We start from the raw sequence: 112499 nt of genomic DNA on the forward strand, positions 1-112499 counted from the left end.
CACCGAACTCCACGACGCCTTCGTCTCCCTCGCCTGCAGCCTCATCTGCTGGCGACGCCTCAACAAGCCCGACGCATGATCGTGTTACGAGCTCTTAGCCCCTGAAGCGATGGAGGCGTGCGTGCTGACCGTTTCCTCTTCTGCCCGTTAGGGAGCCAGCCCGGGCGTCGAATATCCCCCTCCTGCAGGGGGCAAGGGCTAGCTACGCTCTGCTCATGAGCCACCCAGCTGCCGCCTACTCCTGGCTTCCTGATCACCAACTCCACGTCACCCAGACCCTGGCCCACGGGACCACACCATCGCGCAGGCCATCCGCCTGATACACGCCTACTCCGAGCAAGGCCCGCTTACCCTGACGGAAGTTGAGGAGGGCGACCGGTTGCAGCTGGTGGTGAAGGCAATCGCGCCTCTACCCGCCGCGATTCCACGTCTGGTGGCGGACGCCCTCACGCAGCTTCGCGCCGCGTTGGAGCACACCTTGTACGCCGAAGTCGAGTCCCAGCTCGGCAGGCCGTTGACACGCCAGGAGGCCCCTCGAATCGAGGTCCCTGCGACGACAACGGAGCGCGCCTTCGACCTATGGCTCACAAGGCAGGGACGGGCAGATATCCCCCCGCTGGTAGCTGGTCAACCGTTGGTTGAACGGCTCCGCCGCCTGCAACCCTTCCAGGAGGCGGACAGCGACGAACATCCGCTCCGAGTCCTGGCGACGCACACCAACCTGGCCAAGCACCGCATGCCTGCACTCGCCGCCACACGGGTCGGGGCCGTCTATGCCGACAGCCCGAGCCAGAGCGTCGCAGTGGCGATTGCTGCGGATCCGGGTGCCGGCCGCAGCATCGCCTTGGAGGAGGGCAGCGTCCTGGCCAGCGTTCCTCGCGGCGAACAGATTGTCCTGAACGTGGTTCCGACGGTCGCGCTCCAGCGCCCGCATTCTGATGCCTGGGGCGTGGCCGCAGCTGAGCTGGGAGCTCTGGAAAAGTGGGTGCGCACCGTAGCTATCCCGACCCTGGTTGCAGGGACAGCCAATGTACCCAGCTTGCCTCCGCAGCTGGACATCACGACTGGCCACAAGGACGCCCGCCAAGCCCTGCTCGGCGCAGGACGCACCCCAGCAGCCGACCGTGCGACCGCCAGCATCAGCGCCGCAGTATCGCGGATAGGTCTTGTCGACCTTCTCGTGCCGCTACCGGACAGCCCAGGGCGTGCCGTCCTGCACGCATGGACCGCTTCCTTGGACGACGCACAGGTACTCGAGCGCATGCACCGCCTGGCCGCCGGTCAGGTGGTCGCCCTTGTCGGGATCCTGGCCGAGGCTCACCAGTTCGCGGTGGCCCAGGGCGCAAGTAGCCCGTCTACGGCCGGTGGCCGATGAACACCCGGAATGACACGGGGGCCTCGCCCTCGTAGTCCAGAGTCAGGACTTTATCGACGACGAGCCCGGCACCCGTGAGGAGACCGGTCCACACCGGGGAGTCCAGCACGTACATGTCCGTCGGGATCTCCACGCCGCCCGCGAGCCGGATCAGCTCCCGCCTGGCAACGACATCGGTCTCCGGCCCGTGACCGGTGACGCTGGTATGCAGGCGCCAGAGAACACCAGCCGTCCCCGTGGCCGGAGCTTCTGGACAACCGCAGGGATCAGCCGCGCCGGGTCCACGAAGGGGAAGACGCTGACCGCATACATCAGGTCGTAGGGATTGGCACACGCCAGATGCTGCACGGCATCCCCGTGCAGCAGGTTCAGCCCGGCCATGTCCAGGTAGCGGTCCCGGGCCCGCTGGTGCTGGGTGGCTGAACAGTCGATCGCGTCCACCACAGCGCCGTGGTCACGCACCCGCGGCCCTTCAAGAACCCGCTAACACCCTTTGATGAGGAAATCCGGAAGCGAATGCGTAACATTCCGTGACCGAAAGTCATGATGGTGGCAGAGGTGCCGCTTCCCCGGGCATCGTGCCGACAGGGCCTCCACGGAGCGTGGCCGCGGTTGTTGGAGCTCCGTGGAGGCCCGGTCGGCGTGTGATGGAGGCTGCCCTCGGCCTCAGGGCCGTCCTCGCGGGCTCAGACGACCGCCCCCGTCCCCCTCTCCTTCTTCCTCCGCGCCTCCAACGGGCTGTACCCGTCAGGGACTTCCTTCGCGGCGCGGCGGCCCCGTGCCGGTGGGGGTGTCGGGTTGCGGTGTTCCAGGGCGATCGCGATCGGGACCGCGGTGAAGATGGTCGAGGCGATGCCGACCAGGACGCCCGCGATCAGCGCCACGGAGAAGTCCGCCAGCGAGTCGCCGCCCAGTACCGCCAGTGCGGTCAGGATGAACAGGGCTCCCATACCCGTGTTCACCGTGCGCGGGAGTGTCTGGACCACCGCGTGGTTGGCCGTTTTCTCCAGGTCGCCTCGGGGGTCTCGGTGGCGCGCTTCGCGGACGCGGTCGAAGACGACCACCGTGTCGTTCACGGAGTAGCCGATCACTGTGAGCAGCGCCGCCAGGAAGACGCTGTCCACCGGCCTGCCCAGCCAGGCGAACAGGCCCACCACGAGGAGGACGTCGTGGACCATCGCAGAGACTGCCGCTGCCGCCAGGGTCCAGCGGAACCGCACGCTGAGGTAGATCAGCTGGGCGGCCACCGCGATGCCCAGGGCCAGGAGCGCCTTGTGGCGCAGGTCGCTGCCGAGGCTCGGGCCGATCTGTTCGTCACGCTCCACCGTGACGGTTCCGCCGGGCTCCTCCAAGGCCGCCTTGACGCGCTGCTGTTCGTCGTCGGTGAGCTTCTCCGTGCGTACGGTGATGTCGCCGTCGCCGGACTCCTGCACCACCGCGCGCGGGAACCCCGCGTCGGACACGGCGTTCCGGGCCGTGTCCGCGTCGACGGACCTGCTGGTGCTGTACTCGACGAGGCGGCCGCCGGTGAACTCCACGCCGAAGTCCAGGCCGCGGATGAGGATTCCTGCGACGGCCACCGCCACCAGGAGTGCGCTCGCGCCGAGCCAGCGGCGACGGTGGCGGACCAGGTTCGGGTTGCGGCGGGACAGCCATGTGCGGACCCGGCCCGTCGAGGCGATGCCCGTCAGACCGGGGCGCTTGCGTACGAAGCTGCGGGCGACGGCGAAGTCCGCGAGCGCGCGGGTGATCACGAGCGCCGTGAGCATCGATGCCAGGACGCCGATGCACAGGGTGACCCCGAAGCCCTTGACCGGGCCCGTGGCGAAGAAGAACAGCAATCCCGCGGCGAGCAGCGTCGTCACGTTCGAGTCGATCACCGCGCTCCACGCCTTCGCGAAGCCGGTCTTCACCGGCTTCGCCAAGTCCTTGGAACGGACGCCCAGGTACTCCTCCCTGGCCCGTTCGAAGACCAGGACGTTCGCGTCCACCGCCATGCCGATCGCCAGGACGAACCCGGCGAGCCCCGGCAGCGTGAGCGTCGCGCCGAGCGCCACCAGAGCGGCGTACGAGATGAGGCCGTACAGCGCGAGGGCCAAGGCGGCGAGCGCGCCAAGGAGCCGGTAGACGACGGTGATGAACAGTGCGGTCAGGGCGATGCCGATGAGCGCGGCCTTGGTGCTCGCCTCGATTGCGTCGGCGCCGAGCGTCGGGCCGACCGTGCGCTGCTCCACGACGTCGAGGGGCACCGGCAGCGCGCCGCCCTTCACGAGCGCCGCCAGCTCGCGCGCCTCGGCCCGGCCGAAGCCGCCGCTGATCTGCGTGGAGCCGCCGGTGATACCGGTCCCGCACACCACGTCCGCGGTGACGCCGGGCGCCGAGATGATCTTGTTGTCGAGGGTGATGACGACGCGGCGTTCCGGAGCGCCCTGAGGCGCGCAGGCCGCGTCCGAGGTGATCTTCGCCCAGGTGTCGCCCGCGCCCTTGCGGAAGTCGAGGGAGACCATCCAGCCGCTGAGCGACTGCTGGTCCAGGACCGCCTCGGCGTCCTCGACCCCCTCGCCGGTGAGGGCGGTGGGTCCCAGCTTCAGGTGGTTGCCCGGCTGGTCCGGGTCGGGCAGGGTGCGCGATCCGTCGGCCTCGGGCTTCGCGGAGCCCTCGTCGGCCGTCGCCCCCGTCACCGGGTGGACCGTGAGCTGTGCGGTGCGGCCGATGACCTCGGCGGCCTTGCGTGGGTCCTGCACTCCGGACAGTTCGACGATGATCCGTTTCTCGCCGGAGCGGGCGATGCCGGGTTCGGAGACGCCGAGGGCGTCGACGCGCTGCCTGAGGACCTCCAGAGCGCGGTCGGTGGATGCGGCGTCGGCCTTGACGGTGGGTGAGTCCCGGGTCTCCAGGACGATCTGGGTGCCGCCGCGCAGATCGAGGCCGAGGCGGGCGGATTGGGTGAGGGCGATGTAGAGGGACAGCGCGACGGCTGCCAGCGCGATGATCGCCCTCCACAAGGGTGGGCGGGACAAGGGTGCGTGAGACATGCGTACTCCACGATGAGGGCGGGACGGAGGGACGCGTGACCGGCCCCGCGCGGTGTGCGCCGGGTCAGAAGGGTCAGGCGTCGATGACGGTCTGCGTGCTCATCGGTGGGGCGGGCCGCGCGGGGCGGCGGACTCGGCCGGCCTGCGCGGCGGCGCGAGTGCGGTGGCGGGGCCCGTGTCGGGCCCGCCCAGGGCGCGGCGCGGGGCCGTGTCGACGGCCGTACGCGCGGGGCCCGCAGGCTGCGGGCCCGGGATGTGGGCGTCAGGTCGGTGCGTGACCGCGACATGCCGCGCCGGGACGTCGTCGTCCGGTCCTGCCCCTTGTCCGGCGTGCCCCGCCACCGTGTGGTGGGCGAGCGGCCTGTCGGCGGGCATGGGCATGCCCTGCGCCCCGGCCAACGGGACGAACAGCGCGAGGACGGTGACGACGAGGGTCAGCGCGGACGCGGCCAGGCGCGCGGAGCGGCTCTGTTGCGGCACGCGTCCCCCCATCCCTTCGGTGCTCGTCGGGTGCGCACGGCGTGGCCCCGCCCTGCTCAACGTATGGGGCGCCCCGGTCCGTTCCGTGTTCCTCGGCAGTTCTTCGGCAGCCGAAGAACTTCAGCAACAGCGCGAAACCCAGCCGGTTCGCCGCCCCCGACTTGCTCCGAAGCCGCTCCTGGTCCTCCTCCAAACAGCGTCCAGACCTCGATCAAGTCCTCCGGCTCCCACTCCTGCCGCACTCCGCGCTCCCTCCGGTCTTCGTGACCGGACCAACGTCGCCGAGCGGCTCCTCAAGAATCCGGAAAGATCGAAAACCCGGACAAGCCCACCCCGGATTTGCTACAGAGAGCTACTTGTCACTTCGTGGCAGCTTCGGGAGGACAGGGCCTGGACCGGGTCATCGGTGGCATCGCGGGTGATCACTATGCCCGGGGCCTCCTCCCGTTACCCCGAGGTTGTAGGAGCGCGCCAGGCACCCCAGTACGAGCCCAGCTCGGTGCAGGAGGAGCACCGCCGGGCCCTGGTCATCAGGTTCCACCTCTCGCAGCTCCCAGCGGCCCAGGAGGTCCGTGTACGCGCGCGGGAGGAGCCAGCCCTCCCCGGACCACTTCAGGAGCTGAGGAGGCCGGGTACCTGCGATGTTCTGCAGGTACCGGAAGCGGCTGCTGAACGCGACGAACTCCTCCCACTCCAGACCGCCCGGCAGACCATTCGCATTGAGGGCCCGCCAATCGCCCGGCTCGACATGGCCGGCCGCCTGGACGTGCCTGTGACGGCCCTCCAGGGCCTCCTTACGGAGGGCCTGGTTGAACATCCACGAGACCAGTCGGCCGCGCCAGTTGGGCCGGGCCCACTCCTCAAAGCCGCGCTCCCGCCGATCGTCGAACGTGGGCACCGCCACTTCGACGACGTCGCCCAGCGACCACGGCCAACCCGGCGAGTTCCCGGCCGGCCGTGCGGATATCGCGTTCGTCGTACATCCAGCGGGACCGACGCGCTCTGTGTCAGCTCCGAGAAGAGGGAGCGCGCGTATGGCCGGATGGTGGCAGCCATCGAGGACCAGCAGCATCCGGTCCTGCCCGCACCCGCCCTGACCTGCTGCTATTTGCACGTCAAAGCCGCGTGATAACTATGCCTTGATCATGGTCTTGGAGTTCTCGGCGTACGGGGCGTCCCGCAGCGTCGGTGCCTTCCCCGGGCCGAAGACGCCCGGCTGCACCGCGTCCGGATCCGAGCCGATCGCGCAGTCACCGCGGGAACCGTCCAGCACGGCCAGCCCCGAGGCCGGGTACGTGGCCCGGCCCAGCGGCGTGGAACAGCGCGCCGCCAGCTCGTCGGTGATCCGGGGGAGCACCTGGGTCTGGGTGAAGAGGGTGCCGCCCGCGGAGTCGGCGGCCACGGTGTTGACCCAGGGCAGGCCCTGGGTGCTCCTCAGCGCGTCCTGGATCCCGGCCACCGAGCGGGCCTTGCCCATCGCGAGGGCGGTGTCGGAGCCGCGCAGGTTCACCGCGTTCGGGTCGTTCAGCGCGTACGCCGTCTGCGCGGTCCACGGCAGGGGAAGGCCCGGGCCGAGGTCCGAGACCACCGGTCCGTAGCGGGTCCACCACTGGGTGCGGGTGACCGGGGCGCCGCCCGCCACCGGGACGGTGACGGTCCGCCGGGTCATCCGCTCCGGCCGGCCGTCGACGAGGTAGGCGGTCGGGTCGGCCGGGTCCAGGGCGAGCTGGTGGAGGTTCACGGGGGTGCCGGTGGCGACCGTGTGGCTCCAGGCCACCTTCTCGTTGAAGCCGACGTTGACCACGGCGGTGCCGAGCAGGGAGGCGCCCGAGACGTTCAGCTCACCCGGGATCGTCTGCTGGAACTGCCAGAAGCGGCGCCCGCCGTGCCACGGGTAGTGCGGGTTCCCGAGGAGCAGGCCGCGGCCGCTCGCCGTGGTGGCGCCGGCGAAGGCCACCGCGTTGGAGCCCATGTCGTAGCGGCCGGTGTCGAAGAACTCCCGCGCGGCCTCGGCGGCGGCCGCCGGGTCGGCCTCCGGATCGGAGGCCTGCGGGCGCTCCGTGGGGCCGGTCGGGGAGCCCGCGGCGCCCGGGGGCCCGGCGGCCGTGATGCCGTCGATGCCGCGGCCCTGGCCGCCGAGGACCGAGACCGCGAAGGCGCGGGCGGCCACATCGGCCGGGGTGACCGGGCGGACCCAGCCGGCGCCCTTGCACGCGGGGTCGGTGACCTTGTTCTGGGCCAGCCAGGCGTTGTACCCGGCGGCCCAGCCGCGCATCAGGTCCTTGAGATCCTTGGTGGGACCGGCCGGGGCCGGGGCCGCCAGCAGCTTCTCCACCGTGCCGGACTCCCGCACCCCCTTGAAGTACAGGTCGCTGGAGAGGTTCTTCGTGGCCGAGGACAGCGAGAAGTCGGGCGCCGCGTCCGGGCCGAACCAGCGCGAACGCTCGCCGGCGACGGTCACGAACCCGTCCGCGAGGACACAGACCTGGTCGGCGGCCTGGGCCCAGCCGGTGCCGAAGCCGAGCCGCGGGTAATCGGGGGCGAGGATGTGCGGGATGCCGTTCTCGGTGTACCGGATGACGGCGGACAGACCGCCGCCGGCGGCGCTCCGGTCGTCGGGCGCCGCGGCCGCCGAGGCCTGGGGTACGGCGGCCGTCGCGGCGAGCAGGGCGGCGCAGGTGAGGGCGACGCGGCGGAGTATCGGACGAGTGCTGAGATGCAACAGTCCTCCCAAGTAGCCTGTGGACGGGCGTGGTTACCCGTTGGACAGGCGGTACGTCCGTGCCCCCTCACTCATTCAGCCCGTCCGATGATCTGTCAACATCCCGTTTGGTATCCGGTCATTGACCTTGGGGGTACGGGAGGACGAGGATCGCGCCATGACGGCAGACCGGGCGGTGCGGGCAGTGCGAGCGGTGCGGGACAACACGGTCGACGGTCTGGTGCACGACAGCGCGCGGCGGGTCCCCGACCGCCCGGCCGTGCGTTACCGCGAGCGGAGCTGGACGTACGCGGAACTCGACGCGGCCGTCACCACCGGCGCCGCCGTGCTGCGGGAGCGCTACGGGCTGGCCGCCGGGGACCGGGTCGCCACCTTCGCCCACAACTCCGACGCCTACCTCCTCGCCTTCCTCGCCTGCGCCCGCGCCGGGCTCACCCACGTCCCGGTCAACCAGAACCTCACCGGCGAGGACCTCGCGTACATCCTGGACAACTCCGCGAGCGCCCTGGTCCTCGCCGATCCCGCCCTGGCCGGGCGGATCCCCGACGACTACCCGGTACGGGCGCTGCGCGACGCCCCCGGCTCCTTCCTGGCGGAGCTGGCCGAGCCGCTGCCCTTCGAGGCCGGCCGGGACCCGGGCACGCTGGCGCAGCTCCTCTACACCTCGGGGACCACCGCCCTGCCCAAGGGCGCGATGATGACCCACCGGGCCCTCGCCCACGAGTACGAGAGCGCGATCGAGGCGCTGGACCTGGCCGGGGACGACCGGCCCGTGCACTCACTGCCGCTCTACCACTCGGCGCAGATGCACGTCTTCCTGCTGCCGTACCTGGCGGTGGGAGCGCGGAACACGATCGTGGACGCGCCGGTCGCGGAGCAGATCTTCGACCTGGTCGAGGCCGGGGAGGCCGACAGCCTCTTCGCCCCGCCGACGGTGTGGATCGGCCTGTCCCATCACCCGGACTTCGCGGTGCGTGAGCTGGGAGCGCTGCGGAAGGCGTACTACGGGGCCTCGATCATGCCGGTCCCGGTCCTGGAGCGCCTGCGCGAGCGGCTGCCGGGGCTCGGCTTCTACAACTGCTTCGGCCAGAGCGAGATCGGCCCCCTGGCCACGGTGCTCGGACCGCTGGAGCACGAGGGGAGGATGGACTCCTGCGGGCGGCCGGTGCGCCACGTCGAGGCGAAGGTCGTCGACGAGGACGGCAAGGACGTGCCGGACGGAACGGCGGGCGAGGTGGTCTACCGCTCGCCACAGCTCTGCCTGGGGTACTGGAACGACCCGGCGGCCACGGAGAAGGCCTTCCGGGACGGCTGGTTCCGCTCGGGCGACCTCGCGGTGCGCGACGCGCAGGGGTACTTCACGGTCGTGGACCGGGTGAAGGACGTCATCAACTCGGGCGGGGTGCTGGTCGCCTCACGGCAGGTGGAGGACGTGCTCTACACCCACCCGGGCGTGGCCGAGGCGGCGGTGGTGGGGCTGCCCGACGAGCGCTGGATCGAGGCGGTCACCGCGGTGGTGGTACCGCGCGGGGAGGCGGGGGAGGTGACGGAGGCGGAGCTCATGGCCTACGCAAGGGAGAAGCTCGCCCACTTCAAGGCCCCGAAGCGGGTGCTCTTCGTGGACGCCCTCCCGCGCAACGCCAGCGGCAAGATCCTCAAGCGGGAACTGCGCGACCGCTTCGCGGAGCCCGGCCACTGAGGCCGGGCCGGGGGAGCCGGCCCCGGGGAGCCCGGTCAGCCGGGGCGTGGAGGGTGTGCGGCGGGGTCCTCGGGAGGGAAGAGTCCGCTGCGCCGCAGCCGCCGCAGGGTGAGGTGCTCGTGCACGAGCCGGCCGACGAGCGCGCCGCCGTAGACCACGAAGCCGACGCCGACCAGCCAGGACTGGACGACGAGCAGGGTGCCGAAGGGGCCGTAGATCACCGCGTTGGAGGCGATGAGCGGGGAGAACACCAGCTGCGAGAAGATCCGCAGTCCCAGCAGCCCGAGGCTCGTCGCGACCGCCCCCGGCACCAGGGCACGCCAGCGGACCCGGCCGCCGAGCAGCAGGCGCTGCGAGGCGATGAAGAACAGGCAGGTGCCGATGAGGTCGCCCAGAGCGCCGAGGACCGTGCCGATGGCGTCGTTCGACGGCGAGGGGATCCCCACGAGCAGGGCGAGGTAGCAGACCAGCAGGGCGAGCCAGACGACGTGCAGCCACATGGTGTGCCAGCGCGCGGTCGGCAGGTCCCAGACCTTCTCGTAGCCGGTCTGCACGGCCGACCCGAAGGTCAGGCCGAACACCGCGAGGGCAGCCAGACCGAACGCCGTGGTCCGCTCCAGTGCCAGGTCCGCGGCGCCGAACAGCATCTCGACCCGGACCCGCGAGGCCTCCGTCACCCCGAGGGCCTGGCCGAGCCAGCGGCCGAAGCCCGAACCGCTCCCGGGTGCGGCGGCCGCCACGACCACCAGCAGCGGCACCAGGGTGAGGAAGCCGAGGGCCGCGAAACCCATCGCCCGGTGCATCAGCTCCATCTCCCGGCCGCGGCTCCAGGCCAGCCCGATCTGGGAGCCCTGGAGCCGGTCGTAGAGCTGCCGGAGGGTGGAGATCACACCTCATGCACTACCCCCGAGCGACGGCCCGCTCCCGGGGGCCACCCCCAAATGAGCCCGAACGGGTGGTTTCAGCCGCCCGGACGCGTGTCCCCGACCTCCCCGGCTCCGCGGAGGTCGACCAGTCTCTTGATCTTCCCGACCGAGCGCTCCAGCGTCTCCGGCTCGACCACCTCGACCCGGACGGAGACCCCGATCCCCTCCTTGACGGCCCGGACCACGGCGGCGGCCGCGTCCTGCCGCCGCTCGGCGTCCGTCTCCCGACGCGCCTCCACCCGTACCGTCAGGGCGTCCATCCGGCCCTCCCGGGTCAGCCGCAGCTGGAAGTGGGGAGCCAGGCCCGGCGTCCGCAGCAGGACCTCCTCGATCTGGGTCGGGTACACATTCACCCCGCGCAGGATGATCATGTCGTCGCTGCGCCCTGTGATCTTCTCCATCCGGCGGAAGGCCGGCCGGGCCGTTCCGGGCAGCAGTCGCGTCAGGTCCCGGGTGCGGTAGCGGATGACGGGCATGGCCTCCTTGGTGAGGGAGGTGAACACCAGCTCGCCGGGCTCGCCCTCCGGCAGCACCGCGCCGGTCAGCGGATCGACCACCTCGGGATAGAAATGGTCCTCCCAGATGTGGAGGCCGTCCTTGGTCTCCGCGAACTCCTGCGCCACGCCCGGCCCGATGACCTCGGACAGGCCGTATATGTCCACCGCGTCGATGTCGAGCCGTTTCTCGATCTCCCGGCGCATCTCCTCGGTCCACGGCTCCGCGCCGAAGATCCCCGTCCGCAGTGAGGTGGCGCGCGGGTCGATCCCCTGGCGCTCCATCTCGTCCAGCAGGGTCAGCATGTAGGAAGGGGTCACCATGATGACCTCCGGCCGGAAGTCCTCGATGAGCCGGACCTGCCGGTCCGTCATCCCGCCCGACGCGGGCACGACCGTACAGCCGAGTCGCTCGGCGCCGTAGTGCGCGCCCAGGCCGCCGGTGAACAGTCCGTACCCGTAGGCGATGTGGATGATCTGGCCGGGCCGTCCGCCAGCCGCCCGTATGGACCGGGCGACGACGTCCGCCCAGGTGGCGAGGTCCCCGTCGGTGTACCCGACGACGGTCGGCCGCCCGGTGGTGCCGCTAGAGGCGTGGATGCGGCGCACCTGCGAGCGCGGCACGGCGAACATCCCGAAGGGGTACTGATCGCGCAGATCGGCCTTGGTGGTCAGGGGGAACAGGGAGAGGTCGGCGAGGGACCGGCAGTCGTCGGGATGCACACCGGCCTTGTCGAAGGCCTGCCGGTAGAACGGCACCTTCTCGTAGGCGCGGTGCAGGGTCGCGCGGAGCCGGGTGAGCTGGAGGGCGGCCAGCTCGTCGCGGCCCAGCCGCTCGCCCGTGTCGTGGAGATCCGTGTACACCGCCATGCCGTCACCTCACCATGAGAAACCGACCGATCATTCGGTAGATTGCCAGGAATGCGCAGGTTAAATCAATGACTCGAACGAGTGATCGTCTTTTATGTTGGCCGGCATGCCTACCTTCACCACCTACGACGGAACCGAACTCGCCTATCACCTCCAGGGCGACGGTGAGCCGCTGGTCTGCATCCCGGGCGGCGCCATGCGGGCCTCCGCATACCTGGGAGACCTCGGCGGACTGGCGGACGGGCGCCTTCTGATCCTCCTCGACCTGCGCGGCACGGGCGACTCCGCGGTACCGGCGGACGAGTCGACGTACCGCGTCGACCACCAGGTCGGCGACGTCGAGGCACTGCGGGCGCATCTCGGCCTGGAGCGCATGGACCTCCTCGCCCACTCCGCCGGCGGCAACCTCGCCCAGCTCTACGCGGCCGCGCACCCCGGGCGGCTGCGCCGGACCGTCCTGGTCACCCCGACCGCGTGGGCGGTGGATCTCCCGGTCGTCGCGGAGGACCGGCTGGCGGGGGCCCGGCTGCGGGCGGGCGGCGAGCCGTACGACACGGCCATCGCGGCCTACGAGCGGATCCTCTCGGACGCCGCCCACGGCGAGGAGGACTGGGAGCTGGCCGCGCCGGTGTTCTACGGGAACTGGGACGCGACGGCCCGGGCGCACTGGGCGGCGAACGCGCGGCAGCAGAACGAGAAGGCCGCCGAGGCCTACGCGGGCCCCGGCGCCTTCGACCCACCCGCCACCCGTGAGGCGCTCCGCCGGGTCACGGGCGAGGTCCTGGTGCTGGCAGCGGAACTGGACGGCACCCCCCGCCCCGCCCTGGCGGCCCGGCTGGCCACGCTGTTCCCGCGGGGCTCGGTCGATGTCCAGCCCCGGGCCGGCCACTTCCCGTGGCTGGACGACGCGGCCTGGTTCGCGGCCCGCGTGGAGCGGTTCCTGGCGGCGGGCGCCTGACGGCGTGATGCGGCGGGGGCTCGTCGGGCGGTGGTTCGTCAAGATCGGCGGGATGGCAGACTGACGGGCCGTACCGCGAACCGAGAGGACCGACATCATCGTGCGACGGATACTGGTGCTCACAGCCCTGGCGTCCCTGGCCTTGACGGCATTGGCGGCGGCCACGGCGGCCGCCGGCGCGTTTTTGCTGCGGGACCTCGGCCCTCTCCCCCCGCGATACCCGGGGCCGCCGCTGCCTCGCGAATCGGTGGTGTCGGAGATGACCGCGATACTGGCGGCGGAGGGCATCACGGTGGAGCGGGAACCCTCCGGGGTTCTGGGCAGGTGCCACGAACGGCTCTCGGGGCGTCACGCGCCCGAGACCGTGGACGCCGCCATGAAAGCGGCCCTCGCGCGAGCCCGTTCCGAGTACGGCTGGCAGGCCGGCCCCGACACCGGCGGGACGTCGGTGACCCTGACGAAGAACAACTGGACGGCCCTGGCCGGCTTTGCGGGTGACCCGGTACCGGGTCTGCAGGCACCGGTGACCATCTCGCTGTTCTGCGTGGACGGTGACGACGCCTCCACCGCCCCCACGGCACCCTCTGCCCCGGCCCTCACACCCGCACCCGCGCCGTCCTGAGCGAGCGCCGGGCGTACGCCCCGTACGACCTGTACGGCCCGCCGGCCGGGGCCCTTTCGACGGACCCCGGCGGCATGTCGGCGGGCGCGGACGATCAGGCCGTGTCGGCCTCCGTCGCCACCGCCTTCGCCCAGCGGTAGTCCGCCTTGCCGCTCGGGGAGCGCTGGATGGCGGGCGCGATGACCAGCTGCCGCGGGATCTTGTAGCCCGCCAGCCTGGTGCGGCAGTGGCTCTGGATCTGGTCCAGGGACGGTGCCTGGGCGCCCTCCCGGACCTGGACCACCGCGGCCACATGGCTGCCCCAGGTCGGGTCCGGGACCCCCGCCACCAGGGCGTCGTACACGTCGGGGTGGGACTTCAGGGCCTGCTCGACCTCCTCCGGATACACCTTCTCGCCGCCCGTGTTGATGCACTGCGAGCCGCGGCCGAGCACCGTGACGATGCCCTCCTCGTCGACGGTCGCCATGTCGCCGAGCAGCACCCAGCGCTCCGGGCCCTTCTGGAAGAAGGTCTCGGCGGTCTTGGCCGGGTCGTTGTAGTAGCCGAGCGGGACGTGCCCGCGCTGGGCGAGGCGACCCGGCTCGCCCACCGCCACCGGCTCGTGCGTCACCGGATCCACCACCTGAGTACGGTCGTTGACCACCAGGCGGAAGCCCTTCTCCGGGCCGGAGTCGTCCGTCGCCCGGCCGTTGGACCCGGACTCGGACGACCCGAAGTTGTTCAGGAGCAGCACGTTCGGCACCAGCCGCTGGAACTCGGCGCGCACCGTCTCCGACATGATCGCCCCGGACGAGGAGACGCTGAACAGCGACGACAGGTCCGTGCCCTTGAGCGGGCCGTTCAAGGCGTCGATCAACGGCCTCAGCATCGCGTCGCCGACCAGCGACACACTGGAGACCTTCTCCTTTTCGATCGTCCGGAGCACTTCCTCGGGCGCGTACTTGCGGTGGATGACCACCCGCTGGCCGTAGTTGAAGGCGATGAACGAGGTCAGCGTCGACGTGCCGTGCATCAGCGGGGGCGCCGGGAAGAAGGTGAGCCCGGCGCCGCGCGCCGCGACCCGCTCGGCCAGTTCCTCGGGCCGCTTCACGGGCTCGCCCGAGGGCTCGCCGCCGAAGAGCCCGGCGAAGAAGAGGTCCTCGGCCCGCCACATCACCCCCTTGGGCATGCCCGTCGTGCCGCCGGTGTAGATGATGAACAGGTCGTCGGGGCTGCGCGGCGGGAACCCGCGCCCGGGTGATCCGGCCGCCTCGGCCTCCGCGTACGGGACCGGCGCGATCGACGGCTCGGGGGCGCCCTCGGGAGCCCGGCCGACCCGGATCAGGTGCCGGAGCTTCGTCGTCTGGGGCAGCGCGGCCGCGACCCGCCCGGTGAACTCGCCCTCGAAGACGAGGGAGGCGAGATCGGCGTCGTTGTAGAGGTAGACCAGCTCCTCCTCCACGTACCGGTAGTTGACGTTCACCGGGACCAGCCGGGCCTTCAGGCAGGCCAGCACCGTCTGCAGGTACTCGATCCCGTTGTAGAGGTGAAGGCCCAGGTGCTCGCCGGCCGTCAAGCCGCTGTCGAGCAGGTGGTGGGCGATCCGGTTCGCCGCCGTGTCGAGCTCCGCGTACGTCAGGCGGCGCTCGGCGCCGGTCCCGGGGTGGTCCACGTACACGAGGGCCTCGCGGTCCGGGACCACGTCCACGACCGACTCGAACAGGTCGGCAAGGTTGTACTCCACCGTTCCTCCTGACCCTGGATGTTCCCGAAGTTCCCGACGATTGGCCATGTGGCCGGCCTGCTCCGGCGGTCATTAGAGCGCCGGAGACGGCAACGGGGAAGGGCGCCATCCAAAAAATCTGACTGAGTGTCAGAAAACTATTGAACTGCACCCTCCCCTACTGCAACCTGTTCTAGGTCTTGAGACGGGAGGACGGCAATGGGTGGGACGGAACACCTGACCGTGGATCGGCACGGCGCCACGCTGGTGCTCACCATGAACAGGCCCGAGGCGAAGAACGCGCTCTCGCTGCCGCTGCTGGTGGGGCTGTACGACGGCTGGCTGGAGGCGGACGCCGACGACGGGATCCGCTCGGTGGTCCTCACCGGCGCGGGCGGGGACTTCTGCGCCGGAATGGACCTCAAGGCCCTGGCCGGGAAGGGCATGGCGGGCGACCAGTACCGGGACCGCCTGAAGGCCGACCCCGACCTGCACTGGAAGGCGATGCTGCGCCACCACCGGCCGCGCAAGCCGGTGATCGCGGCGGTGGAGGGCTACTGCGTGGCCGGCGGGACCGAGATCCTGCAGGGCACGGACATCCGGGTGGCGGCCGAGGGCGCGACCTTCGGACTGTTCGAGGTCAAACGCGGACTCTTCCCGATCGGCGGCTCCACGGTGCGGCTGCCGCGCCAGATCCCGCGTACGCACGCCCTGGAGATGCTGCTGACCGGCCGCCCGTACTCCGCCGCCGAGGCCGAGCGGATCGGGCTGGTCGGGCGGGTGGTGCCGGACGGTACGGCGCTGGCGGCGGCCCTGGAGATCGCGGAGCGGATCAACGCGTGCGGGCCGCTGGCGGTGGAGGCGATCAAGGCGTCGGTCTACGAGACCGCCGAGCTGACGGAGCGGGAGGGGCTGGCCTCGGAACTCCTGCGGGGGTGGCCGATCTTCGACACCGCCGATGCGAAGGAGGGGGCGCGGGCCTTTGCCGAGAAGCGGCCCGCGGTGTACCGGCGCGAGTAGTTCGGGCCGGGGCGCGTCCTTGCCCGTGGCTGCCGCCGGAGCCTGTGCCCGGGTGCGGCCTCGTTGCCGGGGGCGCTGCCCCCGGACCCCCGCGCCTCAATCGCCGGCGGGGCTGAGAGATCGGGGCTCCGCCCCGGACCCCGCGCCTCAATCGCCGGCGAGGCTGAAGGTGCCGGCGGGGCTGAGAGATCGGGGCTCCGCCCCAGACCCCCGCGCCTCAATCGCCGGCGGGGCTGAAGGTGCCGGCGGGGCTGAAGGTGCCGGCGGGGTTGAAAACACCGGAATCGATCGCATCGGAGAATCGCCATGACAGCTCCCTCCCCACCGGAGGTGCTCCGCGCGCCCCTCATCGTCGAGTTCCCCTTCACCCGGTCCCTCGGACCCGTCCAGAGCGCCTTCCTCACCGGGCTGCGCGAGGGCACCGTCCTCGGGGTGAAGACCTCCGACGGCAAGGTGATGGTCCCGCCCGTCGAGTACGACCCCGTCACCGCCGAGGAGATCCGCGAGCTCGTCGAGGTCGCCGCCACCGGTACCGTCACGACCTGGGCGTGGAACGACCGGCCCCGCCCCCAACAGCCCCTGGACACCCCCTTCGCCTGGGTGCTGGTCAAGCTCGACGGCGCCGACACCGCCCTCCTGCACGCCCTCGACGCGCCCGGCCCCGACGCCGTCCGCACCGGCATGCGCGTACGCGTCCGCTGGGCCGCCGAGCGCACCGGCGCCATCACCGACATCGCCTGCTTCGAACCGTACGACGGCCCCGCGGGCGGGGAGGCCGTCCCGCACGACGGGAGCTTCGCCGACGCCGACGCCGACGCCGGCGCCGTCACCGGCATCGTCGCCGAGGCCCGCCTCGACTACGTCTACAGCCCCGGCCGCGCCCAGACCGCGTACATCAACGCCCTCTCCGAACGGCGGACCGTCGGCGAGCGCTGCCCCTCCTGCCACAAGGTGTACGTCCCGCCGCGCGGCGCCTGCCCCACCTGCGGGGTGGCCACCACCGACCGCGTCGAGGTCGGCCCGGCCGGCACGGTCACCACCTACTGCATCGTCAACATCAAGGCCAAGAACCTCGGCATCGAGGTCCCCTATGTCTACGCCCACATCGCCCTCGACGGCGCCGGCCTCGCCCTCCACGGCCGGATCGGCGGCATCCCCTACGACCAGGTCCGCATGGGCCTGCGCGTCGAGCCCGTATGGACCGAGGGCGGCCGCTACCCCGACCACTACCGCCCCACCGGCGAACCGGACGCGGACTACGACGCGTACAAGGAGCTCATCTGATGGCCCGATACGCCCGCGAGGTCGCGGTGGTCGCCTTCGCGCAGAGCGACCACCTGCGCCGCACCGACGAGCTCAGCGAAGTCGAGATGGTCATGCCGGTCCTGCACCAGGTACTGGCCGCCACCGGCCTGAAGGCCGGCGAGATCGGCTTCACCTGCTCCGGCTCCAGCGACTACCTGGCCGGCCGGGCCTTCTCCTTCACCATGACCCTCGACGGGGTCGGCGCCTGGCCGCCGATCTCCGAGTCGCACGTCGAGATGGACGGGGCCTGGGCCCTCTACGAAGCCTGGGTCAAGATCCAGACCGGCGAGGCCGACACCGCGCTCGTCTACTCGTACGGGAAGTCCTCACCGGGGTCGGTGCGCGACGTGCTGACCCGCCAGCTGGACCCGTACTACGTCGCCCCGCTCTGGCCCGACGCGGTGGCCCTGGCCGCCCTCCAGGCCCAGGCCCTGATCGACGCGGGCGAGACCGACGAGAGTGCCCTGGCCGCCGTCGGAGCACGCAGCCGGGACGCGGCCACCGCCAACCCGCACGCCCAGCTCCGCGGCCCCGTCCCGCAGGGTGACTACCAGGTCAGGCCGCTGCGCACCGGGGACTGCCCGCCCGTGGGCGACGGCGTCGCCGCCGTCGTGCTGGCCGCCGGCGACCTCGCGCGCCGGCTGTGCGAACGCCCTGCCTGGATCACCGGCATCGACCACCGCATCGAGGCCCACAGCCTGGGCCTGCGCGACCTCACCGACTCCCCGTCCACCCGGCTCGCCGCCGAACACGCGGGCGTCTTCGAAGCCCCGGTGGACACGGCCGAACTGCACGCGCCGTTCTCCTCCCAGGAGGTCGTGCTCCGCAAGGCACTCGGACTCGCCGACGACGTGGCCGTCAACCCCTCCGGGGGAGCGCTCGCCGCCAATCCGATGATGGCCGCCGGCCTGATCCGCATCGGCGAGGCGGCCGCCCGGATCCACCGCGGCGCATCGCGACGGGCCGTCGCCCACGCCACCTCCGGCCCCTGCCTCCAGCAGAACCTGGTCGCCGTCCTGGAAGGGGACGCAAGGTGAGCAAAGAGCCCGTGGCCATCGTCGGGATCGGCCAGACCAAGCACGTGGCGGCCCGCCACGACGTGTCCATCGCCGGCCTGGTCCGCGAGGCGGCGGCGCGCGCCCTCGCGGACGCAGAACTGACCTGGGCGGACATCGACGCGGTCGTCATCGGCAAGGCCCCCGACTTCTTCGAGGGGGTGATGATGCCCGAGCTGTACCTGGCGGACGCCCTCGGCGCGGTCGGCAAGCCGATGCTGCGCGTGCACACGGCCGGTTCGGTCGGCGGGTCCACCGCCCTGGTCGCCTCCAACCTGGTGGCGGCCCGCGTCCACCGCACCGTCCTCACCCTCGCCTTCGAGAAGCAGTCCGAATCCAACGCCATGTGGGGCCTGTCGCTCCCCGTCCCCTTCCAGCAGCCGCTGCTCGCCGGCGCGGGCGGCTTCTTCGCCCCGCACGTGCGCGCGTACATGCGGCGCACCGGCGCGCCGGACACGGTGGGCTCACTGGTGGCGTACAAGGACCGGCGCAACGCGCTCAAGAACCCGTACGCGCACCTGCACGAGCACGACATCACCCTGGAGAAGGTCCAGGCCTCGCCGATGCTGTGGGACCCGATCCGCTACTCGGAGACCTGCCCCTCCTCGGACGGCGCGTGCGCGATGATCCTCACCGACCGGGCGGGCGCGGCCCGTTCGCCGAGGCCGGCCGCCTGGGTGCACGGCGGGGCGATGCGCAGCGAGCCCACCCTCTTCGCCGGCAAGGACTTCGTCTCGCCGCAGGCCGGCAAGGACTGCGCGGCCGACGTCTACCGCCAGGCCGGCATCAGCGACCCGCGCCGGGAGATCGACGCGGTCGAGATGTACGTACCGTTCTCCTGGTACGAGCCGATGTGGCTGGAGAACCTCGGCTTCGCGGCGGAGGGCGAGGGCTGGAAGCTCACGGAGGCCGGGGTCACCGAACTCGACGGGGACCTTCCGGTCAATCCGTCGGGGGGCGTGCTGTCCACCAACCCGATCGGCGCCTCCGGCATGATCCGCTTCGCGGAGGCGGCCCTCCAGGTCCGCGGCCAGGCCGGGGAACACCAGGTTCCGGGAGCCCGCCGGGCCCTGGGGCACGCGTACGGCGGCGGCGCGCAGTTCTTCGCGATGTGGCTGGTGGGGGCACAGGAGCCGACCTCCTGAACACAGGCCCGGCCGACGACGGAGGGGCCGGCCGGGGAGCCGGACCGGCCACGGGTGACTCACCGTGGCCTGTCCGGCACCCGCTGCGGTGGTTAACCTTGGCCCCGGACGACGTACCGGGAGGAGCACGCACGTGGCCGAGAGCATGACTTCACAGCCCCTCGCTGGCTGGGGAAAGCCGGACCTCGATCTCACCGAGGCGGACTGGCAGTCGAGCAGCCGGGGAGTGGGCGACGTCCAGATCGCCTTCGTCGAGGGCTTCATCGCGATGCGCAACAGCGAGCGTCCCGAGAGCCCTTCACTGATCTTCTCGCCGGACGAGTGGCACAAGTTCGTGCTGAACGCGCGGGGCGGTGAGTTCGACCTGACCTGAGCCGACCTGACCCGAGCCGGCCTGACCTGAGCCGGCCTGGCCTGATCCGACCCCGAACGGGCGATCCTCGCGGGCCCGACCCCCAGGGTGGGGCATCGCGCGCGTACGGCCACGCACGGCCACGTACGCGCTGCGATCCTCCGCCCGGGGGCCTGCGGCGGTCTGCGGAAAAGGAGTTGCTCCCGCGGCGGGCGGCGCCGATGCTGACTGGCCGGAGGCGGTGAACGTGATCAGCGTGGCGTTGAAGCTGTCCGTACGCGACTTGAGCCATGCGGACCTGGCGTCGTGCGGGTGGTCGGGGTCCGAGCGGCACTTGGCGGGCGTCGCGCGGCAGTTGGAGCGTGCCCGGCTCGGCGAGGTCGACTACCTCGCGGTCTGCACCGCGACGGACATCCCCGTGGCCAAGGGCGGCGTCGACTACCAGGCCGAGGAGGGTGTCGGAACCCTGTGGCAGCTCGCCGTCCACCCCGCACTGCAGTCGTGCGGGATCGGCACGTTCCTGATCGGAGCGGCGGAGCTGCGGATCAGGAACCGAGGGCTGCTCCACGCCGAGCTGGATGTGGAGGAGGACAACCCCCGGGCGCGCGCTCTGTACGAGCGGCTGGGCTACGTCGCCCGGGGCCGCCGGCCCGACGCGTGGACGGAGCAGGCCCCGGACGGGACGCTGCGCCGCCACGAGACGATGTGCACCGTGATGCGCAAGCGTCTTGCGTAGGTTCGTGGGTCCGTGGGTTCGTGGGTCCGTACGCCGGACGCAGCGAGAGGGAACACGATGAGTACGCGACGGCGGCGGCAGGAACTGGCGCTCCGCATCGTGGTGCCGGAGGCCGGCTGGGTGCAGGTCCGGCCCGTGGTCGACGGGCGCGACATCCTGGCGGAGCCGCCGGTGGGGTGGTCGGGTGAGGATCCGTGGGTTGTTCTGGGGCCGGGCGGCATCGCCGTCGCCGAGGACGGGTCCCACGAGGTACGGCTGGCGCGGATCTCCTGCACCGAGATCTGCTGCGGCGCGCTGTACGTGACGGTGCGCCGGGAGGGGGACGAGGTCGTCTGGGGCGGCTGGCGGAACCCGGCCGGCGGGAGCGCCGATCTGCCGGAGTTCCGGTTCGAGGCCGCGCGGTACGAGGCCGAGGTCCGCCGGGCCGCTCTCGACCGCGGATGGGAGTGGCCCGCCCGGACGGTGGCGGGGCTGCTGGCGGAGCGGCTCCGGGCGGACGCGGACTGGTCGCGACGGTGGGAGTGCGAGCTGGACAAGGTGTGGACCAGTCCTGACGAGCCGGAACGCCTCGAACTGGTGATGATCCACCCGGATCTGCGTGCCGACCGGGAGGGTCGGCCGTGGCTCCAGCTCGGCGTCACCCTGTACGTCGGTGACGGCGATCCGGAGGCGGAGGCGGAGCGCCTGAGGGCACGTCTGGCGGCCGGTCACCGGCAGGAGATGGCCGAAGTATGGGGCCGATCCTGGCACCACGCCGAGGACCCCGGATGAACCGGCCCCCCTCACTCACCCCTGGCCGGGCCCGCTCCACCCGCACGGGGCCGGAGAGCCGGCGCCCTGACGGACCGCCCATGAGCGGAGCGATGGGTACGGTGGCCGCATGAGCGGAGAGCACGATCTGCGGAAACTCCTGAGCGGCATGCGGCCCGAGCTGAACGAGGGGCGGTACGTCTTCTGCACCGTCGACGGCACCACCGTCCCCGCCGGGACCGCCCCCGTCGCCACCGTCCTCGAACCCGAGGGCCTCACCCTGGTACTGCGCCAGGAGGACGCCGACGCGGCCGGCCTCGCCTACGACTACACGGCCGGCTGGATCACCCTGCGGATCCACTCCGCCCTCGACGCCGTCGGCCTCACCGCCGCCTTCGCCACCGAACTCGGCGCACACGGTCTGAGCTGCAATGTCATCGCCGGCTACCACCACGACCACCTCTTCGTGGCGGCCGACCGGGCCGCCGAGGCCGTGGCCGTCCTGGAGGACCTCGCGGCCCGTTCCCTACACGACTGACGCTCCCCGGAAAAGAAGATCGGATTCTTTTCCGCACTGGGATCCCTCGCGCTGCGCGCGGGCGTACGCTGAACCCCCGAACAGGCCTGGGGGGTACCAGCCATGACGGACCGCCGGACCCGCACACGGCGCACCATGGTCGAACGCGATGCCGAACTCGCGATCGTCGACGAAGCCCTGGACCAGCTCACCGGTCCCGGGCCGGACGCGGGTGGCGCGCTGGTCGCCTTCTCCGGCCCCGCCGGACTCGGCAAGACCACCCTGCTCGCCGAACTGCGCCGCCGCGCCCTCGCCCGCCACTGCACCGTCCTCGCCGCCCGGGGCGGCGAACAGGAGCAGAGCCAGCCCTTCCACGTCGCCCGCCAGCTCATCCAGCCCCAACTCGCCGGCACCTCCGAGCAGGAGCTGCGCGCCGCCCTCGGGGGCTGGTACTCCATCGTCGGCCCGGCCCTCGGACTCTGCGCCCCGGAACAGGGCGTCCCGCCCGACCCCCAAGGTCTGCGCGACGGGCTCGACTGGGTGCTCACCCACCTCGTCGTCAAGCGCGCCCCGGTCGTCCTCGTCCTCGACGACGCCCACTGGGCGGACCCCGAGTCCCTCGGCTGGCTCGCCGCCTTCGCCCCGCGCGCCGAACACCTCCCGCTGCTCCTCGTCGTCGCCTACCGCCCCGACGAACTGCCCGCGCACGCCGACGCCTTCCGTACGCTGCCCGGCCGGGCGGGACAGCGCCCGCTGCCCCTGGCCCCGCTCACCCCGGCCGCCGTCGCCACCCTGGTCCGCGAGGCCGTTGGCGCACACGCCGACGACGCCTTCTGCCAGGAGGCCTGGGCCGTCACCACCGGCAATCCCTTCGAGGCCGTCGAACTCACCGTCAAGGTCCGCGGCAAGGGCCTGCCCCCGGTCGAGGCCAACGCCCCGCAGCTGCGAGACCTCGCCGCCGCCCAGCGCGGCAGCGGCCTCGTCGCCCGCCTCGAACGCCTCGGCCCCTCCACCGTCCGCTTCGCCTGGGCCTGCGCCGTCCTCGGCACCGCCATCCCGCAGGACCTCGCCGCCCGGGTCGCCGCACTCGGCGCCGAGGAGGCCGCGGACGCCACCAGGCGGCTGCGTGACGCCCGCATCCTCTCGGCGGCCGCCGCCGAGGAACCCGAGGCCGAGGCAGGACTGGAGTTCGTCCACCCGCTCATCGCCACCTCCATCTACCGGGCCATCCCCGACGCGCTCCGCGTCGCCCTGCACGGCAAGGCCGCGGCGGCCGTCGTCGACGCCGGACTCGGCTCCTCCGCGGCCGCCCGCCACCTGCTGGAGACCCACCCCGAGAACGACCCCTGGGTGGTACGCACCCTGCGCGAGGCCGCCGGCGAGAACCTGCGGGCCGGCGCCCCCGATGCCGCCCGCCGCCAGCTCGCCCGCGCGCTGCTCGAACCCCCGGGCTTCGACGAACGCGCCGCCGTCCTCTACGAACTGGGCTGCGCCTCCCTGCTCACCGAGCCCGCCAACACGGTCAACCACCTGCGGGCCGCCCTCGCCGAGCCCTCCGACGACCCGGCCCTGCGCCAGGGCATCGTCATCCGGCTCGCCCAGGTCCTCGCGCACAGCGACCGGCTCGCCGAGGCCTCGGAATCACTGGCGCGGGAGATCCCGTACACCCAGGACGTACGCGCCCGGCTGCGCCTGCAGTCCGAGCAGTTCATGTGGGACGCCTTCAACGCCGCCGAGGCCGACTCCCCGGCCCGCTCCCGCCGGCTCGCCCGCCTCGCCGACCGGCTGGCCGGGCGCGACCTCACCGAGCGGTACATCATCGGGCTGCGCGCCTGGGACGCCTGCCTGCGGGGCGAGCCGGTCGACGTGGTGCTGCACCACGCCGGACGGGTGCTGGAGCGGCCCTTCAGCTGGGCCCACGAGGACCGCGGCTTCGAGGTCCCGGTCCTGGTCGCGATGGCCCACATGTACACCGACCGGCCCGGACGCGCCGAGGAGCTGTTCGAGGCGGGCACCGCCGAGTTCGAACGGCACGGCTGGCGCGGGGCGCATCTGTCCTTCGCCTACAGCCTGCGGGCCTACGTCCGCTACCGGCGCGGGCGGCTCGTGGAGGCCGAGGAACTGGCCCGGGCCGGGCTGCGGCTCGCCGAACGCGTGGGCCGGCGTACCCCCGTGCACTGGTACGCCATAGCCATCCTCCTCACCACCCTGCTCGCCCGGGGCCGGCCCGACGAGGCCTGGGAACTGGCCCGGGAGCACGAGTACGGCAGCCCCTTCCCGGCGGCCGTGGTCTTCCCCGACTCGCAGACCGTGTACGCCGAACTGCTCCTGTCCCGGGGCGAGGTGCAGGCCGCGATCGTCGAACTGGAGGCGGTCGACCGGCGGCTGACCCCGCGCGGCATCCAGAATCCGGCCTGGTGCCCGTGGCAGCTGCACCTGGCCCGCGCGGTGGCCGCCGACGATCCGCAGCGGGCCCGCGCCCTGGCCGACGACGCCGTCCGGCGGGCCCGCGCCTTCGGCGCCGCCTCGGGCATCGGCCAGGCCCTGCGGGTGGCGGCGCAGGTCGCCGCCCCCGAGGAGCGGGCCGGGCTCCTCAAGGAGGCGGTCACCCTGCTCTCGGCCTCACCGGCCGGCTACGAACTGGCCTGCGCCCTGGCCGCGCTCGGCACCGAGCTGCGCGACGCGGACCTGCTGATGCAGGCCGTGGTGACGGCACGGGAATGCGGTGCGGACGGGCTGGCCGCGGAGACCACCGACACCCTGCTGGGCCTGGGCGGTGCCCTGCCGTGCGGGCTGGCCTGGGAGGACGGGCTCACGGAGGAGGAGCGGCAGGCGGCCGACCTCGCGGTGCGCGCCGAGAAGGAGCCCGTGCCGGAGACGGTGGTGCTGCCCGCGCCGGACTGGGCACTGTCCGCGGCCTGCCGCAAGCTGGGCACCGACCGGACCGGGCTCAGGGACGCACTGGAGTCGTTCGCCCGTAGCTCAACGTGATCGCATCCGCCGCCCGGTGGGCAGGGTGGATTCCATGGATCACATCGAGAGACTCGCCCCCTTCCGGACCGAGACGGCGGCGTTCGAGAAGGCGGTGCGCCGGGCGTTCGACCTCGGAGAGCCGGTGCCCGCGGTCCCCGCGTGCCCCGGCTGGACGGTCACCGACCTCGTCCGGCACCTGGGCGGAGTCCACCGCTACCTCGCGCACGTCCTGCGCGAACGGCTCACGGCCCCGCCCGACCCCGCGGGCCTCACCCTCCCCGAGGTCCCCGGCGCCCCGGACGCGCTGACCGACTGGTTCGCGCAGGGCGCCCGGGAGCGCTGGCGGAGCTCTTCCACGAGCTGGGACCGGACACGGCGGTCTGGACCTGGTCGGCGGAGCAGACCACGGGATTCTGGCTCCGGATGCAGCTGATCGAGCTGGCCGTGCACCGCTGGGACGCCGAATCCGCGACCGGCACCCCGGGCCGCCTCGACCCCGACATGGCCGCGGACGCCGTGACCCAGACGATCGAGGTGATGGCCCCGGCCCGCCGCGGCTGGCAGCAGGCACCGCCGGGCACGGGGGAGAGGTACCGCTTCCGGCGTACGGACGGTCCGGAATCCTGGACGGTCGTCCTCTCGGGTGACCAGGTCCTGCTGGAGCCCGGTGCCACCGGCCCGGCGGACGTCGAGGCCTGCGGCACCGCCTCCGACCTCGCCCTGTTCCTCTGGCGCCGCCTCCCGCCCACCGCCCTGCGCGTCACCGGCGACGCCGCCCTGCTCCCGTACTGGTTCACGCTCGTCCCCCCGGTCTGACGGGCCGGGCCTGCGGGCCCGGCCCGGACAGGTCCCCGGATGCGGGCCCCCGGGCCGGAAAACTCGCGCGGCCACGTACCATGGCGGCATGTCCTTCCTCCGCCGCCACCGCGCCGCCACACCCGCCGGCCCGGACTTCGATGTCCTGGCCATGGACCCGGGGGACTGGCCGGGCAATCTCGGGGCCGGGCTGCTGCCCGCGCCCGACGGCAGCTGCCAGGGTGTCTTCCTCCGCTACGACCTGTTCGGCGGACGCGGCCCCGCGATGATCATCGGGAACCTCCCGGAGGGCTCCCCGGCCCGGGACCTCACCGACGGCCAGATCCCCTTCGAGGTGGCCCAGCTCCTCGACGCGCTGGAGAACGACGAGGACGTCGAGGTCACCGGCGTCGAGGACTGCCCCGTCATGCAGGGCGACAACCTCCTCATCGTCCGGAAGATCAAGCTGTCGGAGTCCCGCATCTCCTGCGTCCAGTTCGACCGCAGTGACAACGTGCTGGTCACCATTGCCAGCTGGGACCGCCCGATCACCGATGACCTCTACGCGCTCCTGAAGCCGCTCCCCGCCGAGCTCTTCCAGCAGGGCTGACCGTCCGCATCCCCCGGCGCGGGCGTCACGCGTCCGCGATGGCGTTCGCCGCCACGTAGCCGAAGGTCATCGCGGGGCCGATCGTCGATCCGGCCCCCGCGTAGCTGTGGCCCATCACCGCCGCGCTCGCGTTGCCGGCCGCGTACAGGCCCGGGATCACCGAGCCGTCCGGGCGCAGGGCCCGCGCCCGGGTGTCGGTGACGATGCCGCCCTTCGTACCGAGGTCCCCCGGCACGATCTTGAACGCGTAGAACGGCGGGACCCAGACGGGTGCCAGACACGAGTTCGGGTGCACGTTCGGGTCCGTGTAGTAGTGGTCGTACGCCGTGTCGCCCCGGTGGAAGTCGGCGTCGTTGCCGCTCCACGCCTGCGCGTTGAACCGGCCCAGCGTCGCCCGCAGCGCCGCCGCCGGGACCCCGATCTGACCGGCCAGCGCGTCCCAGGTCCACGCCTTCTTCGCCGCGCCCGCCTGGTACCACGCGTCCGGGAAGGGGAGCGTCGGCAGGATGTCCTTGAACAGGTACCTGTTGCGGTAGTTCTGATCCACGATCAGCCAGGCCGGGATGTGCGAGTCGGCCGCGCCCCGGTCCTTCTCGTACATCACGTGCACCACATCGCTGTACGGCGCCGCCTCGTTGACGAACCGCGCGCCGTTCGCGTTCACGATCAGCCCGCCCGGCAGGGTCCGTTCGGCGAGGCAGAAGTACGGCTCCCCGGGCAGCGGGATCGACGGCCCCCACCACGCGTCCTCCATCAGCGCCAGCGAGGCCCCGGCCCGCTGCCCGGCCCGGATCCCGTCGCCGGTGTTCTCCTTCGCGCCCACCGACCACTGGGTGCCGATCGGCTGCTGCTGGTACTGCGCCCGCATCGCCGCGTTGTGCTCGAACCCGCCCGAGCCGATGACCACCCCGCGCCGGGCCCGTACGGTGCCCCGTACGCCGGCCTGCTCCACCACCACGCCGGTGACGGCGCCGCCCTCCTGGACCAGGTCCACCAGTGGGCTGTTCAGCCACACCGGAACCCCGGCCCGCTGGAGCCCCGCGCGCAGTCCGGCCGCCAGGGCCTGGCCCATCGTCAGCGGCTTCTCGCCGCGCAGCGCCGCCTTCGTGCCGCGCGCCAGGCACTCGGTGGACACGGCGAGCCCCTTCGCGCTCACCGCTGCCAGGTTCAGCCACTTGTAGTCCTGACTGAAGACCACCATCCCGGCCGGGACCGGCATGTACGCCTGGTTCAGGCGGGCCAGTTCCGCGCCCAGGATGTTCCCGTCGATCTGGTCCGGCTCGATGGAGCGGCCGTTCGGCAGTCCGCCCGGCAGGTTGGGGTAGTAGTCGCTGTACCCCTCCATGAAGCGGAACCTCAGCGGGCTGTTGGCCATCACGAAGTCCAGCATCCGCGGCCCATTGGCGAGGAACGCGGCCTGCCGGTCGGCCGGCACCTCGGGCCCGACGACGGCCGCGAGGTACGTCGCGGCCTTCTGCGGGGTGTCCGGCACCCCCGCACCCAGGATCACCGAATTGTTGGGCAGCCAGATACCGGCTCCGGACCGGGCGGCCGATCCGCCGAAGGTCGGGGCCTTCTCCACCACCAGCACACTCAGCCCGCGCTCGGCGGCGGTGAGTGCGGCGGTCATCCCGGCGGCCCCGGACCCGACCACGACGACGTCGTACTCGCCGAGCGGGGGCCCGTCCTGGGCGCCGTCGGCCCGGGCGGCGGCGGACGGCAGCACGGTGGCGGCGAGCACCCCGGCCCCCGTACCGGCGAGGACCGCACGTCTGGACGGGAGCGGGGCGGGGTTGGTGCGTGAAGCGCTTGCGGACATGGGCAGGCTCCAGCGGTGTGGGGAGGAGGGGAAGTGCCTCCAGCATTTCTGATGCTGAGTCAGAAAAGGTGTTCGGGGGATCATGTGATGTCAAGGCATACGGACTACCCGGCACCGGGCTGCAGCGGCGGGCGTCCCTAGGATCGGGGCATGGAGAAGTCAGAGCGCACGCGGTGGGACGGTGTCACCACCCGCGATGTGTACCACCAGGACGTCGTGGCCCAACGGGAATTGCTGGCGGACGCCGCCCGCGACGGCGACTGGCCGCGGGTGTTCGAGCAGCTGGCGCAGAACCCCGACTGGGTCAATGCGACCCGCGTGGGCGGCCCCAGCGGGTTCACCGTGCTGCACCAGGCTGCCTGGCACGGCGCGCAGGACGCCGCCGCCGTACTCGTCGGCTGCGGCGCCTGGCGCACCCTGCCTACCGCAGCCGGTGAGCGGGCCATCGACATCGCCCTCGCCCGTGGCCACAAGGGCATGTCGGCCCTGCTCCAGCCCGTGGTGCGCCACCCGCTGTCGTTCCCGACGCTGACCGCGCTGGAAAGCCGGTTCCACGCGCTGATCCGGGCGGACAGCCACGGCCTCGCCGACCGGCACCGTCTGAGACTCCCGCTGCTGTCCGTCCTGACCGAACTCACCGAGCCGCGCATGTACTTCCCCGTCCCCGGCATGTACGGCGGTTTCGGCTACCGGTTCGACGGCGACAGCCTCGTCACCGAGAGCTCCAGCCGCGTCGTCGGCGGCTCGGGTCGACGCCACCGCATCACCGCCGAGGCGACCGAGCTGGTCGCCCAGGGGTTCGTCTGAACCGGGCGACCCGCACCTGCCCGGATGCGGACACTGCCGAGCCCCGGGCGGGGGCCCGGGGCTCGGCAACCATGGGGGGTGGGGATGGACCGGCGGAGGTCAGCGCGTGCCGACCGCCGCGCGGACCGCTCGGCGCGCCATCCCTGCATCGTCGTGCAGGCGGCGGAGCAGCAGCCGCTGCTCCTCACCGGAGGACAGGGCGCCCACCGGCAGCGACTGGGCCGGGGCGGTCGCGAGCATCGAGCGCTGCACCGCCGTCTCGGACATCCGGATCTCCCGGGTCAGCACCAGCATCAGATTGACGAGGAAGGCGTCCCGCGCGGCCGGACCGGCCGACTGGGCGAGCCGGCTGATCTGGGCGCGGGCGGCCGGGGCGTCGCCCAGTACCGTCCACAGCGTGGCCAGGTCGTACCCGGGCAGGTACCAGCCCGCGTGCTCCCAGTCGAGCAGGACCGGACCGGCCGGCGACAGCAGCAGGTTCGACAGCAGGGCGTCACCGTGGTTGAACTGCAGCGCCGTGCCCGACAGCTTCACGCCGTGCAGCAGCTTCTGCAGGTCACCGAGGTCCCGATCGGTCAGCAGGCCCAACTCGTAGTCGCGGGCGATCCGCCGCGCGTAGTTCATCGGGGTGCCGAACAACTCCGCCGGCGGACGCCACTGGTTGACCCGGCTCACCGCGCCCAGGGCCGCCCGGAGGTCCACCCGCGGCGGCGGCTCCACCGGGTGCCGCTGCAGTGCCGCGACCCGGCCGGCCATCCGCTCCACCACGAGCGTGCAGTTCTCGGGGTCGGCGGCGATCAGCCGCGGCACCCGGACCGGTGGGCGGTGCCGGACGAAGGCCCGGTATGCCGCTATTTCGTGCCGGTAGCGCTCACGCCACTCGGGCGAGTGATCCAGTAAAACCTTCGCGACGGCGGTCATCCGTCCGGTGGTGCCGACCAGGAGGACCGAACGGCCGCTGCGCCGTAGTACCTGCACCGGGGCGAACTCCGGACAGATCCGCTGCACCGAGGCGAGCGCGGTGCGCAACTGCGCCCCCTGCGGCCCCGAGAGGTCGATTCTTCCGCTGACGGGCAGTGATCCGGTACCCGGCATCCGCCGCGCCCGGACGGCGCCCTGCGCCGGAGCCGACGGGCGGCCGGGTTCGAGGTAGGGGCCGCCGCCAGCCGGGAGCGTGCGGTGCGACCGGACCGGTGCGGACACGGAGGACGTTGCTGCGTACATGGTGATACGGATCCCTTCGTGCGCCGACGAGTTGCGTACGCCGCCCCGCCGGATCCCGTACTTCACCCTGGGGAGTTCCGCCGGTGAACCGGGTCGGGGAGGCGCATTCCTACCTGACACCGAGCGCAAGGTGGCGAACCATCGGGCGTGCCCTGGCGAAGCCTGGCGAATAGTCGCTGGGCACCTGACGGCGGGCTACTGTCAACTCAGCCGAGAACCTGGGGGCTTGACGTGAGCAAAGGTCCAAACACCCGCTTGAACGACCTGTTCGGCCTGGCCGGCTGGTCGAAAGGCGAACTGGCGAGGATGGTGAACAGGCAGGCGGCGGCCATGGGCCACCCCCAGCTGGCCACCGACACCTCGCGGGTGCGGCGCTGGATCGACATGGGGGAGGCCCCCCGCGAACCGGTGCCCACGGTACTGGCAGCACTGTTCACCGAGCGGCTCGGTCGTGTCGTGACCATCGAGGACCTCGGGTTCGTACGGCAGCGGCGCACCTCAAGACGGCAGCCGGACGGGGCTCGTGAGAACCCCGACGGGATGCCCTGGGCGCCCGAACGCACAGCCGCGGTCCTCACCGAATTCACGGGAATGGACCTCATGCTCAACCGTCGCGGTCTGATGGGCGCGGGAGCGGTGCTCACCGCCGGCTCCGCCCTCAGCAACGCCATGTACGACTGGCTGCACACCGACCCCGCCCGGGCGGAGGCCCGGATCTTCGGGGAGTCCTTCCAGGCCGACCCAGCGGGCTACGACCGCTACGAGGCCGCTCCGATCGGCTCCCAGGAGATCGAGGCCCTGGAGCGCTCCGTGGACGTGTTCCGTGCCTGGGACGCGTCCAGAGGCGGCGGACTCCAGCGCAAGGCCGTCGTCGGCCAGCTCAACGAGGTCGGCGGCATGCTCGCCTACCACCACCCCGACCACCTCCAGCGGCGGCTCTGGGGGGTGGCGGCCAACCTGGCGGTCCTCGCCGGCTGGATGTCCCACGACGTGGGGCTCGAACCCACGGCGCAGAAGTACTTCGTCATCGCCGCGCACGCGGCCCGCGAGGGCGGCGACCGGCCGCGCGCGGGCGAGGCGCTGTCCCGCGCCGCCCGGCAGATGGTCCACCTGGGCAAGCCGAACGAGGCCCTGGACCTGATGAAGCTCGCCCAGTCGGGATCCGGTGAGCAGACCCTCCCGCGCACGCGCGCCATGCTGCACACCATCGAGGCCTGGGCGCAGGCGGCCATGGGCAAGGGCCAGGCCATGCGGCGCACCCTGGGCGAGGCGGAGGAGCTGTTCATCTCCGACAAGGGCGACGTGCCGCCGCCGAGCTGGATGCAGCACTTCGACGAGGCCGACCTGCACGGCATGCAGGCCCTCGCCTACCGGACCCTCGCGGACCACGACGCCGCCGCGGCGCCGATCGCCGCGCGCCACGCCAAGGAGGCCCTGCGGCTGCGCGGCGAGGGCTACCAGCGCTCGCAGATCTTCGACTACATCTCCATGGCCTCGGCCTGCTTCATCGCCGACGAGCCGGAGCAGGCCGACCGGTACGCGCGCCTCGCCCTGGTCTCGATGAACGAGACCTCCTCGCACCGGACCTGGGACCGGCTGCGGGAGATGTACCGGCTCACCGCCCAGTACTCCGGGTACGCGCGCATCGAGGACCTGCGCCAGGAGATCAAGCTGGCCCTCCCCGACGCCCCGGCGCCGCGCGGTACGGGGGTGTAGTCCCACGCAGGCCCCGCACGGTTCGCTGCACGCCTTGCACGAAACCCCGCACGGAGACGAGAAAGGCCGCGCCTTCCGGCGCGGCCGTGAAGCCCTTACAGCCCTGTCCCCAGCCCTACAGCCTTGCGGTCCGGAGCCCGTTACCCGCCGACCCGGGCGACGAGCATGCAGGCGTCGTCCTCGCGCTCGCTCTCGCCGAACTCCTCGATCACGATCCGCACGCACTCCTGCGCCGACCGCGCCACCGAGAACCGCGGCGCGAGCGCCAGCAGCCGCTCGGTCCCGTCCGCCCGGCTGAACTCGATGCTGCGCGGCGTGAGCCCGTCCGTGTGCAGGACCAGCAGGTCGCCCACTTCGAGGCGTTCCTCAGCCTGCCCGTAGGAGGCTCCGGAGGTCGCGCCCAGCAGGACACCCTCCGGCGGCAGCAGGGAGCGCCCCGACCCGCGGCGGAACAGCAGGGGTGCCGGGTGGCCCGCCTGCGCCCAGGAGAGGACCCGGCGCTCGGGGTCGTAGCGGCAGCACACGGCCGAGCCGAGCGCCGGCTGCACGGAGGTCTCCAGGAGCTGGTTGAGCCAGCCCATCAGCGGGCCGGGCTCGATGCCCGCCATGGCCATGCCGCGCAGGGCGCCCAGCATCATCGCCATCCCGGAGGTGGCGGTCACCCCGTGTCCGGTCAGGTCACCGACCGTCAGCATCGAGCAGCCGTCGGGGAGTTCGAGCGCGTCGTACCAGTCGCCGCCGATCAGCGCGCTGGTCGCGGAGGGCAGGTAGTGCGCGGCCACGTCCAGCGTGCCCGCGCTGCCGTACGGGAACCGCAGGGAGCCGCGCCACGGGGGGAGCACGGCTTCCTGCAGCTCGACCGCCAGCCGACGCTCGGTCTGCGCGATCTCCCGCTGGCGCTGCAGCGAGTCACGCGACTCGCGCACCGCGCGCTGGCTCCGGCGCAGTTCACTCACGTCCCGCAGCACGGCCCACATCGAGGCCGTACAGCCGTCGGAGTCGAGTACCGGCTCGCCCCTCATGTGCAGGGTCCGGACCCGGCCGTCGGCCCGGACGATGCGGAACTCGCCGTCGATCGGTCTGCCGTCCACCAGGCAGGCGGTGACCCACGCGGTGAGCAGCGACTGGTCTTCGGAGAAGAGGGTCGAGCCCAGTTCGTCGAGGGGGAGCGCACCGGACTCGGGTGAGCGGCCGAAGATCTGGAACAGCTCGTCGGACCAACTCACCTCGTCGGTCAGCAGGTTCCACTCGGCGCTGCCGACGCGGGTCTGGGCCTCGGGCACGGCCTCGGGCGCCGCCTGCGGCTGCCCGACGGTCTCGGGCGCCGGCGGCAGGCCCTCCTTGAGCTGGTCGAGGTGCTCGCGGAGGTCGTCGAGGTGGTGGACGGCGAGATCGCACAGTGCGCGCTGCCAGCGGCCCTGGGCGTCGTCGTCGTCGACGACGGTGTCGCGGCGGACCGCGTCCACTTCCCCCCGCAGCCGCCGGGTCTGCGAGATCAGCGCGTCCACCGACCCCGGCTCGGGCGGCTGCGCGGGACGGTCCGCGAACAGGTGGGACGGCATGAGAACTCCGATACAGGCGCGGCACGGCCAAGTCTGAAGGAAGGACCGGTAACGACTGTTGCACAGGGCGCGACGGTGTGTAAGGCGTTTGGCAACATCCGCTACGTTCTTGCTTCTGGTATATGCCGCAGGCCTTCCGACCCGTCCGTGGCGTGCGAACGAATCCGGTCAGGCGAACTCCGGGGCACCGCAACGGCATCACCGGTGAGGGTCGTTCCGCTGTGGGAACGGCGGCCGGAATCAGGCCATCCGGCTCCCGCCGCTCGATCGTACGGCCGAGGTGTACGAGCCCGCCCCGCCGCGGGAATTGCGTAAGGAACGGATCAAGGCGGGCCACCGGGATACCCCCGAACGAGTGATGTCGCCGTGGGTGACGCGGCGTGATCAGGGCTTCCCACAGCGCTGCCGGGCCGCTACCCTACGTGCCGGTAATAAGCCGGGGGAGGTCTGCTCGGGCGGGCCCGCGCAGCGTGGGGACACACAACGACATGACCGGGCAGAACCACGCCACGGGGCAGAGCCGCCGCTCCTTCCTCACCTGCCTCGTGGCCGCGCCGACCCTGGCCCTGGTCACCCGGGCCGGCGCCGACACGCTGGCCGCGCAGCCCGCCCACGCCGTGGTGCCCTCCCTGCCGGCCATCGCCGACCTGGTCGACCTGGGTGACCTGTTCATCCTGGCCGGCGCACCCACCTCGGCCCTGCTGGCGCTCGCCGTCGAGGCGGACGGCACCATCCGCTTCCGGCTGCCGCGCGAGGAGGTCGGCCAGGGCCTCACCACCGCCGTGGCCATGCTGGTCGCGGAGGAACTCGACGCGCCACTGGCCGACGTACGTGTGGAGCTGGACGACGCCCGGCCCGAGCTGCTCTTCAACCAGCTCACCGGATCCTCCAACTCCATCCGCTCCCTCTACGGGCCGGTCCGCCAGTGCGCCGCCACCGCCCGGGCCCGTCTCGTCGCGGCCGCCGCCCGCCGCTGGGGCCTGACCCCGGGCTCGCTGACCACCTCCGGCGGCACCGTCCGCGCCCCCGACGGCCGCACCGCCGGCTACGGCGCCCTCGCCGCGGCCGCCGCCGACCCCGGCCTGACCGTCCTCGGCGCCACCCCCAAGAAGCGGGCCGGGCACACCCTCGTGGGCAAGCCGACCGGCCGTGTCGACGCCCGCGCCATGGTCACCGGCGCCCTGCAGTACACCCTCGACCTCGACGTGCCCGGCGCCAAGCCCTGCGTCGTGCGCCGCCCGCCCACCCTCGGCGGCACCGTCCGCACCGTCACCAACCTCGCCGCCGTCCGGGCCATGCCCGGTGTCCTGGACGTGGTGACCGTCCCGACCGGGGTCGCCGTCGTCGCCGAGACCTTCGGGCAGGCCATCGACGCCAAGGCGGCCCTCCAGGTCACCTGGGGCCCCGGACCGGCCGACCAGCTGTCCGACGACGGGATCCGCGCCAAGCTGCGCGCCGCCACCCCGCCGTTGCCGGTCCCGCCCCTGCTGACCCCGTACGTGGACGCCGAGTTCGATTTCGCCTTCGTCAGCCACGCCCCGATGGAGACCAATTCCGCCATCGCCGACGTGCGCGAGGACCGGGCCGAGATCTGGTCCGGCCTCAAGTCCCCGATCGTGGCACGCGAGACCATCGCCGCCGATCTGGGCCTGCCGCTGTCCAAGGTCACGGTGCACGTGGTCCAGGCCGGCGGCTCCTTCGGCCGGCGGCTCTTCTTCGACGCGGCCCTGGAGGCCGCCCGTATCTCCAAGGCCTGCCGCCGCCCGGTCCGGCTCATGTGGACCCGCGTGGACGACACCCGGCACGGCCGGATGCGCCCCGCGACCCACCACAAGATCCGCGCCACCCACCTGCTGGGCGAGGTCCTCAGCTTCGAGCACCGCGTCGCCGCCGCCGAGACCGACTTCCGCCACGGTCTGGGCGAGATCATCACCGCCACCGCGGCCAGTCTGCCGCTCGGCATCGGCAACGCCACCCTCGCCCAGACCCTCTTCCTGACCACGGTGAAGTCCCCGTACCACTTCGGACTCACCACCCAGGCCCTCACCGAGGTGCCCACCGGGATCCCCACCGCCTCCTGGCGCTCGGTCTACTCCGCCAACACGCGCGGAGCCGAGGAGATCGTGGTCGACGAACTCGCCGCGCGGACGGGCCGGGACCCGTACCGGTTCCGGCGCACCTTCCTGAAGACCGGCGCCCAGCGCGCCGTACTCGACAAGGTGGCCCAGGAGGGGAACTGGGGACGGCCGATGGAGGCCGGTTGCGCGCAGGGCATCGCCTTCCACGAGGAGTACAAGTCCCGCACCGCCTGCCTCGTCGAGATCGACACGAGGGACCCCGGCCACGTCCGCGTCACCAAGGCCGTCATCGCCGTGGACGTGGGCCTGCCGGTCAATCCGCGCGGACTGGAGGCCCAGATGATCGGCGGCCTCACCGACGCGATCTCCACCACCCTGCGCGCCGGGCTGCACCTCGACAAGGGGCTGCCGCTGGAGGGCAGCTACAGCCAGTTCCACTGGGCCAGGCAGCGCGACACCCCGCGCGACGTACGGGTCTTCGTGCTGCCGGCCACCGGCGAGGAGCCGGGCGGCGCGGGCGAGCTCGGCGTGCCCGCCGCGGTCGGCGCGATCGCCAACGCCTGGGCCAGGGCCACCGGTTCCACACCGCGCAGCTTCCCCCTCGACTTCGACGTCGACTTCACCCCCTATCCCCGATAGTCCCGGATCCAGGAGTACGCAGTGCCCTCGCACACCTTCACCGTCAACGGGCGGAGCGTCACCGTGGACGCACCCGACGACCTGCCCCTGCTGTGGGTGCTCCGCGACATGCTGGGCGTCCGCGGCCCCAAGTACGGCTGCGGGGTGGACGTCTGCAAGGCCTGCACCAGCCACCTGGACGGAGCCGACATCCGGCCCTGCGTGGTGCCCGTCTCCGCGTGCGCCGGCCGAACGGTGACGACCATCGAGGGCCTGGCGAACGGGGACGACCTGCACCCCGTGCAGGAGGCATGGCTCGAACAGGACGTCTCCCAGTGCGGCTTCTGCCAGCCCGGCCAGATCATGGCCGCCGTCGCCCTGCTGAAGCGCACGAGCGAGCCCACGGACGAGGACATCGACGCCATCGCCAACATCTGCCGCTGCGGCACCTACTTCCGCATCCGGGAGGCCATCCGCAGCGCGGCGCGCAAGATGTGAGTGGCGGAGGAATCCCGGGACCTCCCCCGTGCCCGATCGCGCCGCAGCTGCCGGGATCGGGTGACACAAGCCTCAAAAGGGGTGATTCATTGATCAAATGCACGATCATGCCCGAATGAGGCGTATCAATGTGAAACGCGTGCTGGTCGGCGAACCCCTCGACACCTCCCGCCTGGGCGAGACCCTGCTGCCCAAAAGACTCGCCCTGCCGATCTTCTGCAGCGACCCGCTCTCCTCCGTGGCCTACGCCACCGAGGAGATCCTGCTGATCCTCGCCCTCGGCGGCGTCACCCTGCTGCACCTCACCTGGTACGCGGCCGCCGCCATCGTCTTCCTGCTCGTCGTCGTCGTCGCCTCGTACCGGCAGACCTGCCACGCCTACCCGGGCGGGGGCGGCGCCTACGTCGTCAGCTCGGAGAACCTCGGGCAGACCGCCGCGCTCACCGCCGCCAGCGCCCTGCTCGTCGACTACATGATGACCGTCGCGGTCTCCGTCGTCTCCGGCGTCTCCGCCATCACCTCGGCCGTCCCCTCGCTCAGCGACCACGAAGTGGTCCTGTCCGTCGCCTTCGTGGTGCTGCTGACCCTCATGAACCTGCGCGGCGTACGGGAGTCGGGCCGCGTCTTCGCCATCCCGACCTACGGCTTCGTCCTCGTCATCTACCTCATGTTCGCCGTCGCCGCCGTACGGCTCGGGACCGGCGACACCATCCGCGCCGAGTCCGCCGACCTCCCGATCATCCCGGTCGACACCTACACCGGACTCGCCCTGGTGTTCCTCACGATGCGCGCCTTCGCCTCCGGATGCACCGCCCTCACGGGCGTCGAGGCCATCAGCAACGGCGTCCCCGCCTTCCGCAAGCCCAAGGCGAAGAACGCCGCGACCACGCTCGCCGCGATGGGCGTGCTCTCCGTGACGATGTTCGTCGGCATCACCGCCCTGGCCATGTCGTACCAGGTGCACGTCGCGGCCGATCCCACCGAACTGGGCCTGCCCCCGGGCACCGCGACCTCCACCGCCCTCGCCCAGATCGGCCGCGCCACCTTCGGCAGCTGGCACTTCCTCTTCTACCTGCTCCAGGCCGTCACCGCGGGCGTCCTGGTCCTCGCCGCGAACACCGCCTTCAACGGCTTCCCGATGCTCGCGTCGATCCTGGCCAAGGACCGGTACGCGCCCCGCCAGCTCTTCAACCGCGGCGACCGGCTCGTCTACTCCAACGGCGTCGTACTCCTCGCACTCGCCGCCATCGCCCTCATCGTGGCCTTCGACGCCGAACTGACCCGCCTCATCCAGCTCTACATCATCGGCGTCTTCGTCTCCTTCACCCTCTCCCAGTCGGGCATGGTCCGTCACTGGAGGAAGACGCTCGCCTCACCCGCCACCCCGCACGAGGAGCGGATCCACATCCACCGCAGGCTCGCCATCAACGCCGTCGGCGCCACCCTGACCGCCCTGGTCCTGGTCATCGTCCTGCTCACCAAGTTCACCCACGGCGCCTGGCTGGTGGTCATCGCCATGCCGCTGCTCTTCCTCGGCATGAAGGGTGTCCGCCGCCACTACGACCAGGTCGCCCGGCAGGTCGCCATCGCTCCCGACGCCGCCCCGCGCCGGCCCGCCCGCCACCACGTCCTGGTCCTGGTCGCCGCCGTGCACGCCCCGACGCTCAAGGCCATCGGCTACGCGCAGGGGCTGCGTCCGGACACCCTGACGGCGGTCACCGTCGCGGCGGACGAGGAGGAGGCGACCGGGCTGCGCGAGGCGTGGGCCGAGCATGACACCGGCCTGCCCCTGAAGATCCTGCACTCGCCGTACCGGGAGGTGGTGGGCCCGATCCTGGCCCACGTCGAGGAACTGGCCGCCGGCTCCGGTACGGACATGCTGTCGGTGGTGATCCCCGAGTACGTGGTGGGCCACTGGTGGGAGCAGCCCCTGCACAACCAGAACGCCCTGCGGCTGAAGGCGCGACTGCTTTTCACGCCGGGCGTCGCGGTGATCGACGTGCCCTACCTCCTGGAGTCCGCGAGGCCCGCGGATCCGGCGCGGCGCGGCGGGTAGCGGGTTCCGCCCCGGCGCGCTGCAGCACCGCCGAGTGCGCCAGCGCCAGCTCCACCACGTGCCGGGGGTCGGACAGGGAGCGGCCGGTGAGCCGCTCCAGGCGCCGCAGCCGGTTGGAGACGGTGTTGCGGTGGCAGTACAGCCGCTGCGCGGCGTCCGTGGTCGAGCCCCGGCAGGCCAGCCAGGTGCCCAGGGTGGTCAGGAGCGTCCGCCGGTCCTCCGCGGGCAGCGCGAGCACCGGCCCGAGCACCACCTGGCGCAGCCGCCCGGCGAGCTCGGCCTGGGCCGCGACCAGCGCCGCCGGCAGCCGTTCGTCCAGCAGCGCGGTGCGCGGGCCTTCGGACTCGGGGGCGGTGCGCAGTGCGAGGGCGGCCAGCCGGCGCGCCCGGGCCAGCTCGGCCGGCGCCTCGACGACCGGGCCGACCCCGGCCCGCACCCCGAGGGGCGCGAGCAGTTCCCGTACGGACTCCAGCGGATGGTGGCCCAGGTCCACCAGGCCGAGCTCCCCGTCGGCGCGGATGCGCCACAGCACGTGCGGAGCGGAGGCGGCTCCGGGCCCCCCGGCCGGCGCGACCGGGGCGACCGCGGCGACCGGGATGCCGGCCGCGTCGGCGGCCAGCACGACCACCGTGAAACGGCCCCGCTCCGGCAGCCCCAGCTGCGCGGCGGCGGCTTCGGCGGCGGCCGACGGCCCGTCCGCGCCGTCGAGCAGCACGTCCAGCAGGGCCGCCCGGCGCTCCCGGTCCCGGTCCGCGTGCGCGGCCTCCGTCCGGCGGTACGACTCGGTCATGGCGTCCGTCATCTGGTCCAGTACGTCCCACAATACGGCCGCGCCGGGCAGCAGCCGGGGCAGCGCCGCCCGGTCGTGCGCGGTCACGGCCTCCGTGAGGCTCTGCCAGAGCAGCCGGCCGCCACGGCGGTTGGTCCGCAGCAGGGAGGTGAGCGGCAGCCCCTGCTCGGCACGGAGCGTGCCGACGGCCCGGGCGTCGGCGAGCTCCACCGGCAGGCCCCGGGAGCTGCGGAGCAGCCCCTCGACGGCCTGGTGCAGGGTGTGGTGGATCCGCTCGCGCAGCTCGGCCCGGCCCAGCAGGGCTGCGTAGGCGGGGTCCTCGGCCAGCGTCCGGTCGGCGAGCCGGTCCGCCGCCACGGCGATCCGGCGGGACAGGTCCTCGCGTATCTCCTCGATGATCCGCTCCATGACGCGCAGCCTGACACGGGGGAGGGGGCGGTGGGGAGGGCCCGGACCGGGCACGTCCGCTACCGTGTGCGAATCACTGCACCTGCAGTGCTCACCCGATGTGCCCCACCCACACCCAGGGACCCGCCCATGCGCCAGAACCCGCAGCGCCGCGCCGCACTGCTCGACGCCGCCATCGAAGTCCTGGCGCGCGAGGGCTCGCGCGGCCTGACCCTGCGCGCGGTGGACGCCGAGGCGGGCGTGCCCACGGGCACCGCCTCGAACTACTTCGCCAACCGGTCCCAGCTGCTCGTACAGATCCTGCACCGCACCCGGGAGCGGCTGGTCCCGGACCCGGCGGACCTCGCCGGCCCGCTGGACACCGAGGTCCTGCTCACCCGGCTCCTGGAACGGATGCGGCGCGAGCGCAGTGTGCACATCGCCATGCTGGAGCTGCGGCTGGAGGGCACCCGGCGCCCCGAACTCCAGGCGGAGCTCGCGTCCTTCCAGGGCCTGGAGCTGGAGGCCAACATCAGGTGGCACCTGGACGCGGGGCTGCCCGGGGACCGGCAGGGCGTGGTCCTGATGTACCTGGCCATGCTCGGTCTGATCGTGGACGACCTGACCGCGCCCGCCATGCTGGAGGCGCACCCGGCGCACGGGCTCATTCGGACGATGGTCGAGCGCCTCCTCCCGGAGAAGCCCGCGGACTGACTATCGTGCCGGTGAACAAGCACCGGCGGGGTGGGCAAACCGTGGGGAGTGCGGACATGGCGGATATCGCAGAGGGCGTGGCGGACGGGATCCGGTGGCTGGCCCACTGGGACCAGTGGTTCGCCGGTCTGACCTTCGCCCGGGGGATAGCCCCCGACGAACTCGCCGCGCGGCTCGGCGCGCTGCCGGGCGTGCACCCCGGGCCGCTGGGCGCGCTCGACGCCTGGAGCATGGTCACCGAGACCGTGGACGGCGACGGCGTGGCCCGGGTCGGCAGGTGGGGCGGCTGGTCCTTCGCCGTCGAACACGGTCTGCCGGCCGGAGCGGAACGGCTCGCCGAGGTCTCCCGGGGCGGTGTGGAGGCCGTCCACCTCGACCCGCAGCCCGACCACCCGCCCAAGCAGTTCGCGTACGCCCGGGACGGCGAACTGGTGTGCTGCTTCGGCCTCGGCGAGGAATGCTGGCGCGGCGGGCACCGGCCGGACTTCCTGCTCCCGGAGCTGATCGCGGCCGGCATCCTCACCCCGGACGGCGCGTGCGCCCGCCCGGCCGGCGAAACGGACGCGGACCGCGACCGCCACACCCTCGCCGTCGTGGAGCGCCGCTTCGGGCTGTCCCTGCCGCGCCACCTCATCGCGGACACCCCGCTCCCGGCGTACGTGACCTGCACGCGCTAGCGGGCCGGGGCCCGGGCCGGGGCCCGGGCCGGGGTACCCGGCCGGGGTCCGGCGCGCCGGGATGCGGTGATCTTATGCTCAGGTTTACGCGAGTCCGCTGGTTTTGCGCCCGGTGAGCCACTTTGATGGGTTTGCCAGGCCTCGTACCGGAGCAGGGGGACTAGTCATGGGCACCGACCACAGTCAGAAGGACACCACACCCACCCTGATCGGCTCCGTGCAGCGCGCACTGCGCCTCCTGGAAGCGATGTCCGCGGAGGGCGGGGTGACGGCCAAGAGGCTCGCCCGGCTCACCGGGATCCCCCTGCCGACCGTCTATCACCTGCTGCGCACCCTCAGCCACGAGGGCTACGTGCAGCGCGAGGGAGGGTCGTTCCGCCTCGCGGACGATCTTCCGCTCGCTTCGTGATCAAATATCGACGCGTTCCGGCCAAGCCCTTACACCCTTCCTGGCATGTTCCAGCGGAAAATGCCAGAACACCCTTTCGTGCAGTGGAACTTGAGTAAGTTCCCTCCTGTTGCGCCGTACGACCGTGCACCTAGCACGTCCGGCCGGGAGGGGAGCCCGCGTGCCCGGGATCGACGAATGCCTGCTCGAAGCCATGGCCCTGCCTGGTGCGCGGGGGGCCGCGCTGGTCGACTGGAGCAGCGGACTGGCCCTCGGCACCGCGGGGGAGTCGCCCGTGGGCGACCACGAGACCACTGCCGCCGAGACCGCCGAACTGGCCCGGGCGGCAGCCGAGTACGAGTCCTTCGCCCCGGCGGAGACCGACCCGGCACACGGTGGCGGAGCCGTTCCCTCCGCCGGTTCGTCCGCCGGCTTACCGGTCGGCCCGCCTGTCGAGGATCTGATCGTCACCACCCGCACTGGATACCACGTACTGCGCTTCGTCGAGACGAGCTTCGACAGCAGCGTATTCCTGCACCTGTGGCTCGACCGCGCCGACGGCAATCTCGCCCTCGCGCGCCACAGGCTCCGTGCCCTGGCCGAGGGGCTGGTACTCAGATGACCACCCCGGCCACCGCCACGGCCGCGAACGCCGCTGTCTCCCCCCTTCTCACCCGACTCGCCGCGGAGCGCGCCACCGGCGCCCTGCTCCGCGACCGCGGCACCCTCTTCCTGGAGGACGGCCGCATCGTGCACGCGGAGAGCCCGGCCACCCCCGGTCTCGACGTACTGCTCACCACCGGCGGCGGCCTCGCCCCCGAGCGCTGGCGCGAGGCCGTGGACCGGGCCGGTGCCCGCCGCCAGGTCGCCCGCTTCCTCGTGGACAGCGGCGGGCTCGCCGGCGGGGAGCTGGAGATATGCCACCTCGCCGCCATATTCGACGCCGCCTTCTTCGCACTCTCCCCGGGCAGCGGGCCCTCCCGCTTCCGCCGCGGGGCCACCCACTGGATCGGCTCCGTCCGTTCCGTTCCCGCCGCCGCCGTCGAACGGGAGACCCGGCGCCGCCGGGACCTGCTCGACGCGGTCTGGCCGTACCCCCTGCTGGACACCTCCCCGGTCGTACCCCGGGCGGCCGCGCCGGGCCAGACGATCACCTCCCGGCAGCGGGCCCTGCTGGGCCAGGCCGACGGCCTGCGCACCCCGGCCGACCTCGCATGGGTCCTGGGCCGGCCCGCCTTCCACACCCTGCTCGACGTACGGCGCCTCGCGGCGGCCGGACTGGTCGAGACCCCGCACACCCCGGCCCCGCCACCGGCCGTGGCGCCCCTGCCCGACTGGATGACCGAGGCCCAATCCCCGGACGTGGCGCTGCTCCGCCGGTTACGCGACGCACTGGAGGCAAGTCTGTGAGGCTCCCGCTGCGACCGGCCCTCCGTGCCGACCGCTCCGAGCGAAGGCAGCCCGAAAGGAGAAAGGCCGACATGAGTACGGTGCCCCCCGAGACGGAGGCCGAGATACTCGCCGAGCTCCGCAGGCTGCGGGCCCGGGTACCCCAGCTCACCGGTGCGCTCGCCGCGAGCGCCGACGGCTTCGTGCTCGCGCAGGACAGCGCAGCAGCCGAGGCCGAGTCCGTCGCGGCGCTGACCGCCGCCGCCCTCGGGGTGGCCCAGCGGCTCAGCGACTGCACCGGACAGGGCGCCTTCCGCGAACTGCTCGTGCGCGGTGAGGACGGATACGTCGCCACCTACGCGGCGGGTCTGGCGGCGGTCCTCACCCTGACCGCCGAACCGCGCGTCAACGTCGGGCGCCTCCACCTCGAGGCCCGGCGCTCCAGTCTCCGGATAGCGGAACTGATCGACCACACCCTCGGGCGACGCGGTCCCGGAGCCGCACCCGGGTGATTCGCGTTCCGGCCGGCGGCAGGGCCTGACGCGTCCGGCGCGTGCCGCCACGGCTACACCCAGCTACAGCCAGTCACATTCCCCTCACATCCCAGTCACAGTGAAACGAGAAAGAGGACCCTCTCATGGTCAATGTGGAGACCGCACTCAAGGAAGCCACCACCGCGATCGAAGGCGCGATCGGTGCCGCGCTCGTCGACTACGGCAGTGGCATGGCCCTCGGCACGATCGGGGGCGGCAAGGACCTCGACCTCGCGGTCGCGGCGGCGGGCAACACGGACGTGGTGCGCGCCAAGGTCCGCACGATGGAGATGCTCGGCCTCAAGGACGAGATCGAGGACATCCTCATCACCCTCGGCAGCCAGTACCACCTGATCCGGCTGATGAAGGCCCGCGGTTCCACGGGCTTCTTCCTCTACCTGGCCCTCGACAAGGGGCGGGCCAACCTCGCGATGGCCCGGCATCAACTGAAGAAGATCGAAGCAGACCTGGAGGTCTGACCGGCCCTACGGGGCACGGTCGGGCCGCCTCCAACCGCATCGCCGAAGTGGCGGACGGCTGAATTCTTTGCCGTCCGCCCTGGCGGTTGGCTGCGTATGCCCCATATGGGTGGAGTTTATGACTCTGTTACAGAGTAGGATGCTGTGAGCAGCTGATCATCGACAAAGCATAAAACGCTGGAGAAACCGCCACCCATGCCGCCGCGCCTGAGCATCGTCGTCCCCGTCTACAACGTCGAGCTCTACCTCGACGAGTGCCTGGAATCCATCGCATCCCAGACCTTCGAAGACTTCGAGGTCATCCTCGTGGATGACGGGTCCACGGACACCAGCGCCGTTATAGCCAAGGCGTTCGCCGCCAAGGACAAGCGCTTCCGTGTCGTGATGCAGGACAACGCGGGCCTCGGTGCGGCCCGCAACGTGGGAGCCCGTCACGCCGACAAGGACAGCGAATACCTGGCCTTCGTCGACAGTGACGACACGATGCCCGACTACGCCTACCAGCGGCTCATCGAGGCGCTGGACGAGACGGGTTCGGACTTCGCGGGCGGCAACGTGAAGCGCTTCCGCTCGGTCGGCATGCAGCAGTCCTGGGGACACCGGGCCGCCTTCGCCCGCACCCAGCTGAAGACCCACATCTCGAAGTTCCCGGCGCTGGTCACCGACCGCACCGCGTGGAACAAGGTCTACCGGCGCAGCTTCTGGGACCGGCACGGCTTCCAGTACCCGGAGGGCATCCTCTACGAGGACGCCCCGGTCAGCATCCCCGCGCACTACTTCGCCTCCAGCGTCGACATCATCAGCGACTGCGTCTACCACTGGCGCGTCCGCGAGACCGGCGAGCGCTCCATCACCCAGCGCTCCACCGACCCGATCTCCCTCATCGACCGCGTGAAGTCCGTACGCCTGGTCCGCGAGTCCCTCAAGGCCAGGCAGGGTGCCAAGTACGCCCGTTACCTGCGCGACTACGACCACAACGTGCTGAGCGAGGAACTCCCGCTCATCTACAAGTACGTCGGCGAGGGCGGCCCCGACTTCCGCGCCGCGTTCGTCAAGGAGGTCGGCGGTCTCGTCCGCGAGATCGGCACCGGCCCCTGGTCCGACCTGACCGTCGCCGACCGGCTCAAGGCGTACCTCGCCGGCGAGGGCCGCGTCGAGGACTTCATCGCGCTCCAGCACCACCAGCGCGACTACAACTACAGCGTGCCGGTCAAGGGTCTCGCCCGCCCGCAGGCGGACTACCCCTTCCTGCAGGGCCGTCCGCCGGTTCCGGCCAAAATCCTCACCCTCGGCCCGCGCGAGCGCCGCGTCGTCAGCCGCCTGGAGCAGGCGGTCTGGGCCGACGGCAAGCTGCTGCTGCGCGGCTACGCCCTCCCCGGCCACCTCGGTGCGGAGAGCCGCCTCGGGTCCCGCAAGATGCTGGTCTTCCGTGAGGGGGACAAGCGCCGCCGCTCCGTCGTCAGCACCCGTACCGTCGCCTCCCCGATGGCCACGGTGAAGTCCCCGCACCTCGCGCTGCGGCACGCCGACTGGGCCGGCTTCACGGCCGTCGTCGACCCCTCGATCTTCCAGTCGGGCGGCAAGTGGAACCAGGGCATATGGACCACGTCCATCGCCGTCACCGGGGCGGGGGGGCTGCACCGCGCCCGCCTGCGGGGCGGCGAGAACGACACCGGCCAGAACCCGCCCCCGCACTGGGTCGCCCCCGACGTCCGGATCGTCCCGGCCGTCTCCGGCGCCCTCACCATCCAGGTGGAGATCGCCCGCGCCCGCGCCCTGGACGTCCACGCCGCGGGTGACGACGCCATCGAGATCACCGGTGAACTCTCCGCCGAGGCTGTCGGATCCACCGCGCTGCAGGCCGTCCACGTCACCACGGGCACCGTCCTCACCTTCCCGCTGGAGACCGCGGCGTCCGGCGCCGACCGGGCCTCGTTCACCGCCCGGGTACCGCTGGCCGACCTGGCCGCCGTATCCGACGCCGAGTGCGAGCCCGGCGAGTGGGCCCCCGAGCCCTGGAGCCTCTCCGTCATCGGCCCCGACGGCACCGAGCACCGCATGGTCCACGACGAGCGCGGTGGATTCGACGGCCTGGTCCTGCCCCTGCCCGGTGCGGACGGGGACCGTTCCCTCTTCGCCAAGCGCGGCAACACCGGACACCTGACCCTCTCGGTACAGCCCTCCCCGCCGCTGGTCGACGAGGTCACCGCCGAGGACGGCACCCTCACCCTGCGGGGCCGCTTCGTCGCGCCGACCGACGAGCCGTACGAGTTCGTCCTGCACAACGCGCACGGCGTGGAGTTCAGCTACCCCGTCACCCGCGACGGCGACACCTTCGAGGCCGTCTTCCAGCCCGTGCTCCCCGAGGCGTACGCCGGCCGCACCACGCTCCCCGAGGGCCGCTGGTGGCCGACGCTGCGCCCGGCTGCCCAGGGCGGAACCACCGCCGGACTGCTCGGTGTCGACCGCGGCGCCCCCGTACAGATGGGCCCCGGCCTGCTCTTCGCCGGGCCGCACCCGCTCACCGTGCAGGGCCGCCGGATGCGGGTCGAGACCCGCTTCCACGACCGCATGGTGCTGGTCGCCGACCCGCTGATCAGCCCGCACGACCGTTCCCACTACGCGCAGCGCGTCGCCCGCTTCGAGACCTACCCGGCGCAGCGCGCCCTGCCGGTCAAGGACATCGTCGTCTACGACACCTTCCAGGGGCAGGGCGCCGGCGACTCGCCGCGCGCCATCCACGAGGAACTGGTGCGCCGCGGCGAGAAGCTGGAGCACATCTGGCTGGTCCGCGACGGCCGTGCCGAGGTCCCCGCGACCGCCCGCGCCGTGCAGTACGGCAGCGTGGAGTCGTGGGAGGTGCTGGCCCGCGCCCGCTACTACGTGACCAACGACAACGTGCCGCAGCGCTTCCAGCGCCGCACCGGCCAGGTCGTCGTACAGACGTGGCACGGCACGCCGATCAAGCAGATCGGTCACGACTTCGTGCACGACTACTACACGAGCCCGGAGATCCTGGAGGGGCTGGCGCACGACAGCGCCCAGTGGTCCCTGCTGGCCTCCCCGAGCTCCTACGCCACGCCCCTGCTCAAGCGCGCCCTCGGCTACGACGGCGAGGTCATCGAGGCCGGCAGCCCGCGTACGGACGCGCTGGTGCGGCCCGACGCGCAGCGGATCGCCGAGGTCCGGCGGCGGCTCGGCCTGCCCGAGGGCAAGAAGGTCGTCCTCTACATGCCCACGTGGCGCGAGAACTGCGAGGGCTGGTCGGGCGGTTACAAGCTCGACCTGCGCATCGACCTGGACCGGGCCCGCCGCGAGCTGGGAGAGGACCACGTCCTGCTGGTCCGCGGCCACCATCACGTGACGGAGCAGGTCCGCGAGGGCATCCGCGACGGGTTCGTCGTCGACGTGTCCCGCTGGCCCGACGCGGCCGACCTGCTGCTGGTCGCCGACGTGCTGATCTCGGACTACTCCTCCGCGATGTTCGACTTCGCGCACACCGACCGGCCGATCCTGCTCTTCACGTACGACCTGGAGCACTACCGCGGCACGCTGCGCGGCTTCAACTTCGACCTGGAGGCGAAGGCGCCGGGACCGCTGCTGAAGGACTCGGCGAGCCTGATCGAGGCCGTGCGCAACGCGGATGCGGTCGGGGCGGAGTACGCCGAGGCGCGGGCGGCGTTCCGCGCCGAGTTCTGCGACCTGGACGACGGCAACGCCACCGAGCGCGTCGTCGAGCGCATGCTCGCGATGGGCGCGGCGCCCGCCAAGTAAGCCGAACGGGCGAATTACCGGCTGAATGCGGACCGGCCCCGGACCCACCGATGAATTTCGGGTCCGGGGCCGGTCTGTATGTGAGGGACGGTGTCCACCGTCCACCCACCGGCCCGGAGGCAGAGATGAGCGGCAACGGATTCACCACGTGTCTGTGGTTCGACGGCAACGCGGAAGCGGCCGCCGACTACTACCTGTCCGTCTTCAAGGACGGCAAGCTCGGCCGGATCGGCCGGTACACGGAGGCGGGCCCCGGCCAGGCCGACTCCGTGATGGTCGTGGAGTTCGAGATCAACGGCCAGCAGTTCATCGGCCTGAACGGCGGGCCGCAGTTCCCCTTCACCGAGGCGATTTCCTTCCAGATCCGCTGCGCCGACGAGGCGGAGGCGGACTACTACTGGGACGCGCTGACCGGCGACGGCGGCGAGGAGGGCGTCTGCGGCTGGGTCAAGGACAGGTTCGGTGTGTCCTGGCAGGTCATCCCGCCGGGCGCCATCGACCTGATCGCCGACCCGGACCCCGGACGGGCCGCCCGGGCCACCGCCGCCATGATGCAGATGAAGAAGCTGGACGTGGCGGAAATGCGCCGGGCGGCGGACGCGGGCCAGTGCCAGGGCCAGGGCTAGGGCCAGAGCCAGAGCCAGAGCTCGGGCCAAGGCCAAGGCCAAGGCCAGGGCCAAGGCCAGGGCTAAGGCGCGGCGAACCTGGCCAGCAGGGCCGGCAGGGCGATGCCGATCGGCTCCCGGACGATCTCGTCGGCCAGTGGGTCGTACGGGGTCTCCTCCGCGTTCACGATGATCAGCCGGGCCCCGGCCTCCGCGGCCATCCCGGCGAGCGACGCGGCGGGCTGTACCTGCAGGGTCGACCCGACGGCGATGAAGACCTGGCACCCCTTGGCCACGGCCATCGCCTGCCCCAGCACCTCGGGGTCGAGCCGCTGGCCGAACATCACGGTCGCCGACTTGAGGATCCCGCCGCACACCAGGCAGGCGGGATCCGGCTCCCCGGCGGCCACCCTGGCCAGCGCCTCGTCCATGCCCGACCGGGCGTGGCAGGCCGTGCACACCACCGACCGGGCGCTGCCGTGCAGCTCGAACACCTTGCGGTCGGGCATCCCGGCGAGCTGGTGCAGCCCGTCCACGTTCTGGGTGATCACCCGCACCGGGGTGCCGCCGCGCTCCAGCTCCGCCACGGCCAGGTGCGCGGCGTTCGGCTGTGCTCCGAGCGCGCCGATCCCGGCGCGCATCAGCCAGGAGCGGCGCCGGATCTCCGGATCGGCCATGTAGTACGAATACGTCACGAGCTTCTCGGCGTCGGGATCCTGCCGCCACAGCCCCTGGGGCCCCCGGTAGTCCGGAATTCCGGAGTCGGTGGACATTCCGGCCCCGCTGAACACTGCGACAAGTGGCTTCCCCATGCATTGACCCTACGTACGGGTGAGGGCCGCCCGCGAGCACATTTCCGCGCACCGGCCGGAGGGTCGTTTCTGCGGTGAATCCCGCCCCCCACAGGAGTGAGATCCGGGCCCCGCCCTCCCGATCCACCGGCCCGGCGGGTACAAGACCGGACATGATGCTCAAGCCGTACCGCCTCGGTGCCCTGCTGCTGACCCTGCTCGCGCTGCCGGTCATGCCGTCCGTTCCCGCCCTCGCCGCGCCCGCAGCCTCCGCGGGGAAGGGACACACCGCCGCCCAGATCAGCGACTTCCTCATCGGCTTCTACGGTGACCACGGTCCCTCCGTGCAGGACCGGGAGAACCAGGTCTCGCAGATCCTCAAAGAGAGACAGCAGGTCAATGAGGAGCTCGACGTCCTGCTCTGCGCCAACGACGAGCCGCAGGACATCAGCGTCGGCGCGGTCACCGTGGCGAAGACCGCCTCGGTGGGCTGGGCCACCGTGACCACCCACTGGGCCTCGGGCACCACCGACACCTTCACCGCGTACGTGCGCCTCGACTCCAACCCCATCCGGCTCGACGACGTGATCTGCGCGGGCTGAAATCCGTACGGTGACCGACGCGGCTGTTCATAGGGTGGGCGCATGGCTACGACAACCGCGACCACCACCGTCCTCTACTGCCGAGACCCGTTGAACGAGCGCCGGGCCGACGCCCATTTCGCGGCGGAGGCCCGGCAGTTGCGTGCCGCCGGCGGCACGGCCCTGCTCATCGACCACGACGCGCTGCTCGCCGGGGACGCCGAGCGGGCCGTCGCACGCGTGCCGGACGGGACCGGAGCCGTCTGGTACCGGGGCTGGATGATCCCCGCCGACCGGTACGCCGCACTGGACGCGGCCCTGCGCCGGCGCGGTGGCGAGCTCGTCGTCACCCCGGAGGCGTACCGCCGGGCGCACGAACTCCCCGGCTGGTACGAGACCTTCGCGGGCCTGACCCCGGTCAGCGGCTGGTTGCCGGCGGGGCCGGGGGCGGTTCCGGACCGGGAGGGGCTCGCGGCCCTCGCGGCGGGCCTGCCGCCGGGAGCCGCCGTCGTCAAGGACTACGTGAAGTCCCGCAAGCACGAGTGGGACGAGGCCTGCTACGTGCCCGACCTCGCCGACCCGGCCGCGCTGCAGCGCGTCGTCGCCCGCTTCGTCGAACTGCAGGGCGAGTTCCTGGCGGGCGGGGTGGTGGTGCGGGCCTTCGAGCACTTCGTCACGCCGGAGGCGGCGGCCGCGGAGATACGGGTGTGGTGGCGGGACGGGGTGCCCCGGCTGGTCACCGCCCACCCCGACAGCCCGGTCGCAGAAGTCCCGGAAGCGGCCCTCGAACCGGCCCTCGAACGGGTCCGGGCGGCTGTCGAGGCGCTGGGCTGTCCCTTCGTGACCACCGACCTCGCACTGCGCGCGGACGGGGTCTGGCGGGTCGTCGAAGTCGGGGACGGCCAGGTCAGCGACCTGCACCGGGAGGCCGATCAAGCCGCGGTCGCAGGTCTCCTGACGGCCGATCAGGCACCGCTGCGCACACCGGCCCCATCTGGTACAACACCGGCATGACGGGATTCCAGATCGCCGGGGCGAGCGCCGCCGACATGAAGCTGATCCGCGACTGGGCCGACGAGGAGGGCTGGAATCCGGGGGACTCGGACCGGTTCGCCTTCGCGGTCGCCGACCCGGAGGGGTTCCTCATCGGGCGGCTGGACGGCGAGCCGGTGGCCTGTATCTCCGCCGTGCGGTACGGCGGAGGCTTCGGCTTCATCGGCTTCTACATCGCCCGGCCGGCCGTCCGCGGCCAGGGCTACGGCATCCGGCTGTGGCACGCCGGGATGGAACGGCTCGACGGGCGGCTCGTGGGCCTGGACGGGGTCGTCGACCAGCAGGACAACTACCGTAAATCAGGCTTCCGTCGGGCATGGAACAACTTCCGCTACGAAGGCACCCCGCAGGGCGGCGACGACGGCGCGGTCGAGATCGTGGACGCGGGCACCCTGCCCTTCGGCCGGCTCGCCGCCTACGACCGGCGGTTCTTCCCCGCGCCGCGGGACGCCTTCCTGTCCGCCTGGACCGGGCTGCCCGGCCGCACCGCGCTGGCCGCGGTCCGGGACGGCCGCATCGAGGGCCTCGGTGTGATCCGCCCCTCCAGTGCCGCCCACCGGATCGGCCCGCTCTACGCGGCCACCCCGGAGGTGGCGGCGGCTCTGCTGCGCGGGCTGGCCCGGCACGCCCCCGACGGGCTGGTGTCCGTGGACGTACCGGACGCCAACCCGGCGGCCGGCGCGCTCTTCGAACGCCTCGGCCTGGCCCCGGCCTTCGAGACGGCGCGGATGTACACCGGCCCGGCACCGGGCCTCGCCCTGACGGAGCTCTTCGGGGTGACCAGTCTCGAACTGGGATGAGGATTCAGCCGTGTTGACGGTGGATCGGTCCTGGACTCACGTGCCCCGATCGCTGCCCAAGCGGTTCTTCCGGCCCGGGCACGCCCTCAACATGGACGGCGGCAACCCCCTGTGAGACCTGTGAGCCGGGCCGGACGGCGGTCGCACGGCGCCGCCCGGCCCACCGCTTCACGAGGGGTCAGAAACCGAACAGCACGCCGGAGGTGTTTCGCAGGCCGCACGGATTGGCGAAGGTGTACGTGTAGCTGAGCCGACGGCCCTGCCACACCCCGACGGCCGACACCGTCATCGGGTTCCACTCCCTGGTACAGACGGCGTCGGCGGCCGGTGCGGCGAGCGGGTCGAGCTGCGAGCCGTTCGCACGTAACTCGGCGCACGCCGCGGCCGGGTTCGGGTGCGTCCCGCCGGGCGCCGGCGAGCAGACGAGGGTCACCGCGCGCATGACCGTGCCCGTGTCGGCATCGGGCCCGGCCGTCACGCTGAGCACCAGCGCGGACGGCGCGTACAGGCTCTCCGTCCCGGTCGGTGCGGCTCCGGCCGTACCCGGCCAGGCCAGCGCGGTGAGCGCGGTGAGCGCCATGGCGGCGGAACCGAGCCCGAGACCCTTTGCGATGGACCGCATTTCGAACACTCCCTTGGGTTGGTGTTTCGGATAGCGGACGCAGTCTTGCCGACCCGAGCCCTGAACGCCCGTTCGGACCCCCATTTTTCGTCACCGATCGTGTACGAATGACTGCAGACCGCAGCCGTGCGCGCGAGCTGACCTGTGCGGGAACGGGCCGCCGAATCGGCCGAACACCGACCGGGACACCTCCCCGAAACCTGCCGCGCCACGCCCGTGATCTGCCGGGACGGGGTCTGGACCCCCCTCCAGGGGTAGGGCCGGCCCCACCCCGGGGACACGGCCTGGGCCCGCTGTGCCGCGCCGCCCGCGACGGTTGGCTGGGGGGCATGGAAAACGACGCGATCCAACTCAAGGACGTCACCCGGGTCTTCGGAGCGGGCGACCGGGGCGTCACCGCCCTCGACCGGGTCTCCCCCGACTTCCCCCGGGGCACCTTCACGGCCGTCATGGGCCCCTCCGGCTCCGGCAAGTCCACCCTGCTGCAGTGCGCGGCAGGACTCGACCGGCCCACCTCCGGCAGTGTGCGGGTGGGCGGCACCGAACTCGGCGGGCTCGGCGAGACCCGGCTGACCCTGCTGCGCCGCGACCGCATCGGCTTCGTCTTCCAGGCCTTCAACCTGCTGCCCGCCCTGACCGCCGAACAGAACGTCGCCCTGCCACTGCGGCTGGCCGGCGCCACCCGGTGGCAGGTCCTGCGGCTGGTGGCGGGGGAGTCCCTGCTGGTCGTCCTCGTCGGCACGGTCACGGGGACCCTGGTCGCCGCCCTGAACCTGGCCGGGGTCCGGGCCGCACCGGGCCTCCTGGACGTCAGGAGCGCCCTGATCATCCCGTGGGGCGCCCTCGGGGCGACGTCCGGCGCCTGCGCGGCCGTGGCGGTGGTCTCAGCGGTCGTCCCGGCCGCGCTGTGCCTGCGGCGCAGGGCGGTCGAGATGGCGTGCGTGCGTGACTGAGGGCTGAGGGCCAAGGGCAAGGGCCAAAGGCCGCTCAGGCGGTGCTGCTGAGGCGGGGCGCGTACAGCTCCAGCAGGCGGGTGCGGGTCTGCTGCAGGCGCATCGCGAGCACGCGCCCGACCCAGTGCCCGATCGCGGAGCCGAAGGTGGGATCGGCGTCCATCAGCATCCGGACGGTCGCGGCGTCGAACTCGTACGCCCGTACCGGCGTCATCGCCTCCGCGCCGAGCTGCCACACGTACGGCGGGAACAGCCAGGACCAGCCCACCAGCTCACCGGGGCCGAGGCTCTCCACGGGCGCGGGCCGGCGGCCGGCGACGGGGATTTCCAGGGTCACGGTGCCGGAACGCACGATCCAGAAGGAATCCGCCCGGGTGCCCTCGTCGAAGATGCGCGCGCTCTCCGGGAAATTGACCTCACGGGCCTGGGACATCAGCCGCCCACGGTGCTCGGTGGACAGGACGGCGGCGATCCGGATGGGGGAAGGTGTGCTCACGACGGCCTCCGATCACGACCCCCCACGACGCTCCTGCTCTCCCAGTGTCGCCGAAGCCCGCCGAATCGCGGCCGGACCGGACACGGTTTCTTCCGCGCCCGGTCCGGGAACGGGACTCCAGAGCCCTTCTGTGCCCCAGGGCTCAGGGGGTGTCCTCGGCATTCGCCTCCAGGCAGGCCAGCTCCATGGCGTCGAGGACGGCCTCGTGGCTGCGCCCGCTCAGCTCGGCGACATTCTCGATCTGGGCCGTCGCCCAGGCCGCCAGTGTCATCACCAGCACCCGGAGTCCGTCGGTGCCGTGCTCGGCCAGGACCGCGTCGGCGACGACCATGGCCTCCTCGGGGACCTGCTCGGGCGGTTCGAGGCCCGCCAGACCGCGCAGCAGGGTGAGGGTGCGGCGGGAGATCTCCGGCGTCATTCCCGCCAGCCGCATGTCTTCGTCGTCGTCCATCCGCCCCGCCCTCCGGTGCCGTGCCACATCACCTCAGGGCACGGTAGAGGGGAGCGGCCCCGCGCGGGGCCGTTTCGTCAGGGTGACGGTGCGTGATCGGGCGCCGACCGGCTGAATCCGGCGGGCGCGCCGTCCGGGGCCGGCCGTCGGCCGACCGCGCCGGAAAGCGTCCCGCATTCGCCTTCCCCCGGAAGCGACCCACCGGTAACCTGCCCGCGGCAGCCGCCCGCCGGGACGGCCGATTTCCGGCAGGAGCGAGATGAAGAGCCTGTTACGCGCGGTCCTGTGCGCCCTCCTGCTGGTGGCCGGCGCCCTGTCGGCGCCGTCCGCACAGCCCGCTCACGCCGCCGCCGCCCCGCCGCCCGCGGCCGCCACGGGCAGCGCCGAGGCCTGGACCCCGCCGCTGTCCACCCGCGGCCGGTACATCGTCGACGCGCAGGGCAACCGCTTCCGCCTGCGCTCCGGGAACTGGGACGGAGCCCAGGGATCCTGGAACGGCTCGGGCGACCGCGACGACCCCGCCACGCACCACAGCGGGCAGAACGCCCACGGCATCCCGATCGGCCTGGACCGGGTCCCGCTGCCCACCCTGCTCGCCGACTTCCGGGCCGCGGGGCTCAACAGCATCCGGCTGCCCTTCTCCAACGAGATGCTGCGCGACACCGCCCCCGTCCCGGACTCCGCCGTCGCCGCCAATCCGGCCCTGCGCGGACGTACGCCCCTCCAGGTCTACGACGCCGTGGTCGCCGCCCTCACCGACGCCGGTTTCGCCGTCATCCTCAACAACCACACCGTCACCACCCGTTGGTGCTGCGGCCTCGACGGCAACGAGCGCTGGAACAGCGGCCGCTCCACCGCCCAGTGGGCCGACGACTGGGTCTTCCTCGCCCGCCGTTACCGTGACAACGCGCGCGTGGTCGGCGCCGATCTCTACAACGAGGTCCGCCGCGACGTCTTCGACGACCCCAACTGGGGCCTCGGCGACAACCACGACTGGCACGCGGCCGCCCAGGAGGCCGCCGACCGCATCCTCACGGAGGCCAACCCCCAGCTGCTGATCGTCGTCGAGGGCATCAACTGGTTCGGCCTTCCCGTGGACGGCTTCCCGCACGGCCGCCCCACCCTCACCCCCGTACGCACGCTCTCCCACACCCTGGTCACCTCGAACAAGCTGGTCTACTCCGCCCACTTCTACGGCTACACCGGCCCCCGGCACAGCGGCGCGACCGGCATCGGCGAGACCAGCGACCTCCGCTACCAGGACATGACCGCGGCCGAGCTCGAACAGACCCTCTACGACCAGGCCTTCTTCGTGTCCGCGGAGACCGGCACGCACTTCACCGCCCCCGTGTGGATCAGCGAGTTCGGCATCGGGGCCGACGAGAGCGGCACCGCCCCGCGCGCCTGGTTCGACCGGCTCACCGGGTACCTGACGCGCTCCGACGCCGACTTCGCGTACTGGCCCCTCGTCGGCTGGAGCGCCACCGCCCAGGGCACCCCGGGCGGCGACACCTGGGCGCTCCTGCGCTACGACGCGACCGGCCGCCGCTCCGGCGTCCTGGACCCGGGGGACTGGCGCACCGCCCGCTGGTCCCCGCTCACCACCACCCCCGGCCGCACCGGACCGGTCCCCGCCACCCCCGCCTGGTACCAGCTGACCACGGACCACCGCGACCACAACGCCTCGCTGAGCACCCGGGCCACCGGGGACTGGGACAGCGGGGCCCGCAAGGCGGTCTGCCCCGACGGTGCCCGCCTCACCGGGCTCGCCCACACCGGCGGCCGCGGCCTGTGCACCACCTCCGACCTGCGCGCCCCGACGGGCGGGCACACCGTGGTCCGCGACGAGGGATACGTCCCGGCGGGCGGCGACTGGGCCACCGGGTACACCAAGTTCCAGTGCCCGGCCGGCCAGTTCCTGACCGGGTACAGCCTGCGCGGCGAGCGGGTCTCGGCGGCGCTGTGCGCCCCGGCCCGTACGGCGCTTCCCACAGGCGGCCGGACGGTGTGGTTCGACCGCGGCGACAACCGCCCGGCGGGCGGCCCCGGCGGCGACTTCGGCTACGGGAACTACAAGGGCCAGTGCCTGTCCACCGAGTACGCGGCGGGCATCGCCTTCACCACCCGCGCCGCCACCCGCCCCTCCCCGGCCGCGCTGCTGTGCCGTCCCCTGCCGGGTCCGGCCGCCGGCTGACACGGCCCGCCGCGGCGACGGCGGCGAGCGCGACGAGGATCAGGACCGCCGCGACCAGGAAGGTGAACCGCATCCCGGTGGCCACGGCCCCGGCGGGCGCCGAGGCGATGTCGGCCGTCGCCGACGCGTGCGCGAACACGGCGCCCATGAGGGACGCACCGGTGACGAGACCGAGATTGCGCGAGAGGCCCAGCATGCCGGAGACGACGCCCCGCCGGTCCGGGCCGACGTCCGCCATGACGGCGGTGTTGTTGGCCGTCTGGAACACCGCGTAGCCGGCGGTCACGACGGCGAGCGGGACGACGTACCCGAGGACTCCGAGCGAAGCCGGAGTCATGGACAGGGTGACGGCCCCGGCCGTCATCGCCAGGAGCCCGAGCAGGGTCATGCGCTGCGCGCCGAACCGGTCCGCGAGGCGCCCGGCGGGCATCCCGGTCACCGCGGCGACCAGCGGGCCGGCCGACAGGACGAGCCCGACCGGGGCCTCGTCGAGCCCGAGCGTCCGGGAGAGGTAGAACGGCCCGACCACCAGCGTCGCCATCATCACCGTCGACACGAGCGCGCTCGAGGCGAGGCCTGCACCGGTCACCGGATCGCGGAGGAGCTCCCGTCGGATCAAGGGGGAGGCCGCTCTCGCCTCGGCGCGTACGAAGAGGGCGACCCCGCAGGCGGCGGCCAGCAGCAGACCCGTGTTGAGCGGGCCGAAACGGCCGCCGCCGAGGGTCATCGCGAGCGCGTAGGCAGCGAGCGTCAGCGCGAGCAGCAGCGTCCCCAGGTGGTCGAAGCGGTCCCGGGTGACCCCGCTTTCCCGCCGGTCGGCGGGCAGATGGCGGTGGGCGAGCAGGAACGCCGCGATGCCCAGCGGCGCGTTGACGAGGAAGAGCGCCCGCCAGCCGAACCCGGCGAGCAGGGCCCCGCCCAGCGACGGACCGAGAGCGGTGCCCACCGCGGACATCGTGCCGAGCAGCCCCATGGCGCTGCCCGTCCGCTCCTTCGGGACCGTCTCACCGACGAACGCCATGGTGAGCGCCGTCATCACGGCGGCTCCCAGGCCCTGCGCCGCCCGGGCGCAGACCAGCAGCCAGAGCGTGGGCGCGGCGGCGCACAGCACGGAGGCCGCGGTGAACAAGGAGATTCCCGCCAGGAGCAGCCGCCGGCGGCCGACGAGGTCGCCGAGGCGTCCGACACCCACGACCAGGGTGGTGACGGCGAGGAGATAGGCGAGGACGATCCACTGGACCTGCTGGAACGACGCGGAGAACACCTGCGCCAGGGTCGGCAGGCCGACGTGGGCGATGCCGGTGCCGAGCGAGGACAGCAGCACGGAGAGGGAGAGACCGGCGAGCGCCCACCGGACCGAGGGCCGGCGCGCGCCGGCGGCTGCGCCGTCCTCGCCGGTGGTGCGGCGCTGCCGGGGTCCGGTCGCGGAATCACGGTGTGGACTGCGTGGACTGCGTGGACTGCGTGGACTGCGTGGGCTCATGCCCGGAGGGTGCGGGCGCCGGATGGCGGACGGCAAACCTTGTTGCCGTTTCCGGGACGGCCGGATGCAATGGCCGTATGGACGACAAGCCATCCCCCCACCGGGCAATCCTCGACGAGGTCGCCCCCCGGCTCAGACGGCTGCGCGCCCGGCGCGGTCTCACCCTGGCCGCGCTCTCCGAGACGACCGGCATCTCGAAGAGCACCCTGTCCCGGCTGGAGTCCGGGCAGCGCCGCCCCAGCCTGGAACTGCTGCTGCCGCTCGCGGCCGCGTACCAAGTGCCCCTGGACGACCTGGTGGGCGCTCCCGAAGTGGGGGACCCCCGGGTGCGGCTGACCCCCCGCACCCTTCCGAACGGCGGCACGGCCGTCCCGCTGACCCGGGGCCCGGGTCCCCTCCAGGCGTACAAGATGCTCATCCCCGACCGGGGCGGCGAGCCGGATCCGCGGACGCACGAGGGCTACGAGTGGCTGTACGTGCTGGAGGGCCGGCTGCGCCTCGTCCTCGCCGAGCACGACCTGGTCCTCGGCCCCGGCGAGGCGGCCGAGTTCGACACCCGGCTGCCCCACTGGTTCACCAGCGCGGACGGGCGGCCGGTGGAGATCCTCAGCCTCTTCGGGCGGCAGGGCGAGCGCATGCACGTCCGGGCGAAGCCCCGCGCGTGACGGCGGGGCAGGTGTGCCGGGCCGGCGTTCTTTCGCATCCGATACGTCAAGTGGGATGAATCGAGCCGCGAATCGCTCTAGGGTGCGCCCGTAGGCACGGCTGTGGACTGCTGTTCGGTGGTTTTCGGCCATGACTCACCCGGCCGCACCCTACGGCCGTACCGCACACCGAACTGGGGGATTCATGCGTAGATCCCGAGGGCCGGCGGCCGCTCTCGCCCTGTCCCTGGCCGGCACCGCCCTGGGGGTGGGCCTCGGCCTCGCCACGCAGGCGGCGGCGATCACCCCGCCCGTCGCGTTCACCGCCGACCCGCTGGCCACCTGGCAGCCCGACGGCGTCGTCTGGGCCCTCGCCGAGGCGGCCGGCCAGGTCTTCGTCGGCGGCACCTTCTCCACCGTGCGCCCGCCCGCCGGAGGTTCCGGAAGCGAGCGGTCGGCCGTGAACTTCGTCGCGCTCGACGCGGCGACCGGCGCCCCGACCTCCTGCGAGCTGTCCTTCACCGTCGGCTCGGGCAGCGCCACGGTCCGCGCGCTCACCCTCTCGCCGGACAAGGCGACCCTGTACGTGGGCGGCTACTTCGGTGCCGTCAACGGCACCCCCGTCTCCAGCCTCGCCGCCGTCGACGTGGCGAGCTGCACCGTGAAACAGGGATTCCGCCCCGCCTTCGCGGCCACCGTCCGCGCCCTCGCCGTCACCGGCGACACCGTCTACGCGGGCGGCGACTTCCTCAGCGTCGCCGGCCAGCCGCGTCAGCGCTTCGCCGCCGTCGGCGCGGCCGACGGCGCCCTGAAGCCCTTCACCGCCGACGCCGACGAGCCCGGGCGGGCCGTCGAGGTCACCCCCGACGGCAACAACGTGGTCCTCGGCGGCGACTTCTTCACCGTCAACGGTACGAACACCCACGCGCTGGCCGTCGTCGACGCGACGAGCGGCGCGCTCACCAAGTCGTACGCCGGATTCATCGAGACCAACTCCGTGGTCAAGGACATCGCGACCGACGCCACCGGCTTCTACACCGCCAACGAGGGCACGGGCGGCGGGGTCTTCGACGGCCGCATCGCCCTCAACCTCGGCGACTTCGGCCAGCGCTGGCGCGACACCTGCCTCGGCGCCACCCAGGCCGTACTGCCCTACCAGAACGTGCTCTACAGCGCCTCGCACGCCCACGACTGCTCCAGCGTCGGCGAGTTCCCCGACGGCCAGCGCCACCACCTGCTGGCCCAGCCCACCAGCGGCACCGGCAAGCTCGGCTGGGCCCCCGACACCAACGACGGCATCGGCGAGGGCATCGGGCCGCGCGTGATGGCGGTCGGCTCCAAGGGCGGCGTGCAGTACCTGTGGGTCGGCGGGGAGTTCACCACCGTCAACGGCGCGGCGCAGCAGAGCCTGACGCGGTTCGCCTCCACCGGGGACACCGGCGCACCCACCGTGCCCGTGGCGAGCGCGGTCAGCTTCAGGCCCGGTGAGGTCCAGGTGCGCTGGCGCACCAGCCTCGACCTCGACGACAGCGCGCTGACCTACCGGATCTACCGGAACGGCGCGGCCACGCCCCTCGCCACGGTCACCGCCGACTCGCTGTTCTTCAAGCGGCCGCAGGCCTCCTGGACCGACACCACCGCGGCGGCGGGCCAGTCGTACACCTACCGGGTGACGGCCACCGACGCGGCCGGCAACACCAGCGCGCTGTCCGCGACGGCGAGCGTGACCGTCCCGACCACGGTGGAGGGCTACCCGAACCAGGTCCGCGCCGACGGAGCCCAGCAGTACTGGCGCTACGACGAATCGGCCCTGCCCTTCGCCGCCGACTCCTCGGCCGGCGGCAACCGGAGCGGCACGCACCTGAACGCCCCCGCCCTGCGGCAGACGCCCGGCGCGGTGTCCGGCGCGAGCACGGCGATCGGCTTCAACGGCACGGACACCCAGGTGTACGGGGACACGCGGCAGACCGTGGGCGGCGCCTACACCATCGAGACCTGGTTCAGGACGGACACCACCCGGGGCGGCAAGCTCATCGGCTTCGGAAACAACCAGACCCGCGGCAGCAGTCAGTACGACAAGCACATCTACATGACCAACAACGGCCGGCTGGTCTACGGCGTCTACACCGGAGCCACCCGCACCATCACCACCCCGGGCTCCTACAACGACAACCAGTGGCACCACGTCGTCGCCACCCAGGGCCCCGGCGGGATGACCCTCTACGTGGACGGCGCCCAGAAGGGCACCCTCGCCGTCACCACCCACGAGAACTTCTCGGGCTACTGGCACGCCGGCGGCGACAGCCTCGGCGGCTGGCCCGACCGTCCGACGAGCGAGTACTGGGCGGGCCGGCTCGACGAGACCGCCGTCTATCCGACGGTGCTCAGCGCCGCGCAGGTACAGAACCACTACGCCCTCGCCACCGCCCCGGCCGACTCGGTGGTCCAGGTGACCGCCGCGGAGGACACCTACGCCAACGCGGGGGCGCCCGCCACCACCTACGGCACCTCGGGATCGCTCGCCGTGCGCGGCACCTCGTTCTACGCGAGCTACCTGCGCTTCGACCTGCCCGCCGCGCCCGCCGGCACGGTGCTGAAGTCGGCCGCGCTCAGCGTGAAGACGAGCACGCAGAGCGGCGCCGGCACCACGGACACCGTCTCGGTCGTCCCGGTCACCGGTTCGTGGAGCGAAGGCGGGACCACGTACAACAACCGCCCCGCGCTGGGCGGTCCGGCGCTCGGCATCTTCGCCGGGATCCCGGACGGTTCGGCGGTGCACACCACCGGGCTGACCACCGCGAGCGTCGCGGCGGCGCTCGGCGGCAGCTACGGCCTGGCGCTCAGCAGCACCGGTACGGACGCCCTGTGGCTGTGGTCCTCCGAGGCTCAGGCGAACGAAGGGACGCCGCAGCTGACGCTCACCTTCGGCGCGCCGTGACCTGACGGCCCGATGGACAAGGGGGCGCGGGACAGCCTGACGGCTGCCCCGCGCCCCTCTCGTCTCAGCCGCGCGCGTCCACCACGGCGAGGAGCTTGCCGCTCGTCGGACTGCGGTCCAGCGACGCGCCGTCCACCGCCTCGACCGCGAGCTCCAGCAGCCGCTCCGTCACCGCCGACCGCAGCTCCGGGTAGCCGGCCAGGAAGACCTCCCGCAGCCGCTCGGGATCCGTTGCCGCGGCCCGCTCCACCCGTACGGTCAGCAGCTCGCGCGCGTCGGCGGAGTCGAGCCGGATCTGCAACTCGCCCCGGTGGCCGCCGTGTTCCTCGGCCAGGTCCAGGAAGCGACGGTGGTTCAGGAAGTACGTCGCCACCCGCATCACGTCGCCGGTGCGCCCCCGCAGCTCGAAGCGCGGTGCGTGCCGTCCGCACGGACAGCGGCCCGGGACCTCCCGGCCGAGGTCACCGATCACGTACCGGCCCAGCTGCTGGCCGCGCCGGGCGTGCGTGGTGAAGACCAGCCGGCCCGTCTCGCCCGGGACCACCGGGCGGTCCTCGGCCAGGTCCAGGATCTCCATCGTGTGGAGGTCGGCGTGCAGGTGGTGGACCCCGCCGGAGCTCTCGGTGCACTGGTAGCCCAGCGGGCCGAGGTCGGTGCTGCCGTAGGTGATCGAGCGGACGGCCACGATGCCGAAGGTGTCCTTCAGGGTGCGCTGCTGCTCCTCGGTGAAGTGCTCGCCGCCGTAGAACACCTTGCGCAGGCCTCCGTACGCGCGCAGCGCGTCCTCCTCCGCGTGCAGCAGCTGCCACAGGTAGGAAGGCATACCGAAGAGGGTGTCGGCCCCGTGGTCGATCAGCGCCTGGGCCGTGGCCCGGTGGTCGGGGCCCGCCGACAGCGGCAACTGCACGCCGCCGAGCCGTTCCAGCACGGAGAAGAAGCTGATGAAGCTGCCGTACATGGCGCCGCAGTAGAACAGGTTGGCGGTCCGGTCCGAGGCCGGGTCGTAGCCGGCGGCCAGCAGGCCGCGGGCGGCGGCGTGCATCTGCGTGTCGTAGTCGTCGTAGCTGAAGACCGACAGCGCCGGCGCGCCGGTACTGCCGCCGCTGCGGAAGTACAGCTCGGCATCGGCCCGCGCCAGCCGGCGGGCCGGCTCCTGTACGTCCTCCTTGCCCAGCAGCGGTCCCGCGGGAAGCGGCAGCACCACGGGCCGGACCAGGTCGTCCAGGCAGGCGGTGGTGGCGAACCGGGCCGGATCGGCCTGGACCGCGACGCGGCGGCTGTAGCGCTGCAGGGCGTAGACCCCGTCGTGCGGCTCACCCGCGTAGCTCTCCAGCATGGCGCCGACCGGCGTGACCCGGGTGACGCCCGCGGCCAGGGCGGTGCGGGAGAGCTCGGCGATGTCCGTCGCGCTGCCCGCGAGGCCCGCCGTCTGCAGATAGCGGCGCATCGGCCGCAGGGTGGCGATCAGCCGCTTGCGGGGCAGCGGCTTGACCCACACGCTGCGGTGCAGCGGCGAGGCGGTCAGCGGGGACCGGGTGTCGGCCATGACCCGCCACGAGCCGTCGGGAGCGGCGAACACCCGGGTCAGGCCAAGGTGTTCCTCCAGCCGGGCCATCAGCTCGGTGGTGGTCAGCTCGGCTGCCTCCGCCGGGTCCGGCTCGCCGGCCGCAGTGCCGGCCGCAGCGCCCGCCGCCGCCGCCGTCGCCGGCGGCCGGGCGGCGAGGACCGCGGCGAAACGCTCGGCGAAGCCGAAGACCTCGTCCTCGTCCTCGGTGTCGAGATAGACCACCTGCGGGCTGGAGCACGCCTCCTGCTCGTGCAGGCAGACGTCGTCCGCCAGGGCGTCGAGCGTGCGGGCGTCCGACCAGGCGTCGGCCGTCAGGTACGCGAAGGAGACCCGGTGCCCCCACTCCACCAGCCGGCAGCCGGCCGGCACATGCGCCGCCACCCCTTCGACGGCCGCTTCCCCGCCCCAGACGGCGACGGCGTCCGCGGGCGCGCACATCAGGCGCAGCCACTCCTCCCGGGAGGAGGGGAAGCGCAGGACGACGATCCGCGCGGCCAGTGCGCCGCTGGGGTCCAGGGCCGCGAGCTCCGCCATCAGCTGCTGGGTCAGGAGGGTGTCGTCGCTGCTGGTCTTGAGCACGTTGACGTTGCCGGCGAGCAGGCCCTCGACGATGCTCAGCGGCGCGACCGTCGCGGCATTGCCCGGAGCGATGTGGGCGACCAGGCCGACGGGCGCCCACGCCTCGTAGACCGTCTCGCGCGGATCCGCCCGGTTCAGCCGGCCGGGAGTCGCGCTGCCGAGCTCCCGGCGCAGCTTGCGGGTCAGCTCCCGCCGGCCGAGGAGGCCGCCCAGCTCGGCCAGGACGGCCGGGTCCTCACCCTCGGGCAGGTGCGCGGCGAGCCGGGCCCGTACGGGATGGCCGGGGTCGCACAGTGCGGTGGCGAGGGCGTCGCACGCGGCCAGGACGGTCTCGGTCTCCAGGCTCTCCGCGAGCGCGGTCTCGACGGCGGCCGGCAGTCCGGCGAGCCGCCGGCCCGCCTCCTCGTCGCCGATGAACTCGCCCTGCCAGTAGTGGTGGTGCACGCTCACGGTCACGCCATTCCCTTCATCAGTTCCGCTGCGGCCACCGCGCAGCTGCGGTTGCGGCTCACCCCGGCACGGCCGTGCACGGTGAACCAGGGGGTCTCCAGCTCGCACCCGCATGCGCTGCCGGGCCGGAGCGAGGCGAGGTCGCCCATGACCACGCTCTGCGCCGGCACCGAGGTGATGTACGGCGACACGAGGTGCAGGTAGCCCCGCTCCCCGTAGGGCAGGGGTTCGAGCGTGCGGGTGGACCGGATCGTCACCCGCGACCAGACGGGGGCGTGCAGCCGGTGGTGGTCGCACTCGATGTACGGGATGCAGTGCTCGACCGACCCGAAGGTGTCGCGGATCCGCTCACCCGGAATGCCGAGCTGCTCGGTGACCCGGGAGTACAGCTCCTCCTTGCCGATGCGCCGGTCGGCGTGCCCCTTCCAGCCGCCGCCGAGGACGACAAGGGAGCCCTCGGGCAGGCGCAGCGGAGGCAGCCCCATGGCCCGCATCCGCTCCAGGGTGAAGAAGAGGAAGGCCGGGAAGCCGAGGATGCGGACCGGGGCGTCCTCCTGCTCGAAGCGGCGCAGTGCGGCGATGCAGCCGAAGGGGTCGAACTCGTGCTCGCCGCCGGTGTTGCGCAGCGCGTACGCGACGCTGCGCGCGGGGGCGAAGTCGCACAGGTAGTTGTCGGTGAAGGCGGTCCCGAGGTTCAGCGAGGGGGCCGGCTCGTAGCTGTAGAGGAGGTAGTTGACCTCCTGGTCGGGGGTGATCCAGCCGTTGCGCTCGAAGATCCGGGCGACCATGCGCTGGGCGGAGCGGATGGTCCACCGGTCGAAGAACATCTGCGACTTCTGGCCGGTGGTACCGGAGGAGGTCAGGTGCAGCTCGACGTCCTCGCGGGGGACGGAGAGCACCTCGTGCCGCTTGAAGAAGTTCGCGTGGACGAGCGGCGTACGGTACGGCTCGGCCGGGGGAGTGGCCTCGTACAGGGAGCGGAAGAACGCGGAGCGCTCGGTGTGCCAGGCGTTGGTCTCCGCCATGGCCGCGGCGAACAGTTCGTCCTGCTCGGGCCCGAAGGCGTACGGGTCCGTCAGGTCGCACAGCTCCTGTACGTGCGGCAGCAGGGCCGGGTCGGGTACGGAGACCGGCGCAAGATGGGGGTTCATGGGGTCCATGGGGCTCATGAGGCAACCTCGGATGATGTGGGCAGGTGTGTCGACGCCCAGGCCGACACGTAGCAGTCCAGGTACGGCTGGAGGGGCGGTTCGACGGCGACGCCGCGGAAGTCGATCCGTTCGCTGGAACGGGACAGGACGGCGTAGTCGTGGAAGCCGTCGCCGTCCGCGCGCATGGCCGGGTAGAGGGCCCCGGCGACGAACCCCTGGGCGAGGAAGGCCGAGAGGGCCTCGTGGTGCGCGAGCGGCACCAGGGCCTCGACGTAGCCGGCGCCCGCACGGGCCAGGGCCCGGGTGACGGGTTCGAGGTGGGCCGCCGCGGCGGCCGGGTCCGGGTGGGCCGTCAGCAGGGAGCCGTACCCGCCGGCGCGGTTGAGGTAGGCGTAGACCTCGAACCGGCCGTCTTCGGGGGTGAGCAGCACGTTCGGGGTGTGCAGCGGATAGAACCAGCCCTCGGCGCCCGGGAACCGCTCGCGGAAGCGGCGGCGGACGAAGGCCGGTGCCTCGATCACCTCCAGCCGTTCGGCCGCCGCGTGCGGCGCGGGCGTTGGGAGCGGGCCGGCGGCGGCTCTGACCCCGGGGTAGCCGATGCCGAGCGCGGACTCGGAGGTGCGCAGCAACGGCAGCAGCGGGGCCGGAACTTCGGTGACGGGGATCCGGCGGTCGAGTACTCCGGCGGCGTGACGCGCGTAGAGCGCGAGGCTTTCGCGGCTGCTGAGATCCACCGCGTTGGGCAGGATGCCCAGCGGGCGGAAGCCGTTGCGGGCGACGACGCGCTGCGGACCGGCGCTGACGGTGCGTACGGTCGCGTACACCGAGTCCAGGCGGCCCGTGTCCAGCATCCCCGCGCACAGGGCCTCGGTGAGGGCGGCGGCCAGGCCCGCCGAGCGGTGCTCGGGGTGCACGGCGATGCCCTCCAGGCGGCCGGTGCGGCTGCCCGCCTCGCCGTGGATGGCGGCGGACGCGGTCAGGGCCCCGGTGCCGGCGCAGCGGGTGACGAGCCACAGGGAGTGCGGGTCCGCGATGAGCCGGGCCATCTCGGCCGGGTCGGTGCCGAGGGCCACGGGGTAGTGCGGACCGTAGACGGCGTAGTAGAGCTGGCGCAGTTCGGCGATGTCCGCGCGGACGGCCGGGGCGATCACGGGGCTCATCGCTCGCCTCCGGTCGGCGCGGGTTCCGCCACGGCCGGGTCGGGCGTACGGGACCCGAGCAGGGCCAGCGCACAGGCCGCCGGGAGCAGCCCGACGCCTTGGACGAGGCAGAGCGTCTGAGGGGAGAGGAAGTCACCGGCGGAGCCGAACACCAGGGACGCCACCGGCAGGGAGGCACCCAGGACGGCCTGCATCACGGCGAAGAAGCCGGGCTTGTCCGCCGTCGGCACCATCCGCTGGAACAGGGCGACGAAGCGCACGCTCACGGCCCCGGCGCACCAGCCGGCCACGGCCAGGCAGCCCGCGACGACCGGGCGCTGCGCGAACAGCCCGGGCAGCGCCAGGGCGAGGGCCATCAGGCCCAGGCACCAGGCGCCGGCGACCGTGGGCCGTCCCGGCACGCGGGTGCCGGTGAAGGCGCCGACGAGCGCACCGGTGCCCAGGGAGGCCTCCAGCAGGGCCACGGTGCCGCCCCCGCCGAAGAGGACCGACCGGGTGTAGAGGGGGATGACGACGAACACGGCGGCGGTGAACAGGTTCGCCGCGGTGAAGCAGATCAGGATCCGCCGTACGGAGGGCAGTTCGGCCAGGATGCGGCGGAGCGGGCGCCGCCGGGGCGGGGCCGCCGCGCCGTTTGCGCCGTCGGCGCCGTCCGCGGCGACGGTACGGAACCGGGCGCTCGCGACGAGCACGGCGGCGCCGAGATAGGCGGCCGCGCAGCCGGCGGCCAACCCGGCCACGCCCGCCCGGTCGACGGTCAGGGCGCCGAGCAGCGCTCCGGCGAGGCCGGCCAGGGACTGGGTGGACAGCTCGAAGCCGGTGGCCGTCTCGATGTCGGCGTCGTCGACGAGTTCGGGGACCGAGGTGGTCAGACAGGGGTCGAAGAACGCCTGGCAGGTGGCCAGGGCGAGGCCGGCGGCGTACACGGTGGTCAGCGGCAGGCCGCCGCCGTACGCCCACAGCGCGAGGGCGGCCGAGGCGGCCCCGGCCACGGCGGCGCTGGTCCGCAGTACCGAGCGGTGCGGGAAGCGGGCGACGGCCCCGGCCACGACGGGCGCCAGCGCCACGGCGGGCAGCGTGCAGACCGCCATGAACAGCCCCGAGGCCAGCCCCCGGGCTTCGGGCACGGCGTAGGCGACGATCCACCAGGACACGCCGACCTGGAACATGCGCACGGCGGCCTGGGCGAGGACCTGCCCGAGCCATACGGCGCCGAAGGCACGGTTGCGCAGGACCAGCGGAGCGCTCCGGCGGCCGGACCCGGTCCGCGGCTGCGCCTGCGTATCCGTATCCGTATCCGTATCCGTCTCGGCCATGTCGGTCATGGGTGAGGCGGTCATGCGGTCGGCCTCTCGTCGAGGACGCGGACGAGCTTGCCCGAGCGCGGATTGACGGCGAGGTCGCGGTGGCGTGCCCACTCCACGGACAGCGGGTGCACGAACCCGGCACGCACACTGTCCGGATACAGCGGCCGTACGGTCTCCAGCTCGGTGACGACGGCCTGGGCCAGTGCCTCGCGGCTGCCCGCGACCTGGTCGCCGGCATCGTCACCGGGGGCCGTCGCCAGTCGCAGGACGAGCCCGTCGCGGCCGTCCCAGCGGCGAACGACGAGCTGCATGCCGACCACGTGGCCCTCGGTGTCCGCCGCGGCCACGGCGTCCTGGGCGTCCTGCGTGTAGAGGGAGACGGGGCCCACGCGCACACCCTCCTCGGCGCGCCCGAGGATCCTGAAGTGGCCGGGCCCGGTGCCGGTCCACTCGGCCCGGTCGCCGGCGGGGTAGCGGATGATCGGCATGAGACGGCGGAAGAGGCTGGTGACGACGACCCGGCCGGGCCGCCCCGGTTCGGTGATGGGCTCACCGGTGGAGTCGTCGAGGATCTCGACGATCGCGTACGGGGTGAAGGCTCGGTGCACCCGGGCATCGGGGCCCGGCACCGGGCGGCCGAGCAGTCCCGCGTCGACGCTCGCGTATCCGACCGAACGGACCTCGGCGCCGGGGAACGCGGCGGCCAGCAGCCGCCGTTGGTCGTCGAAGAGGGCCTCGCCGCCGAAGAGGAGCAACTCCACCGAATCGAGCCGGACACCGGACGAGACGACCTGCTCGGCGAGCCGGCACAGGGTGGTGGTCGTGCCGGTCAGCACCTGGGCGGCGAGATCGCGCAGCGTGGGGATCGTCGATTCCAGCGGCGCGCCGCCGCCGATGGGCAGGCGGACGTTGTCCACGGGCGCGTGGGCGAGCGAGTCGAGGACGAAGAGGAAGCTGGCGTACAGCTCCCCGGCGTAGAAGAGGTCGGCGACGCGGTGCCCCGGGCGCAGACCGGTGTCCACGAGCCCCTGGCCGAAGGCGGTGACGAACGTGCGCCACTCGTCGCGGGTGTAGACGGAGAACTTGGGGGACCCGGTGGTGCCGCCGGTCTTGTAGACCGTGGCCTCGCTGAGCGGGCCGGTCAGCACGCGGCTGTCGTGCAGGGCGTTGGCCGCCCAGAACCCCTCCTGGTCGACCACCGGCAGGTCGGTGAGGCGGTCGACGTCAGGTGGCAGGGACGCGTAGAGGTCGCGGTAGTAGGGCGAGTTGTGGCGGGCGAAACGTATGAGGTCCGAGAGCTGCTGGGCGGACATGAGCCTTTGCCTGGATGACGGGAACGGGAACGGGAACGGGAATCACGGCGGGGCGCGGCGAGAGACGGAACTCGCCTGCGGAGTCGGGCCGGTGTGAACGGGGGACCCCCCGGCGCCCCCGTCTCCCTCTGACGCACGCCGAAAGCTGACGTGCAGTCATGATGATGAAACATCAGTCCCGTCATCGCCAAATTGGCCGCATATTTACGGACAGTGGGACAAAGTTCAACAATTTTTCCGCTACGGCACCCCGTTCAGTTGCCCGTGGCGGGAGCCCCCTCGTTGCGGCGGAGGGCGTCACGCAGCCGGGCGGCCTGGGCGACCAGGCGCGACGAGCCGCCCCGGGCCGCGACGGCGCCGAGCCCGGCCGGTTCGGGCACCGCCGCCCCGCACTGTTCCACGCACTCGGCAGCCGTCGACAGGAGGTCCCCGGCGCCACGGGGATCGGCCGTCCCCGTGAGCAGCGCGGGCAGGGCGGCCGCCAGCACGGCCCAGGTCGTCGCGTACGCGCCCGTCGCGGCGAGGGTGCGCAGCGAGTCGGCGAGCCGATTGGGCTTGACCGTGCCCAGGGCGATCAGCTCGGCCAGGTCGCGGCCGAGGCGTACGGCGTCCAGCTCACCCTGGGCGGCGAGCGTCAGGAGCGCGTCCACGGCCCTCAGCCGGTCCTCGGGGTGCCGGGAGCCGAGCCCGGTGGCGACCGCCAGGTGCAGGGCCGGGCCGGCCGGTCCACCGGCCGCGGCCAGCAGGGGCAGCGCGGCGGCCCCCTCGCGTGCTTCCTGGGCGGCGCCGGCCGTGACGACCGGGAGACACCAGGCGGCCAGGGCCTCCCGGTCCTCGGGCAGGACCGCGATCAGCGACGCATCGTCGCGACCGTCCCAGCAGCGGTCGGTCGCCGTGCGGGCCCCCGCCAGCTCGTGGAACCGGTGCGGGAACTCGCGCACCACGGTCGTCCGCTGCGCCGTGTCCAGCACGAGACGCGCGGGCGTTACGCCGCCCCACCGGTGCTGCACCGCCGGCGCGGTACGGCGGGTGACGGCCACGGGCCGCCCGGCATCGCCGAGCCAGGCGGCCAGCCGGTCGCCGGCGGGCGTGCCGAGGGCGGCCGCCCCGGGGACGGCGGAGGCGTCGCGGCGGACCCGCAGCAAGGCCTGGGCGAGGTCCGCGGGTGCGGGGTTCTCACCGAGACGGCCGTACTCGGCCAGGCGGGCGACCAGCACGCGCGGGTCCAGCGAGCCCGTCTCCACGGAGGGCGTGGCGAGGAGGAAGGGCAGCGGCCGGGACGCGATGCGCCGCGCGGCCTCGACCACGCGCGCATGGGCGGCGGCGCCGATCGCGGTGTGGTGACAGTCGCTGCGCCAGGACGCGAGAGCCGGCTGCGGTGTGCCCGTCGGCGGCGCGTCCAGGACGCACGCGGCCACGTGCTCCAGACCGGGCAGCTCGTGCGTGTAGTAGCGGGACTGCTCGGGGTCCAGCCACCAGCGGTCCGCCAGCGCGGGGCGCAGCGCCTCGGCGAGTGCCGCGCGGTCCCGGTACGTGTGCCGTACCAGCCCGTCCAGGGCGCGCTCGAACTCCTCGACGGTGGCGGTGCGCGCGTTGACGACCGCCGCGACGAGCTCCACGGTCTCGGCGACCGTCTCCGGCGCGGGGGCGAGCGGGGCCGGGACCGGGAGCGGCGGCAGGATCTCCCGGTAGGGGCCGGACTCCCCGGCGGGAGCGGCGGCCGCTCCGAGGAGCTCCACCGCCCGGGCCCGGTGGACCGGACTCAACAGGTGCGCCCGGTCGGCGAGTTCGGCGCGCAGTCCGGGATCGTCGGTGAGGTGGGAGGCGACCAGCTTCAGCGCCCGTTCCTGGATGCCGGTGTCCGCGTGCCCGAACGCCTCGGCGACCTCCGGCAGCAGCTCGGGGGCGGCGGCCGGGTCGCGGGTGAGTTCCCTGCCGATCAGTACGAGTTGCGAGCGGACCAGCTTCTTCTCGGGGCGGAAGAGGACGGCGGCCGACATCTCGGCGAGCCGGCGGGGGGTCAGGTGGCCCGCCGCGGCGAGCCGGGCGAGGGTCTGCTGGGCGCTCCCGGCGACGGCGGAAGGGGCGTCGGCGGCCAGCGCGATCCAGTCGGCGGCCCGCTCCCGCTCCTCCTCGGCGGTCGGACGCAGGGCTTCCAGGATCTCCTGGTAGGGCTTCAGCTGGGCGGGCTTGCCACCGCGCAGCAACCGCGCGGTGCACCCGTCCAACAGGACGGTTCGGTCCAGGTGTCCCTCGTCGGCCAGGACGGCCAGCGCCGTCGGCCAGCTGCGGGGGTCGTCCGGCTCCCAGCGCGAGGCAAGGACGCCGACCGGTTCGGCGGTCTCGAAGAGCCTCGGGACGAGCGCGGTGAGGTGGGGATCGCGGCGCAGGGCGACCACGAGAGGCGAACAGGACGGCCCCATGGACGCCGCCCAGCCCTCGACGCAGCCGTCGGTGGTGGGCATGGGACAGCCGGCGAGCCGGACGAGTTCGCTGATCAGCGGGTAGTCCTGTTCGGCGGTGGCGGACCGGGCGGCCAGCCGGTGGGCGAGGTCGCCGAGCCACTTCGGATCCCGGCCGGAGAGCAGGTCGAGCAGCGCGGCGGTCGGCGGCTGCGGCCTCCAGCGGCGCAGATCGGCGGCGCCGATCCAGGCGGCGGCCGCCGCCGCCCCGGTGGTGCAGCCGGCTCCGGCGACCACCAGGGCCGGGCTCATCCGGTTCCGGTCCTGCCAGCGCTCCCACCGCGAGGAACGCAGTTCGCCGCGCAGCCCCTTCAGCCCGGCGAGCAGCGCCCGGCGCTGTGCGGGTTCCAGCGGCTTGAGGAGACCCGGCAGCTCGGCGGTGCGGCCCGCCCGTACGGCTGCGAGGACGTCCTCGGTGATGTTCTCGGCGGGGTTCTGGGCGGGGTTCATCGTGCGGCTCCGGAAGGGGCAGGGGTGGCGGAGGCGGTGGAGGCGGCGGCCCGCAGGGCCATCCGGGTGGCCAGTGCGTGCTTGCAGGGGCCGCGGCGGCCCCGGTGGTCGGCCCACCACTGGCAGGTGCAGCTGAGCGCGCCGCCGGACTCGCGCACCCGGTAGCGGCGTTCACCGGAGGACACCACGGCGGTACCGGGCCCGTCCAGGGTGACCGCACCGGCCGCCAGCAGGGCGCGGGCGGCGACCAGTCGCGGGTTGTGACGTTCGGCGCGGCCGGCGTCGTAGGGGAGTTCGCGGTGGAAGTAGGCGGCTTCGGCGATGTCGTAGCCGACCCGGCCGGCCGTGCCGAGGCGGGTCAGGGCCGCCCGTACGCGGTCCACCGGGAGCCCCGACTGGTCCGCCAGATCGGCCGGATCGATGCGCGGCTCCCAGGCGAGCAGTACGGAGATCAGCTCGGCGTCCCCGGCCGCCGCGTCGGTGGCCAGGGCCTCCAGGACGCCGCCCTCGCCGGAGAACCCGCGGGAGGCCTCCGGGGAGAGGGTGAGCGTGAGCCGCATTCCGGGCAGGGTGACTTCCCAGGCGGAGGCGGTGGGTTCCGCCCCGGCCGGCGCGGGACCGTACACGCGCAGGCCCGTGGCATGCCGCAGCACCCGCTGGAGGGCGGCGAGACGCTCGGGGCCGGGCAGGCAGACCGCGCCGGGCACCGGCCGGGTGGCGGGACGCAGCGTACGGCCGGCGGGAACCACCCACAGGGCGCCGCCCGTGGCGCCGCCTCCCACCGCGGTACGGGGCAGGGAACGGAGGAAGCGCGCCGCCTCGGCGGCGGTCAGTTCGGCCCGCAGGTCGAAGCCGGTGGTGACGTGCTGGGACTCGGCGAAACCGCGCAGCCAGCGCTCCGGCAGCGGAACCTTCTTCTCCACGACCGGCCCGCCGAGCGTCGTCACCGCCATCTCGTCGGGGCCGACCCGCAGGTGCAGCGGGTCGTCACCGCTCAGCCGGGACAACGCCTCGCGCAGCGGGTTGTTGACGTCGACATTGGTGGTGCCGTGCCCGGTGTCGGCGCCGCGCAGACCGTCCGGCAGTACGTCGAGCCGGGCGTACACCCCGCAGCACCCCGAGAAGGACTCGAAGCGCAGCCGGTCGCCGTTGCCCGTGACGACCGGGTCGAGCGAGGCGCGCAGGGTGCGCCGGTAGTAGCGGGCCGCGGCCACGTCCGCGACGGCGAGCAGGGCTCGCGCGGCCGCCTGAGGGGTGCTCAGGAACCCGGCGAAGAACTGGGGATGGGCGTCGGCCCCGGCCGGGGTCAGACCCCCCGCCGTCTCCAGGTTGAGGGCCTGACCCGTCCCGGCGGCGGTCAGCGAGGAGGGGCGTGCGTAGGCGAAGGTATGTGCGGTCCGCGTCATGTCCGAGACGCTAGAGGGACCCACTGACAACGGCCGGCCACGAGCGGTGAGGCGGCGAGCAGCCCCGTGCGCGCGGGCCGGTGTCCGTACCGCGCCGGGTGCGCCCGCGTCGTCGCCGGGTGCGCCCGCGGCGACGACGCGGGCGCCGAGTCGTCAGGCCGGCTGGACGGTGATGGTGCAGAGGCGCTTGGTGGCCCGGGTCAGGGCCACGTACAAGTCCCTTTCCCCACCGGGGCGGGCCGTGCTGATTTCCTCGGGGTTCATGACGACGACCCCGTCGAATTCCAGGCCGCGTGCTTCGGACGCCGGCACGATGCGTGCGTGGTGAGCGATGCCCTGGGCCGTCAGCTCGCTCACCCTGGTGTCCGCGCAGACCACTCCCAGAAGCTCGCCCGGGTGCGCGGTGCTCTGGGCGCGGAGTTCCGAGACGACGGCGGTGACCAACCCGTCCGGAGGTGTGGTCACGGTGCGAGGGCTCTCACCGCTTCGCAGTGACCGTGTGGGCTTCTGGTCCGGAGCGATCCGCGTGAGCAGGTCCCGGACGCTCTCCAGGATCTCCTGCGTGGTGCGGTAGCTGACGGTCAGGTCGTGCAGTTTGAACCGCGGTCCGACATGGGGGCTCAGTGCTTCCTTCCAGTCGCGTGCTGTCGCGACCGGGCCTGCCTGGGCGAAGTCACCCACCAGCGTCATCGCCCTTGCCGGGCAGCGGCGGACGATCATCCGCCACTGCATGGCGGTCAGTTCCTGCGCCTCGTCGACGACGACGTGCCCGTACGTCCGCTCGGGGGAGCCGTCGACCAGGCTCGCCGCCTCGTCCAGCAACGGCACATCGGCATCGGTCCACGGGCCGTCCGGACCGCGCAGCAGAAGGGACCGCTCCTGCGCGGTCAGGCGGGGCAGGTGTTCGGCGAGAGCGCCGGCGTTCGTCAGGAGCGCCTTCACCAGGTCACCGGGTACCAGCCGCGGCCACAACACCTCGACCGCTCGCTCGACGCCGGCGTCGTCGAGGAGATCGGCTCGGATGGCGTCCAGGTCAAGCTCGTGGGCCGGCCCTGCATCGGGCGCACCTTCGGCACGGCGCTGGGCGGCTCCCGTGAACCGGTCGAGGTTGAGGCCCGTCATCCTTTCGGCATCGGCGTCGATCCGCTCCAGGAGGTCGCCCATGTCTCGGTGCATCGCGTCGGTGACGGCGTCGACCAAGAGCTCTTTGAACACCTGGCGCGCGGGGTTGTGCCCCAGTACGGCTGCCACGGCGGCGTCGCGTGCCGTGGCGACTTCCTCGCCGGAGAGGCGGACCAGCTCCTGTCCGACCCGCACGGTGAAGTCACCGGCGGGGGCTTGGTGGACGCGCAGCAGGCCGGCCAAGGCGTCGGCGAGGTCGGAGCCGCCCTTGAGCCGCGCCGTATCGAACGGGTCCACCGTGTCCGTGGACACTCCGGCCAGTTCCGGGCAGGTCGCCAGCACGACGTCGTTCTCTCCGAGCGAGGGAAGGACCTGGGAGATGTAGTCGAGGAACCGGGCGTTCGGGCCCACCACCAGGACACCCTCCTCCGCGGCGCGCGGGAACGCGTACAGGACGTAGGCCGCCCGGTGCAGGGCGACCACCGTCTTGCCGGTGCCGGGCCCGCCCTGCACCACGGTCACCCCGCGGTGGGCGGAGCGGACGATCTCGTCCTGCTCGGTCTGCAGCGTCGCGACGGCCGCGTGCATCCTGCCCGTACGCCGTGCCGACAGGGCCTCGGTCAACGGGCCGTCCCCCACGACGTCCTCGTCGGTCGGGGCGGTCCCGTCCAGCAGTTCGTCGCTCACCGAGATGACCGTGCGCTCCGCGAGGCGCAGGTGCCGGCGCCGCCGCAGGTCCATCGGGTGGACCGGTGTCGCCTCGTAGAAGGGCCGCGCCGCGTTCGCGCGCCAGTCCACGAGCAGAGGCAGGTCATCCTCCTCCGTGTGCAGTCCGATCCGCCCGATGCGCAGGGCCGTGCCATCCGTCCGGTCGATGCGCCCGAAGACCAGCCCCTTTTCGGCGCCCTCCAGCCGGCCGATTTCCTTGGCCAGACGCTCGGCGGCGATTTCTCTCTCGTATGCCTCGCCGACGCTTTCCGCCGGGGCCTTCAGCACACTCGCTCGCTGTACTCGCGCTTCGGAAAGCCGCTCGGTGAGCAACTCGTATAAGGAGGACACGTAATCCCGCTCCGATTCAACCGCACGCACAGCGGGATCGTTCATCTTCGACAACAGGGGACTCCTTCGATTCGAGCCACACCATACGGTCGAAGTTCCCTGAAGATAAGTCTTGATTACTTGGTGAAGATATGGCCCTACGATTGAATCCATGACGGCTGGCCGTATATCGCCAATTGCGCTCCCGATGCCCGCCTGTCTTATGGCGAGCCCGCCCTTGGATACCGGCGATGTTTTGCCGCGCTCGGGAAAAGGGGGAAGATCCGGCGAGGCGACCGGCGCCATCGAGCTCACCGCCAGGGGGCATCTGGTCGCTTCGTCCGGCGACCCGACCGAGGGGGCCCGGCGGCGGCGATCCCATCAGATCCGATGACGGCTGCCGCCGAACCGGAGCCCGCCGAGCGCGCCTCGGCTTTTGGGCTTACCCCGGCGCTGCCCCCAGGGTCCCTCAGCGGGACCGGATCTCCCCCAAGTCGTAGGTGAAGGTGTACGCGACGGAGGTGTCGCCGTGGCGGTAGGTGAAGCCTCCGGAGCCCGTCAGTCCCGCCAGGTCCCCGGTGCCGGAGCCGGGCACCACCTCGAAGCGGCAGACCGTGCCGCCGGCGTCGAAGCTGCCGCGCTCCTCCAGTACGAAACTGCCCTTGCGGCCGTCGAGGCTGCCGGAGACCAACTCCATCCCGCTGTAGGAGCCGAGGTTCTCCCCGGTGTAGGCGATCGTGTAGTCGCAGGCGGTCTCAGCAGCCGCGATCCCACCGGTGAAGGCGTTGTTGACCTGGGCGTGGGCGAGCCGCGGGACGGCGTCCACGGCACCGACGGGGCTCTCCTCCCAGTTGGCGAAGGTGAAGCGGCCACCGGTCTCTACGGGCGTGGGCATGACGGTCCTCCCGGCAGGCCGGACGGTCTCTCCGCCCGGCGTGCCCCCAGGCTGGCAGCCGTACCTGACACCTTCTGTCAGGTACGGGGGACAATGACGCCATGCGTGCCGACCGGCTTCTCTCCCTGCTCCTGCTGCTGCAGAACCGCGGCCGGATGACCGCCCCCGCCCTCGCGGCCGAGCTGGAGGTGTCGGTACGCACGATCCACCGAGACATCGACGCCCTCGGCGTCTCGGGCGTCCCCGTCCTCGCCGACCGCGGCCCGGCCGGCGGGTACCGGCTGGCCGACGGCTACCGCACACGCCTCACCGGCCTCACCGACACCCAGGCCGGCTCCCTCTTCCTGGCCGGCGCCCCGGGGCCCGCGCAGGAGCTCGGCCTCGGCGCCGATCTGGCCGCCGCCCAGCTCAAACTCCAGGCCGCGCTGCCGGCCGCACTCGCCGTACGGGCCCGCCGGATCCAGGACCGCTTCCACCTCGACGCGCCCGCCTGGTTCCGGGAGGCCGACCCCGTCCCGCATCTCGCGCAGATCGCCCAGGCCGTCTGGGACCAGCACGTGCTGCACACACACTACCGCCGCTGGCGAGGCGAGGTGCGGCGCGAGCTGCATCCGCTCGGTCTCGTCCTCAAGGGCGGCATCTGGTACCTCGTCGCCGAGGTCGACGCAGCCGTACGGACCTACCGGGTCTCCCGGTTCCTGACGGTGGACACCGCGGCGGAGCGCTTCGAACGGCCCGCCGGATTCCAACTCGCCGCGTACTGGCAGGAATCCACCAGCCGCCTGGACTCCGTACTCCACCAGCAGACCGCCGACGTACGGCTGTCCCCGCGCGGACAGCGGCTGCTGCCGATGCAGTTCGGGGCGGCGGGCACCAGGGCGCTCGCCGATGCCGGCCCGGCCGATGCGGACGGCTGGGTCCGGCTGCGCATCGCCGTCGAGTCCCAGGCCATCGCCGTCGGCGACCTGCTGCGCCTGGGCACGGAGGCCGAGGTGCTCGGCCCGCCCGAACTGCGCCGCGCCCTCGCCGAGACGGTGACCGCGCTGGCCGCACGCTACGCCTGACGCGGGACCGGGCCCGCCCGCCCCGCGCACCTCGTAGGGTGGGCCGTCAAGATCGGACACCGGGGGAGAGGGAGAGCGCACATGGAGATCGAGCTGCGCGAGACGATCGACGACGACCTGTCCGTCTTCTGGGAGCAGCTGACGCACCCGGGCCTCCAGCAGATGGCGGCCATCACCAGGAAGTACCACTACGACCGGGGCCACTTCGACACGCACTGGGCGAAGGTGCGCAACGACCCCGCCGTGATCCTGCGTACCGTGCTGGCCGACCGGGTCGTGGTCGGTCACGCCGCCGTGTTCGGGCCGCCCGAGGAGCGCGAGGTGACGTACGTGATCGGCCCCGAGCACTGGGGACGGGGCATCGCCACCCGGGCGCTGACCGAACTGATCCGGCTGGAGGACACCCGGCCCCTGCACGCCGGGGCGGTGGCCGACAACGCGGGTTCGATCCGGGTGCTGGAGAAGTGCGGGTTCATCGTCACCGGCCGCACCCGCGACTTCGCCGAGGCCCGCGGCCACGAGGTGGACGTCGTCCTGCTCACCCTCGGCTGACCGGGCGCCCGCCCGGCCCTCCGGACCCGCCCGGCCCGTCCGGGGGCTCCACCTCCAGGAAGCGGCGCCGGCGAGGTCCCCGGTACAGCAGGCACACCCAGCCCAGCCGTTCCAGCACGGCCGCGCACGCCGTCAGCCGCTCCTGCTCCTCACCGGCCGCGCCGCCGCCCGCCGGGCCCAGCCAGGTCACCTCGGCCCGCCCGGGCTCCGCTCCGGCCGCCACGCGGTAGCCCGTCCGCGTACGAAGCCCCTGCGCGTCCAGCGCCGACGGCACGATCCCCGCCGCCTCCAGTGCGACGGCCACCGCGCGCGGCGGCTGCCGTACCTCCCACGGCGCGGGAACCGCCGCGCCCGCCGGGCCGTTCACCAGACGGCGGATCTGCAGCAGCCCCTCGTACGCGGTGCGCAGCTCCGCCTGACGCCCGCCGGGCGCGGCCGCCGGGCCGTCGCCGGTCGCGGGCTCGAAACCCTGCCCGGGTACCGCCATCACCCACCACCCGTCCCGCCCGTCTGAGTACCTCACACCCAACGGCCTGAGTATCCACCCCGATTCCCCGACGGCGCGCCGCTGGTCGAATGGGGACATGACTTCAGACGCCCCGAGCGGCCGGGCCGCCCGCCCGCGCATGCAGCACGTGACCACCGCCGGATCGGCCCTGGCCGTGGCCCTGGTCCCGCTCGTGGTCGGCGTCCTGTTCGCCAAGGCGATGGCCGCCGACCCGATGACCCCGGTCAACGCCCTGATCGCGGGCGGCGGCCAGCGGGCCGCGCTGCCCCGGGGTGAGTGGAAGCGGCGCGGCCACACCACCGTGCGCAGGCTGCGTACGGCCCGGCGGTGCGCCCGCGCCTGCGGACGCCGCCCCTGAGGAGCCGAAGCTCCCCGGGGGTGTGGTGGGGGTGTCAGGACGTGGCGGCCAGGGGTTCCTGGAGTTCGGTGACCCACTGGTCCGGGTCCTCCGGGCAGGCCAGGGTCAGTTCGCGCGCGTACCCGGCCGAGCGGTGCCCGTGCGCGTCGATCCACCGCGCCAGGGCCTGCGCCGTCGGCAGCACGCCGTCCATCGAGCCGCGGTGCACCACGGTCGCGGCCCGCTCCACCGCCGGCAGCGTGACGATCCGTACCTCACCCCCGAGGTCCTCGGCGCGGACCGAGGCCGCCACCGGCAGTCCGGCGTGGACGAGGACCCCCGCCGCGGAGCCCGTGCCGGGCGCGTCCTCGTAGTAGGCGGTACCGGGGCCGGTCGGGACGACCCCGGCCTCCTCGATCCGGCGGCACAGCTCGTCGTAGAGCGGGCCGATGACCGGACCGATGTCCTGCGGTTCGTAACTCCCGGCCGTGCCGGTCAGCTCGGCGAGCCGGACGGGCGGAAGGCTCTTCACGACGATGTCGTCGGCAGGCATGGTTCCCTCGTTCTCGATGGTCCGGAGCCTCGCCTCGACCTGGACCAGCCGGGCCGCCGCGGCGGCCATGGCGGTCTCCAGCTCGGCCTGCCGCAACCGCAGCATGCCGCGCAGCTCCTCCGGGCCCACCCGCTCGCCGAGGATCGTCCCCACCTGTTCGAGTGAGAAGCCGAGTTCCTTGAGCGCGATGATCCGGTTGAGGCGGGCGAGCTGCCCGGCCTCGTAGAAGCGGTAGCCGGTGAAGGGGTCGACACGTGCCGGGCGCAGCAGTCCGAGGGCGTCGTAGTGACGCAGCATGCGGACCGACACCCGGCCGTGCTTGGCGAAGTCTCCGATGGTGAACATGACGCTCTCCACTACAAGGTCTGACACAGGGGGAGGGTCAAGCGTCGCACCGGGGACGGACGCGTCGGTCAGCGGCCGTACTGCCGCAGACACAGGTCGACGATGGACGGCGGTACCGCGCCCTCCGCGGCCGCGCACAGCTGGTCCAGGCGGGGCGGCGGGGCCGGCCGCCGCCGCGGACGGGCCGTCGCCGGCCCGGGCACGCGCTTGCGCCGGGGAGGCGGCGCCGCCTTCGCGGCCCGCTCGCGCGAGGGCTGTGGCTCCGGAGCCGCCTTCGGGACCGGCCTCGGGTCCGCGACCGCGTCCGGGTCCTGGGCCGCGTCCGGAGCGGGCGCGGCGGCCTCCGGCAGGGCTCCCAGCGGGAGGGCCGGGGGCGTCGGGACCTCGGGCGCCTCGGCCGGCGGTACGGATCCCCGTACGGGAGCCGGAGCCGGATCCCGCGGCCCGACGGAGACACAGCCGGTGCTGGCGAGGAGCACGACGAGGGAGAGGGGCACGGCACGGCGTAACTGCATCCGACCACCTTGCCGTACGGCAGGGCCGGCCCGGTTCCCCTCTCACGCGTGCGGGTGACACCGGCCCGGCGGGAATGTCCGGGGCGTGTGGGAAATTGGAACGGCAGTACGGATGAAGGGGGAGGCGCGACCCCCGGCTCCCCGTGCCGCCGTGTCCTGCCTGCCGACCGTCCGTACGGAGTACCCATCCATGACCTCAGCTGCCGCGCCCGGCAACGATCCCGCGCCGCCCCCCGCGTCCGGCCCGCCCGGAGAGCCCGAGTCCATAGCCGGGCCGGGAACTCGATCCGCACCGGGAGCCGCACCCGCACGGGGGAGCGGACCCGCAGCGGGGAGCGGCGCCGCTCCGTGGAAGGGCTGGGCGGCCGTCTGCGCCGTCTCGCTCGGCATCTTCTGCCTGATCACCTCCGAGCTGCTGCCCGTCGGACTGCTCACCCCCGTCGGGGCCGCCCTCGGCGTGTCCGACGGGACCGCCGGCCTGATGGTCACCGCGCCCGGGCTGGTCGCCGGATTCTGCGCGCCGCTGGTCACCGTCGGCGCCGGCCGGCTCGACCGGCGGCTCGTGTTGTGCGTGCTCATCGCCCTGATGGTCGCCGCCAACCTCGCCGCCGCCCTCGCCCCGAACTTCGCCGTCGTACTGGCGGCCCGCCTGCTCGTCGGCGTCAGCGTCGGCGGATTCTGGGCCATCGCCGGCGGACTCGCCGTACGCCTCGTCCCCGAGCGCCAGGTCGGCCGGGCCACCGCGCTCGTCTTCGGCGGTGTCCCCACCGCCTCCGTGCTCGGCGTCCCCGCCGGCACCCTGCTCGGTGAACTCGGCGGCTGGCGCACCGCCTTCGCGGCGGTCGGCGCCCTCGGCCTCGTCACGCTGACCGCCCTGCTCGTGCTGTTGCCCCCGCTGCCGGCGACCCGGCACATCACCTTTCCCGAACTCCCCGCCCTGCTCCGGGAGAACCGCGCCGTGCGGGCGGGGGTCATCGTGACCTTCCTGGTGGTGACCGGGCAGTTCGCCGCCTACACGTTCGTACGGCCGATCCTGCAGGAGGTCTCCGGTGTCGACGCCGAGTACATCAGCACCCTGCTGCTCGGCTACGGCGTCGCCGGCGTCGCGGGGAACTTCCTGGCCGGGGCCCGCGACGTGTACCGGACCCTGCTCGTGGTCAGCTCCGCCCTCACCGTCATCCTCGCGCTGATCGCGGTCCTGCCCGGGCCGGCCGTCGGCACCGCGCTGCTGCTGGCCTGGGGGCTCGCGTACGGAGGGGTCTCGGTGAGTGTGCAGGGCTGGATGATCAAGGCGGCCCCGGAGGCGCCCGAGTCCGCGTCCTCGCTGATGGTGGCCATGTTCAACTTCGCCATAGCGGCGGGCGCGCTCTGCGGCGGTCTCGCGGTCGACGGCATCTCCGCACCCGCCGCCCCGCTCGGCGGGGCCGCCCTGATGCTCGCGGCCGCCGCCACGGTGTGGGTCACGGCGATCCGCCGCACCTCCCACACCCTCGGCTGATGGCGGGCCGCGGCGGGAGCGGCCGCGCCCGACAGATCGGATGGACGGGGGCGGATCGGACACCGGGCTTGACCCGGCCCCCGTCGGAGGGCAAGAGTGCGCCGATCAAGAATCACAGCTTGAGCCGCACTTCGGAGATACGCCAGATGCCCAGATCCGTTCGCCCGTCGATCGACCCGGCCGAAATCGGCGGCTCTCCGGCACACAGCACACACAGCACACACAGCGCACTCGGCACACTCGGCACGCCCGGCGCTCCCGCTGCCGCCGGTGCGGCCCCGGCTCCCGCCGCCCGGCGGCACGGAGCCTGACGGACCGGGTGGGGGCCGGCACCGCACCGCCGCGCCGGCCCCCGTCCCCGCCGGGAGACCACCATGCGCCAGGACCCTGATGAGAGCGGGATCGTCCCCGACGACCACCTGCTCGTACGCCCGTACGTCGCCCCTTCGGGCCCACCGCCCCGGTCGACCGCGCCCACCTGGCCGCAGACCGGCCCCCTCACCTTCCCCGGCCCGGCGCACGTCCAGGAACCCGGCGTTCCCGCCGCCGTTCCCGCTCGCGCCGCCGCCCCCGCTCCCGCCCCGGCTGCCAGCCGGGGCGCCGCCCGTGGTCACCGCAGCCCGCTTCCGTTCGCCGTCCTGACCCTGCTGGCGCTCGCCGCGGTGGGCGCCCTGGTGCTCCTGCTGGGCGGCCCCGACCCACAGCCGCCCCGGGCCGGGGCGCCCGCCGAGCTGTCCGTACCGATGCTTCCGGGGCGCCGCCCGGGCTCCGTCGGCGAGGCCGACGTACCCGGCCCGATCGCGTCCGCACCGTCCCCCTCCGCCCCGCCCTCTCCCTCCCGGGAGCCGGGCGCGTCCGCGAGCCAGAGCCCGAAACCGCCGTCCTCGCCCAGCGCTTCGGTCCCGAGTCCGCCGAGCTCGTCCGGAACGCTGCGGATGGGCGACAGCGGCCCCGAGGTGCGCGCCCTGCAGGAGCTGCTCCGCGCGCAGGGGTTCACGTACGTCTCCGTCACCGGGGTCTACGACAACCAGACCAAGCGCGGCGTCGGCCAGCTGCAGCGCGACCGCTCCCTCAAGGGCGACCCGCCGGGCGTCTACGGCCCGGCCACCCAGGCGGCGATGGGCTGACCGCCGCAGAGCGCCGCGGACCGCGCGGATCAGCGGCCGCCGGAGACCCGCAGCACGGTGCCGGTCGTGTACGAGGCGTCCGCGGAGAGCAGCCAGGCGATCGCCCCGGCGATCTCGTCGGGCCGACCGGGCCGGCCGAGCGGGATCCCGGCCGCGGCCTTCGCCGGACGGTCGGGATCGCCCATCGCCGCGTGCATGTCCGTCTCGATGATGCCCGGCGCCACGGCGTTGACCCGGATCCCGTCCGGGCCGAGCTCCTTGGCGAGCCCCACGGTGAGCGCGTCGACGGCCGCCTTGGTCGCCGCGTAGTGCACGTACTCCCCGGGGCTGCCGAGGGTGGCGGCCGTGGAGGAGACGTTCACGATCGCCCCGCCGTCGGCCTCCGCCATGTCCCGGGCGGCCCGGCGGCAGCACAGCAGGTACCCGAGGAGGTTCACCTCCACGACCCGCCGCAGGTCCTCGGTGCGGGCCTCGGCGAGCCGGCCCAGCGGGCCGGTCACGCCGGCGTTGTTCACGAGCCCGGTCACCCTGCCGAGTTCGGCACCGGCGATGTCGAAGAGCCGCTCGACGGCGCACTCCTCGGAGATGTCACCGCGCACGGTCACACAGCGGGCCCCGGCGGCCCGTACCCGCTCGGCGACGGCCTCGGCCGCCGCCGCGTCGCGGGTGTAACCGAGCGCCAGATCATGCCCGTCGGTGGCCAGCCGCAGACAGGTCGCGGCACCGATGCCCCTGCTGCCACCGGTGACGACGGTGACCGGACGAGCTGACATGGGAGCCTCCTGTGGGACATGGAACGCGGAACGTGGGACGGAAGGGCGCCGGGGCGCCGGGCGGGGCGGGCGGGCAGGCTAACATCGTGATATTCGCTGGACCAGCGGAAATGGCGGGAAGCAGAGTGGTCGTCACCGACGCGCCGCACCACCGGGCGTCGTCCGAGTCCCTGACCACTGTTGGAGCCGTCCCATGTCGACCCTGCGCGTCACCGCCGAGGAACTGACCGTCCATGAGCACCCGAACGCGGATGCGCTGGAACTGGCCCAGGTGGGCCTGTACCGCGCCGTGATCGCCAAGGGCGCCTACCGCACGGGCGAGTTCGCGCTCTACATCCCCGAACAGGCCGTGCTGCCCGCGGACCTGATCGAGGAGCTCGGCCTCACCGGGCGGCTCGCCGGCGGTTCCGCCGACCGGGTCAAGGCGGTCCGGCTCCGCGGCGAACTCTCGCAAGGGCTGGTGTGCAGGCCGCGCGCGCTCGCCGACGTCGACCTGGCCCGGGCGGCCAAGGAGGAGACGGACTTCGCGGAGCTGCTCGGCATCACCAAATGGGCCCCGCCCATACCCACGACCATGGACGGCGACGTCGAGGCCGCCGCCGACCTGATGCCGTGGGTCGACATCGAGAACCTCCAGCGCTACCCGCACATCTTCGAGCCCGGCGAGCCGGTCGTCCTCACCGAGAAACTGCACGGCACCGCCTGCCTGTTCACCTACGTGGTCGAGGGCGAGCGGTCCTACGTCTCCTCCAAGGGGTTCGGCTCGAAGGGACTGGCGCTCAAGGAGGACGAGCGCAACCTCTACTGGCGGGCCGTACACGGGCACGACGTGGCGGCCGTCGCGGCGGCCCTGGCCGACCGCCTCGGCGCGACCCGGGTCGGGATCTTCGGCGAGGTGTACGGCAAGGGCGTCCAGGACCTCTCGTACGGGACCGACGTCCGCACCGCCGACACGCCACCCGGATACGCCGTCTTCGACGTCTCCGCCGAGATCGACGGGCAGACGCGCTGGCTGGACCCGGCCGCCGTGCTGACGGACGGTGAGCTTCCGCTGGTGCCGCGGCTGTACGAGGGCCCGTACGACCTCGACAGGGTGCTGGAGCTGGCGAGCGGCCGCGAGACCGTCTCCGGGAAGGCCGCCCACCTGCGCGAGGGCGTCGTCATCCGGCCGTCGGCGGAACGGTACAGCCCGGTCGTGGGCGGCCGCGCCATCGCCAAGGCGGTCAGTCCGGCGTACCTGACCCGCAAGGGCGGCACCGAGTACGAGTGAGCCCTCGCGCTCTGCCGCGCCGCGCCGCGCCCGCCCCGCTTCGTGGGGCGGGCGCTTCGTGCATGGTGGGATGGGCCGGGGGCGGGTTCCACCAGCACACGGAGAGGCCGGGTACATGTCCCAGTCGGGCGGCAGCAGCCAGGAAACCATGCGGGCGATGGCGTACGAGACGTACGGCGGGACGGAGGTGCTCTCCGAGACCCGGCTGCCGATGCCCAAGGTCGGACCCGGTGAGGTCCTCGTCAGGGTCAAGTGCGCCGCCGTGAACCCCGTCGACTGGAAGATCATGGCGGGCGGGCTCGACCCCCTGATGGACGTCGTCTACCCGGTGGTCCCCGGCTGGGACGTGTCCGGCACCGTCGAGCGGGTCGGCATCGACACCCCCGAATACGCCGAGGGCGACGAGGTCATCGCGTACGCCCGCAAGGACTACGTGCACGGCGGGACCTTCGCCGAGTTCGTCACCGTGCCCGTACGCGCCCTCGCGCACAAGCCCGCCTCCCTCGGCTGGGCCGAGGCCGCCGGACTCCCGCTCGCCGGGCTCACCGCCTACCAGCTCCTCACCCGCCTCGGCACCGGCAAGGACGACACCGTCCTCATCCACGGCGCGGCGGGCGGGGTCGGCTCCTTCGGCGTGCAGATCGCCCGCGCACTGGGCGCCCGGGTCATCGGCACCGCCTCCCCGCGCAACCACGACCGGGTACGCGAACTCGGGGCCGAACCCATCGAGTACGGGGACGGACTCGCCGCGCGCGTACGGGCCCTCGTACCCGACGGTCCCACGGTCGTCGCGGACTTCGTCGGCGGCGTCGGCGCCGTCACCCGGGAGGTGCTTCACGACGACGGCCGGCACGCCTCCATCGCCGACCCCAGTGTGCTCGGGGCGGGCGGCGAGTGGATGTGGGTCCGCCCGGTAGGCAGCGATCTGGCCGAACTGGGCCGGCTCGCCGACAGCGGACAGCTGAAGGTGCCGGTCGCCACGACCTTCCCGCTGGGCGAGCTGGCGGCCGCCTTCGAGCTGAGCCAGGGCGGGCACACGGCAGGGAAGATCATCATCGAGATCTGACCCACGTGACGTACGACCCCTGACGCCTCACGCCTCACGCCTCACGCGTCACGCCTCACGCCTCACACCAGGTCCGGCACCTCGCCGCCGGCCGCCCAGGAGACCTCGACCCCCGGCAGGCCGGTCCGCCAGGGGCCGGCCAGGGCGGCCAGGCGCGCCGCGTCCGGGGGAGCGGCGCCGAGGCCGATCGCGTAGCGGGCCAGGGCCGGGCCCGACGCGAAGGGCCGGGGCCAGGCGTGCACGTCCGTGACACCGGCCTCCTCCAGCGCGCCGAGCAGGGCCCGCAGCCGCCCCCGCACCCGGCCCAGGGTCTCCTCGAACTCCCCCGCGGAGGCCGCCCGTACGGTCACCACCGCCCAGGCGGCGTGCCGACGGTGCAGCGGCGGTGGCCCCGGGGCCCACCCGCGGTCCGCGGGGCCGGACTCCAGCAGTTCCCAGGCCGCGTACAACTCCTGGACCAGCAGGTCCCGCAGGCCCGGCCCGACCTGGGCCGTGCAGCTGCGCACCGGCTCCGAGGGGGTGAGGACCGTGACCGCATCCGGCTCGTCCTCCGCCTCGCCCGGCCCCGCCGCCGACAGCGCGACGGGCACACGCCAGTCCCAGGCGGCCCACCTGCCGAAGAACTCGCGCAGCAGGGCATCGGGCGGCAGCGCCCCGGCCTCCTCCACCGTGCGCGCCGCGAGAACCGCCCAGACCAGCCCGGGCAGCCCGCCGAACGGCGCCGAGTCCAGCCCCCGGGCCCGGGCCCACGCCTTCACCCGCCGCGCCAGCCCGGCGAACGCGGCATGCCGCTCCGCCCCCACCCGTGCCCGTACGGCATCGGCGTCGCTGACCGCGCTCAGCGCGAGCGCGGCCGCCTCGCCCAGCTCGGCCCGCCGTGCCACCGCGTGCGCCGGAGCCGGCCCGTCGGTGGTCACCGCGACCAGATCCACCGACAGCCCGCCGACGCGGAACCGCAGTCCCGGCACCCGCGCCCCCGTCACCTCGCGCAGCCGCCCCGCCTCGGGCAGCGCCGCCGCCACCCGGTCCCGTACGAGGGCCGCATCGGCCGGACCCGGCAGCACCGCCACCAGGTCCAGGTCCGACTCGGGAAGCGCGCAGCCCATGCGACGCGACCCGGCCAGGTGCACCTCCGCGTCGCCGAGGGCGGCCCGGACGCGTGCGGTGACCGACTCGGCGTCCTCCTCCCGGATCACGGGCCCCGGTCCTGGCCCGGTCCGGTCCGCCGCCTTCGTTTTCGTCTCCGGCTCCGTCTTCGTTTCCGGCTCCGGGTCCCAGCGCACCTCGCCCGTCCCCAGTGCCACCGTCGCCCGGACCCGCATCGGCCCGTCCCCGCGACGCGAGAGCACGGCCAGCTCCCCGACCCGCGCGGTCAGCGGGCCCCCGAGCCGCGCCGCGAAGGACGCGACCGCGCGCTGCGGGTCCTGGCTGCGCCCCAGCGTCAGATGCGGGGTGTAGCCGTGGCGGTCACCCGCACGCCCCCGGCAGCTCGGGAACCGTTCCGCCAGCGCGCGCCGGAGCTCCTGCCACGGCGCCTCACCGGCCGCCGCCGGGTCCAGCCAGACGGTGGCGTCCTCACGGTGCCCGAAGCTGTGCACACCCTCCAGCCGGACGGCGAACGGCCCGGCCGCGGCGGCCACCTCCGCCAGGAGCGGTACCGCCTCGGCGAAGGAGGACTCCGGCACGAAGCCGAAGAGCAGGTTCACGTGCGCGGGCCAGCGCCCGGCCTGCGGGTCGAGCTCGTGGCGCAGCTCCCGTACCGCCTCCGGCAGGGGCGGCGGAAGCCATGCCACCGCCGTCCGCGCCGTCGCCGGTACGTCAAGGCGCGCGGGCGCGCCGCCCCGTTCCGCGAATTCCACCGTCGCCTCCACACCGAAGTGGTCGGAGATGAACAGTCCCTCCGGGGCCGGTGAGTCGCCGCGCAGCGCGGCCCGGGCCACCCGCGCCGTCGTGGACCGCAGCAGGATCCGGTCCAGCCGGGCCGACCGGCCCGACAGCGAGCCCACCGCGGCCAGCGGATTGGCCACCGGGTCGAAGGTCGGCGTGTCGTCCGCCGCCCCGTGGACGTCGCTCCAGGCGTCCCGCATGCCGAGCGCGGCCGCCGGCCCCTCGACGCCGTGGCGGCCGTCGTTGAAGTCGCCCAGCAGAGCCACCCCGGCCTCGATGCCGCCCAGCCCCTCGGCGAGCCGGGTCAGTTCGACATCCCGCCGGACGTCGCCGTTCTCGGTGTGGTCGCTGGTCAGGTGGGTGTTGGCGACGACCAGGGGGCCGGCCGCGGTGTCCACCGTGACGGCGGTGACCGCCTTGTGCGGGCGGAGCAGATGCATCCCCGCCTCCCGCACCGGAAGCCGGCTGAGCACCAGCAGCCCGCACTCGGCGACGTCCCGGCCGCCCGGATCCGTACCGAGGGTGTACGAGGCCCGCACCCACGGCGCCGCCAGCAGCATGCCGAGCAGCTCGGGTTCGACCTCCTGCAGCGCGATGACATCGGCATCGGCGGCCGCCAGATCGGCCAGCAGCAGCGGCCTGCGCCGGGCGGTGGAGATGCGCGGGGCGTCGTACCGGTCCCAGAGCGTGTTCCAGGTCAGCAGCCGCACCGAGGGCGCGGCGGCGGCCGTGTCGCCTCCGGGCACCGGGTCGGCGGGTCGCCAGGCGCCGCCGCCCGCCGGGTCCCACGCGTGCGGGGTCCGGGCGGTGAAGAACGGGGCCCGCAGCAGCCGCGGATCGCGGACCCGGCCCGCAGCGGTGACATCGATCCGGTCCACGCCCGTGGCACGGTCCCACACCAGCTCACCGTCCGCCTCGACGAACAGCACCCGGTGCCAGGGGATGTCGCCGCCCGGCACGAAGGAGGGCAGCGGGACCCGCTTCGGCGCGGCCCCGCGCTGGAGCAGTCCGAGTACGAACCGCGCCGGATCGAACCGGGAGTCCCAGCGGACCTGGTGGTAGAGCTCCTCGCTGGTACGCATCAGTACTGTCCCCGTCCCCGTCCCCGTCCAGGTCCCCGCCCCGGTCCCAGTCCCTGCCCGTGTCCCTGTCGGGTGTCCGCGAGTCCGGCCGTGAGGCCGCCCGCCGTGTCCTCGACGACCCCGGCCGCACCGATGTACCACGTCCGGTGCGCCTGGCCGGCGTACGGCGGGCTGAACCGGCGCACCTGCGAGGTGAGCACCTGCGGCGGCACCGGATGCGGGCGCACGCCGTTGCGCCGCACCAGCTCCGCCTCCTCCACCAGCACCACCGCGTGGGTGACCAGCGCGTCACGGCGCCGTGCGACCGAGCCCGCCAGGCCGCGCTGCTGGTCGGTGAGCGAGGTGGCGTCCCACACCACCGTCCCGCCGCGGGCCAGGGCCGCGTCGAGCCGGTCCAGGCCCTCGCTCAGCACCTCGGGGTTGGCCCCCTGGTCCGCACGGGAACCCCTGGCCGTGCGCAGATCGTCAAGACTGATGTACGCGTCCACACCGGGCAGTTCGCGGCCGAAGGTGCTCTTCCCGCTGCCCGAGGGCCCGCACAGCTGCACCATCCGGGGAAACGTTCCCTCGCGCCACTGCCACGTCGCCGCCACGGCTTCCTCCACCGCGGAACCCGAGATCCTGCCCTGCGCGAACGCCCGCCGGGCCTCCGCCCAGCAGCGGTCCGCGGCCTCCGCGCCCAGCCCGGCGAGCGCCTCGCCCAGCCCGGCACGCAGCGCCTCCAGCGGATCCGGGCCGAGCAGCCCGGCCTCCTCGGCGCACAGCGCGGACCACTCCGCGCACTCCCGTGCCGCCGGCCCGTCCGCCAGCGCCCCGGCGAGTGCGTGCAGCACGCCGAGATCGGCCGCCGCGGCCATCCGGACCAGCCCGGCCCGCCGGTCCTCGTCCGGGAACGGCCGCTGCAGGTACGGGTACAGCCCCACCAGGTCGGCGACCCGCCGCGCGAGCGCCATCCCGCCCGGGCCCGCCGCGATCCGCGCCGCGATCCGCGCCGCGATCCGGGCCCGCGGCTCGCGGCGGAGCACGGCCGCCAGGACACCGGCCAGCCGGTCCTCCCCGGTCCGTCCCGCCCCGTCGATCCGGGCCACGACTTCGGCGACCTCGTCCGCGTCCGCGTCGGCGGCTCCGGTGGTGTCGGTGGCGTCGGTCCCGCGCATCCCGAGGGCGGCGGACAGCCCCGGCACATCGGCCCCGGCACCCGAGCGCACCGCCCACAACGGGGCCGCCGGCCCCAGCCCGTTCGGCACGACCTGCGCGAACATCCAGTGCGTACTCGTCTGCACATGGCCGCCCCGCACCCACTTGGCCACGCACCGGCCGAAGTCCTCGCGCGCGAAGCCGGCCGCCGTCCGTACGACGTACCCCTCCTGGCGCGCCGTGTCGAGCTTCAGCCTGCGCAGCGCGCGCTCGTCGAAGGCGCCCCGCCACAGCACGCGCGGGGTGGGTACGCCCAGGCCACGCAGGAACCGTACGGTCCGGTCCCAGTCCAGGCAGTGCTCCCCGTCCCACACCGAGAACCCGTAGAACCAGCTGTCCAGGTCCTCGTACGGGATCGAATGCCGGGCGTAGAGGTTCTCCCCGCACACCCGCCACCCGGCCGGGATCCCGGGGCCGATGCGGCCCTGGAGGCCCTTGACCCACGCCCGCGAGGGGTGGTGCGCCGAGTCGAGCGAGCGTGCGTGCAGGCCGTCCGCGTAGAGGGTGGTGTTCTCCCCGTCGAGCTTCTCGGTCACCACGACCTCGCGTCCGGTCAACCCCGCCAGTCCGACGGCCCGGACGTCGTCCGCCGCCGCCCCGGGGGACCAGGGGAGGTGCGGCGTACGGGGATAGTGGATGCGCATGATCCGCTCCTGCTCGACATCGGGTGCCCCGTCACTGTAGGTAGCCCGACCGGACGCATCCACCCAATAACCTTTCCGCAGGCCTTCCGCAGGCCTTCCCGGCCGCTCAGTGGGCGACGGTGAACCGCCGGCCCGCGTGCGCGTCGCGCTCGATCTCGTCGACCAGGGCGACGGCGAAGTCCTCCGTCGAGATCCGGCTCCGGCCCTCCTCGTCGACCACCAGGCCGTCGAGGCCCAGCCGGTACGTGCCCGTACGCTCGCCCGGCGCGATGTGCGCGGGCGGGCTCAGGCAGGTCCAGCGCACCTGCTCCACGGGTACCGTGCGCAGGAAGTCCAGGGCCTCACCGTGGGCGTGCATCACCGCCAGGACGGCCGCCGGGACGCCGGACTCGTCCAGGACCAGCGGGCCGCCGGGGGTGCGCAGCGACCCCGCCCCGCCGACGACGACCACCCGCGGCGCGGGAGCGTCCGTGCCGAGCGACCGCACCCCGCCGATCAGCGACTTCGCGGCGGTCACGAGGGTGGTGGGGTCCCCCCGGCCGGGTCCGAAGGCGCTGACCACCACATCGTGCCCAGCCACCGCCGCGGCCACCGACGCCGGATCGAGGACATCGCCGCGCACCAACCCGATCGCCCCGGCCCCGGCCCCGCTCACGGAGTCCGGGAGGCTCGCCGGATCGCGGACGACGGCCGTGACCTCGTGGCCGCGCCGGAGTGCTTCGCGCAGCACCCGGGATCCGACGGTGCCGGTCGCGCCGAAGAGGGCGATCTTCGTCATGGCGACTCCCTGGAGGTGGAGGGCTGTACGGGGCTCCGGTCGGGTCCCGTCCGGCCCATCCAAGCGAACCAGCCCGCCACCCCCGGGCAGCCGGGCCGGGGCCGGTCGGATGAACCGGTCCCCGGGAGCCGCGCGACCGTCAGCGCGAGACCGGCACCGGCACCGGAACCGGCACCGCGGCGGCCAGCTGGCCGGCCGCCGCGAAGTGCAGCCGCTCCAGCCGGGCCGCGTACGGCCAGCCGGCCGCCCGGTAGAAGCACAGGTCGCTCGGGATCGGCACGGCCCGCAGGTCCGCGGCGTGCGTCCCGTCCGGCAGCTCGGTGGCCGCCGCGAGCAGCGGGTCCGCCGAACCGGCCCACTCGCCGACCGGGGCGGGCCGCGGCCACGGCTCCCCGGTGTTGGGGAACAGCCACCGGGTGTCCCGGGCCATCCGCGCGGCGAAGTCGGGGCCCGCCGCGGCCCGCCGGGCCAGCCGTGCGAGGGTCAGCAGCAGGTCCGGCAGGGACTCGGCGAGCAGGGCCAGCTCCGGATACTCCCGCAGGCTCTCGCCGTCGCCGGGCACGGATACGACGTACCCCCACCGGCCGGTCGCCGGGTCGATACGGATCTGCGCGAGGGCGTGGCCGCGCCCGTGGCCGATCCGGGCGATCGGCCAGTACGAACCGTCGCCGCCCAGCATGCGGTGCAGCTCGGGGTCCACCGCGTGCTCGGGCGCCCCGGGCAGCAGCCGCAGCGCCGGAAGCCCCGCGATCGCCACCCCGCCGATCTCCCGGAGCACGGTCCGGACCTCCTCGGGGACCGGGACCGCCCAGCCGTCCATGACGGAGTCGGCGCAGCCCGCGTCGAGCACGACGAAGCCGGGGCAGCCGTCGGCCAGTTCCCGCAGCTCGGCCACCGCACGCCGGGCGGCATCGGCCGGCACGCGGTGGCGGCGCACGGCCCGGCCGAGGAAGTCCCCGCTGACCACGCTGCGCAGCAGGAGGGCCCGGCCCTCACCGACGATCTGGAACTGGACCTCGCTGCTTCCCGTGTCGGCCGTGTTGTGGAAGGTGGAGAAGTACGGTTCCCAGTCCACGGCGCACGGATAGCCCGGCAGGCCGTGCAGGTCGACGAGATCGGTGAGCGGGTCGCCGCGTCCGACGAGCGCGACGAGCTCACGGTCGAGCCCCTCGCGACTCTCGCCCCCCTCAGCTCCCTCGGCGAGTTCGACGGTGGAGGTGGCCGGTACGGAGAACTTCCCCCTCGGCCGGTCCGCCACCCCGTCCGTGAACCGTTCGGCGAACCCGGCGAGCCAGGCGGTGAAGTCCGGTGCCTCGACGGTGACATCGGGGTCGGCCCCCCAAGGGTTGACGGCCACGACGGGCCCCCAGCCGGCGGCCCCGACCCCCACGATCAGCGAGCCCTCGCCGAAGTCCGTCTCACCCAGGGTCCAGCAGCCGTCCGCGAACACCTCACGGCCGCGCGGCCCGAAGCGGTACTCGTGGTCCTCGGTCTCCAGGCCGCCGATCTCCCGCAGAACGCCCCGCACCTCCTCGGGCACCGCCACGGCCCAGCCGTCCAACTCCGCGTCCGTGAACCCCTCGAACAGCTCCAGCTCGTCCGGCCGCTCCCGCGCCAGCTCCTTCAGCGCCCGCACGGCATCCACCGCCGACGGCCCCGCGTCGTACATGCTCTTGGCTCCCCGTGTCGTCTGTTCCGCGGCTCCGAGGGTATCGCCGCGGCCCGCCCGGGCATGACCCGAGCTCAGGGAGCGAGGAGTGTGTGGACGACCCTCGCAAGTCTGCGCGCCTCGTCCACCGGGTGCCCGTCCGTCCTCACCGACGGGGACTGCCCCTCCGGCCGCTGACCGGCCGGCACCGCCGCCCCTGTCGCCCTCAGTGGCAGAGGGCGACGATGGACGGATGCACGGTGCCCTTGGCGGCCTCGCACAGGGCGGCCATGTCGTACGAACGCTGCGGCGCCGACCGGGGCCTGGCCACCGTCGGCGGCCGCTTGCGGGGCTTCGCCGGGGCCGCGGGCTTCGGCTGCCTGGCGGGCTGCCGGGTGCGCGGGGGCTGCGCGTCGACCCGGCGGGGGCGACGCGGCCGCTCGGCCGCGGCCGGTACCGGTACCGGTGCCGGCCCGGCCTCCGGGACCACGCGCGGAGCGGGTGGTGCGGGCGGCGTGGGCGGCGCGGGCGGGACGGGCGGCGAGGCGGGTTCGGGGGAGGTCGGCAGCGGGCTCAACGGCAGTGCGAGGGGTGTCGGTTGCCGGTCCTGCGCACGGGCCGCCGCCGCGGGCGCCGGCCGCAGCGCGTCCGGCGGAGCGGCGGGACGCACCGTCACGCACCCGGTGGCCAGCACGAGCGCGGCAAGGGTCAGGGGCAGGGCGAGGCGCAGCTGCATCCGCCCACCCTGCCGTACCGGCGCCGCGCGAGCCGAACCCGTCACACGGACGGGTGACGGCGCGCGCTCAGGCCCGGCCACGCCCCCGCGTGGCCAGCCGGAGCAGGTGTTCCACCGGGCCGCGGCGCAGCGGGCTCTCGGCCCAGATCCGCTGCCAGGCCCAGGTCAGGGCCAGGGCCGCGCCGCTGAAGGCCAGCCAGGCGGACCAGGACGCGGCGCCGTGCGCCGGACCGGCCAGCACCAGCGCGTGGACGACGTACGCGCTCAGGGCCATCGCCCCGAGCAGCGTGAGCGGACGCAGCAGCCGCGCGCCCACCCCGTGCCGCGCGGCGAGCGCGCACAGGCCGATGAGGGCGCACCCCACGCCCGCGTTGCCCAGGGTCTCCAGCGGGGTCTGGCTGTAGGGATCGGCCACCAGCAGCCAGTCCCAGGAGGTGCTGGGCACGGCGCCGTACTGACCCTGCAGCACCTCCCGTACGGGATCGGCCGCGCCGAGGGCCTCCGGATGGTGCACGGCGATCGCCTCCAGCAACCGCTGCCGGGCGCCGAACACGTGGCTCGCGAGCCACGCGGAGCCGTACCCGGCGACGGCGGCCACCGTGCCCCACACCGCCATCCGCCGGGCCACCGGCCGCTCCCGCACGTCGCACAGCCGGGCGAGCGCCATCCCGGCCAGCACGTACGGGAAGTAGGTGGCCAGCGGATACGCCCCGGTGAGCAGCAGCTCCAGCAGCACCGAACCCAGCCCGGACCAACTGGCCAGATCGGCGGCCTCGGGGACCAGCCCGCGCCCGGACGCCTCGTACCCGAACACCGGGCCCAGCAGGAACGACAGCAGCGGGCCCGCCACCACCGAGACGCCCGCCACGGCGGTGAGCACCGGGGTGGACAGCCGGGTGAAGGGCTCGGCGGCCAGGAAGTACACGGCGAAGAAGGCCAGGATGACCAGGATCCCGGGCCAGAGCGAGGCCAGCCACACGCCGAGTACGGCCAGCAGCGCGCAGCGGATCAGCAGGGGGCGCCAGCGGCGCGCCCAGCCCTGCGGGCGCTGCGCCGGGTCCAGCCCGCGCTGGGCGAGGACCAGGGAGAAGCCGGCGAGCAGGGTGAAGAGGGCCGGGGCACGCCCGTCGGCCGCGACGAGGAGGTAACCGGCGCCCTCCGGCTCGGGGCTGGGGCCCACGTGCACGGCGAACATGCCGAGGACGGCCAGTCCGCGTACGGCGTCGACCCCGGCCAGCCGGCCGCCGGACCCCCCGGCCGGGGCCGCCCCCGAGCCGAGGCCCCTCACGCGCCGCACGTCACACGGTCGCGCGGGGTGTGACGGGTCTTCATCGTCTCCCGCGCGACCTCCTCGCCGGCCAGGAGCGGCCCGGCGGCGTACAGCCCGTCGAAGCCGGCGACCGCGGCGCCCGCGGCCGCACCGGCGGTTCCCGTCGCGGTCCACCTCCTGCCGGGTTCCGCCGGGGTGCCGGTGCCCGTGGGGGAGGCGCGTCGCATGTGTGGGTCTCTCCTGGGTCCGGGCGGGTCCGTGCGGTCCGGGCGTGCGTGCGGTAGCGCGTGCAGTAACTGCGGTGCGTGAAGACTGGTCGGACCGGCGGCTTTCACGCCGCCAGTCCGCATCCGGAACGTACCAGGGAGTACATAACCAAGTAATAAGGAGGTATAGGGGTGGCAAAGGCGCGGGGTGCCGGTGCGGGGGCGGCCGGGTCGCCGGGGGCGGCCGGGCCGCCGTAACCCGGGAGCCGTGCCCGCTGTTGCACAGGCCGGCAGGTCCACCCACGGTGAACGGAGTCCGATGCCGCAGCTGACCGACCAGAGCGCGATCGACGAACACGAGCGGGAGCGGACGGGGACCTGGATGACCCCGGCGGAGTACGGGGCCTCGCGGGCCGCCGTCTGGACCGCGGCCGTCGTCCTCGTCACCGACACCCGCGGCCGGATCCTCGTGCAGAGCGTCGACTACCGCGCCGACCGGCTGCTCCCCGGCGGGGCCGTGGACGCCGGGGAGGCACCGTCCGCGGCGGCCGCCCGCGAGCTGCGCGAGGAGCTCGGCGTGGACGGGCGCTACCCGCGCGGGCTCGCCGTGGACTGGATCCCGGCCGGCACCCCCGGCTTCCCGCCCGAGATGCGCTTCCCCGGCGAGATCCTGCACGTCTACGACGGCGGCACCTGGACCGCCGACCGGATCGGGGCCGTCCGCCTCCCGGCCCAGGAGATCACCGGCATCCACTTCGCCGAACCGGCCGACCTGCCCGCCCTGATGGATCCCGGCGACGCCCGCCGCGCGCTGTCCGCCCTGCGCGCCCGCGTCAACGGCTCCGGCACCGCCCTGCTGGAGGACGGCCGCCCCACCGCGCCGACCGCCCTCGACCGGCTCGGGGTCCTGCGCACCCGGCGGATCCCGCAGCACGGTGCCTGGCACCCGGGCCCGGTCCCGGAGCGGCTGCCCGTACGGGACCTGTCGGCCTGGCTGTTCGCCCCCGACGGCCGGGTCCTGCTGCTGATCTCCCGGGCCACCGGCGCCGCCCACCTCCCGCCCCCGACGGCCGCAGCCACCGAGGACGCCGTCCCGCTCGGCTACCGGTACGGCGAGCAGGGCGCCCACGCCCGCATCACGGCCCGCCTCACCGGCCTCTTCCCGGGCGCGGGCGCGGATCCGGACCCGGACACGGACACGGACACGGACACGGACACGGACCCGGGCGCGGATCCGGACCCGGAGTACGCACGCCTGCTGGCCACCCCCGAACAGGTCCGCGAACTGAGCGACTGGGGGCGGGCGGGCCACGACGAGCTCGCGGCGGTCCACGCCGCCCGCGCCCGTCTCGGCCTCCCCGTCCCCGCCCGCACCCCGCCCACGGAACTCCCCGGGGAGGCCGCGCTCCGCTGAGATGTCAGTGGCGCCTCCTACCGTCGAGGGCATGGGATTCACCAGCGCCTGGTCGATCAGCTGCCACGAGGACTCCGTGATCGCGGACCTCGCGCCGCGGACGGCGGCGGCCATCGAGGCCGACCGCACGTGCCCGCGGGCCCGCCGCCGCTGGGCGGCCTGGCAGCGCGCCCCGCTTCCCGACCACCGCACCTGGTGGACCGGCACCCCGGCCGAGGGCGAGGCGATCCGCTCCTTCCAGGACCTGACCCGCCCCGGCCGCCACGTCGACGACCTGTGCGCGTTCTCGTTCGTGGACGGCATCTGGGACCGGCAGCCGGACCAGGAGCTGATGTTCGTCTCGGTGCAGCGCAAGGCGTACCCGGTCAGCGCGCTGTTCCACGCCATCGGCCCCGAGCGCGCGGCCCTGCTGCCCGGCTGGTGCGGGAACTTCGTGCTGACCGCCGCCGAGGTGCGCGGGGAGCTGCCCGCGGTGGAGCGGGCTCTCGGATTCGCCGCCGGCGAGCGGGAGCGGGAGCGGGTGCAGCGGCAGATCTGGCTGGACACCGAGCTTCGCGAAAGCGTTCTGGACGGCCCGGTCCGCACCTGGCGGGCCGCGGCGCAGGCCGGCCTCGGGCTGTGCGGGCTCGCCTTCCACGTGGAGTGACCGCGGTCCGGGGCGGCGCGGGCGGGCGTACGGCCCCGCCCCGCGGCCACCGCCATGATCGGGAAATCCGGCGTCCTCGGTCCGCGGTCCCGCAGCATGGGGCCATGAGCGACAGCGCGATCACCTACACCCTGTACATCCAGGCCGACCCCGCCAGGGTCTGGCAGGCCCTCACCGAGCCCGCCTTCACCCGCCGGTACTGGGGCCTGAGCTTCGAGACCGACTGGGCGGTGGGCTCGCCGATGGACTGGGTCGAGCGGGGGGCCCGTACCAGTGACCCCGAACAGGTGGTCCTCGGCTGTGTCCCGGACCGCCTGCTCTCCTACACCTGGCACACCTTCACCCCGCAGTGGGCGGCCTCGGTCGGGATCGGCGAGGAACTGCGGGCCGAACTGGCGAAGGAGCGCCGTACGAAGGTGACGTACGAGATCGAGCCCGTCGGCGACACCCTCGCACGGCTGACCATCCTGCACGAGGACTTCGAACCCGGCGGAACGCTGATCGGCATGTGCGCGCGGGCCTGGCCGATGCTCGCGTCCAGCCTCAAGACCCTGCTGGAGACCGGGGCTCCGCTGCCGGAGGCGGAGCAGGAGGCGGGCGAGGTCTGAGGCGTCGCGCGGAGAGCCGGTACGCGTCCGTGTCCGCGCCCCCGGTCGCCCCGAACGGACCGGCTCTCCACTGTCCCCCCATCCCAACCGCCGTGCCCCGCACCGCACCTGAGATCATGTGTACAGACCACGAATCAGGAGCGCAGACATGGCACTGGAGCACCACCGCGTCGTCATCACCGCCGCCGGCCGCGACTTCGGGCGTACCCTCGCCCTCCGTTTTGCAAGCAGGGGCGCCGAGGTCCACCTCTCCGCCCGCACCCTCGAAGCCGCCGAGCGCGTCCGCGAGGAGATCCGCGCCCAGGGCCACGACGCGGACCGTGTCCACGCCTACGCCTGCGACCTCACCGATCCCGCGTCCGTACGGGAGTTCGCCGCCGCGGTCGCAGCCCGCACCGACCACGTGGACGTGCTCGTCAACAACGGCTCCCGCTACCAGCACGGCACGGACCTGCTGTCCGCCTCCGACGAGGACGTGACCGACACCCTCGCCTCCGGCGCCACCGGCACCGTCCTGGCCACCAAGGCCTTCCTCCCGCTGCTCCTGAAGTCGGCCAAACCGGACATCGTCACCATGGTCTCCGGCTGCGGGGAGGCCGGCCACCACCGGTCCGACGCCCACGCGGCCTTCTACGCCGCCAAGAGCGCCCAGGCCGGCTTCACCGAGATCCTCTCGCGCAGGCTGCGCGACCAGGGCGTCCGCGTCATCTCCCTCTACCCGCCCGACTTCGACAACCACGACCCGCTGTCGGAGTCCTGGGAGGGCGCGCCGCGCACGGCGAAGGACCCGCTCACCTCGCAGTCGCTGGTGGACTGCATCTTCTTCGCGATCGGCCAGCCCCGCGACTGTTTCATCAAGTCCTTCCACTTCGAGCAGGTCTGACGGTCATGGGACGGACGCTGACGGAGATCCTGGACGCGGCGGCCGAGGGGCGGTTCCCGCCACCCGACGGCCGCACGACCGTGGTTCCGCAGGAACACCGGCGCGACGCGGGCGTCATCGCCTTCACCGCGCACTCCGTGGTGTTCACCGACGAGGACCCGGACTGGGTCCACGCCACCCTCGCCGCCCTCGACTGCGACGCGCTGGCCGCCACCATGAACCCCCGGTTCCTGGCCGCGCTGCTCGACCGCACGGGACGCGGAACCGACACGATCGACCTGCTCACCGTGGCCGGCCCGCTGCCCGGCGCACCGGCACTGGAGCTCGTGGAGACGACGGACCCCGACCACCCCCGCGTACGCAGGGCCCTGCGCCGCCGTGACGGCGTACGGGTCTGGTCGGCGGCCGGGGGAGTCCTCGTCCTCGGCCGCGGTGTCGCGGGCCGCTGGGAGGCGGCGGTCGAGGTCGACGAGGGCGTACGCCACCGCGGACTGGGCCGGGAGCTGGCCCGCGCCGCCCGCCACCTCGTCCCCGACGGGCAGCCGGTCTGGTCCCAGCAGGCGACCGGCAACGCCCGCAGCATCCGAGCCTTCCAGGCCGCGGGCTACCGACCGGTCGGTGCGGAGGCCCTGATGCTGGCTCCGCACCGCTGAACAGGCCCTGACGGCACCCTGACCGCCGGCTGCCCGGGGAGGTCGTGTGGAATGGGTGCCATGCGGAGAGGAAACGACCAGCAGCGACCCGCCACGGGCATACCGGCGCGGGACCCGATGAACGGCCCCGACGCCGACGCGCCTCCCGAGCACTGGCGCTACGCCCGCCACCTGGAGTCCCTGGCCGCGGCGCCGGGCCCGGGCGCGGAGAGCGAGGCGGAGGTCGTGGCCGAGGTGCTGCGCGATCCCGACCGGGTGATGGCCGAGAGCGCGGTGGTCACCCACCTCGACCGGCGAGCCGTACAACTGCTCGCCGACGAGGAATTCCCGGCCTGGGCCCGGGCCATGGCCGCCGCCCTCGCCGGCCGGGCCTTCCCCGAGCGCCGGCTGCGGGAGTGGGTCCTGCTCAAGGCCGCCACCCGCGACGAGCCCTGGTCCGCCGAGGAGCTCACCGCCGCCTCCGACTGGTGCCAGCGCACCGCCCTCCGCCTGCTGACCTCGTACGAGGCCCTCACCCTGCTGGCCACCGACGCCCGCACCCGCCGCGTCCGCAACGCGGCCGCCGAACGCCTGCGCCGCAGCACCGCGTTCTGAACCGGCAACCGGCAACCGGCAAGGGTCCAGGACGTCGTGGTCGATCCCGCGCGCCACAGGCAGGGAGTCGGCCGGGCCTTGGTCGAGCACCTGAAGCGGCCCTACTCCTACTGCCGCTTCTTCCTCCTGTCCGCGGACCACGAGTCGTCACCCGAAGGCAAGCGCAAGCAGCGGGGCGAGCTGCGGCGTCGTGACCCGCGCCCGGGCACGGGCCCTGTCGGTGGGGTGTGGTGAGATGGCCGTACTGTGCAGTCCGCCTGGTGGGAGGCCGTATTCATGCCCGTGTACCCGTCGCTGACCCGTGCTCTGACGGAGGCGCTGGTCGATGTTGTGCGCTTCATCGAGGGCTGCGACGACGAGCAGATGGATCAGGACGACGAGCAGATGGATCAGGACGACGCCGTCAGAATGCTGGAGTGGGTGGGCCACCTGATGAGCCGGCTGTCGGGCGACCAGCGCGGCGAGTTCATCGATCTGCTCGGGAAGATGGCCGGGGAGGAGGACGATCCCGCGCGCCGTGAGTTCCTGCGGGAGTTCCCCGAAGGCTTCGGGCTGGTCGAGGAACCGGTCTGACCTGGCCCCCGTGCGCAGCGGGGCGGACCCGAGCGGTGTGACGGAAACTACGTGTCCGCCCCGGCGTTCGCGGACGTAGCCTCGGGGCGTGCTCCAACTCGTCCTCGCCGTCTTCGCGTTCACCGTGGCCGCCGCCGTGTACGCGGTCATCGGCCTGCGGTGGTGGCGGCGGGCCCGGACGCGGCGCACGATCCTCGGGCTGGTCGCCGCCCTGGACCTGGAGCCGTACCACGTCGCCGCGTTGAAGTCCGAGGAGGCGGCCGCCGAGCTGCTGCTCGATGGGTACCTCGACATCGACGGGGCCGGGGCGGCGCGGCTGACCGAGGAGGGACGCGAGCCCGGCCGGACGCCGCCGGCCCACCCGCTGCCCCCGCCCGGACGAGGACGACGACTGGACGGACGACGACGACTGGTGGGCGGACGCGTACCACTACCGGACCTCCGACGATGAGGATGACGACGACGAGCCCGACGGGAAGCCCCTCGGGTGACCGGGCCGCGTATCGGAAGTGGGTCTTCCACGTCAGCTCATGCGGCGAGGTGCCGTCGGACGAACGGTGCCGTGACCAGGGCAAGTGTGGTGAAGGCGACCAATCGTTGGAGGCCGGGCTGAGCAGCGAGGCTGCTGCTCTGGACGCCGTAGGTCGCGTACCAGTTGGCGGCCAGGTCGGTCGTCAGGATGACGCAGGCGAGATCTGTCCCCCGACGCTTGCCGCAGATCAGAAGCGCGGCCGCGAGCGGGTCGAGGAGCGCCAGCGAGGACCAGTAGAGGTTGAGCCACCCCGGAGCCCAGTCGTAGGCCTGAAGGCCGTGGTGAAGAAGGTCGGTGGCATGCACGACGGCGCCGACCAGCAGGCCGGCCGCAACGGCGCACACCACCATCACCATCCGGAGTGGGGTGCGGTGCATCCAAGCGATCACGCCACCGATCGTCGCAGCCGCCGGTGTGTTCCGTCAGGCGGTTGGCCGTCCGCTGCGGAAGCGACCGTCCTCGGCGCGGCGATCGAGGCACGGGCGACCGGTACGGAAATCGGTTCACCCCGCCGTGGTGCACCCGGGAAGATCGCCCCATGACCACAGACTTCACGGTGCGGCCGGCCCGGCCCGCCGATGCGCGCCGACTGGCCGAACTGCGCTGGACGTTCAAGCAGGAGGACCACGAGGGGCAGCCACCGGCACCGGCTCGGCCCCTGGAAGAGGCCGAGCGGTGGATCCACGAGCGGCTCGGCAACGGCCACTGGCTGGCCTGGGTCGCGGAGACCGGAGACGACATCTGCGGTCACGTCTTCCTCTGCCTGGTGGAGAGGGTGCCCGAGCCGTACAGCGACAACGCCCCGATCGGCTACGTGACGAACTTCTTCGTCACGCCGCCCCGACGGAACAGGGGAACCGGCTCGGCGCTCCTCGAAGCGCTCGCACTGCACGCACGCAGCGCCGGAATCGACACCCTGATCGTCTGGCCGTCGGATCGCAGCAGCCCTCTCTACCGGCGCTCCGGTTTCCGGCCGCAGGAGGAACTGCTGGAACTGCCGCTCGAGACCGGATGAGATCCGCTTCCGACGACATCGAGCGGCTGCGCCGCCGGCCCGAGGCACACCGCACGGGGTACGCCGGGCAGGAATCATTGGCCGATTCCGCTTACATCTCGTCACACGTCCATCCAGGGCTTAAGGTGCCGTTACCCGGCCGGGTATCAGCGTGAAAACCGATGCCACTCCGCTGGAGGATGACTCTCCGTGTTGCACGTTTCACAAGCTTCCGTCACCACCCCCGACGGTGAGCCGGCCCCGCTCGTCCCCACCGAGTACGGCGAGGTCAAAGGCTGGTTCGCGGCGTACGACCAGGTGCTTTTCGACTGGTTCCTGACACGTCAGAACAGCGGCGAGGGGCAGCCGGGCGACCTGCTGGAGCTCGGCGCCTTCATGGGGAAGAGCGCGATCTTCCTCGGCCGGTACCTCCAGCCCGGTGAGGAGTTCACCGTCTGTGACCTCTTCGACTCGCCCGCTACGGACGACTTCAACATCGCGGAGAACCGCAGCTCCTACCCCACGCTCACGCGGCGCGGCTTCGAGACGAACTACCTGGCCTTCCACGAGGCGCTGCCGACGGTGATTCAGGCCCCCACCTCGGTCGTCGCCGACCGGGTCAAGCCGGCGAGCTGCCGATTCGTGCACGTCGACGCCTCGCACCTCTACGAGCACGTCGTCACGGACATCGCGTCCTCGCGTCTCGTCGCGACCCCGGATGCCGTGGTGGTCTTCGACGACTACCGCTCCGCGCACTGCCCCGGCGTCGCGGCCGCCGTCTGGACCGCGGTGGTCACGGGCGGGCTGCACCCCGTCTGCGTCTCGGCCTCGAAGCTCTACGCGACCTGGGGCGACCCGGCGCCCCACCGGGCGGCACTGCTCGCGTGGCTGGAGGAGCGCACCGACCTCTGGCACGGCGTGGACGTGATCGACGGCCGCCCCCTGATACGCATCGGGGACCATGGGGTGGTCGCGCCGGTGTCCCCGCAGCCGCTGAACCCCGCGCCGCGGGCGGAACCGGCGCCGGTCCCCGCTCCCGCCGCCGGGCGCAAGCCCGGCGTCCGCTGGCGCAAGCTGGCCAAGGACCTGCTCCCACCCGTGGTCACGCGCGCGATCGTGGCCCGGAACCGCCGCCGCAGGGGCTGACACCGAAAGGGCTGACACCACACTCCCGGACCGGATCCGGTCCGGTCCGGGGGGCGTACGCGTGTCAGACGCCCCGGCGCACCCGGGCCGCGCGGCGGGCCTCGGCCTGCTGGCGGGCTTCGATCGTCTTGCGGGACTCCTTGCCCCGGCCCGGGCGGGTCCCCATGCCGCGGAAGGCCAGGTCCGGGCCCGAGGGCTTGCCCTTGGCGTCGGTCGGCGCGGAGCCCGCCAGCGGGACCCCGGAGGGGGCCTTGGCGCCGGTGATGCGGGTCAGTGCCGCCTCGCCGGAGCGCACCTGCGTGATCGTCGGCCGGATCCGGGCGTCGGAGAGCAGGCGGACCATGTCCCGGCGCTGGTTCGGGGTGACGAGGGTGACGACCCGGCCGGACTCGCCGGCGCGCGCGGTGCGGCCACCGCGGTGCAGGTAGTCCTTGTGGTCGGCGGGCGGGTCGACGTTGACCACGAGGTCGAGGTCGTCGATGTGGATGCCGCGCGCGGCGACGTTCGTCGCGACCAGGACGGTGACGGCCCCGCTCTTGAACTGCGCCAGGGTCCGGGTGCGCTGCGGCTGCGACTTGCCGCTGTGCAGGCCCTCCGCGCGCACGCCCATGGCCCGCAGGTGCTTCACGAACTGGTCGACCCCGTGCTTGGTGTCGAGGAACATCAGCACCCGGTTGTCCCGGGCCGCGATCTCGGTCGCCGCCGAGATCTTGTCGGCCGCGTGGATGTGCAGCACGTGGTGGTCCATCGTGGACACCGCGCCCGCCTGCGGGTCGACGGAGTGCGAGACCGGGTCCTTCAGGTACTTCCGGACGAGCTGGTCGACATTGCGGTCCAGGGTCGCCGAGAACAGCATCCGCTGTCCCGCGTGGTGCACCTGGTCCAGGATCTCGGTGACCTGCGGCATGAAGCCCAGGTCGCACATCTGGTCGGCCTCGTCGAGCACGGTGATCTTCACGCGCTCCAGGTGCACGTCCCGTCGTCCCACCAGGTCGCTGAGCCGCCCGGGGGTGGCCACCACGACCTCGGCGCCGGTGCGCAGGGAGCTCACCTGGCGGCCGATGGACAGCCCGCCGACCACGGTGGCCATCCGCAGCTTCAGGGCCGCGGCGTACGGCTCCAGCGCCTCGGTCACCTGCTGCGCCAGCTCACGCGTCGGTACGAGGATCAGCGCCAGCGGGCGCTTCGGGTCCGCCTGCTGCCCCGCCGTACGGGCCAGCAGCGCCAGGCCGAAGGCGAGGGTCTTGCCCGAGCCGGTCCGGCCGCGGCCGAGGACGTCCCGGCCGGCCAGCGCGTTCGGGAGCGTCGCGGCCTGGATCGGGAACGGCTCCGTCACGGCCAGCGACGCCATGGTCTCCACCAGCTCAAGGGGCAGGTCGAGCTCGGCGAAGGACTCCACCGGCGCCAGCGCCGGCACCTTCGGCGCGTGCATCGTGAACTCACCCTGCGGGCCGAGGGTCCGGGGGGCCTTGGCGGGGGTCCGGGCACCGGCCTTGGCACCGCCCTTCACACCGAAGCGCCCATGAGCTGACGGGTTCCTCATGCAGGACCTTTCGAAACGGAGAGAAGGAGGGGAAGGAAGAAGTAGATGGTCAACCGCCCATGGTACCAGCGGGGGCTAAGCCTCCCCGGCGGTCAGTTCCCCGGACCGGACCTGCGCACAGTGCGCGCGGATCTCGACCGCCGCGCGGCCGAACCAGTCGGCGATCACGGCGATCTCGTCGGGGGTGTAGTCGGCGAAGAGGGTGGCCAGCCGGTCGTACATCGGCTGGTACACGGCGACGACCCGCGCGGCGGCCGTGGGGTCGGCCACCACCCGGACCCGGCGCCGGTCGGCCGGGTCGGGGACGCGCCGCGCGTATCCGGCGCGTTCGAGGCGGTTGAGAACCCCGGTGACGGCTCCGGTGGTGAGGTCCAGCAGTCCGGCGAGGTCACCGGCGGCGAGCGGGGTGTCCCCGGCGCCCAGGATGTGGCCCAGGCAGGTCAGATCGGTGACGTTGAGCCCGAGCAGCTGCGCCACCTCCTGCTGGCCGACGATGCCCAGGGCGACGTACTGGTCCATGCGCGAAATCGCCTCGCCGGCCGTGGCCGGGGGGCGGGTCTTGCCCTGCACCCAAACACTCCTTAGGATCTAAGTTACTTAGTGAGTGAGATGCTTACCTCGCGAAATAAGCTTCCCGCTTCCGAGCGTACTGCCGTCGGTCCGACCAGGGAGAACCATGAGCGCGCACGGCCAGGTAGACCTCGGCCACACGGTGGCCGGCTGGACCGGAACCACCCTGGCCCTGCTGGGCTTCGCGGGGGCGGGCGGTGCCGTGTGTGCGGCCTGGATCCCTGGCATCTGGATCGGCCTCGGCATCGTCGCCGCGGCCGGGATCGTCACCTGGCTGCTGCACCTCGCCGGGTGGGGCAAGCCCAGCGGACCCCGGCCGGAGGCCGACTGGGACTGGCGCACCCGGGACACCCGCGCCCACGCGGGGCACGCCGACTGCCTCGGCTGCCGCGTCGGCGGGCCGCGGCGGGCGCTCGCCGCAGCCCCCCGGCTCCGGTCCGCCGCATCGCTGCCCGCTGCGGACAGCGGCGCTTGAGCGGTGCCCGGGTCCGGCCGCAGCGGCCCGGCCCGGGCGCCTCTCGAAGGGCTCCGGGCGGAGCCGCTCCCTCTTTTCACGGACAAGGCGGCCAGAAGTTCGAATGTGCGCCGCGCCCCGGTTGGCCGCGTCCAGCGTGTGCTCCGGCGGACCGTTGGGCAGGATCGAGACGGCCGCGTGTGCGGCCCGCAGTGGAACGTTGTGAAGGATCAGCCAGATGGCAACAGGCATCGTGAAGTGGTTCAACTCGGAGAAGGGGTTCGGCTTCATCCAGCAGGACGACGGCGGCCCCGACGTGTTCGTGCATTTCTCCGCGATCGAGACCACCGGGTTCAAGTCGCTGGAGGAGAACGCGCGCGTCGAGTACTCCGTCTCCCAGGGCCCCAAGGGTCCGCAGGCCGAGAAGGTGGTTCCCCTCAGGTAGTCCACTTCGCGGGCCGGGCCCGTGACGCGAAGCCCCGCCGGTCCGCCCGGCGGGGCTTCGCGCGTTCCGGGCGGCCCGGCTACCGCGTCCGGGCCGCCTCCGGTCCGCCGTCGGGCCCGATCGCGCGGTGGAGGGCCAGGAGCAGCCGCCACAGGTGGTCCGCCAGAGCCTCCGGATCCGCCCGGATGTCCTCGTGCAGCCAGTCCGCGAGGACGCCGGTGAACGCGGCCGCCACCGCTGACGCGACCAGCTCGGGGTGCGGGGCGCCCACTGCCGCCCGTTCCGCCCGGGCCCGGGCGCGCAGCTCCCGGTGCAGGCACCTCCCGAGCGGGCCGCCGCCGCCCGGGAGGAGCAGGGTCCGGTAGAGCGGCGCCCGGCCGGCCGCCTCCGCCAGGAAGGCGGCCAGCGCGGCGGGCGGCCGGGCCGGGGGGACCGGCGACGGGCCGGCCTGCCAGGCGTGCAGGGCGTCGACCGCCGCGTGCACCACGTCCGCGCACGCGTCCACGGCGAGCGCGGTGAGGTCCTCGTAGTGCAGGTAGAAGGTGGCACGGCCGACGCCGGCCCGGCGGACCACGGCCGAGACGCTGACCTCCGCGAGCGGCCGGTCGGCGCACTCGGCCAGCAGGCTTTCGCGCAGCCGCCCCTTCGTCCGGGCCGTACGCGGGTCCTCCGGGCGGGGGTCGTCCGTACGCGGGTCGTCCGTACGCGGGTCGTCCCCGCGCGGGTCCTCCGGGCTCACGCGGCCAGCAACGCCGCGCCGAGGGCGAGAGCGCCGGGCAGGGCCTGGGCCACGAGGATCCGGCGGTTGGCGGTCGCGGCCCCGTAGATCCCGGCGACGATCACGCAGACGAGGAAGAAGATCTGGGTGGCGAGCGAGTCGATCACGAGCGACCAGACCAGTCCGGCGGCGAGGAAACCGTTGTAGAGGCCCTGGTTGGCGGCGAGCGGTGCGGTGAGACGGGCGGTGTCCGCATCGAAGCCGGACAGCGCGCGGCCCGGGGGCCGCTGCCACAGGAACATCTCCAGGACCATGAAGTACACGTGCAGCGCGGCCACGAGGCCGATCAGGATCGATGCGACCGTGTGCATGGCCGCCTCCACTTCTCAGGGTCGACGTACGGGCGGTTGCGCGGGTCGGCATACCGGCCGGTATTTCCTGGACAACTGTACAGGAAGTCCGCTGTCGGGCCTCGCGGCTACGCTGGCCCGATGACCGAGCAGGCACCCCGGCCGAAGCCCACCGGACTCCTCTACGCGGACTTCGGCACCGGGCGGCACCGTGAGAGCTCCCTCGTCCGCCACGCACTCGGCAGCGTCCACGAGGAGGAACTGGTCGCGGGCCTCGCGGGCGGGATCGGCTTCATGTACTTCGTCTTCGAGTACGCCGGGCACCCGCCCCTGCTGACGATCGTCGCGCAGGCCCACCCCGACCCCTGGGTGGAGGCCGCCCTCGACCGGCTCCGCGTCCCCTACGAGGTCACCCACAGCTCGCGGCCCCGCTGGGACCGCGTGCACGCCGCCCTCGACGCCGGACGGCCGGTGTTCTGCACCGTCGACCGGTCCCGGCTCCCCTGGCACGGCGGTGTCCCGGACGAGATGGCCGGCGCCGATCCGTACACCGTGGTCCTCGCCGGGTACGAGGGCGACAGCCTGTACGTGGAGGACGGGGCCCCGGCCGCGTACCGGATCGCGGAGCGGGAGTTCGGCGAGGCCTGGACCGGCCATCGCAAGGGCCGCCACCGGATGCTCGTACCCACCGGCCCCGCCGCCGGCGCCCCCGACATCGACGGGGCCGTGGCCGCCACCGCGGCCCGCCTCACCGGCCCGGTGCTGGGCAACAGGTTCGACGTCAACTTCGGCTTCTCGGGGATGGAGAAGCTCGCCGCCCAGTTGCGCGACGTCCGCACCCGGACCGGCTGGGAGCGCCGTTTCGGCTCCCCTGAGGCCTTCCTCGCGGGGACCCGGCGGCTGTACGCGTGCCTGGAGGAGGAGTGGACCGCGCCCGGTGCCACCCGCCCGCTCTACGCGGACTTCCTCGACCTCGCGGGACGGCCGGAGGCGGCGGCCCTGTTCCGCGACTCGGCCGGCAACTGGTCCCGGCTCGCGGAACTGGCGCGCGCGGCCGGCCCGGACACGGACGCCCCGGGGCGGCGCGCCCTCTTCGACGAGCTCGCCGGCCTGGTGGACGGCTCCCTCGCCCTGGAACGCCGTGCCGTCACCCTGCTCTGAACCCCAGAAGTCCCAGCACCCCCGGAACTCCCGGAAGCCTCAGAGGTGGGCGTCCAGGAACGCCCGGAACTCCTCGCGCGTCATCGGCCCCGCCTGGCTCGCGACCGCCTCGCCGTCCTTGATGAGCACGGCGGTCGGCGCGCCCGTCACCCCGTAACGCCCGGTCGGCCCGGGGCAGCGGGTCATGTCGGTGCGGACGGCGGTGAACCGCGTCCCGTACTCCTCGGTCAGTTCCCCGACGACGGCGTCCATCGCGCGGCACGCCTCGACGGCCTTGGGCCAGGTGCCGCAGAAGTACGCGAGGACGGGCCCGGTCGTCATCGAGAGGATGAAGTCGAACTCCTGGTCCTCCAGTGGCTGGTGCACCCGACGTGCCATGCGTGTCGCTCCTCGTTCGTGCGCCTCCCCGGATCGGGAGGGCGGCCCCCATCATCGCCGCCGCACGGGCCCGCGGCCGCCGGGCCCGTTGTCAGTGGCGGCTGTGAAGCTGAGCGGTATGGACGACAGGATGCTTCGGCGCCGGGTCTACGGCGCCGACCACGAGGACCCCGACCCCGGACCGCGACCCGGACACACCTACGGCGAGCTGGTCGGCGGGCCGCTCGACGGGCTCCTCCTGGACATCACCGGCTGGAGTGCGGCCCAGCTCGCCGAAGAGGCCAGGCTCCCCACGGAGATAGGGCGCTACGGAGCGGGCGGCCGCGCCCACTACCGCCGCCGCGCGGGGGACCCGGGCCACTGGGACTGGACGGGAGACAGCCGCTGACGGCGGGGCCCACCCCGGCGGTCGGCCCGGCGGTCGGGCCGGCCGCCGGTCGGCGACCGGTTCAGCGGCCTCAGGCGTCCCGGCTCACCTTGCGGGCCCAGAGCACCAGCGGTACCTGCAGCGGCAGCCGGCCCAGCGTCACGGCCCGCACGGCGGGGGAGCCGTGGCGCGCGTCGGCGGCCATCTTCAGGTTCGCCGGGAACACGCCGACGAAGAACGCCGCCGTGGCCAGCGCGGCCACCCGGCGGGTGCGCGGATGGGCGACCCCGGCGGCGAGGGCGAGTTCGGCCACCCCGCTCCCGTACGTCCACCCGCGCGGGCTGCCCGGCAGCGAACGGGGCACGATCGCGTCGAACTTCCCGGGCACGGCCGCGTGGGCGACCGCCATCGTGGCCAGGAGGCCGGACAGCAGGAGGGGGGAGGAGACGCGTGGCATCGGGGGATCCTCTCGAAGGTGACCGGGCCCGCGATCCTACTCGCGAGTAGCCGGGCGTGGGGGAGCCCTTCGAAGTCCGGCCGCGGAATCCGGGCCCGGCCGCCCGGGTGCCCCGGCCCGTCGGCCGGATGGGGGACCCCGGTGGCCGCCCCGGAAAAATCTTCGAAGAATTTCCCGGAGGCTGTCGATCCGGGCGTCTCCCGTTCGACGCAGGGGTGAGAGGCGGGGAGAGTCCCCGCCCTCCTGACCGAGGAGTCACCATGCCGCGCTTCCTGACGATGATCCGCATCGACGAGCAGGACCTGCCCAGCGACGAGTTCCCGCCCGAGTTCGAGCAGCGCATGGGCGCGCTGCTGGAGGAGATCACCAAGGCCGGGGTCATGCTCGACACCGCCGGGCTGCTCCCCACCTCCGAAGGGACCCGCCTCAGCTGGTCCGGCGGGAAGATCAGCTACACCGACGGCCCCTTCACCGAGACCAAGGAGGTCGTCGGCGGCTACTCCCTCACCCAGTGCAAGGACAAGGCCGAGGCCATCGAGTGGACCCGGCGGTTCCTCGAGATCCACCCGGCGGAATGGAAGGTGAGCGCCGAGGTCCGGGAGATCCAGGAGATGTGATCCCGGCGCGCCCGCGCCGCGTTTGCCCTGCCTCGTCACGGCTGCTCTGATGGGTGGCCGTGACGGCAGTGAGTGCGGCCCAGGCGGTCGAAGCGGTGTTCAGGATCGAGTCCGCGCGGATCATCGCCTGTGTCGCCCGCGTCGTGCGGGACGTCGGCATCGCCGAGGAGATCGCCCAGGACGCCCTCGTCGCGGCGCTGGAGCAGTGGCCGCGGACGGGGGTCCCGGACCGGCCCGGAGCCTGGCTCATGACCACCGCCAAACACCGCGCGATCGACCTCGTGCGCCGCAAGGAGACCTACGCGCGCAAGCTCGCGGAGGTCGGCCGGACCCTGGAGGACGTGCCACCGCCCGCCGAGCCGGCCGACCCGGAGGACATCGACGACGACCTGCTGCGCCTGATCTTCACCTCCTGCCACCCGGTCCTCGCCACCGAGGCCCGGATCGCGCTCACCCTGCGCCTGATGGGAGGGCTGACCACCCAGGAGATCGCCCGCGCGTTCCTCACCTCCGAGGCCACCGTCGCCCAGCGCATCGTCCGGGCGAAGCGGGCGCTGGCCAAGGCGGGGGTGCCCTTCGAGGTTCCGTACGGCGCCGACCGCGACGCGCGGCTCTCCTCGGTCCTGGAGGTCATCTACCTCGTCTTCAACGAGGGGTACGCGGCCACCGCCGGCGACGACCTCGTCCGCCCCGCGCTGTGCGAGGACGCCCTGCGCCTGGCCCGCGTACTGGCCGCCCTGATGCCCGAGGAGCCCGAGGCGCACGGCCTGGCCGCGCTGCTGGAGTTCCAGGCCTCCCGGATCGCCACCCGCACCGGCCCCGACGGGGAACCGGTGCTGCTCGCCGACCAGAACCGGTCCCGGTGGAACCGCATGCTCATCCACCGGGGCGCCCGGGCGCTGGGCCGGGCGGGGAACGGCCCGTACTCCGTCCAGGCCGCGATCGCCGGCTGCCACGCGGCGGCGGTCCGCTACGGGGACACGGACTGGCCGAGGATCGCCGCGCTGTACGGGCGGCTCGTCCGGCTGGTCCCCTCCCCGGTGGTGGAGCTCAACCGGGCGGTGGCCGTCTCGATGGCCGAGGGGCCGGAGGCGGCCCTGCCGCTGGTCGACGCCCTGGCCCGGGAACCGGCCCTGCGCGCCTACCACTTGCTGCCGAGCGTACGGGGAGACCTGCTGGAGCGGCTGGGCCGGACCGAGGAGGCCCGCGCGGAGTTCGAGCGGGCGGCCTCCCTCACGCACAACGCGCAGGAACGCACCCTGCTGCTGGGCCGCGCGGCCCGGCTCTGACCCGGTGGAGCGCCGGATCCCGGCGCCCCCTTGCCGGCGATGGCCCTCCCCGGCACGTGCCCGGCCGCGAGCACCTGCTCGCGGCCATGCCGACGCCGCCTGCGGCCGCCCGCCCGCGGCCACTGGGGCGGGCCGGCGCGGCGAGGCGGAGGCCTGGGTCGACGCGCTCTGGTCGACGTACCGCAGCCATCCGTGGATGGTGCGGGGCCCGACGGTCAGCGCCCCGGTCGGACCGAACGACCGCTCGCCCGCTCCGGCGCCGCCCGCGGCGAGCTGATCCCGCTCGCCACCTTCGTCTCCGGCGCCGTCCGCGACCTGGCGCGGATCGCCTTCGAACTCGACCCGGCCGGCGCCGCCTCGTACGGTCAGGTCCTCGCCGAGCGCCTCGACCCGGGGAACTTCCCCACGCTCTGCGCGCTCGCGGGCGAGCCGGGACCTCCTGACCTGCGCCGCCCTGCTCGTCTGCTGGGCCTTCGCCGTCGGGATCGCCGTGCTGCGGCGCACCTCGCCGACCGGTCTGCGGGCGGCGGCCCGGCCGGTCTGATCCCGGGGCCGCGGCTCAGCCGCGGCGAGCGAACGCGGCCACGTCCAGCGGGGTCCGCACGGACCGCCGCGGCGCGGTCAGCGCGATGGGCCGGCGGAATCCGCCGGACCGGGCGATCTCCTGGACGGTCAGGCGCAGCGCCTCCTGGAAGGCGCCCATGGTCCGGCGGGCCGCCGGGGTGTCGACGTAGAGGGAGTTCATGTGCAGCCCCTCCGCGTCCCGCTGGAACCACGAGCAGGCCCCGTTGGCGCGCGCCGACCACACGTGGGTGGTGGGCCGCCACTCGTCGTGGCGCTCCGCCCCGGGGCACTTGCGCATGTCGATGTACGAGAAGAAGTTCACCGGG

Annotated in this window: 105 protein-coding genes and 2 pseudogenes (1 of these 107 running past the window's edge); 61 read left to right on the forward strand and 46 right to left on the reverse strand. The window is 73.3% G+C overall.

Annotation, left to right across the window (positions count from 1 at the left end; genetic code table 11):
* Window positions 1-379 precede the first annotated feature (379 nt).
* Complete coding sequence (locus ACFY04_RS07805; protein ID WP_389114853.1) at window positions 380-1375, forward strand: hypothetical protein; 996 nt, start codon at window positions 380-382, stop codon at window positions 1373-1375.
* Here ACFY04_RS07805 and ACFY04_RS07810 read toward each other — a convergent pair.
* The 6 genes and pseudogenes from ACFY04_RS07810 to ACFY04_RS07835 form a co-directional block, all read right to left on the reverse strand.
* The gene (locus ACFY04_RS07810; protein WP_389114854.1) at window positions 1356-1508 is read right to left on the reverse strand and encodes a hypothetical protein; all 153 of its coding nucleotides are present in this window, start codon (window positions 1506-1508) and stop codon (window positions 1356-1358) included. The genes ACFY04_RS07805 and ACFY04_RS07810 overlap by 20 nt on opposite strands.
* A gap of 17 nt (window positions 1509-1525) precedes the next feature.
* A complete protein-coding gene (locus tag ACFY04_RS07815; RefSeq protein WP_389114856.1) occupies window positions 1526-1837 on the reverse strand; it encodes a class I SAM-dependent methyltransferase in 312 nt (103 codons plus the stop codon).
* Between the two features lie 224 nt (window positions 1838-2061).
* Complete coding sequence (gene secD / locus ACFY04_RS07820) at window positions 2062-4410, reverse strand: protein translocase subunit SecD (protein ID WP_389114857.1); 2349 nt, start codon at window positions 4408-4410, stop codon at window positions 2062-2064.
* A 99-nt stretch (window positions 4411-4509) separates the two neighbouring features.
* A complete protein-coding gene (locus ACFY04_RS07825; protein WP_389114858.1) occupies window positions 4510-4890 on the reverse strand; it encodes a hypothetical protein in 381 nt (126 codons plus the stop codon).
* A 400-nt stretch (window positions 4891-5290) separates the two neighbouring features.
* Entirely contained in the window at window positions 5291-5794 is a 504-nt protein-coding gene (locus ACFY04_RS07830; RefSeq protein WP_389114859.1) for a hypothetical protein, read from the reverse strand.
* 249 nt (window positions 5795-6043) lie between these two features.
* A pseudogene (locus ACFY04_RS07835) lies at window positions 6044-7612 on the reverse strand (penicillin acylase family protein); the annotation flags it as partial.
* A gap of 157 nt (window positions 7613-7769) precedes the next feature.
* On the opposite strand from ACFY04_RS07835, the gene ACFY04_RS07840 reads away from it, so the two are divergent.
* Complete coding sequence (locus ACFY04_RS07840) at window positions 7770-9311, forward strand: fatty acyl-CoA synthetase (RefSeq protein WP_389114860.1); 1542 nt, start codon at window positions 7770-7772, stop codon at window positions 9309-9311.
* Window positions 9312-9346: 35 nt separating this feature from the next.
* On the opposite strand, the gene ACFY04_RS07845 is transcribed toward ACFY04_RS07840, so the two are convergent.
* Together ACFY04_RS07845 and paaK are read right to left on the reverse strand one after the other, a co-directional pair.
* A complete protein-coding gene (locus tag ACFY04_RS07845) occupies window positions 9347-10201 on the reverse strand; it encodes a YhjD/YihY/BrkB family envelope integrity protein (protein ID WP_389114861.1) in 855 nt (284 codons plus the stop codon).
* A gap of 71 nt (window positions 10202-10272) precedes the next feature.
* Window positions 10273-11601, reverse strand: coding sequence for a phenylacetate--CoA ligase PaaK (gene paaK / locus ACFY04_RS07850; protein WP_389114862.1), 1329 nt, complete (start codon window positions 11599-11601; stop codon window positions 10273-10275).
* Between the two features lie 106 nt (window positions 11602-11707).
* On the opposite strand from paaK, the gene ACFY04_RS07855 reads away from it, so the two are divergent.
* Both ACFY04_RS07855 and ACFY04_RS07860 read left to right on the forward strand, forming a co-directional pair.
* Window positions 11708-12559 carry an alpha/beta fold hydrolase gene (locus tag ACFY04_RS07855; protein ID WP_389114864.1) on the forward strand — a complete coding sequence of 284 codons (852 nt, stop codon included), beginning with the start codon at window positions 11708-11710 and terminating at the stop codon, window positions 12557-12559.
* Between the two features lie 259 nt (window positions 12560-12818).
* On the forward strand, window positions 12819-13181 hold the full coding sequence (locus tag ACFY04_RS07860; protein WP_389114865.1) for a hypothetical protein: 363 nt from the start codon (window positions 12819-12821) through the stop codon (window positions 13179-13181).
* A gap of 94 nt (window positions 13182-13275) precedes the next feature.
* Here the strand turns inward: ACFY04_RS07860 and ACFY04_RS07865 are convergent, their stop codons facing one another.
* Entirely contained in the window at window positions 13276-14904 is a 1629-nt protein-coding gene (locus ACFY04_RS07865) for an acyl-CoA synthetase (protein WP_389114867.1), read from the reverse strand.
* A gap of 198 nt (window positions 14905-15102) precedes the next feature.
* On the opposite strand from ACFY04_RS07865, the gene ACFY04_RS07870 reads away from it, so the two are divergent.
* From ACFY04_RS07870 to ACFY04_RS07925, 12 genes and pseudogenes are all read left to right on the forward strand, one after another.
* Entirely contained in the window at window positions 15103-15903 is an 801-nt protein-coding gene (locus tag ACFY04_RS07870) for a crotonase/enoyl-CoA hydratase family protein (RefSeq protein WP_030384406.1), read from the forward strand.
* A gap of 306 nt (window positions 15904-16209) precedes the next feature.
* The gene (locus ACFY04_RS07875; protein WP_389114868.1) at window positions 16210-17187 is read left to right on the forward strand and encodes a Zn-ribbon domain-containing OB-fold protein; all 978 of its coding nucleotides are present in this window, start codon (window positions 16210-16212) and stop codon (window positions 17185-17187) included.
* Window positions 17187-18245, forward strand: coding sequence for a thiolase domain-containing protein (locus ACFY04_RS07880; protein WP_389114870.1), 1059 nt, complete (start codon window positions 17187-17189; stop codon window positions 18243-18245). The genes ACFY04_RS07875 and ACFY04_RS07880 overlap by 1 nt, the downstream gene beginning before the upstream one ends.
* Window positions 18242-19408, forward strand: a complete 1167-nt coding sequence (locus ACFY04_RS07885; protein ID WP_389114872.1) for a thiolase domain-containing protein — start codon at window positions 18242-18244, stop codon at window positions 19406-19408. The genes ACFY04_RS07880 and ACFY04_RS07885 overlap by 4 nt, the downstream gene beginning before the upstream one ends.
* Window positions 19409-19553: 145 nt before the next feature.
* On the forward strand, window positions 19554-19781 hold the full coding sequence (locus ACFY04_RS07890; protein ID WP_202505543.1) for a DUF397 domain-containing protein: 228 nt from the start codon (window positions 19554-19556) through the stop codon (window positions 19779-19781).
* Between the two features lie 226 nt (window positions 19782-20007).
* Window positions 20008-20496, forward strand: coding sequence for a GNAT family N-acetyltransferase (locus ACFY04_RS07895; RefSeq protein ID WP_389114874.1), 489 nt, complete (start codon window positions 20008-20010; stop codon window positions 20494-20496).
* A gap of 57 nt (window positions 20497-20553) precedes the next feature.
* The gene (locus ACFY04_RS07900; RefSeq protein WP_389114876.1) at window positions 20554-21267 is read left to right on the forward strand and encodes a hypothetical protein; all 714 of its coding nucleotides are present in this window, start codon (window positions 20554-20556) and stop codon (window positions 21265-21267) included.
* Between the two features lie 109 nt (window positions 21268-21376).
* Window positions 21377-21784 carry an ACT domain-containing protein gene (locus ACFY04_RS07905; RefSeq protein WP_389114877.1) on the forward strand — a complete coding sequence of 136 codons (408 nt, stop codon included), beginning with the start codon at window positions 21377-21379 and terminating at the stop codon, window positions 21782-21784.
* A gap of 102 nt (window positions 21785-21886) precedes the next feature.
* On the forward strand, window positions 21887-24754 hold the full coding sequence (locus ACFY04_RS07910) for an ATP-binding protein (protein WP_389114879.1): 2868 nt from the start codon (window positions 21887-21889) through the stop codon (window positions 24752-24754).
* Window positions 24755-24788: 34 nt separating this feature from the next.
* A pseudogene (locus tag ACFY04_RS07915) lies at window positions 24789-25138 on the forward strand (maleylpyruvate isomerase N-terminal domain-containing protein); the annotation flags it as partial.
* A 21-nt stretch (window positions 25139-25159) separates the two neighbouring features.
* Window positions 25160-25552, forward strand: a complete 393-nt coding sequence (locus ACFY04_RS07920) for a hypothetical protein (RefSeq protein ID WP_389115436.1) — start codon at window positions 25160-25162, stop codon at window positions 25550-25552.
* Between the two features lie 88 nt (window positions 25553-25640).
* A complete protein-coding gene (locus ACFY04_RS07925) occupies window positions 25641-26141 on the forward strand; it encodes a hypothetical protein (RefSeq protein ID WP_030723069.1) in 501 nt (166 codons plus the stop codon).
* A gap of 25 nt (window positions 26142-26166) precedes the next feature.
* Here the strand turns inward: ACFY04_RS07925 and kstD are convergent, their stop codons facing one another.
* Window positions 26167-27960: a 3-oxosteroid 1-dehydrogenase gene (kstD, locus tag ACFY04_RS07930; RefSeq protein WP_389114881.1), complete on the reverse strand. Its 1794-nt coding sequence runs from the start codon at window positions 27958-27960 to the stop codon at window positions 26167-26169.
* A 150-nt stretch (window positions 27961-28110) separates the two neighbouring features.
* On the opposite strand from kstD, the gene ACFY04_RS07935 reads away from it, so the two are divergent.
* Entirely contained in the window at window positions 28111-28767 is a 657-nt protein-coding gene (locus ACFY04_RS07935) for an ankyrin repeat domain-containing protein (protein ID WP_389114883.1), read from the forward strand.
* A gap of 99 nt (window positions 28768-28866) precedes the next feature.
* Here ACFY04_RS07935 and ACFY04_RS07940 read toward each other — a convergent pair whose 3' ends face one another.
* Entirely contained in the window at window positions 28867-29991 is a 1125-nt protein-coding gene (locus ACFY04_RS07940; protein ID WP_389114885.1) for an aminoglycoside phosphotransferase family protein, read from the reverse strand.
* A 231-nt stretch (window positions 29992-30222) separates the two neighbouring features.
* Here ACFY04_RS07940 and ACFY04_RS07945 point away from each other — a divergent pair, with 231 nt between their 5' ends.
* Entirely contained in the window at window positions 30223-31707 is a 1485-nt protein-coding gene (locus tag ACFY04_RS07945) for a hypothetical protein (RefSeq protein WP_389114887.1), read from the forward strand.
* A gap of 140 nt (window positions 31708-31847) precedes the next feature.
* On the opposite strand, the gene ACFY04_RS07950 is transcribed toward ACFY04_RS07945, so the two are convergent.
* Window positions 31848-33269 (reverse strand): PP2C family protein-serine/threonine phosphatase, encoded by a 1422-nt coding sequence (locus ACFY04_RS07950; RefSeq protein ID WP_389114888.1) that lies wholly within the window; start codon window positions 33267-33269, stop codon window positions 31848-31850.
* Between the two features lie 488 nt (window positions 33270-33757).
* Between ACFY04_RS07950 and ACFY04_RS07955 the strand changes: the two genes are divergently transcribed.
* From ACFY04_RS07955 to ACFY04_RS07965, 3 genes are all read left to right on the forward strand, one after another.
* Entirely contained in the window at window positions 33758-35986 is a 2229-nt protein-coding gene (locus ACFY04_RS07955; protein WP_389114890.1) for a molybdopterin cofactor-binding domain-containing protein, read from the forward strand.
* 21 nt (window positions 35987-36007) lie between these two features.
* Window positions 36008-36463 (forward strand): (2Fe-2S)-binding protein, encoded by a 456-nt coding sequence (locus ACFY04_RS07960; RefSeq protein WP_030723046.1) that lies wholly within the window; start codon window positions 36008-36010, stop codon window positions 36461-36463.
* A 115-nt stretch (window positions 36464-36578) separates the two neighbouring features.
* Window positions 36579-38519: an APC family permease gene (locus ACFY04_RS07965; protein WP_389114892.1), complete on the forward strand. Its 1941-nt coding sequence runs from the start codon at window positions 36579-36581 to the stop codon at window positions 38517-38519.
* Here the strand turns inward: ACFY04_RS07965 and ACFY04_RS07970 are convergent.
* Complete coding sequence (locus ACFY04_RS07970; RefSeq protein ID WP_389114893.1) at window positions 38437-39717, reverse strand: helix-turn-helix domain-containing protein; 1281 nt, start codon at window positions 39715-39717, stop codon at window positions 38437-38439. The two genes, ACFY04_RS07965 and ACFY04_RS07970, sit on opposite strands and share 83 nt — an antisense overlap.
* A gap of 129 nt (window positions 39718-39846) precedes the next feature.
* Between ACFY04_RS07970 and ACFY04_RS07975 the strand changes: the two genes are divergently transcribed.
* The 9 genes from ACFY04_RS07975 (at window position 39847) to ACFY04_RS08015 (ending at window position 48276) form a co-directional block, all read left to right on the forward strand.
* The gene (locus ACFY04_RS07975; RefSeq protein ID WP_189742672.1) at window positions 39847-40410 is read left to right on the forward strand and encodes a TetR/AcrR family transcriptional regulator; all 564 of its coding nucleotides are present in this window, start codon (window positions 39847-39849) and stop codon (window positions 40408-40410) included.
* A gap of 56 nt (window positions 40411-40466) precedes the next feature.
* Entirely contained in the window at window positions 40467-41087 is a 621-nt protein-coding gene (locus ACFY04_RS07980; RefSeq protein ID WP_389114895.1) for a DUF6461 domain-containing protein, read from the forward strand.
* 166 nt (window positions 41088-41253) lie between these two features.
* The gene (locus ACFY04_RS07985; protein ID WP_389114896.1) at window positions 41254-41496 is read left to right on the forward strand and encodes a helix-turn-helix domain-containing protein; all 243 of its coding nucleotides are present in this window, start codon (window positions 41254-41256) and stop codon (window positions 41494-41496) included.
* A 160-nt stretch (window positions 41497-41656) separates the two neighbouring features.
* Entirely contained in the window at window positions 41657-42097 is a 441-nt protein-coding gene (locus ACFY04_RS07990; RefSeq protein WP_389114898.1) for a hypothetical protein, read from the forward strand.
* Window positions 42094-42885: a transcriptional regulator gene (locus tag ACFY04_RS07995; RefSeq protein WP_389114899.1), complete on the forward strand. Its 792-nt coding sequence runs from the start codon at window positions 42094-42096 to the stop codon at window positions 42883-42885. The genes ACFY04_RS07990 and ACFY04_RS07995 overlap by 4 nt, the downstream gene beginning before the upstream one ends.
* A 71-nt stretch (window positions 42886-42956) precedes the next feature.
* Complete coding sequence (locus tag ACFY04_RS08000) at window positions 42957-43376, forward strand: roadblock/LC7 domain-containing protein (protein WP_301373166.1); 420 nt, start codon at window positions 42957-42959, stop codon at window positions 43374-43376.
* 125 nt (window positions 43377-43501) lie between these two features.
* Window positions 43502-43876, forward strand: a complete 375-nt coding sequence (locus tag ACFY04_RS08005; RefSeq protein WP_389114901.1) for a hypothetical protein — start codon at window positions 43502-43504, stop codon at window positions 43874-43876.
* A 195-nt stretch (window positions 43877-44071) separates the two neighbouring features.
* Complete coding sequence (locus ACFY04_RS08010; RefSeq protein WP_389114902.1) at window positions 44072-47650, forward strand: CDP-glycerol glycerophosphotransferase family protein; 3579 nt, start codon at window positions 44072-44074, stop codon at window positions 47648-47650.
* Window positions 47651-47775: 125 nt separating this feature from the next.
* Window positions 47776-48276, forward strand: a complete 501-nt coding sequence (locus tag ACFY04_RS08015; protein ID WP_389114903.1) for a VOC family protein — start codon at window positions 47776-47778, stop codon at window positions 48274-48276.
* Between the two features lie 62 nt (window positions 48277-48338).
* On the opposite strand, the gene ACFY04_RS08020 is transcribed toward ACFY04_RS08015, so the two are convergent.
* The gene (locus ACFY04_RS08020) at window positions 48339-49067 is read right to left on the reverse strand and encodes an NAD-dependent deacetylase (protein WP_389114904.1); all 729 of its coding nucleotides are present in this window, start codon (window positions 49065-49067) and stop codon (window positions 48339-48341) included.
* Between the two features lie 152 nt (window positions 49068-49219).
* Here ACFY04_RS08020 and ACFY04_RS08025 point away from each other — a divergent pair, with 152 nt between their 5' ends.
* From ACFY04_RS08025 to ACFY04_RS08035, 3 genes are read left to right on the forward strand one after another with little or no spacing between them, the layout of a single operon-like run.
* Entirely contained in the window at window positions 49220-49648 is a 429-nt protein-coding gene (locus tag ACFY04_RS08025; protein WP_389114906.1) for a hypothetical protein, read from the forward strand.
* Window positions 49649-49690: 42 nt separating this feature from the next.
* A complete protein-coding gene (locus ACFY04_RS08030) occupies window positions 49691-50641 on the forward strand; it encodes an ATP-grasp domain-containing protein (protein ID WP_389114907.1) in 951 nt (316 codons plus the stop codon).
* A complete protein-coding gene (locus tag ACFY04_RS08035; RefSeq protein ID WP_389114908.1) occupies window positions 50638-51480 on the forward strand; it encodes a GNAT family N-acetyltransferase in 843 nt (280 codons plus the stop codon). The genes ACFY04_RS08030 and ACFY04_RS08035 overlap by 4 nt, the downstream gene beginning before the upstream one ends.
* 178 nt (window positions 51481-51658) lie before the next feature.
* On the opposite strand, the gene ACFY04_RS08040 is transcribed toward ACFY04_RS08035, so the two are convergent.
* Window positions 51659-52102, reverse strand: a complete 444-nt coding sequence (locus ACFY04_RS08040) for an SSI family serine proteinase inhibitor (RefSeq protein ID WP_314241600.1) — start codon at window positions 52100-52102, stop codon at window positions 51659-51661.
* A gap of 329 nt (window positions 52103-52431) precedes the next feature.
* Between ACFY04_RS08040 and ACFY04_RS08045 the strand changes: the two genes are divergently transcribed.
* A complete protein-coding gene (locus ACFY04_RS08045; RefSeq protein ID WP_389114909.1) occupies window positions 52432-53055 on the forward strand; it encodes an ATP-binding cassette domain-containing protein in 624 nt (207 codons plus the stop codon).
* 34 nt (window positions 53056-53089) lie between these two features.
* Here ACFY04_RS08045 and ACFY04_RS08050 read toward each other — a convergent pair whose 3' ends face one another.
* Together ACFY04_RS08050 and ACFY04_RS08055 are read right to left on the reverse strand one after the other, a co-directional pair.
* The gene (locus ACFY04_RS08050; protein WP_189742646.1) at window positions 53090-53551 is read right to left on the reverse strand and encodes a Crp/Fnr family transcriptional regulator; all 462 of its coding nucleotides are present in this window, start codon (window positions 53549-53551) and stop codon (window positions 53090-53092) included.
* Between the two features lie 142 nt (window positions 53552-53693).
* Complete coding sequence (locus ACFY04_RS08055; protein WP_189742644.1) at window positions 53694-54002, reverse strand: hypothetical protein; 309 nt, start codon at window positions 54000-54002, stop codon at window positions 53694-53696.
* A gap of 259 nt (window positions 54003-54261) precedes the next feature.
* On the opposite strand from ACFY04_RS08055, the gene ACFY04_RS08060 reads away from it, so the two are divergent.
* Window positions 54262-56196, forward strand: coding sequence for a glycoside hydrolase family 5 protein (locus tag ACFY04_RS08060; protein WP_389114911.1), 1935 nt, complete (start codon window positions 54262-54264; stop codon window positions 56194-56196).
* Here ACFY04_RS08060 and ACFY04_RS08065 read toward each other — a convergent pair.
* A complete protein-coding gene (locus ACFY04_RS08065) occupies window positions 56120-57679 on the reverse strand; it encodes an MFS transporter (RefSeq protein ID WP_389114912.1) in 1560 nt (519 codons plus the stop codon). The two genes, ACFY04_RS08060 and ACFY04_RS08065, sit on opposite strands and share 77 nt — an antisense overlap.
* 77 nt (window positions 57680-57756) lie before the next feature.
* Here ACFY04_RS08065 and ACFY04_RS08070 point away from each other — a divergent pair, with 77 nt between their 5' ends.
* Both ACFY04_RS08070 and ACFY04_RS08075 read left to right on the forward strand, forming a co-directional pair.
* On the forward strand, window positions 57757-58344 hold the full coding sequence (locus tag ACFY04_RS08070; RefSeq protein ID WP_389114914.1) for a helix-turn-helix domain-containing protein: 588 nt from the start codon (window positions 57757-57759) through the stop codon (window positions 58342-58344).
* 184 nt (window positions 58345-58528) lie between these two features.
* Window positions 58529-61261: a DNRLRE domain-containing protein gene (locus tag ACFY04_RS08075; RefSeq protein ID WP_389114915.1), complete on the forward strand. Its 2733-nt coding sequence runs from the start codon at window positions 58529-58531 to the stop codon at window positions 61259-61261.
* Between the two features lie 64 nt (window positions 61262-61325).
* Here the strand turns inward: ACFY04_RS08075 and ACFY04_RS08080 are convergent, their stop codons facing one another.
* The 9 genes from ACFY04_RS08080 to ACFY04_RS08120 form a co-directional block, all read right to left on the reverse strand.
* Window positions 61326-63863 carry an acyl-CoA reductase gene (locus ACFY04_RS08080; RefSeq protein WP_389114917.1) on the reverse strand — a complete coding sequence of 846 codons (2538 nt, stop codon included), beginning with the start codon at window positions 63861-63863 and terminating at the stop codon, window positions 61326-61328.
* A complete protein-coding gene (locus ACFY04_RS08085; RefSeq protein ID WP_314242387.1) occupies window positions 63860-65008 on the reverse strand; it encodes an acyl-protein synthase in 1149 nt (382 codons plus the stop codon). The genes ACFY04_RS08080 and ACFY04_RS08085 overlap by 4 nt, the downstream gene beginning before the upstream one ends.
* Window positions 65009-65022: 14 nt before the next feature.
* Window positions 65023-66168, reverse strand: coding sequence for a GNAT family N-acetyltransferase (locus ACFY04_RS08090; RefSeq protein ID WP_389114919.1), 1146 nt, complete (start codon window positions 66166-66168; stop codon window positions 65023-65025).
* Window positions 66165-67508 (reverse strand): MFS transporter, encoded by a 1344-nt coding sequence (locus tag ACFY04_RS08095; RefSeq protein WP_389114922.1) that lies wholly within the window; start codon window positions 67506-67508, stop codon window positions 66165-66167. The genes ACFY04_RS08090 and ACFY04_RS08095 overlap by 4 nt, the downstream gene beginning before the upstream one ends.
* Window positions 67505-68788, reverse strand: coding sequence for a phenylacetate--CoA ligase family protein (locus tag ACFY04_RS08100; protein WP_389114923.1), 1284 nt, complete (start codon window positions 68786-68788; stop codon window positions 67505-67507). Before ACFY04_RS08100 ends, ACFY04_RS08095 begins: the two co-directional genes overlap by 4 nt.
* Window positions 68789-69042: 254 nt before the next feature.
* Window positions 69043-71700: a DUF6493 family protein gene (locus tag ACFY04_RS08105; protein WP_389114926.1), complete on the reverse strand. Its 2658-nt coding sequence runs from the start codon at window positions 71698-71700 to the stop codon at window positions 69043-69045.
* Window positions 71697-73106, reverse strand: coding sequence for an SWIM zinc finger family protein (locus tag ACFY04_RS08110; protein WP_389114928.1), 1410 nt, complete (start codon window positions 73104-73106; stop codon window positions 71697-71699). Before ACFY04_RS08110 ends, ACFY04_RS08105 begins: the two co-directional genes overlap by 4 nt.
* Before the next feature lie 153 nt (window positions 73107-73259).
* Window positions 73260-75332: a HelD family protein gene (locus ACFY04_RS08115; RefSeq protein ID WP_389115437.1), complete on the reverse strand. Its 2073-nt coding sequence runs from the start codon at window positions 75330-75332 to the stop codon at window positions 73260-73262.
* Window positions 75333-75735: 403 nt separating this feature from the next.
* Entirely contained in the window at window positions 75736-76161 is a 426-nt protein-coding gene (locus tag ACFY04_RS08120) for a DUF3224 domain-containing protein (RefSeq protein ID WP_389114929.1), read from the reverse strand.
* A gap of 101 nt (window positions 76162-76262) precedes the next feature.
* Between ACFY04_RS08120 and ACFY04_RS08125 the strand changes: the two genes are divergently transcribed.
* Together ACFY04_RS08125 and ACFY04_RS08130 are read left to right on the forward strand one after the other, a co-directional pair.
* On the forward strand, window positions 76263-77225 hold the full coding sequence (locus ACFY04_RS08125) for a helix-turn-helix transcriptional regulator (protein WP_389114931.1): 963 nt from the start codon (window positions 76263-76265) through the stop codon (window positions 77223-77225).
* Between the two features lie 81 nt (window positions 77226-77306).
* Complete coding sequence (locus ACFY04_RS08130; protein ID WP_389114934.1) at window positions 77307-77777, forward strand: GNAT family N-acetyltransferase; 471 nt, start codon at window positions 77307-77309, stop codon at window positions 77775-77777.
* On the opposite strand, the gene ACFY04_RS08135 is transcribed toward ACFY04_RS08130, so the two are convergent.
* Window positions 77764-78264, reverse strand: coding sequence for a hypothetical protein (locus tag ACFY04_RS08135; RefSeq protein ID WP_389114935.1), 501 nt, complete (start codon window positions 78262-78264; stop codon window positions 77764-77766). The two genes, ACFY04_RS08130 and ACFY04_RS08135, sit on opposite strands and share 14 nt — an antisense overlap.
* Window positions 78265-78361: 97 nt before the next feature.
* Between ACFY04_RS08135 and ACFY04_RS08140 the strand changes: the two genes are divergently transcribed.
* Window positions 78362-78643: a hypothetical protein gene (locus ACFY04_RS08140; RefSeq protein WP_389114937.1), complete on the forward strand. Its 282-nt coding sequence runs from the start codon at window positions 78362-78364 to the stop codon at window positions 78641-78643.
* A 34-nt stretch (window positions 78644-78677) separates the two neighbouring features.
* Here ACFY04_RS08140 and ACFY04_RS08145 read toward each other — a convergent pair whose 3' ends face one another.
* A complete protein-coding gene (locus ACFY04_RS08145) occupies window positions 78678-79520 on the reverse strand; it encodes a MerR family transcriptional regulator (protein WP_389115438.1) in 843 nt (280 codons plus the stop codon).
* 68 nt (window positions 79521-79588) lie between these two features.
* Window positions 79589-80035 carry a hypothetical protein gene (locus ACFY04_RS08150; RefSeq protein WP_389114939.1) on the reverse strand — a complete coding sequence of 149 codons (447 nt, stop codon included), beginning with the start codon at window positions 80033-80035 and terminating at the stop codon, window positions 79589-79591.
* Between the two features lie 190 nt (window positions 80036-80225).
* Between ACFY04_RS08150 and ACFY04_RS08155 the strand changes: the two genes are divergently transcribed.
* Both ACFY04_RS08155 and ACFY04_RS08160 read left to right on the forward strand, forming a co-directional pair.
* Window positions 80226-81533: an MFS transporter gene (locus ACFY04_RS08155; RefSeq protein WP_389114940.1), complete on the forward strand. Its 1308-nt coding sequence runs from the start codon at window positions 80226-80228 to the stop codon at window positions 81531-81533.
* 374 nt (window positions 81534-81907) lie between these two features.
* On the forward strand, window positions 81908-82660 hold the full coding sequence (locus tag ACFY04_RS08160; protein WP_389114942.1) for a peptidoglycan-binding protein: 753 nt from the start codon (window positions 81908-81910) through the stop codon (window positions 82658-82660).
* Between the two features lie 29 nt (window positions 82661-82689).
* Here ACFY04_RS08160 and ACFY04_RS08165 read toward each other — a convergent pair whose 3' ends face one another.
* Window positions 82690-83433: an SDR family NAD(P)-dependent oxidoreductase gene (locus tag ACFY04_RS08165; RefSeq protein WP_389114943.1), complete on the reverse strand. Its 744-nt coding sequence runs from the start codon at window positions 83431-83433 to the stop codon at window positions 82690-82692.
* Between the two features lie 193 nt (window positions 83434-83626).
* On the opposite strand from ACFY04_RS08165, the gene ACFY04_RS08170 reads away from it, so the two are divergent.
* Both ACFY04_RS08170 and ACFY04_RS08175 read left to right on the forward strand, forming a co-directional pair.
* Window positions 83627-84703: an RNA ligase (ATP) gene (locus ACFY04_RS08170; protein ID WP_389114944.1), complete on the forward strand. Its 1077-nt coding sequence runs from the start codon at window positions 83627-83629 to the stop codon at window positions 84701-84703.
* 148 nt (window positions 84704-84851) lie between these two features.
* Complete coding sequence (locus ACFY04_RS08175) at window positions 84852-85769, forward strand: NADP-dependent oxidoreductase (protein ID WP_373040114.1); 918 nt, start codon at window positions 84852-84854, stop codon at window positions 85767-85769.
* A 62-nt stretch (window positions 85770-85831) separates the two neighbouring features.
* Here ACFY04_RS08175 and ACFY04_RS08180 read toward each other — a convergent pair whose 3' ends face one another.
* The 7 genes from ACFY04_RS08180 to ACFY04_RS08210 all read right to left on the reverse strand — a co-directional run bounded on the left by ACFY04_RS08180 (window position 85832) and on the right by ACFY04_RS08210 (window position 95238).
* On the reverse strand, window positions 85832-88738 hold the full coding sequence (locus tag ACFY04_RS08180; RefSeq protein WP_389114945.1) for a poly(A) polymerase: 2907 nt from the start codon (window positions 88736-88738) through the stop codon (window positions 85832-85834).
* Entirely contained in the window at window positions 88738-90579 is a 1842-nt protein-coding gene (locus ACFY04_RS08185) for an RNA ligase family protein (RefSeq protein ID WP_389114947.1), read from the reverse strand. The genes ACFY04_RS08180 and ACFY04_RS08185 overlap by 1 nt, the downstream gene beginning before the upstream one ends.
* Before the next feature lie 106 nt (window positions 90580-90685).
* Window positions 90686-91357, reverse strand: a complete 672-nt coding sequence (locus tag ACFY04_RS08190; RefSeq protein ID WP_389114949.1) for an NAD(P)-dependent oxidoreductase — start codon at window positions 91355-91357, stop codon at window positions 90686-90688.
* Window positions 91358-91496: 139 nt separating this feature from the next.
* Entirely contained in the window at window positions 91497-93026 is a 1530-nt protein-coding gene (locus tag ACFY04_RS08195; RefSeq protein ID WP_389114950.1) for a hypothetical protein, read from the reverse strand.
* Between the two features lie 205 nt (window positions 93027-93231).
* The gene (locus tag ACFY04_RS08200; protein WP_389114952.1) at window positions 93232-93741 is read right to left on the reverse strand and encodes a hypothetical protein; all 510 of its coding nucleotides are present in this window, start codon (window positions 93739-93741) and stop codon (window positions 93232-93234) included.
* Window positions 93742-93808: 67 nt separating this feature from the next.
* Window positions 93809-95029, reverse strand: coding sequence for a DUF418 domain-containing protein (locus ACFY04_RS08205; RefSeq protein ID WP_389114953.1), 1221 nt, complete (start codon window positions 95027-95029; stop codon window positions 93809-93811).
* Complete coding sequence (locus tag ACFY04_RS08210; protein ID WP_389114956.1) at window positions 95026-95238, reverse strand: hypothetical protein; 213 nt, start codon at window positions 95236-95238, stop codon at window positions 95026-95028. Before ACFY04_RS08210 ends, ACFY04_RS08205 begins: the two co-directional genes overlap by 4 nt.
* Window positions 95239-95536: 298 nt before the next feature.
* On the opposite strand from ACFY04_RS08210, the gene ACFY04_RS08215 reads away from it, so the two are divergent.
* The 9 genes from ACFY04_RS08215 (at window position 95537) to ACFY04_RS08255 (ending at window position 101039) form a co-directional block, all read left to right on the forward strand.
* A complete protein-coding gene (locus tag ACFY04_RS08215; RefSeq protein ID WP_389114957.1) occupies window positions 95537-96631 on the forward strand; it encodes an NUDIX domain-containing protein in 1095 nt (364 codons plus the stop codon).
* A gap of 31 nt (window positions 96632-96662) precedes the next feature.
* Window positions 96663-97277 (forward strand): hypothetical protein, encoded by a 615-nt coding sequence (locus tag ACFY04_RS08220; protein ID WP_389114960.1) that lies wholly within the window; start codon window positions 96663-96665, stop codon window positions 97275-97277.
* Between the two features lie 104 nt (window positions 97278-97381).
* Complete coding sequence (locus ACFY04_RS08225) at window positions 97382-97885, forward strand: SRPBCC family protein (protein ID WP_314241551.1); 504 nt, start codon at window positions 97382-97384, stop codon at window positions 97883-97885.
* A gap of 148 nt (window positions 97886-98033) precedes the next feature.
* The gene (locus ACFY04_RS08230) at window positions 98034-98768 is read left to right on the forward strand and encodes an SDR family oxidoreductase (protein WP_389114963.1); all 735 of its coding nucleotides are present in this window, start codon (window positions 98034-98036) and stop codon (window positions 98766-98768) included.
* A 5-nt stretch (window positions 98769-98773) separates the two neighbouring features.
* Window positions 98774-99421, forward strand: a complete 648-nt coding sequence (locus tag ACFY04_RS08235) for a GNAT family N-acetyltransferase (protein WP_389114964.1) — start codon at window positions 98774-98776, stop codon at window positions 99419-99421.
* Between the two features lie 60 nt (window positions 99422-99481).
* The gene (locus ACFY04_RS08240; protein ID WP_389114965.1) at window positions 99482-100015 is read left to right on the forward strand and encodes a hypothetical protein; all 534 of its coding nucleotides are present in this window, start codon (window positions 99482-99484) and stop codon (window positions 100013-100015) included.
* 78 nt (window positions 100016-100093) lie between these two features.
* Window positions 100094-100249 carry a hypothetical protein gene (locus ACFY04_RS08245; RefSeq protein WP_389114966.1) on the forward strand — a complete coding sequence of 52 codons (156 nt, stop codon included), beginning with the start codon at window positions 100094-100096 and terminating at the stop codon, window positions 100247-100249.
* 42 nt (window positions 100250-100291) lie between these two features.
* The gene (locus ACFY04_RS08250) at window positions 100292-100588 is read left to right on the forward strand and encodes a hypothetical protein (protein WP_389114967.1); all 297 of its coding nucleotides are present in this window, start codon (window positions 100292-100294) and stop codon (window positions 100586-100588) included.
* An 88-nt stretch (window positions 100589-100676) separates the two neighbouring features.
* Window positions 100677-101039 carry a hypothetical protein gene (locus tag ACFY04_RS08255; RefSeq protein WP_389114969.1) on the forward strand — a complete coding sequence of 121 codons (363 nt, stop codon included), beginning with the start codon at window positions 100677-100679 and terminating at the stop codon, window positions 101037-101039.
* A gap of 77 nt (window positions 101040-101116) precedes the next feature.
* On the opposite strand, the gene ACFY04_RS08260 is transcribed toward ACFY04_RS08255, so the two are convergent.
* Window positions 101117-101509, reverse strand: a complete 393-nt coding sequence (locus ACFY04_RS08260) for a hypothetical protein (protein ID WP_389114970.1) — start codon at window positions 101507-101509, stop codon at window positions 101117-101119.
* 149 nt (window positions 101510-101658) lie between these two features.
* On the opposite strand from ACFY04_RS08260, the gene ACFY04_RS08265 reads away from it, so the two are divergent.
* Window positions 101659-102135: a GNAT family N-acetyltransferase gene (locus ACFY04_RS08265; protein WP_389114971.1), complete on the forward strand. Its 477-nt coding sequence runs from the start codon at window positions 101659-101661 to the stop codon at window positions 102133-102135.
* A 189-nt stretch (window positions 102136-102324) separates the two neighbouring features.
* Window positions 102325-103260, forward strand: a complete 936-nt coding sequence (locus tag ACFY04_RS08270) for a class I SAM-dependent methyltransferase (protein ID WP_389114973.1) — start codon at window positions 102325-102327, stop codon at window positions 103258-103260.
* A gap of 64 nt (window positions 103261-103324) precedes the next feature.
* Here ACFY04_RS08270 and ACFY04_RS08275 read toward each other — a convergent pair whose 3' ends face one another.
* Window positions 103325-104803: a DEAD/DEAH box helicase gene (locus ACFY04_RS08275; RefSeq protein WP_389114975.1), complete on the reverse strand. Its 1479-nt coding sequence runs from the start codon at window positions 104801-104803 to the stop codon at window positions 103325-103327.
* Between the two features lie 75 nt (window positions 104804-104878).
* On the reverse strand, window positions 104879-105373 hold the full coding sequence (locus ACFY04_RS08280) for a MarR family transcriptional regulator (protein WP_314241542.1): 495 nt from the start codon (window positions 105371-105373) through the stop codon (window positions 104879-104881).
* 106 nt (window positions 105374-105479) lie between these two features.
* On the opposite strand from ACFY04_RS08280, the gene ACFY04_RS08285 reads away from it, so the two are divergent.
* Window positions 105480-105848: an HGxxPAAW family protein gene (locus tag ACFY04_RS08285; RefSeq protein WP_389114977.1), complete on the forward strand. Its 369-nt coding sequence runs from the start codon at window positions 105480-105482 to the stop codon at window positions 105846-105848.
* A 217-nt stretch (window positions 105849-106065) separates the two neighbouring features.
* Window positions 106066-106272: a cold-shock protein gene (locus ACFY04_RS08290; RefSeq protein WP_033213830.1), complete on the forward strand. Its 207-nt coding sequence runs from the start codon at window positions 106066-106068 to the stop codon at window positions 106270-106272.
* Between the two features lie 79 nt (window positions 106273-106351).
* Here the strand turns inward: ACFY04_RS08290 and ACFY04_RS08295 are convergent, their stop codons facing one another.
* Window positions 106352-106909 carry a TetR-like C-terminal domain-containing protein gene (locus tag ACFY04_RS08295; protein ID WP_389115440.1) on the reverse strand — a complete coding sequence of 186 codons (558 nt, stop codon included), beginning with the start codon at window positions 106907-106909 and terminating at the stop codon, window positions 106352-106354.
* Window positions 106910-107007: 98 nt separating this feature from the next.
* The gene (locus ACFY04_RS08300) at window positions 107008-107361 is read right to left on the reverse strand and encodes a DUF1304 domain-containing protein (protein WP_189742572.1); all 354 of its coding nucleotides are present in this window, start codon (window positions 107359-107361) and stop codon (window positions 107008-107010) included.
* A gap of 120 nt (window positions 107362-107481) precedes the next feature.
* Here ACFY04_RS08300 and ACFY04_RS08305 point away from each other — a divergent pair, with 120 nt between their 5' ends.
* On the forward strand, window positions 107482-108501 hold the full coding sequence (locus tag ACFY04_RS08305) for a BtrH N-terminal domain-containing protein (RefSeq protein ID WP_389114979.1): 1020 nt from the start codon (window positions 107482-107484) through the stop codon (window positions 108499-108501).
* Window positions 108502-108540: 39 nt separating this feature from the next.
* Here ACFY04_RS08305 and ACFY04_RS08310 read toward each other — a convergent pair whose 3' ends face one another.
* Window positions 108541-108879 (reverse strand): thioredoxin family protein, encoded by a 339-nt coding sequence (locus ACFY04_RS08310; protein WP_389114981.1) that lies wholly within the window; start codon window positions 108877-108879, stop codon window positions 108541-108543.
* 118 nt (window positions 108880-108997) lie between these two features.
* Here ACFY04_RS08310 and ACFY04_RS08315 point away from each other — a divergent pair, with 118 nt between their 5' ends.
* Entirely contained in the window at window positions 108998-109267 is a 270-nt protein-coding gene (locus ACFY04_RS08315) for a hypothetical protein (protein WP_389114983.1), read from the forward strand.
* 70 nt (window positions 109268-109337) lie between these two features.
* Here the strand turns inward: ACFY04_RS08315 and ACFY04_RS08320 are convergent, their stop codons facing one another.
* Window positions 109338-109703, reverse strand: a complete 366-nt coding sequence (locus ACFY04_RS08320) for a hypothetical protein (RefSeq protein ID WP_373039968.1) — start codon at window positions 109701-109703, stop codon at window positions 109338-109340.
* Between the two features lie 260 nt (window positions 109704-109963).
* On the opposite strand from ACFY04_RS08320, the gene ACFY04_RS08325 reads away from it, so the two are divergent.
* Both ACFY04_RS08325 and ACFY04_RS08330 read left to right on the forward strand, forming a co-directional pair.
* Window positions 109964-110320 (forward strand): YciI family protein, encoded by a 357-nt coding sequence (locus ACFY04_RS08325; protein WP_314241526.1) that lies wholly within the window; start codon window positions 109964-109966, stop codon window positions 110318-110320.
* 68 nt (window positions 110321-110388) lie between these two features.
* Entirely contained in the window at window positions 110389-111609 is a 1221-nt protein-coding gene (locus ACFY04_RS08330; protein WP_389115441.1) for an RNA polymerase sigma factor, read from the forward strand.
* Between the two features lie 559 nt (window positions 111610-112168).
* Here ACFY04_RS08330 and ACFY04_RS08335 read toward each other — a convergent pair.
* Window positions 112169-112499: the end of a condensation domain-containing protein gene (locus ACFY04_RS08335; protein WP_389114986.1), read on the reverse strand. The gene runs 1148 nt beyond the window's last position; 331 of the gene's 1479 nt are visible here — the last part of the coding sequence; the start codon falls outside the window, past its right edge; its stop codon occupies window positions 112169-112171.

Source organism: Streptomyces sp. NPDC001549, from assembly GCF_042894025.1.
GTDB lineage: Bacteria > Actinomycetota > Actinomycetes > Streptomycetales > Streptomycetaceae > Streptomyces > Streptomyces kutzneri.

Excerpts from the sequence above, each read along its gene's own strand:
- secD (WP_389114857.1), bottom strand. The coding sequence starts at position 4,410 with ATGTCTCACGCACCCTTGTCCCGCCCACCCTTGTGGAGGGCGATCATC.
- ACFY04_RS07840 (WP_389114860.1), top strand. The coding sequence starts at position 7,770 with ATGACGGCAGACCGGGCGGTGCGGGCAGTGCGAGCGGTGCGGGACAAC.
- paaK (WP_389114862.1), bottom strand. The coding sequence starts at position 11,601 with ATGGCGGTGTACACGGATCTCCACGACACGGGCGAGCGGCTGGGCCGC.
- ACFY04_RS07855 (WP_389114864.1), top strand. The coding sequence starts at position 11,708 with ATGCCTACCTTCACCACCTACGACGGAACCGAACTCGCCTATCACCTC.
- ACFY04_RS07860 (WP_389114865.1), top strand. The coding sequence starts at position 12,819 with ATGACCGCGATACTGGCGGCGGAGGGCATCACGGTGGAGCGGGAACCC.
- ACFY04_RS07870 (WP_030384406.1), top strand. The coding sequence starts at position 15,103 with ATGGGTGGGACGGAACACCTGACCGTGGATCGGCACGGCGCCACGCTG.
- ACFY04_RS07875 (WP_389114868.1), top strand. The coding sequence starts at position 16,210 with ATGACAGCTCCCTCCCCACCGGAGGTGCTCCGCGCGCCCCTCATCGTC.
- ACFY04_RS07880 (WP_389114870.1), top strand. The coding sequence starts at position 17,187 with ATGGCCCGATACGCCCGCGAGGTCGCGGTGGTCGCCTTCGCGCAGAGC.
- ACFY04_RS07890 (WP_202505543.1), top strand. The coding sequence starts at position 19,554 with ATGACTTCACAGCCCCTCGCTGGCTGGGGAAAGCCGGACCTCGATCTC.
- ACFY04_RS07900 (WP_389114876.1), top strand. The coding sequence starts at position 20,554 with ATGAGTACGCGACGGCGGCGGCAGGAACTGGCGCTCCGCATCGTGGTG.
- ACFY04_RS07905 (WP_389114877.1), top strand. The coding sequence starts at position 21,377 with ATGAGCGGAGAGCACGATCTGCGGAAACTCCTGAGCGGCATGCGGCCC.
- ACFY04_RS07910 (WP_389114879.1), top strand. The coding sequence starts at position 21,887 with ATGACGGACCGCCGGACCCGCACACGGCGCACCATGGTCGAACGCGAT.
- ACFY04_RS07920 (WP_389115436.1), top strand. The coding sequence starts at position 25,160 with ATGCAGCTGATCGAGCTGGCCGTGCACCGCTGGGACGCCGAATCCGCG.
- ACFY04_RS07925 (WP_030723069.1), top strand. The coding sequence starts at position 25,641 with ATGTCCTTCCTCCGCCGCCACCGCGCCGCCACACCCGCCGGCCCGGAC.
- kstD (WP_389114881.1), bottom strand. The coding sequence starts at position 27,960 with ATGTCCGCAAGCGCTTCACGCACCAACCCCGCCCCGCTCCCGTCCAGA.
- ACFY04_RS07935 (WP_389114883.1), top strand. The coding sequence starts at position 28,111 with ATGGAGAAGTCAGAGCGCACGCGGTGGGACGGTGTCACCACCCGCGAT.
- ACFY04_RS07940 (WP_389114885.1), bottom strand. The coding sequence starts at position 29,991 with ATGTACGCAGCAACGTCCTCCGTGTCCGCACCGGTCCGGTCGCACCGC.
- ACFY04_RS07950 (WP_389114888.1), bottom strand. The coding sequence starts at position 33,269 with ATGCCGTCCCACCTGTTCGCGGACCGTCCCGCGCAGCCGCCCGAGCCG.
- ACFY04_RS07955 (WP_389114890.1), top strand. The coding sequence starts at position 33,758 with ATGACCGGGCAGAACCACGCCACGGGGCAGAGCCGCCGCTCCTTCCTC.
- ACFY04_RS07965 (WP_389114892.1), top strand. The coding sequence starts at position 36,579 with ATGAGGCGTATCAATGTGAAACGCGTGCTGGTCGGCGAACCCCTCGAC.
- ACFY04_RS07970 (WP_389114893.1), bottom strand. The coding sequence starts at position 39,717 with ATGGAGCGGATCATCGAGGAGATACGCGAGGACCTGTCCCGCCGGATC.
- ACFY04_RS07975 (WP_189742672.1), top strand. The coding sequence starts at position 39,847 with ATGCGCCAGAACCCGCAGCGCCGCGCCGCACTGCTCGACGCCGCCATC.
- ACFY04_RS07980 (WP_389114895.1), top strand. The coding sequence starts at position 40,467 with ATGGCGGATATCGCAGAGGGCGTGGCGGACGGGATCCGGTGGCTGGCC.
- ACFY04_RS07985 (WP_389114896.1), top strand. The coding sequence starts at position 41,254 with ATGGGCACCGACCACAGTCAGAAGGACACCACACCCACCCTGATCGGC.
- ACFY04_RS07995 (WP_389114899.1), top strand. The coding sequence starts at position 42,094 with ATGACCACCCCGGCCACCGCCACGGCCGCGAACGCCGCTGTCTCCCCC.
- ACFY04_RS08000 (WP_301373166.1), top strand. The coding sequence starts at position 42,957 with ATGAGTACGGTGCCCCCCGAGACGGAGGCCGAGATACTCGCCGAGCTC.
- ACFY04_RS08005 (WP_389114901.1), top strand. The coding sequence starts at position 43,502 with ATGGTCAATGTGGAGACCGCACTCAAGGAAGCCACCACCGCGATCGAA.
- ACFY04_RS08010 (WP_389114902.1), top strand. The coding sequence starts at position 44,072 with ATGCCGCCGCGCCTGAGCATCGTCGTCCCCGTCTACAACGTCGAGCTC.
- ACFY04_RS08015 (WP_389114903.1), top strand. The coding sequence starts at position 47,776 with ATGAGCGGCAACGGATTCACCACGTGTCTGTGGTTCGACGGCAACGCG.
- ACFY04_RS08020 (WP_389114904.1), bottom strand. The coding sequence starts at position 49,067 with ATGGGGAAGCCACTTGTCGCAGTGTTCAGCGGGGCCGGAATGTCCACC.
- ACFY04_RS08025 (WP_389114906.1), top strand. The coding sequence starts at position 49,220 with ATGATGCTCAAGCCGTACCGCCTCGGTGCCCTGCTGCTGACCCTGCTC.
- ACFY04_RS08030 (WP_389114907.1), top strand. The coding sequence starts at position 49,691 with ATGGCTACGACAACCGCGACCACCACCGTCCTCTACTGCCGAGACCCG.
- ACFY04_RS08035 (WP_389114908.1), top strand. The coding sequence starts at position 50,638 with ATGACGGGATTCCAGATCGCCGGGGCGAGCGCCGCCGACATGAAGCTG.
- ACFY04_RS08040 (WP_314241600.1), bottom strand. The coding sequence starts at position 52,102 with ATGCGGTCCATCGCAAAGGGTCTCGGGCTCGGTTCCGCCGCCATGGCG.
- ACFY04_RS08045 (WP_389114909.1), top strand. The coding sequence starts at position 52,432 with ATGGAAAACGACGCGATCCAACTCAAGGACGTCACCCGGGTCTTCGGA.
- ACFY04_RS08055 (WP_189742644.1), bottom strand. The coding sequence starts at position 54,002 with ATGGACGACGACGAAGACATGCGGCTGGCGGGAATGACGCCGGAGATC.
- ACFY04_RS08060 (WP_389114911.1), top strand. The coding sequence starts at position 54,262 with ATGAAGAGCCTGTTACGCGCGGTCCTGTGCGCCCTCCTGCTGGTGGCC.
- ACFY04_RS08065 (WP_389114912.1), bottom strand. The coding sequence starts at position 57,679 with ATGAGCCCACGCAGTCCACGCAGTCCACGCAGTCCACGCAGTCCACAC.
- ACFY04_RS08070 (WP_389114914.1), top strand. The coding sequence starts at position 57,757 with ATGGACGACAAGCCATCCCCCCACCGGGCAATCCTCGACGAGGTCGCC.
- ACFY04_RS08075 (WP_389114915.1), top strand. The coding sequence starts at position 58,529 with ATGCGTAGATCCCGAGGGCCGGCGGCCGCTCTCGCCCTGTCCCTGGCC.
- ACFY04_RS08085 (WP_314242387.1), bottom strand. The coding sequence starts at position 65,008 with ATGAACCCCCATCTTGCGCCGGTCTCCGTACCCGACCCGGCCCTGCTG.
- ACFY04_RS08090 (WP_389114919.1), bottom strand. The coding sequence starts at position 66,168 with ATGAGCCCCGTGATCGCCCCGGCCGTCCGCGCGGACATCGCCGAACTG.
- ACFY04_RS08095 (WP_389114922.1), bottom strand. The coding sequence starts at position 67,508 with ATGACCGCCTCACCCATGACCGACATGGCCGAGACGGATACGGATACG.
- ACFY04_RS08100 (WP_389114923.1), bottom strand. The coding sequence starts at position 68,788 with ATGTCCGCCCAGCAGCTCTCGGACCTCATACGTTTCGCCCGCCACAAC.
- ACFY04_RS08105 (WP_389114926.1), bottom strand. The coding sequence starts at position 71,700 with ATGAACCCCGCCCAGAACCCCGCCGAGAACATCACCGAGGACGTCCTC.
- ACFY04_RS08110 (WP_389114928.1), bottom strand. The coding sequence starts at position 73,106 with ATGACGCGGACCGCACATACCTTCGCCTACGCACGCCCCTCCTCGCTG.
- ACFY04_RS08115 (WP_389115437.1), bottom strand. The coding sequence starts at position 75,332 with ATGAACGATCCCGCTGTGCGTGCGGTTGAATCGGAGCGGGATTACGTG.
- ACFY04_RS08120 (WP_389114929.1), bottom strand. The coding sequence starts at position 76,161 with ATGCCCACGCCCGTAGAGACCGGTGGCCGCTTCACCTTCGCCAACTGG.
- ACFY04_RS08125 (WP_389114931.1), top strand. The coding sequence starts at position 76,263 with ATGCGTGCCGACCGGCTTCTCTCCCTGCTCCTGCTGCTGCAGAACCGC.
- ACFY04_RS08130 (WP_389114934.1), top strand. The coding sequence starts at position 77,307 with ATGGAGATCGAGCTGCGCGAGACGATCGACGACGACCTGTCCGTCTTC.
- ACFY04_RS08135 (WP_389114935.1), bottom strand. The coding sequence starts at position 78,264 with ATGGCGGTACCCGGGCAGGGTTTCGAGCCCGCGACCGGCGACGGCCCG.
- ACFY04_RS08140 (WP_389114937.1), top strand. The coding sequence starts at position 78,362 with ATGACTTCAGACGCCCCGAGCGGCCGGGCCGCCCGCCCGCGCATGCAG.
- ACFY04_RS08145 (WP_389115438.1), bottom strand. The coding sequence starts at position 79,520 with ATGTTCACCATCGGAGACTTCGCCAAGCACGGCCGGGTGTCGGTCCGC.
- ACFY04_RS08150 (WP_389114939.1), bottom strand. The coding sequence starts at position 80,035 with ATGCAGTTACGCCGTGCCGTGCCCCTCTCCCTCGTCGTGCTCCTCGCC.
- ACFY04_RS08155 (WP_389114940.1), top strand. The coding sequence starts at position 80,226 with ATGACCTCAGCTGCCGCGCCCGGCAACGATCCCGCGCCGCCCCCCGCG.
- ACFY04_RS08160 (WP_389114942.1), top strand. The coding sequence starts at position 81,908 with ATGCGCCAGGACCCTGATGAGAGCGGGATCGTCCCCGACGACCACCTG.
- ACFY04_RS08165 (WP_389114943.1), bottom strand. The coding sequence starts at position 83,433 with ATGTCAGCTCGTCCGGTCACCGTCGTCACCGGTGGCAGCAGGGGCATC.
- ACFY04_RS08170 (WP_389114944.1), top strand. The coding sequence starts at position 83,627 with ATGTCGACCCTGCGCGTCACCGCCGAGGAACTGACCGTCCATGAGCAC.
- ACFY04_RS08175 (WP_373040114.1), top strand. The coding sequence starts at position 84,852 with ATGCGGGCGATGGCGTACGAGACGTACGGCGGGACGGAGGTGCTCTCC.
- ACFY04_RS08180 (WP_389114945.1), bottom strand. The coding sequence starts at position 88,738 with ATGCGTACCAGCGAGGAGCTCTACCACCAGGTCCGCTGGGACTCCCGG.
- ACFY04_RS08185 (WP_389114947.1), bottom strand. The coding sequence starts at position 90,579 with ATGCGCATCCACTATCCCCGTACGCCGCACCTCCCCTGGTCCCCCGGG.
- ACFY04_RS08190 (WP_389114949.1), bottom strand. The coding sequence starts at position 91,357 with ATGACGAAGATCGCCCTCTTCGGCGCGACCGGCACCGTCGGATCCCGG.
- ACFY04_RS08195 (WP_389114950.1), bottom strand. The coding sequence starts at position 93,026 with ATGTACGACGCGGGGCCGTCGGCGGTGGATGCCGTGCGGGCGCTGAAG.
- ACFY04_RS08200 (WP_389114952.1), bottom strand. The coding sequence starts at position 93,741 with ATGCAGCTGCGCCTCGCCCTGCCCCTGACCCTTGCCGCGCTCGTGCTG.
- ACFY04_RS08210 (WP_389114956.1), bottom strand. The coding sequence starts at position 95,238 with ATGCGACGCGCCTCCCCCACGGGCACCGGCACCCCGGCGGAACCCGGC.
- ACFY04_RS08215 (WP_389114957.1), top strand. The coding sequence starts at position 95,537 with ATGCCGCAGCTGACCGACCAGAGCGCGATCGACGAACACGAGCGGGAG.
- ACFY04_RS08220 (WP_389114960.1), top strand. The coding sequence starts at position 96,663 with ATGGGATTCACCAGCGCCTGGTCGATCAGCTGCCACGAGGACTCCGTG.
- ACFY04_RS08225 (WP_314241551.1), top strand. The coding sequence starts at position 97,382 with ATGAGCGACAGCGCGATCACCTACACCCTGTACATCCAGGCCGACCCC.
- ACFY04_RS08230 (WP_389114963.1), top strand. The coding sequence starts at position 98,034 with ATGGCACTGGAGCACCACCGCGTCGTCATCACCGCCGCCGGCCGCGAC.
- ACFY04_RS08235 (WP_389114964.1), top strand. The coding sequence starts at position 98,774 with ATGGGACGGACGCTGACGGAGATCCTGGACGCGGCGGCCGAGGGGCGG.
- ACFY04_RS08240 (WP_389114965.1), top strand. The coding sequence starts at position 99,482 with ATGCGGAGAGGAAACGACCAGCAGCGACCCGCCACGGGCATACCGGCG.
- ACFY04_RS08250 (WP_389114967.1), top strand. The coding sequence starts at position 100,292 with ATGCCCGTGTACCCGTCGCTGACCCGTGCTCTGACGGAGGCGCTGGTC.
- ACFY04_RS08265 (WP_389114971.1), top strand. The coding sequence starts at position 101,659 with ATGACCACAGACTTCACGGTGCGGCCGGCCCGGCCCGCCGATGCGCGC.
- ACFY04_RS08275 (WP_389114975.1), bottom strand. The coding sequence starts at position 104,803 with ATGAGGAACCCGTCAGCTCATGGGCGCTTCGGTGTGAAGGGCGGTGCC.
- ACFY04_RS08285 (WP_389114977.1), top strand. The coding sequence starts at position 105,480 with ATGAGCGCGCACGGCCAGGTAGACCTCGGCCACACGGTGGCCGGCTGG.
- ACFY04_RS08290 (WP_033213830.1), top strand. The coding sequence starts at position 106,066 with ATGGCAACAGGCATCGTGAAGTGGTTCAACTCGGAGAAGGGGTTCGGC.
- ACFY04_RS08300 (WP_189742572.1), bottom strand. The coding sequence starts at position 107,361 with ATGCACACGGTCGCATCGATCCTGATCGGCCTCGTGGCCGCGCTGCAC.
- ACFY04_RS08305 (WP_389114979.1), top strand. The coding sequence starts at position 107,482 with ATGACCGAGCAGGCACCCCGGCCGAAGCCCACCGGACTCCTCTACGCG.
- ACFY04_RS08310 (WP_389114981.1), bottom strand. The coding sequence starts at position 108,879 with ATGGCACGTCGGGTGCACCAGCCACTGGAGGACCAGGAGTTCGACTTC.
- ACFY04_RS08315 (WP_389114983.1), top strand. The coding sequence starts at position 108,998 with ATGGACGACAGGATGCTTCGGCGCCGGGTCTACGGCGCCGACCACGAG.
- ACFY04_RS08320 (WP_373039968.1), bottom strand. The coding sequence starts at position 109,703 with ATGCCACGCGTCTCCTCCCCCCTCCTGCTGTCCGGCCTCCTGGCCACG.
- ACFY04_RS08325 (WP_314241526.1), top strand. The coding sequence starts at position 109,964 with ATGCCGCGCTTCCTGACGATGATCCGCATCGACGAGCAGGACCTGCCC.